We start from the raw sequence: 115,343 nt of genomic DNA on the forward strand, positions 1-115,343 counted from the left end.
ACGCCCTCCGAACCCTCGCGACCCTCGGCTACGACGTCACCCTCACCCCCAGAACCGCGTGAAAGGTCACCATCCCTTTCCAAGTAGATCCACCGTTCTGCAGGACTTCGGGTCTCTATACGCCGCTCCGCGGCTACTCGACCAGCACGAGTCGGCTCACCGCCTGCAGATCGGACAGCCCGGCCCACGGCCGGTCCCCTGCTGATCAGGCAGCCAGCGCATCGCGCGGTCCATGCTGATCGATTAGCCCGCATCGCGGGCGTATCGAGATCCACCCTCTGCAGACGCCGGGTCTCGATACGCCGCTCCGCGGCTACTCGACCAGCATGAGTCGCCGTACTCGCGCACACCTCTCGCCCTGACAGTGCACCGTCGGGCCACCTCCGGCACGCGGATCACCCTCCGGCACGCGGGAACCGCCCGATTCCACGAGCCCAGGCCGATTTCACGAGCCCGAGTTCAGCCCCTGCCACCTCCGGCACGCGGAACGACCTCCGGCACGCCGGAACCGCCGGATTCCGCGAGCCCGGGCCGAGACCACGAGCCGAAAGGTCACGCCCGGCGGCGAAGCCCGCGCAGCCGCAGCGTCAGCGGACGGAGTCGCGGCGCGAGCGCTCGCGCACCCGCTCGATGTGCACGCGCATCGCCGCCGCCGCCGCCTCCGGGCCGGCCGCGAACGCGTCGACGATCGCCCGGTGCTCCAGCACGGCGTCGTCCGCGTCGCTGACGCCGGTCTGCACGGTCTGGCGCATCCGGTGCACGCGCGTGGAGATCGCCTCGGACATGTCGATCAGGAACGGGTTGTGCGTGCCCTCGAAGATCAGGTGGTGGAAGTTCCAGTCCACCGCGAAGTACTCGCGCAGCAGCGCCACCGGCAGCTCGCCCTCGGTCGAGGCCGCGCGCACGACGGCGGTCATCGCCTCGTGCGCGGCGAGCGCCTCCTGCAGCCGCGGCACCAGCGCCGCCTCGTGCGCCGACGCGAGCGCCGCCGCGCCGCTCTCGAGCACCAGCCGCGCGTCGAAGAGCGCATCGAGCTGGTCGTCGGCGAGCGGCGGCGCCACCCGGTAGCCCTTGTTGGCCACCCGGGTGACGAGGCCGGTCCGCTCCAACTGCACGAGCGCCTCGCGCACCGGCGTCGGCGAGACGCCGAGCTCGCGCGCGACCGCGTCGATCGACAGGCGCATGCCCGGCTCGATGTCCGGGCCGAGCAGCACGTCGAGCACGCGCTCGTAGACGTGGTCGCGCAGCCCCCGCCGCTCGATCGACTCCGCGCCGGTCAGGCGGAACACGGCGTCGGTCATCACAGCCTCGCGGGTCGGTGCGGAAGGGGCGCGCCGCGGATCACCCGGTTCGGGGCGCTCGGCACAGCGGTCGGCTCAGCTTACGCAGTCGCTCCCGAGCGCTCGTACGCGACGATCTCCTCCACCTTCGCGGCCGAGGCGCTCGACTCGTCGAAGACGTAGCCGAGCCACTCGCGCACGTTCCGCCGGGCGACCTCGATGCCGACGACGCGCTGCCCCATGCAGAGCACCTGCGCGTCGTTCGAGAGCACGCCGCGCTCCACCGAGAAGGAGTCGTGCGCCGTGACGGCGCGGATCCCCTCGACCTTGTTCGCCGCGATGGCGACGCCCAGGCCGGTGCCGCAGATCAGCAGCGCCCGGTCGGCCTCGCCGCGCGCGACCAGCTCGGCCGCCGCGATCGCGACGCTCGGGTAGGGCGTGTGCGACTCCGCATCGACCCCCACGTCGACGACCGAGACGACCCGGTCGTCGGCCTCGAGATCGCGCTTCAGGATCTCCTTGTAGTCGTAGCCGGCGTCATCGGATCCGACGACGATCCTCCAGGTGGTGCTCATGCGGTCTCTCCCTCGGTTGTGGACGGTGCAGTCGTGGTCGGTGCAGTCGCGGACGGTGCAGTCGTGGACGGTGCAGTCGTGATCGATGCGGTGCCGGAGGCGGCACCGAGCTGCGGCGCGATCGCCTCGACGATCAGCGCGAACGAGATCGCGCCGGGGTCGGGCGTCCCGAGCGACTTCTCGCCGTGCGAGCGCGCGCGGCCGAGCCCGGGCATCAGATCGGACGTGGCGTCGGCGGCCGAGCGAGCGGCCACCGCGGCGGCGCCCCACGCGTCGGCGAGCGCGTCCCCCGCGCCGGCTCGCTCCGCCAGCGTCTCGGCGAACGGCACCAGCGCGTCCACCATCGTCTTGTCGCCGACGCTCGCCTTCCCGTAGCCGCGCACGGCGTCGGAGGCGGCGGTCACTCCCGCGCTCACCTCGCGCGCGCTCACGGCCCGGTCGTCGCCGAGCGCCTCGCCGACACCGCGGAGGATGACCCCCCAGAGCGCTCCGGAGGTCCCGCCCGCGCGGTCCGACCAGGCGTCGCCGGCCCGGGTGAGCAGCGTCTGGGCGCCCGCCCCGCGCTCGAGCACGTCGGCGGCCTCCTGCGCGGCCGCCCGCGCCCCGCGCTGCATGCCGATGCCGTGGTCGCCGTCGCCCGCGATCGAGTCCAGACGGCCGAGCTCGTCGGCGTTCGCGTCGATCACGTCGCGGATCGCCGCGATCGCGTCGGACAGCCGTGCCGCCGCGGCGCGCGACTCCTCCGAGGCCTCGCCGACCTCGGCAGCGACCTCCTCGGCCTGCGTCGCGGTGACGGCCACGAGCGCGCCGCCGTCGACCGCCCCGGTCCGGAAGGCCGGGGTGTCGCTCGGCGCCGTCCACAGCGTCTCGAGCTCCTCATCGACCCAGAACAGCGTCAGCGAGACGCCGGCCATGTCGAAGCTGGTGCAGAACTCGCCCACCTGCGGGTCGACGAGGGTGATCCCGCGCGCCTCGAGCAGGTCGGCGATCGTGCTGAAGACGACGAACAGCTCCTCGCTCTTCACCGAGCCGAGCCCGTTCAGCACCGGGACGACCCGGGCGCCGTCGACGCTCACGCCCTCGGGGATCTCGGCGTCGGCGAGCAGGTGCTTCACGAACAGCTCGGCGAGCTCCGCGGCGCTCGGGATGTCGACCTCGTCGATCCCGGGCTCGCCGTGGATGCCCAGGCCGACCGCCATCCGACCCTCGGGCACCGAGAACAGCGGCTCGTCGGCCCCGGGCAGCGTGCAGCCGGTGAAGGCGACGCCGAGCGAGCGGGTGCGCGCGTTGCCGAGCACGGCCACCCGCTCCACGTCGTCGATCGCGTAGCCCGCGGCGGCCGCGGCCCCGGCCACCTTGAAGACGGTGAGGTCGCCGGCGATGCCGCGGCGCTTGTGCGCCTCCTCGGGCTTCGCGCTGAAGATGTCGTCGGTCACGGTGACGGTGCGGCAGTCGATGCCGTCGGCCCGCACCGCGTCCTGCGCGGCGGTGAAGTGCAGCACGTCGCCGGCGTAGTTGCCGTAGCTGAGCAGCACGCCGCGGCCCTGCTCGCTCGCGCGGATCACCGACTCGACCTGGTGCGCCGACGGCGAGGCGAAGAGGTTGCCCATCGCGGCGCCGTGCGCGAGGCCGGGCCCGACCAGTCCGGCGAAGGCCGGGTAGTGGCCGGAGCCGCCGCCGATGACCACCGCGACCTCGGGCTCCTCGGAGCGGGTCGAGCGGGAGACCCCGCCGACCACCTTGCGGACCCAGCGGCCGTTGGCGCGGACGAAGCCGTCGACCATGTCGTCGGCGAAGTCGGCGGGTTCGTTCCAGAGACGGGTCATGCTCGTCGGCTCCTCATCATCGAGTGCGCCGGCCCTCCGGCCGGACCCGTCGATCCTATAGGATTTTCACCGCTCGCTCCAGGCGGCCGAGGCAGGCCGCCTACTGCCGCCCCACCGCCAGCGCCTCCTCCTCGACATCGAGGAACGCCAGCGCGCTGCGCACCGCCGGCTCCTGGTAGCGCCCCTCGGCGCGCGCCTTCAGCACCGCCTCGCGCTCGGCCGCGATCATCACGCGGCGCAGCCGGTTGTAGGAGTGGGTCAGCGGCTCCGCGCCCTCCCCCTCCGGCGGATTCTCCAGCGCGTCCGCGAGGAACACCGCGTTCCGCCGCAGCCGGTCGAGCACCCGCTCCTCGACCCCGTCCTGCGGCTCCTGGTCGAGCCGCGCGAGACCCGCCGACTGCGCCTCCGCCAGCAGCATCTGCTTCTCGACGTGCTCCTGCTGCTCGTTCGGCGCCGGCAGCTTGAGCAGCCGGAGCACCCGCGGCAGCGCGAGCCCCTGCACCAGCGTCCCCGCCACCACCACGAACGCCAGGAACTGCAGGAACGCCCGCTGCGGCGTCTCCGCCGGCAGCAGGAACGCGGCCGCGAGCGTGACGACCCCGCGGATTCCGGCCACGGACACCCCGAGCGCGGTCGGCCAGGTCCAGCCGCGCTGCTGCAGCCGCCGCGGTCCGTGCCGGAAGAGCACGGTGGTCAGGCACATCCAGAGCACCCGGCTGCCGATCAGCGCCGCGAGCAGCGCCGCACTGATGCCGATCCCCTGCCAGACGCCGATGTCGGAGTCGGCGGTCGCCGCGACCACCGAGGACAGGCTCAGCCCGATGAAGAGGAAGACGGCGTTCTCGAGCAGGAACTGGATGGTGCGCCAGTTCAACGACTCCGCGATCCGCGCCTGGGCCGACTGGATGACCGGCGCCCGGAAGCCGAGGAACAGCCCCGCGACCACGACCGCGAGCACGCCCGAGCCGTGCAGCAGCTGCGCCGGGATGAACGCGACGTACGGCGTCACCAGCGAGAGGCTCGTGTCGAGCACCGAGGAGGACACCTGCTTGCGCACGAAGCCGAGGACGACCGCGATCAGGATCCCGACCCCCGCGCCGACCACGACGGCCAGCACGAAGTCGAGCGCGATCCCGCCGGGCGTCACGGTGCTGACGATCGCGAGCAGCGACGCGTTCAGCGCCACCAGCGCGGTCGCGTCGTTGAGCAGGCTCTCGCCCTCCAGCACCGTCAGCATCCGCCGCGGCAGCCGCAGCCGCCCCGCGATCGCGGTCACCGCCACGGCGTCGGTCGGCGCCACGATCGCGCCGAAGGCCAGGGCCGCGGCGATCGAGACCGCCGGCACCACCGCCCAGGCGACCGCGCCGACCACCAGCACCGTGAAGACCACGAGCCCGACCGAGAGCAGCAGGATGCTGTCGCCGCGGGCGCGGACGTCGAGCACCGAGGTGCGGATCGCCGCCGCGTAGAGCAGCGGCGGCAGGATCCCGTAGAGGACGACGTCCGGCTCGACCACCACCTCGGGGATCCCGGGGACGAAGGAGGCCAGCGCCCCGACGGCGACCAGCGCCACGGGTGCCGACCAGCCCGCCTTGCCCGAGAGCCCCGTCACCAGCACGGTGACGACCACGAACGAGACGATCCAGATGATGGCGACGACCGGTTCCTCCACGCGGCTCCCTCCCGAGAGCCGAGCCTAGGCCCGAGGGCCGACGCTAGGCACCGGCCTCGTGGATGTCGCGGGCCTTGGTCACGCGCCCCGCGTCGACCGGGTTCATGCCGAGCACGATCTTGCCGCGGGAGTGCCGCTTCTCGAGGTCGTCGAACGCGTCCTGGACGAAGCCGTAGGGGTAGAAGCCGGAGACCAGCACCCGCAGCTTCTGGTCGCGGACCAGCGCGACCAGCTCGCCGAGGATCTCGGTGTCGCGCCGCGCGGTCTCGGCGTCGGGCCAGACGGCGCGCAGCTCGATCTCCTTGCGGTCGTCGCTGGAGTGGAAGCGGGCCGGCTCGATCCCGAGCTCCTCGGCCAGCGCCGCGTTGTCGCCGCCGAAGTTGTCGAGGAAGACGGTCACGCCCTTCGGCGCCGCGGCGCGGATGCGGTCGGCGATGCCGTCGCCGTAGACGATCGGCTTCACGCCGATCTGGCGGAGGTAGTCGAAGTTGCGCTCGCCGCAGGTGCCGAGCACGGTCGCGCCGCGCAGCTTGGCCAGCTGGATCTCCATGCTGCCCACGCCGCCCGCCGCTGCCGAGACGACCACGGTGTCGTCCGGTCCGATGTGGGTGGCCTCGATCGCGCGCCAGGCGGTGACGCCGGCGAGGAAGAGCGCGCCGCCGACCTCCCAGCTCACCGAGGCGGGCTTGGCGACCAGGTTCTCCCGCGGGACGACGATGTGGGTGGCGTGCGAGCCGACCAGCGCGTGGCCGACGACGTCGCTGCGGAGCTTGAGGTCGGTCACTCCCTCGCCGAGGCCGACGACGATGCCGGAGAAGTCGGTGCCCTGGCGCATCGGGAAGGCCGCGGAGTGGTCGGAGTCGAACATCCCGCGCCGGATGAACGCCTCCATGTGGTTCACGCCGGCTGCGAGGACCTCGACCAGCACCTCCCCCGGCCCGGGCTGGGGCCGCGCGATGTCGGCGATCTCGAGCACGTCCACGCCGCCGAAGCGGGAGAACTGGACGGCACGGGCGGAGTCGGAGCGCAGACGGGACATGCGCTCATCATCCGCCCCCGGCGGCGCGACCCCGTGACCCCCGAAAGGGGACGTGCGACGCCGGAGGGGCCGATCGGGCCGTCAGGCGACGGTGGCGGCGTCCTCGTCTGCGACGGCGTCCGGGCAGTAGAGCTGCGTGCGCGGGCCGCTGCGGTCGATCACGTGCTCCGACATCAGGCGGCCGCAGAGCGGGCAGGCGCGGCCGGCGGGAGCCTCGGGCTCGGGCTGGTCGTAGGGCCCGAGCGGCGGCGGGCCGAGCCAGGGGAAGAGCCGCGCGTTGAAGCGCTGGTAGAGGGAGCGGGTCGGCTTGGCCATATGCTTAGTGTACTAATGATCAGTGCGCGAGGGGAAAGGGAGGACGAATCCGTGGAGGACGAAGCCGTGGTGACCGATCCTGTGGACACCGACCCGCTCGCCCTGCGGAACCAGGTCTGCTTCTCGCTCGCCGTGGCCGCCCGCACCGTCATCGGCCTCTACCGCCCCGTGCTCGAGCCGCTCGGCCTCACCCACCCGCAGTACCTCGTGATGCTCGCGCTCTGGGAGCGCGCCCCGCGCTCGCTCGCCGACCTCGGTGCCGCCCTGCGCCTCGAGCCCGCCACCCTCAGCCCGCTGGTGAAGCGCCTGGAGGCCGGCGGCTACGTCACGCGCGCCCGCAGCACCGAGGACGAGCGCCGCCTCGACGTCGCGCTTACCCCGGAGGGAGCCGCCCTCCGCGAGCGGGCGCTCCAGGTCCCGCCGCAGATCGTCGAGCGCCTCGACCTCCCCCTCGACGAGCTGACCACCGTCCGCGACACCCTCACCCGCCTGATCGGCGCCGCCACCCGCCCCTGACGCTGCGGCGCGAACCGACTCGCCCGAGACGGCTCGTTCTCGGGGTGGAGAACGAGCCTTCTCGGGCGAGTCGGTGCGGCTCCGGCGCCCCTGCGCGTCGGAGACTTCCGCTTGCAGAACGAAGGTCTCAACCGAGAAGAGCGGTTCAGGGGTGTGCACACGGCACGCCCCTGAACCGCTCTTCTCGGTTCTCAGTAGCTCAGTTCGCGACGCGGAGCGTGATCGCCGAGCTGGTGGTCACGTTGCCGGCCTTGTCCTGGGCCTTGGCCGTCACCTGGTAGCTGGCGTTCGGGTAGGACTTGGAGTTGGCGGACAGCGTCCACGTCCCGTTCGACTGCAGCACGCCGTTGCCGAGCTTCGTGCCGCCGGCGTAGAACGCGACGGCCGTCACTCCGACGTTGTCGCTGGCCGAGGCCACGAGGCGGATCGAGCCGACGACCGTGGTGTTGGTCGAGGGCGACGTGATGCTCACCGTCGGCTTCTGCGTGTCGGTCGCCGGCGGGGTGGTCGGCGTCGCGGTCGGCGTCGGGGTGGCGGTCGGCTTCGGAGTCGAGGTCGGGGTCGCCGTGGGCGTGGCCGTCGGAGTCGCGGTGGGCGTCGCCGTCGGAGTCGCGGTCGGCGTGGCCGTCGGCGTCGGGTCCGGCGTCGGAACGGTGCCGACGGGGATCGTGCTCACCGCGTAGCCGAAGTAGCGGCCGGCGACGGGGCGGGTCGGGTCGCCCTGGAAGGTGCGGCCGCGCTCGGTCGCCGCCTTCGCCTGGGCGATGACCTGGGCGCGGACCTGCGCCGGGCTCTTGCCCGCGCACGATCCACCGGCGGCCATGCAGTCGAGGACGACGCCGCTGGTGCCGGCGGCCGCCATGCTGGTGCCCGACTGGATGTAGGCGTAGGTGCCGCCCTTCTTGGTGGTGTACGGGCACATGCCGGGGGCGGCGATGGTGTGCTTCTGGTCAGCGGCCGAGACGGCGAAGTTGCTGTTGGTCGAGACCGCGTCGTCCTTGGTCTGGACGCCGCAGGGCGCCGTGCCGAGTCCGCCGGGCTTGCCGTCGTAGTTGGCCATGTTGGTCACGGCGAGCACCTCGTCGTAGGCGGCGGGGATCCAGCCCGCGAGGTCCTCGGAGGTGTTGCCCGCGGAGCCGACGGAGACGATGCCCTTGGCCTCGAGGTCGCAGATCGCCTGGTGGATCACGTCGCCGTTCGAGCGGCCGCAGTTGCCGTCGTCGGTGCCGTAGGTGGCGAGCGACATGTTGACGACCTTGATGTTGTACTTCGCCGCGTTCGCGGACACCCAGTCGAGGGCGCACATCAGGGTGCCGGTGTTGCCGCGGTTGTTCGCGTCGAGCGCTCGGACCGAGTAGATCGGAGCGCCGGGCGCGACGCCGACCGAGCCGGAGTCGTTGTCGTAGGCGGCCATGTAGCCCGAGACGCCGGTGCCGTGGCCGTTGGCGTCGGCGGCGGTGCCCGAGCCGAAGCAGTTGATCTGCTCCTTGAGGTTGTAGTCGGGGTGCGCACTCACGCCGGAGTCGATGACCGCGACGGCCGGGCCGGTGTAGTTCGTCACTCCGTCGCCGGCGCGCACCGGGGCCTTGTCGGCCTCCGCGGTGAGCACGTGCGAGGGGGTCGTCTGCGCCTGGCCGTCGACGACCTGGTCGGCGGGGGTGATGCCGAGGACGCGCGAGTCGGCCTCGAGGACCGCCTTCTGGCGCTCGGTCAGCGGGGCGGTGAAGCCCGCGACGCCGCCCTCGAACTGCACGTCGTCGGCGACGCCGAGCGCGCGGACGACCTGCTCCGAGATCGAGCTCGAGTCGACCGACACGAGGTACTGGCCGGTCGTGGCGGCCTGGGCGGGGGCGGAGCCGGCGAGGGCGATGCCGGCGGTCACGGCGAGCGCGGTGGCCAGGCCGGCTGCGCGCCAGAGGCGCGAGCGGGCCGGCGGCGCGGCAGTGCGGGAAGTGGACACGGGTTCCGTCGATTCTGTCGGCGTCTCGGCCGACCTGTCGTGGTGCGGGCGGGTCGACGCAGGCACTCCGAGCGAGCGCCCGCGCCGCTGCAGCGGGGCTCGGGTCAGAGGCCGGGAGGCGGCGGAACGGTGCAGATCCCTCCGAGCGTCGACGGGCGGAACCCGTCGGCTCCCCCCATCGGAGTGACCTGTCTTCGACTTCAACAGACTTCGGGCGATTTCACAGCGTCGAGGGTGGCCCCAGTTCGAGGGTGATTTGACCCCCTGTCCCACAGATGGGGACCTCATTGGAACCGCTTGCCCGACAGCTGCGGAAATGCCCGGTCACAGCGCGGGTTCAGCGCTCGTCCGGCTGGAACGCGGGCGGCTTGACTGCCCCCGGCCACGGAGTAGTGTCGTCGCTCGTGACACACGAGGGCCCCCCTTCGGGCGCGAAGGCGTCCCCCACCGGTGCGGACGACGCCGACGCGAACGAGCTCCGCACCGCGAAGCACTTCTTCATCGGCGAACCGCTCTCCAGCGACAAGCTCGAGGGCCAGCTCCTGCAGAAGCGGCTCGCCCTCCCGATCTTCGCGAGCGACCCGCTCTCCTCCGTGGCCTACGCGCCGCAGGAGCTGCTGATGATCCTGCTGCTCGGCGGCCTCTCCTTCCTCACCTTCGCGCCCTGGGTCGCCGGCTGCGTCGTCGTCCTGCTGGTCGTCGTCGTCCTCAGCTACCGGCAGCTGATCAAGGCCTACCCCTCGGGCGGCGGCGACTACGAGGTCGCCCGCACCAACCTCGGCGAGACGGCGGGGCTGACGGTCGCCGCGGCCCTCCTGGTCGACTACGTGCTCACCGTCGCGGTCTCGGTCGCCTCCGGCGTCGACAACATCATCTCCGCGATCCCGGCGCTTGCCCCGCTCCGGGTCGAGCTCGCGATCCTCTTCGTGATCCTCCTGGCCGCCGTGAACCTCCGCGGCGTCTCGGAGTCGAGCAAGGCCTTCGCGGTCCCCACCTACCTCTTCGTCGCGAGCGTCTTCGTGATGGTCGTCGTCGGCCTCGGCCGCGCGGCCTTCGGCGACGCCCCGATCGCGGAGTCGGCCGGCTACACGGTGCAGGGCGAGCAGCTCACTCAGGCCGCGATCGTCCTGCTGCTGCTGCGCTCCTTCGCCAGCGGCTGCGCCGCGCTCACCGGCGTCGAGGCGATCTCGAACGGCGTGCCCGCCTTCCGTGTCCCCAAGGTCAAGAACGCGCAGCGCACCCTCGTCGCGATGGGCACGATCGCGATCGTCCTCTTCGTCGGGCTGACCGCTCTCGCCCTGCTCTCGAACGTGCACTACGCCGAGAACGCCTGCCACCTCGTCGGCTTCACCGACTGCGCGACGACGCCGCAGCGCTCCGTGATCGCGCAGGTCGCGGCCGCCACCTTCGGCAACAACACGATCCTCTTCTTCGTGATCCAGGCCGCCACCGCCGCCGTCCTGCTGCTCGCGGCCAACACGGCGTTCAACGGCTTCCCGCTGCTGGGCTCGGTCCTCGCCCGCGACGGCTACGCGCCCAAGTCGCTGAACACCCGCGGCGACCGCCTCATCTACTCCAACGGCGTCATCATCCTGGCGCTCGTCGCGGCGATCATCCTGCTCGTCTACCAGGCCTCGCTGACCAGCCTGGTGCAGCTCTACATCATCGGCGTCTTCGTCTCCTTCACCCTCGGGCAGTCCGGCATGGTGAAGCACTGGATCCGGATGATCAAGAACGGCGAGGGCTCGCGCACCGTCAAGACGAGCCTCGCGATCAACCTCTTCGGCGCCACGCTCACCTTCGCCGTGCTCGTCGTCGTCACGATCACGAAGTTCACCCACGGCGCGTGGCTCGTCTACCTGGTGATGCCGATCCTCGGCGTGCTGATGGCGGGCGTCTACCGCTACTACCGCGATGTGGAGAAGGAGATCGAGGTCGACCCGACCACGACCTTCGGCGCGAACGGCGACCACGCCGTCGTCCTCGTCGGCCGGATGAACAAGCCGACGCTCAAGGCCCTCGACTACGCCATCGCCGCGCGGCACGAGTCGCTGGAGGCGGTGCACTCGTCGATCGACGACGCGCAGACCGCGCAGCTCAAGGCCGACTGGGCGCGGATGGACATCGAGGTCCCGCTGCGCTGCATCGCCTCGCCGTACCGCGACATCTCGTACCCGCTGATCAAGTACATCAAGGCGCACCGCCTCGAGCACGGCTCCGAGATCATCACCGTCTACATGCCGCAGTACATCGTCGGGCACTGGTGGGAGGGCTTCCTCCACAACCACAAGTCGCGCCGCATCCGCCAGAAGCTGCTGCTCGTGCACGGCGTCACCGTCGCACTCGTGCCGTGGCTGCTCGACTCCTCCGAGCTGATCTACGGCCGCCGCTCGCGACCGATCCCCGGCCAGTCCCGCCGCGGCGAGCCCGTGCGCCCCGTCACCCGCCGGCCCATCCCGCCCGCCTCCGTCCTGCCCAAGGGCGCGGCCGGCGAGGGCGCCCCGCGCAGCGGCTCGCGCACCGCCGCGGCCACCCGCCCGAAGAAGCCCGCCGGCAAGGGCGGCGGCAAGCGCCGCTAGCCCGGCGCCCGCCGGCGACGCCGCCGTGGACGCGAGCCGCGGCTCGCGGCTGGACCGTCGGCCGCCGCTCCCGCCTCATGCTGATCGAGTAGCCCGCGCAGCGGGCGTATCGAGATCCACCAGCGCCGGGAGACGAGCACGCAGACCCACCCTGCTGGTGATGGTGGGTCTCGATACGCCCCTGGCGGGGCTACTCGACCAGCATGTGCCGGGCGCGGGCGCGTTGAAGCGGCGTGATCGTGCAAGACCGCATCCGCAGACAGGTAGAGGGCCCGCGGCGACTCGCCGCGGGCCCTCGATTTCCCCTTGTGCCTTCCCCCGAAGGCGGCCCGCCCCAACGGGCCGTCATCGACGCTATCGGCGGGCTATGCACCCGCGCATCCTCCTCACGACGGATCCGCGTCAGCCCCCTGGCGTGGTGCGACGCCGAGCGCGAGGTGCCAGAGGACGGCCACCGCGAGCAGCGCGGCGGTCGTCCAGACGACCGTGAGGACGGCCGCGTCGACGACGTAGGAGCGGTACGCCTCCTCGAACGGGTCGAGCCCCGAGCCCGAGAGCACCACGCCCGCCGGGACGACCGCGGCGGCGAGGACGGCCGTCCACGCTGCGACCCGCGCCGGGCCGCGGTGGTCGACGGCGACGTGGTGCGGCCGGCGGGCGACGTACCAGACGAGAGCGCCGATCCCGAGACCCACCAGCCCGAGCACCCCGCTCGCGTACTGCGCCCACTTGTAGCCCGCGAACGGGCCGAGCTCCTCGCGGAGGAAGGGCAGGGCCGCGACGAACGGACCGCCGTCGTGGGTGAAGGCGTCCCAGAGCACGTGCGACGCCGCGCCGATCACGATCCCGACCACCGCCAGGACGATAGCCGCCGTCCTCGCCCGCGCGGTGCTCGGCGGTGCCGGCGGCGGCCGCAGGCGCACCCGGACGATCCACGGCGCGAGGTCGCGCCAGGCGGGCCGGAGCAGCACCAGCCAGAGCACGAGGCCGACGGCGCCGACCGCGAGGTCGACCGTCACGACCCCGAGCATCGAGTGCGTCGCGTCCCGCGCCCAGCGCAGCGGCAGGTAGAGGCCGATGTCCGGGGCCATCGCGCCGATCGCGACCGCCGCGGCGGGAATGCGGCTGTTCGTGAACGCCAGAGCGACGACGGCGTGGCTCGGCGTGAACGGCATAGTGCACGGTATCCCGTGCGCACCTCGCTCCGGCGGTCCCGGACGCCCACCGCACGGCCCCCGCCCGGGGAGCTCGGAGCGCCGCGACCGTAGAATCGTCCGGACGTCCGGCCCTCCGGGCTGGTCGAGGCGACGGATCGGAGCGGGTGTGCGGAAGGCGTTCGCGATCCTCCGTCTCGCGCTCGCGGGTCTGGGGGCCGTCGGGCTCGTCGGCGACTTCCTCTACACCCTCGGCTTCCGGCTGTTCCAGATCGACAACTTCTTCGCGTACTTCACCACGCAGTCGAACATGGCCGGCGTCGTCGTCCTCGGACTCTCCGGCATCGTCGCCCTCGCCCGCGAGCGCGAGCCGCGCTGGCTCAGCACCCTGCGCGCGCTGGTCCTGACCTACATGGTCGTCTCGGGCATCGTCTTCGGGCTGATCGCGGTGGAGGCGAACAACCGCGGTGTCCGCGTCGACGTGCCGTGGTCGAGCGCGCTGCTGCACTTCGTCATCCCGACGCTCGCGCTGCTCGACTGGCTCCTCGCCCCCGGCCGCCGCCCCGTCGCCTGGCGCGGCACCCTCACCGTGCTCGGCTTCCCGATCGTCTGGGGCGTGATCACGCTGGTGCGCGGCGCGCTGATCGGCTGGTACCCCTACTTCTTCCTCGACCCCGCCCAGGTCGACGGCCCGGTGATGTTCGTCGTCTACGACGTGATCGTGCTCGGCCTGATCTCGGGCATCGCGGCCTTCATGCTGGCGCTCAGCCGGGTCCGGCCGCTCGGTGCGGCGCGCGCGACGGAGTGGCGCGGCCCGCTCGCCCGGCTGCGCGAGCGGCTCAGCCGGCAGCGACGGCGAACGGCGTGAGCGCCGACTGCGCGACCACGAGCAGCTCGTCGTCGCTGAGCGACTGCAGCGACAGGGCCTGATCGGCGCCGACCAGCCCGACGAGCACCGCCTCGCCGGTGGACGGCTCGAGGTTCAGCCACTCCGTGATCCCGGCCGCCGAGCCCACCAGCGACCAGCGCGGGGGCAGGGCCGGATCGGTGTCCCAGAACGGCTCGTCGAAGCGGAGCCAGAGCGTCTCGGCGACCCCGGAGCCGATCGCCGCGATCGCGGTGCGGTGCGCGAACGGCAGCGGCGGATCGAACGCGATCGCGTCGCTCTGCAGCACCCCGATCGGCACCGTGACGAGGACGCGGTCGGCGGTGAACGACTCCCCCGTCGCGAGCCGGATGCTCGCGCCGGTGTCGCTGTAGCCGATGCCACTGACGGCCGCGCGCAGCGAGATCTCGACGTCGGTCAGCAGCGTCTCGACGAGGGGCGCCAGGCCGTCGGTGAGGACCGCGGAGGCCTCCTCGGAGGAGTCGGCGACGTCCTCCGCGGTGCTGGCGGCCGAGGCGTCGCCCAGCCCGTACCAGGCGGAGAGCTCGGCGGGTGCGGCGCCCGTGCGCAGCACCGGGCCGCCCGCGAGGAACGCGGCGAGGCGGGCGGCGTCGCCGTCCCCGCTGCCGGGCTCGACGGCCGCCGGGTCGGGAGCGCCGGAGCCGGCGAAGGCATCGGCGAGCGGCAGGTCGGTGGGCTGCTCCGCCGCCCACTCGAGCGCACGGGTGAGCGCCTTCGCGGCGGTGTCGCCGACGTCGGGCCGGTCGCCGTCGTCGGTGCTCGAGAGGACGGTCGCGAGGTCGACGGCGGAGGTGGTGATCCCGGCGTCGAGGACGCTCTCGCGCAGCGCGGGGCCGGCGCCGACGAGCGCCCAAGCGCCGCTGTCGACGGCGATCGGCCAGCCGTCGGGGGTGCTGGTGGCGATGCGGCCGCCGACGCGGTCGCGCGCCTCGACCAGCGCGACGTCGTAGCCGGCGTCGAGCAGGCGGCGGGCGGCGACGGCGCCCGCGAGACCGGCGCCGATGATCGCGATCCGCTCGCCCTCCTCGGCGATCGCGGCGATCTCGCCGGCCGCGCGGACCCCGGAGTTCCAGGCGCCCTGCAGGGTGCCCGGCTCCTGGGAGTCGGTGGCCTCGCCGGCGAAGAACAGGCGGTCGAGCACGTTCCCGGCCAGGTCGTCGCGGTGCTCGGGGGTGGCTCCGACCGCGAGGTAGGAGACGGCGCCGAGTGCGTACGGGTCCTCGGCCCAGCCGGAGCGGACGAACGCGGCCGGCGTCGGCACGGCGGTGGTGCTGGGCGTGGGCACCGGGGCCTCGGTGACGGAGCGCGTGGGGGTCGGCCGCGGCGGAGTGCAGCCCGCGAGGACCAGGAGACCGGCGCCCGAGGCGGCTCCCGACAGGAAGAGGCGGCGTCCGATCGTCATCCCCGTCATCCTACGTTCTCGCCGCCCGGCGGGAGCCGCGGACACGGGCCGCCCGGCGGACGCTCGATCCCGAGTGGTAGACCTGTCCCATGAGCAACGACATCCGCGAACTCTCCGAGGGCGAGAGCTACCTCGCCTTCTTCCAGGGCGGGCCGTTCGACGGCCAGACCGAGACCCGTGTCAGCACCGAGGGCGGCTACGAGAAGTCGGTCGACGTCTACGCCGCCGTCGACGGCCAGGAGACGCACCTCGTCTACACGTCCGTCTCGGCGAAGGAGGTCGGCGAGTCGGTCCACGTGACCTACGCGCTCGACGCCCCCGACTCCGACCCCGTCGAGGACCCGGAGGACCGCGGCGGCGGATTCCAGTAGTCCGCAGCAGCGCCTCCCCGTCTTCCAGCGGGAGCACGGACGCCGTCCCGGTCGCGATTCGCGATCCGGGGCGGCGTCTTCGTCTGCGCCCGGAGGCTCTTCATGACGAACCGTGACGTCGCCCAGGTCCGCTCCGAGTCCGCGTCCCTACGATCGCGCCGGAGCGTCCGATCCACGGCCGCCTGGACGGAGACGACGATGCCCACCGAGCAGACCACCGCGACGATCGGCGCGCAGACCGCCGACTTCACCACCGGCTTCAATGAGACGATCGGCGACGAGCTCGCAACGGTCTTCGCGAGCGAGCAGGCCGACCTCGTCGAGAACGGCGTCCCCGCCGGAGCCGTCGCGGCCGGGGAGCGGCTGCCGAGCGCGACCGTGGTCACCGAGGGCGGCGAGAGCGTCGCGCTCTCCTCCCTCCTCGGCGACGGCCCGGCCGTGCTCGTCTTCTACCGCGGCGCCTGGTGCCCCTACTGCAACATCACGCTGCGCCACTACGACGCGACCCTCGCCCCCGAGCTGGCGAGCCGCGGCATCGCCTTCGTCGCGGTCAGCCCGGAGACGCCCGACGCCTCCGCCACGCTGGGCGGCGAGCTCGGCTTCACCGTCGTCACCGACCCGGGCAATGCGCTCGCCACCGAGCTCGGCATCGTCACCGCCCCCAGCGACGCGGCGATCGAGGCGCACACGGCGCTCGGCTTCGCGGTGAAGGACTCGAACGCCGACGACACCCCGGCGATCCCGTTCCCGACCGTCCTGGTGCTCGACGCCGAGGGCGTGGTCCGCTTCGCCGACGTGCACGTCGACTACACGACGCGCACCGAGACCGAGGCGATCCTCGCCGCCGTCGACGCGCTCTCGTAACCAGCACGGGGAGGGGCTGTCAAGGGCCCCTCCCCTCACGGCTCGCTCCCCATCCGCGGCGCCACACTCCTTCGAACAGACAGTTGACGCCGATCCACGGCGCCGGAAGGAGCACGACTCATGGCAGAGATCACCGCCCACCACGGCCTCTTCAAGGACACGGACCTCCACGTCGACGACACCGGCGGCTCGGGTCGCCCCGTCGTCCTGATCCACGGCTGGCCCCTGTCGGGCGAGTCCTGGAGCGAGCAGGTCCCCGCGTTCGCGGCGGCCGGCTTCCGCGTCATCACCTACGACCGCCGCGGCTTCGGCCGCAGCGACAAGCCGCTCACCGGCTACACCTACGACACCCTCACCGAGGACCTGCACACGCTGCTCACCGAGCTCGACCTGCAGGACGTCACGCTCGTCGGCTTCTCGATGGGCGGCGGCGAGGTCGCCCGCTACTTCTCGAAGTACGGCACCGAGCGCCTGCACAGCGTCGTCTTCGCGTCGGCCGTGCCGCCGTACCTGATGAAGACCGACGACAACCCGGACGGACCGCTCGAGAAGTCGGCCGCCGCCGAGATGACCGCCGGCCTCACCAAGGACGAGGACTCGTTCTACGAGCAGTTCACCACCGAGTTCTTCTCGGTGAACGGCGAGCTCAAGGTCACCGAGGCGCAGCGCCAGGACGCGCTCGCGCTCGCGAAGCAGTCGTCCAAGCACGCCGCGCTGGCCTGCATGGCCGCGTTCGCCGGCACCGACTTCCGCGAGGACCTGCCGAAGGTCACGGTTCCGACGCTCGTCATCCACGGCGGCGGCGACGGCACCGTCCCCTTCGAGGGCTCCGGTGCGCGCACGCACGCCGCGATCCCCGGCTCCGAGCTCCACGTCGTCGCCGGCGCCCCGCACGGCGTCAACGTCAGCCACGCCGAGGAGTGGAACCGCGTCGTCCTCGAGTTCCTGAAGAAGTAGCACGGAGGAAGGGGCGCTCCGCTGCGGCGGAGCGCCCCTTCCGTCTGCTCGGGATCTCGATACGCGCGCTGCGCGCGCTACTCGATCAGCATGGAGGCCGCGCTGCTCGCGCTGCTCCATCAGCCCTGACGGGCGCGGCGACGTCCATGCCGGTCGAGCAGCTTCGACGGGCGCAGGGAGGTTCATGCTGGTCGAGTAGCCGCGGCACGCGGCGTATCGAGACCCGGGAGCACAGCGCGCCGTGCGCGCCCTCGGCGTCAGCCCTTCTCCGCGCCCTCCGTGGTGTTCATGATCCGGCGCTGGAAGACGAAGAAGAGCACCGCGACCGGGATCGACATCAGCACCGCCGCGGCCAGCTGCAGCGGGTACTGGTTGCCCGTGCCCAGCTGCCCGGAGACCAGCGAGGCGACTCCGGTCGTCAGCGTGTTCAGCTCCGGCGACTGCCGCGAGACGACGAAGTGCGAGAACTCGTTCCACGAGCCCTGGAACGACAGGATGAACAGCGTCACGATCGCCGGCCGCGCCATGGGCACCACGATCGAGCGGAACGTCCGGAAGACGCCGGCCCCGTCGATCCGCGCGGCCTCCTCGATCGACAGGGGGATCGAGTCGAAGAACTGCTTCATGATGAAGATGCCCGCCGCGTCGACGATCAGCGGCACGATCATCCCCGCGTAGCTGTCGTAGAGCCCGAGCTGCTTGAGGATGAGGAACCGCGGGATCAGCAGCACCACCGCGGGCACGCTCATCACGCCGATGAACAGCGCGAAGAGCAGCCCGCGACCGCGGAAGCGCAGCCGCGAGAGCGCGTAGCCCGCGAGCGAGTCGAAGAACACCCGCCCGACCGTGACGAAGACGGTCACGATCACCGAGTTCAGCGTCCAGAGCGGCAGCGGCACGTCGGTGAACAGCCGCTCGTAGGAGGCGAACGACCAGGTCGCCGGCAGCAGCGACAGCGGGTTCGAGGTCGCGTCGGCGTCGGTCTTGAACGACGACGCCACCGAGATCAGGAACGGGTAGATGTAGACCAGCGCGAGGCCGATCAGCAGCAGGTAGCCGCCGATAAGCGAGGCGCGGCCGCGGGCACCGAGCTGCACTCGGCGGTGCGGCAGCGGCGCCTGGGGCGGCGGCTCCGCCTCGGTGCGCGGCTCGGAGTCGACCAGGGTGCTCATCGCACTCCTCCCGTCGTGAGGGTCGTCGCGGCGTCCGCGCGGGCGGCCCGGCGGGTCCGGCGGGCGCTCGGCTCGCCCTTCTCGCGGAGGATCGCGCGCTGCAGCAGCGTCAGGACGACGATGATGAAGAACAGGATGAAGGCGATCGCCGCGCCCTGGCCCCAGCGGAGGTCGGTGAACGACGACTCGTAGGCGAGGTACGCCGGCGTGAGCAGCGTCTTGCCCGGAGCCCCGCCGCCGGTGAGGTAGATCTGGTCGAACACCTGCCAGGTGCCGATCAACCCCAGGGTCAGCACGGTGAACAGCGTCGGCTTCAGCATCGGCAGGGTCACCGAGAAGAACTTCCGCAGCGGCCCCGCGCCGTCCATCAGCGCCGCCTCATCGATCTCGGCGCCGATGTTCTGAAGCGCCGCGAGGAACAGCAGCATGAAGGTGCCCGAGGTGGTGAAGATCGCCATGGTGATCAGCACGCACATCGCGACCGACGGACCGGACAGCCAGTCCCACCAGGTCAGCCCCAGCGGGGCGCCGCTGGCGAACCAGCTGCCGTCGACGCCGACGAGCCCGAGCAGCGAGTGCAGCACCCCGGTCGGGTCCGCCATCCAGGTCGGGCCGTCGGCGCCGAACCAGCCGAGCACCGCGTTCACGACGCCCGAGGCGCTGAAGAGGAACAGGAAGATCACGGTGATCGCGATCGACGAGGTCACCGAGGGGAAGTAGAACGCGGTGCGGAAGAAGCCGCGCCCGCGCAGCACCCGGCGGTTGACCTGCACCGCCAGGAACAGCGCGAGCGCGGTCTGCAGCGGCACGACGAGCAGCACGTAGTAGACGTTGTTGCGGATCGCCGTGCCGAAGTCCTTCTGCGCCAGCCCGGAGTCCAGGAGCACCGCCCGGTAGTTGTCGGTGCCGACGAACTGCGCGGTCGGGCCCAGCGGCGAGCCGAGGCCGTTCCAGTTGCTGACGCTCACCCAGAGCGCGAGGGCGATCGGGACGACCAGGAAGACGCCGACGACGAGGATCGCGGGGAGGGTGAACAGCCAGCCGTAGCGGGCCTCGTTCCCGCGGATGCCGGAGCGGCGGCTCCGGGCGGCGGTGGCGGTGCTCATCGGCGTCGTCCCGCGCTACTTCGCGTTCGCGGTGTCGAGCGCGTCCTGCAGGTTGGTCTGCAGGTCCGCGAGGATCGCCTCCGGGTCGCCCGACGCCAGGCCCTCGAGGGCCGAGTTGAAGTCGGTGATCACGGTGGCGGCGCCGGCGAAGGCGACCGGGCTGACGGCGTAGTCGTTGCCGGTGACGAAGGCGGCGTTCTCGGGGTACTTGCTCGCGTACTCCGCCGCGCCCGACTCGGTCGAGGGGATCACGCCGAACGCGTCCGAGAAGGCGAGCTGCTGCTCGTCCGAGGTGAGCGACGCGACGAGCGACTCCGCCTGGTCGGCCGTGGTGCTGCCGGCCGGGATGCCCCAGCAGTTGCTGAAGGTGAAGGTCGACTTCCCGCCGGGGCCCGCGGGCAGCTCGGCGACCGTGTAGTTCACATCCGGGTAGTCGGCCTCGAGCGCACCGTTGATCCACGGGCCCTCGATCACCATCGCGGCCGCGCCCTTGCCGAACGCCTCGCCGGACCAGCCGGAGTCGAGGTCGGCCGGGAACTTCAGCACGCCGTCGCTCAGCAGGGTCTTCACCTCGGTGAGGCCCGCGACGTTCTCGGGGGTGTCCGCGGTGACGGTGGTGCCGTCCTCGGAGAGCAGCGAGCCGCCGGCCTGGTTCATGAAGGTGCCGATGCGGGCGTACTCGGGGCCGAAGGAGAGCCCGGTCACCCCGTTCGCGGTCAGCTTCTGCGCGGCGGACTGGAGCGACGCCCAGTCGGTCGGGACGTCCGCGTCGCTCAGGCCCGCGGCCGCCCAGAGGTCGGTGTTGATCACGAGGCCGAGCGTCGAGAAGTCCTTGGGCTCGCAGTAGAACTGGTCGTCGTAGGTGAAGGCGTCGCGCAGCGCCGGGTAGAAGGCGTCGGCGTCGTCCGCGTCCTGCGCGTAGGGCTCGAGGTAGCGGTTGCTCGCGTAGGTCTGGAACTGGTCCCAGCTCATGTAGAAGAGGTCGGGCGGGTTGCCGCCCGAGAAGCCCTGGCCGAGCTGCTGCGTGAGGTCGCTGGCGGCGACGACGTCGACGGCGGTGTCGTTCGCCTCGCCCCAGGCGGTCACGGCGTCGGTGACGGCGGTGGTCTCGGCGTCGCCGGACGAGCCGATCATCACGGTGAGGCCGGCGGAGTCGTCCGACCCGCCTCCTCCGCCGCTGGAGCAGGCGCCGAGCGAGAGGGCGAGGCCGCCGGCGAGGACCGCGGCACCCCAGCGTGCCGTTCTGGTGCTGTGTGTCATGTTCTGACCTTTCATGGGTTTCGGGAGGGAGTCGTGGGGAGTCGTGGGGGAAGGTGGCGCCCGGTGTGCGGCGTCAGCTCTCGGAGTGGTGGAGCGGGGTGCGCACGACGAGGTGCGGCGTGATGAGGCGGTGCGCCTCCCCCGGTGCGAGGGGGCGGTGGACGACGTCGTCGCCCTGCTCGCCGAGGAGGAGCTCGAGGGCGCCGGCCGCGACCGCGCCGAGGTCCTGCTCGACGCTGGAGAGGCCGACGGCGCCGGCGACCGGCGTGTTGTCGAAGCCGACGATCGCAAGGCTCGGCCGGCCGACCGCGACGGCCGCCATCGAGGCGCCGAGGGCGAGGGAGTCGGAGACGCAGACGAGCCCGTCGACGCCGGCGTGCGCCTCGAGGAAGGCGATCGCCGCGGAGCGCGCGCGCTGCACGTCGTCCTCGGCCTCCGCAACGAGCAGCGGCACGCCGGCGAAGCGCTCCGCCATCACCCGCTCCCAGCCGCTGCGGCGGTCGTCGCCGGTCGCCGAGCCGTCCGGCCAGCCGAAGAAGGCGATCCGGGAGCAGCCCTCGTCGGCCAGATGCGCGGTGGCCTGCGCGACGCCCGCGGCGCCGTCGACGTCGACCCAGAGGTGCTGCGGGTCGCCCTGGTCGTCGAGCCCCCAGGGGCGGCCGAAGGTGACGAACGGGACGCCCTGCTCGATCAGCCAGGCCGTGCGCTGGTCGCCGTAGAAGGTCGAGGTGAGCACGAAGGCGTCGACGTCGGCGCCGTCGCGGAGCTTGCCGATCCGCTCGATCTCCTCCTCGGGGCTCGCCGCCGTGTAGAGCAGGATCCGCATGCCGCGGGCGTCGGCCTGCTCGGTGACGGCGTGCAGGAAGCGGTCGAGCAGGCTGCCGGAGACGCCGTCGAGCACCCGGTCCATCCGCACGCCGATCGTCCCCGACTTGCGGGTGCGCAGGCGCCGGGCGGAGGCGTGCGGCCGGTAGTTGAGGTCGCCGATCGCCTTCTCCACCCGCTCCCGCGTGCTCTCGCGCACGATCTGCGGGCTGTTCAGCACGTTCGAGACGGTCTGGCGCGAGACACCGGCTGCGCGGGCGACGTCCTCGACGGTCGGCAGTGCCATGCGTCCTCCTCGACGGATGTACGGTGGTGCGGTGCTCGGGCTTGATCGTTCAAATCTCGGCGGACCGAGTTATTTGATCGATCAAATTCCTGGGTAATGTTACTTGCGGCGACGGCGCTGTCAACCGGCCGTACGCTCCAGTACCGACGATCCAGTGAGGAGTCGACCGTGACGACCGACCACGACGACCGCCCCCGCCCGCCCCGGCAGCCCCTGCTGAACGACGCCGTCGTCCTGCTCCGGGCCCCCACCCAGCTCTGGAGCGACGACGCCGGCGAGCTCGGCGCGCTGCCCGCGCACGGGCTCTACCACGGCGACGTCCGCGTCCTGGCGGGCCTGCGCCTGCTCGTCGGCGGCGAGCCGCTCGAGTCGATCGCGGTCGGCCGCGACGGCGCCTCCTCCGCCCGCTTCACCGCCCTCGCGCGCCACCTCGACGACGACGCCGCCGACCCGCGCCTGCGCGTCGTCCGACTCCGCACGGTCACCGCCGGCGGGCTCGAGGAGCGGATCCGCCTCGAGTCGGCGCTGCCCGACGCCGTCGCCACCACGGTCGAGCTGGCCCTCGATCCCGATTTCTCGCTCGTGCACGTGGTGAAGGGGGGGCTGCGCGACGAGACCGCGGTGGCGACAGCCGTCGACGGTTCTTCCCTGGTCTGGACGCACGCGGGCGCCCGTGCCGAGGTGCGCGCCGAGGGCGCCGCGGTCTCCCCCGGCGGGACGCTCTCCTGGGACGTCGTCGTCCCGGCCCGCGGCTCGGTCGAGGTCGCCTGGAGCATCGCGATGACCGACTCCGCGGCCGTCGTCGGCGCCGCCCCCGGCCCCGCGGAGTGGGCCGGCGTCGTCGTCGACGCCGGCGACTCGCGACTCGCCTCCTGGTGCCGGGCCGCGCTCGACGACCTCGACGCGCTGCGGATGGTGACCCTGGAGCGGCCGGACGAGCCGTTCCTCGCCGCCGGCGCGCCCTGGTTCTTCACGCTCTTCGGCCGCGACTCGATCTGGGCGGCGCGGATGCTCCTCCCGCTCGGCACGGAGCTGGCCGCCTCGACCCTGCGGGTCCTCGCGGGGCTGCAGGGCACCGAGCACGTCGCCGAGACGGCCGAGCAGCCGGGCAAGATCATGCACGAGCTGCGCTCGACGACCCTCGAGATCCCGGGTGAGGGCGTCTCGCTGCCGCCGCTCTACTTCGGCACCGTCGACGCGACCGCGCTCTGGGTCTGCCTGCTGCACGACGCCTGGCGCTGGGGTCTCGCGGACGAGGAGGTCGAGGCGATGCTGCCGGCGCTCGAGGCCGCGCTGCGCTGGCTCCGCGACGAGGGCGACTCCGACGGCGACGGATTCCTCGAGTACGTCGACACCACCGGCCACGGCCTCGCGAACCAGGGCTGGAAGGACTCGGGCGACTCGATCCAGTGGCGCGACGGCAGCCTCGCCGACGGGCCGATCGCGCTCTGCGAGGTGCAGGCCTACGCCCACGAGGCGGCGGTCGGCGGCGCGGCGCTGCTCGAGCACTTCGGCCGCGACGGAGCGGAGTGGCGCGCCTACGCCGCCGCGCTCAAGGGCCGCTTCACCGGCGCCTTCTGGATCGACGACGCGGACGGCGGGCACCCCGCGATCGCGCTGGACGCGCAGAAGCGCCCGGTCGACACCGTCACCAGCAACATCGGCCACCTGCTCGGCACCGGGATCCTCGAGCCCGAGCAGGCGGCCCGCGTGGCACAGCTGCTCGGCTCCCCCGAGCTCGACTCGGGCTACGGGCTGCGCACCCTGTCGACCGACTCCGGCGGCTACTGGCCGCTCTCGTACCACGGCGGCTCGGTCTGGGCCCACGACACCGCGATCGCCGTCACCGGGCTCGCCCGCGAGGGCTTCGGCGCGGAGGCGACCGCCCTCTCCCGCGGACTGCTCGCCGCTGCCGAGGGCTTCGGCTACCGGATGCCCGAGCTGCACTCCGGCGACGCCGCCGCCGAGGTGGCGGCCCCCGTCCCGTACCCCGCCGCCTGCCGCCCGCAGGCCTGGTCGGCCGCCGCCTCGATCGCCGTGCTCTCGGCCGCCCTCGGCCTCGCGCCCGGCGGCTCGACGCTCGTCGTCGCCCCGATCACGCCCGCCCTCGCCGGCTCGATCCGCATCGACGGGATCCGCTACCGCGGCTCCGTCGTCCCCATCGACTGGCGCGACGCCCACTGAGCGGCGGATGCCCGCGCCTTCTCTGCCGACCGAGCGGCCCGCGCCGCCCTCGCCGAATGAGCGGCCCGCGCCGTTTTTTGCTGATCGAGTAGCCCGCGCAGCGGGCAAGCCCATGCAGATCGAGGAGCCCGCGCAGCGGGTGTATCGAGATCCACCACCGCCAGGACACAGACCCTGCAGACCACCGTCCTGACGACGATGGGTCTCGATACGCCCCTCCGGGGCTACTCGACCAGCATGCTAGGGCGCCGCCTCACCGGGCCGCGCCGCCGTCAGGACAGCCGCGCCACGACGGCGCGGGCGATCCGCCGGCCGGAGCGGTTCGCGCCGATCGTCGAGGCCGTCGGCCCGTAGCCCGCGAAGAAGACCCGGGGGTCCGTGAGCGACGCGCCGTCCTCGACCGCCACGCCGCCCTCGCGCTCGCGCAGGCCGAGCGGCGCGAGGTGCCGCAGCTCAGGACGGAATCCCGTCGCCCAGATGATCGCGTCGGCGCGGGTGTAGGAGCCGTCCGGCCAGCGCACCCCGTGCGGCTCGATCGAGGAGAACATGCCGCGCTCGTGCAGCACGCCGCGCTCGATGCCCGCCACGACCCGGCGCGTGCGCTGCACCCCGGTCCCGCCGACGATGCTCGGCAGCGCGCGGCCGGCCCGCGCCGCGCGGTCCTGCTCGGCCACCGCCTCCACCGCCGACTCCAGCGCGAGCTGCTCGCCGTCCCGGTAGACCACCGGTCGCCGCGTCGCCCAGGTCAGCGAGCGCGCGACCCGCTCCAGCTCGAGGAGGAAGCCGATCGCGGAGGTCCCGCCGCCGACCACGATCACCTGCTGCCCGGCGAAGTCGGCGGCGCGCAGGTACTCGGTCGTGTCGATCTGGACGCCCTCGAAGTCGTCCCGGCCCGGGTAGTACGGCAGGAACGGCGAGCCCCAGGTCCCGGTGGCGTTGACGAGGATCCGGGCGCGCTCGCTGCCGGCGTCGGTCTCCACGACGAGCGGTGCCGTCCTGTCGCCGATCGTCGCACTGCTGACGCCGCGCACCGCCACCGGCCGTCGGACGGCGAGCTCGTAGGCGCTCTCGTAGGCCTCGTAGTACTCCGTGACGACGTCGCGCGCGGGCCGGCGGCGGTCCGCGGTCGCGAAGGACAGGCCGAGCCGGTCCATCCCGGGCAGGTCGTGCACGCGGTGCGCGGAGCCGAGCCGGAGCGCCTCCCAGCGGAACTGCCAGGCACCGCCGGCGCGCGGCCCGCGGTCCAGGACGACGAAGTCGACGCCCGGGCGCAGGCCCAGACGGCGGAGGTAGTAGGCGACCGAGAGCCCCGCCTGACCGGCGCCGACCACGACGACGGGCCGCGGATCGAGCGCACTGTCCACGGTGCTCCCCACGCGGTCGGGAGGCGCCGCTCACTCCGCTGCTCGCGCACAGGGGGGCCGGTGCCTCGTCTGCTAAACTACCGGCTAGATTTCATACTTCCTGTCTGCTTCTTTTTCTCCAGCCGGCTCACCGCCCGTCTGGCCTGTCATCGTGAGGGGGTCACCCATGGGGCGCGGCCGTCAGAAGGCAAAGAACACCAAGATCGCTCGGGAGCTGAAGTCGTTCAGCCCAACGGTCGATTACAGTGCGCTCGAGCGCGAGCTCAGCCACCCGGACGAGCCGGACTACTCGAAGTGGATCGACGATGAGGACGAGGGCGACGACACCGACCTCGTCGAGGAGCAGCACCAGAAGCGTGCCTGATCCCTCCTCCGCCGCGGGGCCGCTCCAGTCGAGCGACCCCGCGGCTTCTGCGTTCCCGGAGCGGTCTCCGCTTCCGGAGCAGCCTGCGCTTTCAGAGCAGTCCGGGCAGCACGGCCGCGTCGAGCAGCTCTCCACCCGTGTCGCGTACGAGACCCCGTGGATCCGCGTCCGCGAGGACGAGGTGCGCTGGCCCGGCGGCGTCGAAGGCGTCTACTCCGTCGTCGAGCGCGCCGACTACGCGCTGATCGTCCCGCGCGAGCGCGACGGCTTCTGGCTGGTCGAGCAGTACCGCTACCCGATCGGCCGCCGCACCTGGGAGTTCCCGTCCGGCGGCTGGCCGCACGACTCGCCCGGCGGCGACGCCGAGGCGCTCGCGCGTGCCGAGCTGCGCGAGGAGACCGGCCTGCGCGCCGGACGACTCCGACCGCTCGGCCGGCTCAGCGAGGCCGACGGGTTCGTCGCGCAGTCGTTCGACGTCTTCCTCGCCGAGGACCTCGAGCACGGCGAGCCCGAGCGCGAGGAGACCGAGCAGGACATGCGGCAGCAGTGGTTCCCGGACGCCGAGGTGGCGGCGATGGTCCGCTCCGGCGCGATCGTCGGCACCTCCGACGTCGCCGCGCTCGGGCTCTTCTGGCTGGACCGGGGGCTCGGCTCGTGAGCGCGCCGACCGCCCGGTCGCGGACGATGCCGGTCATCGCTGCCAGGATGTCGAGATGAAGCCCGCGTCCGCGCCGTCGCCCGTGTGGCACTCGGAGACGCGCGGTCGCGACCTCGACGAGGCGCGCGCGTTCTACTCCCGCGGCTACAACGGGTCGGGCTTCCGCGCCGAGCACACCAGCGTCCCGTTCGCCTACCGCTACGCGTCGACCGGCCCGGGCCCCGTGAGCCTGCACGCGGCCTCCTTCCTCGGCTCGGTGCGCGGCACGGTCGAGCCCACCGGCGTCTACATCGTGCTCTGGCTCAACGACGGCCGGGCGAGCCTTGACCTCGGCCGCGACGAGAACCGGCTGGTGACCGGCCGGCCGGCGATGTTCCCCTCCGGCCGCCCGTTCGGCTTCGAGACGAGCGAGTACCGCGACGCGCTGGTCCACTTCGACTCCGCCTACCTGGAGCGCGCCGCCGCCGAGCTGCACGGCACCACGCCCGGCCCGATCCGCTTCGCCCCGCTCGCGCACTCGCCCGCCCCCTGGTGGGCGGCGGTGCGGGTGCTCCGCGACACGCTCACCGGAGTGAAGGCCCCCTCGTCGCTGCAGCGCGAATCCGCGTCGCAGGTCGCCGCCGCGGCCGTGCTGCAGGCCTTCGCGCACCGGGTCGTCCCGCTGCCCTCCGCACCGCACTCGGTCAGCGCCCGGCGGCTGCGACGGGCGGTCGAGTTCGTGCACGCGAACGCCGACCTGCCGCTCGGCGTCGCCGACATCGCCGACGCCGCCGGACTGACCGTGCGCGGCGTCCAGCTCGCCTTCCAGCGCGCCTACTCGATGACGCCGCGGCAGTACCTGCGCGGCGTGCGCCTCGACCTCGCCCACGACGAGCTCGTCGCCGGCGGCCCGCAGACCCTCGTCGTCGGCGACGTGGCTGCTCACTGGGGATTCATCAGTGGCGGCCGGTTCGCCCAGCACTACACCAAGCGGTTCGGTGAGCTGCCGAGCGAGACCCTGCGGCGCTGAGCCCTCGCTGAGTCGGCGGGGCTGAGTCCGCGGGGCTGTGTCCGGGCCGCTGTGTCCGCGCCGCCGGACCGGCGTCACTCACTCCGCGACGCCGCAGGACGCAGCATCGGCCACCGCTCCCGAGCGTCGGCCCCGAGGACCTGGCCGCACCGCGAGGACTCCGCCGCGCCGACCCCGCGAGGGCTGTCGGAGGCGTAGTGTCCGAAGTCCACCCGCGGAACGACCCGCAGGTCCGCGTCGATGGAGCCGCGATGTTCGAACCCGAAGGATCCGCGCGCCCGGTCGCCCGGATCATGTCCGTGACCGCCGCACTGCTGATCGGCGCCGTCCTCGTCGGCGGCGCAGTCGGAGCCGCGGTCGCCCTGGCCCTCTACCTCCCGAGCGCGCTCGCCGCCGGAGCGCTCGACCCCTCCGCGCTGGTCGGCTTCGGGATGCTGATGGGCGTCGCCTCCGGCGCCGGCCTCGGCGCGGTCGGAGGCCTCGGCGCGATCGCCGGCATGGTCACCGTCCGCGCGATGAGCCGCCGGAGCGGCGCCTTCATCGCCGGGACGAGCGTCGGCGCCGCGTTCGGCGTGCTGATCCTCGCCGCGAACCTCCTCGTCAGCCGGGACGCCGCGACCTGGATCACCGCGCTGCTCGCCACGGCGGCCGCCTTCCTGCTCTGCGCCTGGGGCTCGTGGCTGCTGACCCGCCGCGAGCACTCCTGGGAGCGGGCGCACGCCCCCGAGCGCCGGCGCCCTCCCGCGCAGCCCGCCGCCCCGGGCGCGGGACCCTCCCGGAGCCGCCACCGCCCGGCCTGATGCGGGCCCGATCGCCGCCCCACCTCCGGCACGCGAAACCACCTCCGGCACGCCGGACCAGCCGATACTGGCGAGCCGAGACCCGTTCCGCGTGCCGAAGCTTCTCCGTCGGACCTCCGGCACGCGAGACCATCTCCGGCACGCAGAATCAGCCGATCTCCACGTGCCCAGCCGCGTTCCACGTGCCGAAGGTCCTCCGCCGGAACCTCCGGCACGCGGATCCAGCTCCGGCACGCCACATCAGCCGACTTCCACGAGCCGAGGCCCGTTCGACGTGCCCAAGCTCCTCCGCCGGAACCTCCGGCACGCGGATCCAGCTCCGGCACGCCACACCAGCCGACTTCCACGAGCCGAGGCCCGTTCGACGTGCCCAAGCCCCTCCGCCGGAACCTCCGGCACGCGGATCCAGCTCCGGCACGCCACACCAGCCGACTTCCACGAGCCGAGGCCCGTTCGACGTGCCGACGGTCCTCCGCCGGAACCTCCGGCACGCGAAACCACCCCGGGCACGCCGGATCAGCGACTTCCCGCCAGCCGAGGCCCGTCTCACGTGCCGAAGGTCCTCCGCCGGAACCTCCGGCACGCGAAAACACCTCCGGCACGCCCGATCAGCCGATTCCGACGAGCCGAAGCCCGATTCACGAGCCGAAGGTCGAGCCGGACCGCCCCGCGGTCAGCCCGCGTACGAGCCGACCAGGCGCACCGCGCCGCCGTCGACGCCCTTGGCGCCCTGCTCGAAGCCGTCGAGCGAGCGCTCGCTCAGCGACACCCGGCCCGCGACCCAGGACGGCACGCCCGACGCCTCGAGCGCCGCGATGACCGCGGGCGCCGCGTCGGCGTCGACGACGGCGAACATCCCGATGCCGAGGTTCCAGGTGCCCTCGGTGCTCTCCAGCGTCGCCCCCGACATCGCGGCGAGCGCCCGGAACACGTCGGCCGGGCTCCAGCTGGAGCGCTCCACCTCGACCCAGGAGCCGCGCGGCAGCACCCGCGCCAGGTTCGCCGCGATCCCGCCGCCGGTCACGTGGCTGATCGAGTGCACGCCCGCGCCGAGCGCGTCGTCCTCGAGCACGCGGAGCAGCGGCGCCGTGTAGAGGCGGGTCGGCTCGAGCAGCACCTCGCCCACGACGCCCCCGAGCTCGGCGGAGGTGTCGGTGAAGCGGATCCCCTTCTCGGCGAGGATGTGGCGCACGAGCGAGTAGCCGTTGGAGTGCAGCCCGGAGGAGGCCATCGCGATCACCAGGTCGCCGTCGCGCACCCGGTCGGCGCCGCGCACCGCGTCCGCCTCGACCGCGCCGACGGCCGCACCGGCCACGTCGTAGTCGTCCGGGCCGAGGAGCCCCGGGTGCTCGGCGGTCTCGCCGCCGACGAGCGCGGTCCCGGTGGCCGAGCAGGCGCGGGCGATCCCCGCGACGATGTCCGCGATCCGCGCGGGGACGACCTTGCCGCAGGCGATGTAGTCGGTCATGAAGAGCGGGCGGGCGCCGACCACGACGATGTCGTCGACGACCATGCCGACGAGGTCCTGCCCGATGGTGTCGTGCTTGTCGATCGCCTGCGCGATGGCGACCTTCGTGCCGACGCCGTCGGTCGAGGTCGCGAGCAGCGGCGCCCGGAAGTCCTTGAGGAACGAGACGTCGTAGAGGCCGGCGAACCCGCCGACTCCCCCCAGCACATTGCGGTCGTGGGTGGCGGACACCGCCGCCTTCATCAGCTCGACGGCGAGGTCCCCGGCCGCCGTGTCGACTCCCGCGCGGGCGTAGCTGCTCGTCTCGTTGCTCACGCGACGACCCTACCGAAGGGCCGCGCCGTGCAGACGCTGCGATCAGCCGGGGACGACCACCCCGCATCGAGCTCGGGCGGACCGCACCCCCTTCAGGGGTTGATCTCGGGATCGAGAGTGACGGCGAGATGGTTGCGTTGCCATGCTCGGCGCGTCCCCTCTTCATCCTGGACGGCAGCGCGATCCACGCCGTCCTCCGCACCCCCGAGGAAACCTGATGGCCGACCCCGCCTCCCCGTCCGGCTCGCCGCTCCGCCGGCGCTCGATCGTGGCGGCCGCCGCCTGGACGATCCCCACCGTCGCCATGGTCACCGCGGCGCCGCACGCCGCCGCCTCGACACCGCCCGAGCCGGTCGGTCCGCCCGATCTGCTCGACGTCACCGGCTTCGAGGCGGTCCGCTGCGACGTCGTGCCCGCCGGCACCGTGCTCTTCCGCGCCCTCGACGGGACGTCTCCCGCAGCCAGGGGCGCCTCGGTGACCGTGACGCTCCCGCCCGGGCTCGGCTTCTCCGCCGGCGGGAGCTCCGCCGTGGTGGCGGTCGGCACGGAGGGCGTCGTCTCCGTCCCGGCGTTCGCGGCGTCGGGCTCCGCGGGCTCCTACACGATCACGGCCACCTACGGCACGGCGATCGCCTACGCGCCGGGGACGGTGACCGCGAGCCCCGGCCAGGTGGTGGAGCTCACGCGCTCCCCCGGCGGCGCGAACCAGCAGCCGACGTTCTCCACCGCCGTCGTGCCCGGAGTCGTCGACGGCGTCCACGGCGCGATCTCCGGCGACGAGCTCGCCGCCAGCGCCGGCCGGAACGCCGCCGTGCTGACCGCCGACGGCCGGGTGCGCTACTGGGGCGCGAACCTCGGCGCCCCGGTGACGGCTCCCGGAACCCTGACGTTCGCCGGAGCCGCGGTGACGGGCATGATGTTCATCGACACCTGGACCTGCGTGCAGGCCGGCAACACCTCCGCCGGTGGCATCGCCGCGGGAGCCGGAGCGGACTCCGTCCGCCAGTGGTACCGCACGGGGACCGGCACCGGGCCGCTCACGGTCGTGGCGGTGACCGGCATCACCGGCACGGTCCTCGCCGCGGAGTCGAACGACGGCTACAGCTACGCCCTCACGAGCACCGGCCTGCACTGGTGGGCGAACGCGACCTCGGGCGAGCAGGTCGCCGCCACGCTCATCGCGGGCACGGCCGGTGCGTCGGCGATCAGCACCTGGAGCTACCGCCGAGCCAACGGCGTCCTCGTCTTCGGCGGCGGGATCCTCCGCGCCGACGGCGGCGTGAGCGCCTGGAACGGCAGCCACGCCCTCACCGCCCTGGGCGGCGCTCCGGCGGACATCGTCGAGTTCCAGGCCGGGCAGTCCACCGTCTACGCCCTCACCGGCTCCGGCGAGCTGTGGACGCAGGGCGCCGCGTTCACCTCGTCGCCCGGCGGCGCGGGCTGGATCCTGCGCGCCGAGAACGTCGCGACGACCAACGCCTGGACCTACGAGGGCTACACCGGCGGCGTGTACGCCACCACGGCGGGAACGGTCGCCCAGTTCTTCGCCGCGCAGCCCGCCGGCAACGCCTACCGCACGGAGGCGAGGACGATCCCCGCGGGCGTCACCCTGACGAAGGTGTTCAGCACGGACGGCACCTACCTGGCGCTCGCCTCGAACGCGACCGTCTACGCCTGGGGCGGCAACCTCGACAACTCCGGCCGCTCGCAACCCGCCCTCGTCGCCGGAGTCACGAACGCGACCGACCTGAACGCCTGGGGCTACCACGGACCGTCCTACGTGGGCGGCGGGTACGTCATCTCCTCGATCGGCTGCTGACGCCGTGCGATCCGCCCGCGTCGCCACCCGCGAGCGCCGTCGCCCGGGCGGATCCGCCGGGAGCGAACCGTTAGGGGATGCGTCCTCCGCGTGCCAGGATGGACCGTCAATCCCCCCTGCTATCCCCTTGGGAGCCCCTCCGGCATGTGCGGAATCGTTGGGATCGTGTCCTCCGGGCCGGTCAACCAGTCCATCTACGACAGCCTCTCCCTCCTGCAGCACCGCGGCCAGGACTCGACCGGCATCGCGACCGCCGACGGCAGCACGCTGCACATCAAGAAGGCGGCGGGGCAGGTCCGCGAGGCGTTCCGCACCCGCGACATGCGCTCGCTGCTCGGCACGATGGGCCTCGGGCACGTCCGCTACGCCACCAAGGGCAACGCGGAGCGCGAGGAGGAGGCGCAGCCGTTCTACGTGAACGCGCCGTACGGCATCATCCTCATCCACAACGGCAACCTGACGAACACGCGCGAGCTCACCGAGGAGCTCTTCACCGTCGATCGCCGCCACCTCAACACCACGTCCGACACCGAGCTGCTGGTCAACGTGCTCGCGAACGAGCTGCAGGCCTCGATCTCCGGCCGCGACCTCGACGCGGACGAGGTGTTCGACGCGGTCGCCCGCGTGCACGAGCGGGTCGAGGGCTCCTACGCCACGATCGCGCTGATCGCCGGCCACGGGCTGCTCGCGTTCCGCGACCCGTTCGGCATCCGGCCGCTGATCGTCGGCCGCCGCTTCAACGTCAACGGGCCGGACGACTGGGTGGTCGCCTCCGAGTCGCTCGTCCTCGAGGCACAGGGCTTCGAGATCGTCCGGGACGTCGCTCCCGGCGAGGCGATCTTCATCACCCCCGACGGCCGGATGACCAGCCGCCAGTGCGCGAAGAACCCGCGGCTCATCCCGTGCTCGTTCGAGTACGTCTACCTCGCGCGGCCCGACTCGATCCTCTCCGGGATCTCGGTCTACGAGGCCCGGCTGCGCCTCGGCGACCGCCTCGCCGACACCATCGCCGAGTACACGCCGGGCGGCGCGATCGACGTGGTCATGCCGATCCCGGACTCCTCGCGCCCCGCCGCGATGCAGGTCGCGCAGAAGCTGGGCATCCCGTACCGCGAGGGCTTCTACAAGAACCGCTACGTCGGCCGGACGTTCATCATGCCCGGGCAGGCGGTGCGCAAGAAGTCGGTGCGGCAGAAGCTCAACGCGATGTCCAGCGAGTTCAAGGGCAAGAACGTGCTGATCGTCGACGACTCGATCGTGCGCGGCACGACGTCGAAGGAGATCGTCGACATGGCTCGCACGGCCGGCGCGAACAGCGTCACCTTCGCGTCCGCGGCGCCGCCGGTGCGCTACCCGCACGTCTACGGCATCAACATGCCGTCGCGGCAGGAGCTCGTCGCACACAACCGGCGGATCCCCGAGATCTCGGAGGCGATCGGCGCCGACTACCTGATCTACCAGGAGGTCGCCGACATGAAGGCGGCGATCCTGGAGGGCTCGGACGTCACCGACCTCGAGACCAGCTGCTTCACCGGCGAGTACGTCACCGGCACCGTCACGCCGGAGTACCTCGACTGGGTGGAGCGCACGCAGCTGAGCTGACGCTGGGAGGGCGCGCATCCGGCAGGCACAGCGCCCGGGTGCGCGCAACGGGGTGCCGTGCGGCGTCGGATCGTCCATGATCGTGGGGCGCCGCTCCGTGCGCCCGAGACGAGGAGTCCCCGTGATCTACCGCCTGCTGCCCCTGCTCCTGACGTTCATCGCGGGTCGCCTGAAGAAGTCGCAGAAGGCCAAGCGCGCCACGCAGAACGCCGCGCGCTCGACGAGCCGCAGCAGCCGCAAGCGCCGCTGACCGCTGCGCCTGGAGAGCGTCGTCTCTAGCGCCTCGAGGCGTCCGGCTCCGTGCCGGGCGCCTCGTTCTCGTCCGGGGTAACGTCCGAGTCGTCGAGCTCGTCCGTCGGCTCGTCGTCGATGTCCGTCTCGCGGGCGACCGTGCGCTCGGCGGTGGTGCGGACGACGCGGCGGCCGACGACCCGGTCCAGGATCACGACGACGAGAGCGGCGAGACCGCCGAAGATCGTCACGAACAGGAGCAGGCTGAAGCCGAAGACCTGCGCCTGGCTGAAGCCCTCCGTCTCGGGCAGCGCGAAGGTGAGCACGAAGGCGACGATCGCGCCGAGGCCCGCGCCGAGCGCGAGGATGCGCCAGACCCGCGGCGAGCGGCGGACGTCGACCTCCTCGCGGGTGATCTCGACGTCGTCGGGGCGCGGCGAGGAGTCGAGCGGATCGGTCATGCCTCCATTGTCCCCTGTGCCCGGCCGGGCGCGGGCCGAGTGGCGAGGCGGCGGCGGATCGGGTAGCGCGCAAGACGGGGCGGGGCCGCAGCATGCTGATCGAGTAGCCGGCGGAGCCGGCGTATCGAGATCCACCGTGGCCGTGACGAGGGTCGGCACCATGCTGATCGAGTAGCCGACGCAGTCGGCGTATCGAGATCCACCACCGTCGGAACGGTGGTCTGCAGGCCGCCGCTCTGGAGGACGTCGGGTCTCGATACGCCGCTGCGCGGCTACTCGACCAGCATGAGGGGGGCGCCGCTTCGCGGCTCCGACGCCGGCCATGAGGGGGCGCCGTCTCGCGGCTCCGCGGTCAGTCATGAGGGGGTGCCGCATCGCGGCTCCGCAGCCGCGGTCACATGGAGTGGAGGAGGCGGCCCGCCTGGGCGCGGAGCTCGCGGACGACGGTCCGCACGGAGAGGCGTTCCGCGCGGTCGGGGCGCATCAGGGCGACGATGTGGCGCACGGAGTTGACGCCGCGGAGGGGTTTCACGACGATGCCGGCCGTGCCCGCGGTGTAGCGCGGGACCACGGCGATGCCGAGGCCGGCGGCGACGAACGCCTCCGTCACGCGGGTCGAGGCGAAGCGCTGCTCGACGCGGACCGGCTCGCCCGAGGTCGTCTCGATCTCCTGCATGATCCGCTCGAAGGGGAAGCCGTCGGGCACGCCGATCCAGGTCTCGCCGACGAGATCGCCCGCCGTGACGGTCGCGCGGTCGGCGAGCCGGTGGCCGAGCGGCAGGGCGATGTCGAGCGGCTCGACCATCAGCTCGGCCATCGCGAGCCCGTGCCCGGCCCAGGCGCTGCGGCCGGTGGGCGAGTGCGCGAGGACGATGTCGAAGTCGGCGGTGAGATCGAGGAACTCGTCGGTCCCCGGATCCGCGTCCTCGCAGTGCACGACGAGCCCCTCGACGCTGCGCAGAGCGACCAGCGCGTCCGGCAGCAGCATCTGCCCGGCCGTCGGGAAGGTCGCGATCGTCACCTCGCCGATCGGGTTGTTCTTGAACGTCTGCCAGACCGCATCGGCGCGCTCGAGAGCGGTCGCGATCTCGGTGGCGCTGCGGGCCAGCTCGCGGCCGGCCGCCGTCAGCACGACACCCCGCCCGGAGCGCTCGATCAGCGGCACTCCCGCCTCGCGCTCGAGCACCTTGAGCTGCTGCGACACCGCCGAGGGAGTGCGGTGCGTCGCCGCCGCCACCGCGGTGATCGAGCGCCGCATCGAGAGCTCCCGGAGCAGTTCCAGCCGTCGCACGTCCATGTAGGAACGCTACACGTCAGGCCAAGAACAGTGCGATTGTCCTAAGGAACAGAAAGCCCGAGAGTGGACGTTGTTCAGAGCATCCCGGCGGATGGATCGCCAAACCTGGCAGACACGTCGGAGCAACGAAAGGCAGAACACTCATGAGCATCGCAATCCTCGTCGTCCTCGGTGCCGTCGCCGCATGGGGCACGGTGTCGACGGTGCTCGTCGCCAGCCGCGACGGATACCGTCAGGTCCCCGTCCGCCACTGAGCCCCGCGCTCCGCGACAGCACCTCATCGCGTTCCGACGCCGTCTCCCCACCCGGGGAGGCGGCGTTCTCGCGTTCCAGGGGGCGCCCGCACGTCACGCTCCCCCGGAAACGCAGAAGAGGCCCCGCGGCGCGAACCGCGGGGCCTCTCCCGTGCGAGTGCTACTTCGCGGCGGTGCGGCGGCGCAGACGCGCCACGGTCATGCCGAGGCCGAGCAGCAGCGCCGCGATACCGGCCGCGAAGGCCGGAGTCGCGTCGACGCCGGTCGCGGCGAGGTGACCGGTCGAGCCGCCCGAGGCGCCGGGCATGGCGGGAGCCGTCGTCGCCGGGGTCGTCGGGATGACGGTCTCGGTGGGCTCCGGGGTCGGCTCAGGAGAAGGGGTGGTGCCGGGGCCTGCGGTCTCGGTCACCGTGAGCGTCGACACGACCGAGACACCCGTGACCGGCAGAGCGAACTCGAGCTCGTGGTCGCCGGCCGACAGCTCCGCGACCGAGAAGCCGACCGACGCGCGGCCCTGCTCGTCGGTGGTGTCGACGACGGTGTGGTCGATCGGAGCGGTCGCCACCTGGACGCCGTCGATCAGCACCTGCACCTCGTCGTCGCGGACGGTCGAGTTGTTCACGTCGAGCGAGGACAGCTCGTAGGACAGCGTCTCCGCACCCTCGACGCTGGTGTCGACGATGCCGATCGAGCGCGAGGCGGGGTCCGGCGTCACCGGCGAGAACTCGGCCATGTACTCGGTGAAGGCGTTCAGATCGCTGCGACCGGAATCGGCCTTGTCCGCCCCGGTGCCCAGCGCGGTGAAGTTGTCGCCGCCGGCGCCGAGGAAGGAATTGGTCACGATCTTGAAGGTCTCGTCGTCGCCGACCGGCGCTCCCTGGTAGAAGACTCCGGTGATGTGCGAGCCCACGGCGGCCGTCGGGTCGTAGGTGTACGACAGGTCGGCGGAGATGCCGAGGTGCAGCTCCGGCCGCGACTTGCCGGGCTGCCACTGCTGCTCGAGCACCTGGCGGATCTGAGCGCCGGTCAGCGTCTCGGTGACCAGCGTGTTGGCGAACGGCTGGACGACGGCGGCCTCGCGGTACGTGACGTTGCCGTCCGCATCTCCCTCACCGCTGGAGGCGTAGGTGATGTCCTGGCGGATCCCGCCAGGGTTCATGAAGGCGATCTGGGTTCCGAGGTCCTCCTGCGTCGCCCAGAGCTGCGCGTCGGCGACGAGGTTGCCGATCGTCGACTCCGCTCCGCGGTTCTCGGTGCCGTCCGACTGCACTCCGCGGCGCACGTCTCCGGTGACCGAGCCGATGGAGACCGCGCCCTCGACATCCGCGACGGCGACGGCGTCAGCGACCAGCGCGGCGACCGTGGTGCCCTCGGGAGTGGACTCGGGGGTGTAGATCGGCTGGTAGACCGTCGAGACGACGCCCTTGGCGTCCGTGACCTCGACCGGCTGGAGGAGGTCGACGAGGTCGGACGTGATCGAGGTGAGAGTCTTCGTGTCAGCGTCGACGGTCATCTCGAGGTGACCGAGGTAGGTCCCGTAGCTGCCGGTCTGGAGGACGGGAAGCGTCTTGTCGCCGATCGTGACGTCCTGGTCGTAGACCTGGTGGGTGTGACCCGAGACGATCGCGTCGACGTTCGGGCCGACACCGTTCACGATCTTCCCGAACACCGACTCCTGGTCGGCGAAGCTCACGGTGGGCGATGCGGCCCCCTCGTGCATGACGACGACGACCACGTCGGCTTCGAGGTTCTTCTGCTTGACGGGCACGGAGGCGTCGTCGGTCTCGTCCACGCCGTCGTGCAGACGGGCGGTCTCCTCGTTGACCGAGTCGACGATCGAGGCGACGTCGAGCGTCGAGATGCCGTCCGGGCTGACCAGGTAGGGCAGGTCCTCCGTGGTCGCGCCGACGAAGCCGACCTTCACTCCATCGAAGTCCTGGACGTAGGACGGCGAGTAGGCGTGCTCGTGGGTGTCCTTCTCGAGCAGGTTCGAGCTGATGTACTCGTAGTCCGAGCGCGGGATGATGCGCTCGTCGAGGTCCTCGCGGCCCTTGTCGAGCTCGTGGTTGCCGACCGCGGTGGCGCTCAGACCGATCTCGTTCAGCGCGTCGATCGTGGGGTTGTCGTCCTGAACCAGCGAGGTGAAGGTCGAAGCCCCGACGTTGTCGCCCGCCGACACGAGGATGGAGTTGGCGGGATTCTCGGCCTTCAGCGTCGAGAACGCCGAGGCGATGGAGGCGGCACCCGCGGTGCTCTGCGCGACCGAGGAGCCGGCAGTGGCCTCGAGACGGCCGTGGAAGTCGTTCATCGTGTAGACGTCGATGACGCGCTCGTCGGCGGCCATCGCCGGAGCCGCTCCGAGGAGGGCCGCTCCGGCCACCGCGCTGACGGCGGTGACGGAGAGGAGTCTGGTCAGGCCGCGACGGCCGGGGGTAGTGCTTCGCATCTGTGGGAGGTCTCCAAGCATCGAGCGGCGATTCGGAGAGAACTCCTGCCGCAGTGGGGGAACTTTCCCAGACAACCCGACGCGGGCCTGTCCGTCAAACGTCGATCGGGGCGGCGGCGGTGCGTTTACGAGATGTTAATTCGCCGACGGCCGGCGGACGTGGAGCAGCGGGAGGAACGGCGAGAGGTCGGCACGCACGCCCGAGGCGTGGATCCGGCCGCTCGCGAGGCCCTCGCTCCACGGGAGGGAGCCGGTGGCGAGGGGCAGCCAGGTGGCGGCGTCCATCTCGATCACGTTGGGCGGAGTGCCGCGGGTGTGGCCTGGGCCCTCGACGCACTGGGCGGCGCCGAACGGCGGCACGCGGACCTCGACGCTGCGGCCCGGGACGTTCGTCTCGATGATCTGCAGGAGGAAGCGCACGGCGGTCGCCGTCGTGGTGCGGTCGGCCCCGCCGGCGAGCGCCGCCCGCACGGCGTCCTGCCCGGTCGCCTCGTCGATCTTCCCCTTGGCCATGCGACCAGTCTGCCGTGCCGCCCGGCGTCCCCCGTGTCTGCCGGCTCTCGCGAGATGCCACTTGTGCACGCGACACGCCGCAGAAGGCGTGCACAAGTGGCATCTCGCGGAGGAGCGGGCGGGCGCCGGCCGGGGCGTGCGGCGAAGGGGCGCGCGGCGGGCGGGGGCGCTCCGGGGCGGGCCTATCCTGTCAGGGTGAAGATCCTCGTCCTCGGCTCGGGTGCCCGTGAGCACGCCATCATCACCGCTCTGCTCGCGGAGGAGGAGGCGCACGAGATCATCGCCGCCCCCGGCAACGCGGGGATCGCGCGGGACGTGGAGGTCATCCACTTCGACACCAACAGCCCGCGCCTGGTCAGCGACTTCGCGGTCGAGCAGGGCATCGAGCTCGTCGTCATCGGGCCGGAGGCGCCCCTCGTCGCGGGGGTCGCCGACGCCCTGCGCCGCCGCCGCATCCCCACCTTCGGCCCCGACCGCGCGGCCGCCGCCCTCGAGGGCTCGAAGACCTTCGCCAAGCGCGTGATGGACATGGCCCGCGTCCCCACCGGCCGGGCGACCCGCGTCTCGACGCTCGTCGACGCGACGCGCGTCATCGACGAGTTCGGCGCCCCCTACGTCGTGAAGGCCGACGGCCTCGCCGCCGGCAAGGGCGTACTCGTGACCGAGTCGCGCACCGCCGCCGTCGCGCACGCCGAGTTCTGGCTGCAGTCCGGCGACGTGCTGATCGAGGAGTTCCTGGCCGGCCAGGAGGTCTCGCTCTTCCTCCTCTCCGACGGCCACGACGTCGTCCCGCTCTCGCCCGCCCAGGATTACAAGCGCCTCGCCGACGGCGACGAGGGGCCGAACACCGGCGGCATGGGCGCCTACTCCCCGCTCCCCTGGCTCGCGGACCGCTGGGAGAGCGAGCGCGCCTTCGTCGACGAGGTCATCGACACCGTCGCCATCCCGACCATCCGCCAGCTCGAGCGCGAGCGCACCCCGTTCGTCGGACTCCTCTACTGCGGCCTCATCGTCACGGACGCCGGCATCCGCGTGATCGAGTTCAACGCGCGCTTCGGCGACCCGGAGACCCAGGTCGTGCTGCCGCGCCTGGTCTCCCCGCTCTCGGCGCTGCTCTTCGCGGCGGCGACCGGCGCGCTCGCCTCCGTTCCGTGGCCGGCCTTCTCGGAGGACGTCGCCGTGACGGTCGTGCTCGCCAGCGAGGGCTACCCCGAGAACGCCGCCACCGGGCGCGTCCTCGGCGGCCTGGAGGCGGCGGCCGAGGTCCCCGGCGTCACCCTCGCGCACGCCGCGACCCAGCTGGTCGACGGCCGCTTCGTCGCCACCGGCGGCCGGGTGCTCAACGTGGTCGCCCGCGGCGCCGACTTCGCCGAGGCCCGTGAGCGGGCCTACCGCGCCCTCGACCTGATCACCCTCGACGGCGGCCAGTACCGCCGCGACATCGCGCTGCGCGTCGCCGGGCGCTGACGCCCCGGCGCGCGGCCGGGCCTCAGCTCAGCCCGTGAAGCGGTGGCTGTAAAGGGCGCTCTCGTCCGCGAACGCACCGGTGTCCGCGTTCGGATGAAGGAACGGGTGAAGCTCGATCATGCCGCGGGAGAATCCGCGCAGCCATGTCGAGATCTCCGGAGTCACGGAACGCACCGCGGCTCGGATCACGGACAGCCCGTCCTCGTCGGTCCCGTCCAGGAGCGCCGCGACCTGCCACTCGATCCTCCTCGCGCCCAGGTCCTCCCGCGCTCGATCGAGGTCGGCGCGACTCCACGGCGAAGCGATCAGCGTCAGCGCGGAGCCATGCACGCGCTCCAGTCGTGGTCGGACCGACTCGGGATCGGCGGCCGAGACGATCACCCGCCATCGGCCATCCTCGGCCCGGAGATATCTGCGGCTGTCGATCTCTCCGCTCTCGAGCATCTCGGCTTCACGGGCAGCGGACCGCACGTCAGGATCCGGTCTCTGCACGGAGGACCTCTTCGAGGAGCGGAGGGACGGCGAACGGTCGAAGACGTCCTCCACGCGATGGTGCCGCAGGGCTGCGACCCGGAAGTCGGAGCCCGATAGCGAGCCGAGGGCCGCGATCACACCGCTTCCTGCGGGAAGGCGAGCACCGACGAGTCTCAGCCCGTGCCGACGGACCGTCGAGAGCCACTCAGTCGTCCGTACCGGCGCCTCCCCGTGCGATGTCCTCTGGACGATCCAGTACTCGCCGTCCAGCTCGACGAGCACGCCGATCACGGAGAGCCGATGCTCCTTCGTCGTCATCGACGCACCTCTCTCAGCTCGTCCGACCGGAGGGACACGATCACCCATTCGACGATGCGCGCGGCGGCGTCCGCCCACGTCGCAGAGTCGAATGCACGGCCGCTCGCGGCGAAGAAATCTCCTTGCACTCCGTCGTAGACGACCATCTCATAGGGAAGGCCTGCAATCGAGAGTGCATCGTGGACGCGCTGATGCGCAGAGACGGTCACTGAATCCTGTCGGGAATGCAGATCGAGGATGGGCAATCCATGGAGAAGCTGGACCTCGACGTTCTGCCCGGACGGAACACTCACGAAGACCGCCGACCTGAGACGATCGCTCACCTTCGGGAGTGAATCCCAGACGGGAGTCGAGCGATGACCGAACGCCACGAGAGCCATCTGCTCACCTGCCGGCGAGGAGTCGACCTCCAGAGAGAGGAGTGAAGCGTCATCGAGGAAGGCAGCACTCACTCCTGACCGCGCGAGGGAATCGGAGAGCGACGCGAACTCCTCCGCCGAGAAGCCCGGAGCTACGACGACCACTGTGCCCAGATGACCGTCCTCGTCAGCCGGCTCTCGTGAGCAGGACACCAGTGCGAGCGCGCAGAGGGCGATGACCACCCCCGCCAGGATGCTAGACGGTCTGCCGAACGACACGGTCGACGCACGAGTAGTCGTATCGGACCCAGAGCCAGTGCCGATCGTTCGACTCCCGCTCGGAGCAGTAGGACTCCCGGTGATAGGCGAAGCGGACGACGTACTGGGTCCGGTATGACTCGCAGGTCTCTTTCGATCGGAAGTCGTCTCGGAGAAGGGTGTAGCCGGGCTTGCCAGCCGCAAGCGTGATCACTCCCTCGGAACGGGATTCGATGTTCGTGACGTCCGAGACGATGACAGCACCTCCGCTCGATGAGCCGGGTGCGGACAGGGTGCTGGGCGCGCTGATGGCCATGACCAGTGCCGCTGCCGAGGCCAGTGCGAGCAATGCCGTCTTACGATTCGAGGTCTTCATCCAGTCCTCCGAGTTATGTGAACGACACAGCTTAGCCATACCCATGTGATGACGGAGATGCTCTCGCAGATGCGCGAAGAAGTCACGGGCCGACGCCCGACGAGGGTTTGGTGGCGTGAGAACAACGCCTCGCACGCCGATCTCGGCCATTCGTCCTCGTTTCGCAGAGGCGTGCGCGCGGGCCCACCGCGCGCTGCGCGTCGCCGGGCGCTAGCACGGAGGCTCCCGCCGGCGCCTCGACCCGGTCGCCGGAGTGGGACAACGTGTCTCGCTGCGCCGCGCGCGTCGGCGGTCGTCGCTAGCGTGTGGCGCACCCGGCAGCCCGTCGCCCCGACCGAGCCGCCTCCGTCGCTCCGGAAGGCCGCCGTTGTCCCCTGCACCCCGCTCCCGGTCCCGCGTCCGCCTCCTCGCCACCGCGGGGGCGGTCCTGTCGCTGCTCGCGGGAGCCGTCGCGGCGGGGTCACCGGCGCAGGCCTCGGCGGCCGGGACGATCGAGGTGTCGGGTCTCCTCCGCCCCGGCAGCGTCGACGCCGCCACCCCGGATCCGACCGGCGAGGCGTACCGGGTCCGGGCGGTGGACGAGGCCGGAGCCGTGGTCGAGGAGATCGTCACGGATGAGACCTACTCGCTGACCCTCCCCGCGGGTGGGAGCTACGCCGTGCGCGCCGAGGTGATCGACGACGACGCCTGGTACCCGACCTGGTACGCCTACAACCCCTTCGGCGGCGTCTACGGCAGTCCGTTCGAGCGGGAGGCCCAGCGGTTCACCGGATCGAACGACTCCGTCGACATCCAGCTGGCCGCCGCAGGAACCGTCAGTGGAACGGTGACGCCCGCCGCCGCCCCCGGAGTCACGACGACGGACTTCATCGTCGAGGCCTGGTACTCCAGCAACGCGGGGGATCTCGTCAAGCTCGCCTCCCTGGCCACCAGCGGCACGCCGGGCGCGGAGGACCGCTACTCGTTCAGCGGCGCGGACCGCCTGCCCACCGGCGTCTACGTCTTCCGGCTCGCCGAGGCGGACGTCCCCGACTACGACGACGAGTACTTCCAGGAGACGGCGCGCCTCGACAAGTACGTCTACCAATCCCTCGAACCAGAAGGCCTCACCGGCATCGACTTCACCCCGACCGCCTACGGCTCGGACGTCGAGCGCGTGGCGGGATCGGACCGCTACGAGACCGCGACACTGGTCTCACGCGCCGGATACGTGTCCCAGAACTCGCCGATGTACATCGCGAGCGGGGCGAACTGGCCCGACGCCCTGTCCGCCGGGCCCGCCGCGTCGCTCCAGCGTGGCAGCCTCCTCCTGACCGACCCGCTGGTGCTCCCCGAGACCGTCGCCCGCCAGGTCGAGGACCTGCGGCCGAGCCGGATCGTGGTGGTCGGCAGCGCCCTCTCGGTCAGCGACGCCGTCCTGCGGAGCCTGGACGACCTGACCGACGCTCCGGTCGTGCGGATCGCGGGCCGGGACCGCTACGAGACGTCGCGGCGGATCGTCGCCGACGCGTTTCGCGGCTCCGACTACTCGACGGTCTTCCTCGCCACCGGCACGGACTTCCCCGACGCCCTCTCGGCCGCGCCGATCGCCGGGCGTCGGCTCGAGCCCGTCCTCCTCGTCGACGGTGCCCGGAGCGATCTGGACAACGCGACGCGGAACGCGATCCGCCGGCTCTCGGCGGAGTCGGGCCAGCTGCTCGGCGGAACCCCGTCGATCAGCTCCGGCATCGAGTCGGCCCTGCGCGCGTCGACCCTCGTCGAGTCCGTCCACCGGGTGGCGGGGACGGACCGGCACGACACCAGTCGCCTCCTCAACGCCCTCTATCCGCCGTCGGAGCTGGTCGACGAGGCCTTCGTCGCCTCGGCGACGAGCTTCGCCGACGCTCTGGCCGCGGGGCCCGCGGCGGCGGAGCGGGGAGCGCCGCTGTACCTCAGCGAAACGGCCTGCCTCCCGGGCGCGACGAAGACGGCGATCGCGAGACAGGACCTCGACTACGTGACGATCCTCGGCGGCACTCCGACGCTCTCGGCCGCGGTCGGCCGGCTCCGGGCCTGCTGAGCGGGCGACTCCTCAAGAGTCGTCGTAGCGGGAGCTCGAGGACGACGATCTCTGGAGAGCGGATCCGGCGGACGGGGGGGGTCAGGTGGCGCGCAGGGGCGTGCGGCGGGTCGCGGACCACCAGAGCGCCGCGCAGCCGAGGACGACGGCGCTGCACAGGGCCATGACGGTGCGCGGCTCGAGGAGCAGGATCCCGAGCGAGACCAGGGCCTGGCTGAGGGCGATCGCGAGCATGGCGATCATGGTGTCGACGGCGAAGACGCGGCCGCGCAGGTCGTTCGCGGTGATCGACTGCAGGCCGTAGCCGCTGAGACTCGCGTTCATGCTGCCGCCGATGTGGGCGATCAGGACGAGGGCGATCGCGAGGACGACCGAGGTGCTGATCGACACCAGGGCGTAGCCGAGGCCGAAGAGGAGCACGGCGGCGACGATCCCGCCGCGCAGGTCGGGCGAGCGCTCCGCCACGGACCGCGCGACGCGGGGCCCGATCACGGCGCCGACGCCGCGCGCGGCGAAGAGGAGACTCGCGGCGACGGCGGGGTCCGCCGCCATCGTCAGAGCGAGCGCCGGGAAGAGTGCGATGGCGCCGTTGCCGAGGTGGCTGCCGGGCTTCGCCAGCAGCAGGGCCGGGATCCGCCGGTCGGAGCGGCAGAACGCGGCGACCTCGCGGACATCGCGGGCGAACCGGGCCGCTCCTCCGCGGCGGCCGGCCTCGCGCCCCGCCCCTCGCCCCGCCCCGCGCTCGGCGCCGCGCGCCGCGGGCAGGCCGAGCAGCAGCAGCGCGGAGAACCCGTAGGCGCCGGCGGTGATCGCGAAGCAGAAGTACGGCGAGACGAGCGCGGAGGCGATGCCGCCCAGGGAGGCGCCGAGCGCGAGCATCACTCCCCAGACCGAGTTCAGCCCGGTGCTCGCGACGAGCAGGCTCTCCCGCGGCACGATCTGCGGGACGATCGCGTTCACGGCCGGGGTGAAGAACGCCTTGCCCGCCGCGAGCAGTGCGAAGGTGAGCACCGCGAGCCACGCCGTCCCCGCCGACTGCAGCAGGAACAGCGGCAGCACGGCGAGCGCCGACCCCGCCTGCGCGACGACCAGCACCGTGCGGCGCGACGTGCGGTCGACGAGCCCGCCGGCCCAGAGCGAGAGCACGGCGATGACCGCGGTCTCGGCCGCGAGCAGCAGCGCGCCGAGGGCGCCGTCGCCGGTGAGGCGCTGGAGCAGGACGATCAGCGGGATCATCGTGAACCAGTCGCCGCCCTGGCTGACGATCTGGGCGAGGAAGACGCGGCGGTAGTCCGGGTTCGCCCGCAGGATCCGCCGGACGCTCTCGCGCGCGGTCGTCATCGCGGCGGGGTCCGTCCGGTCGGTCATCGGGCGTCTCCATCGGTGTCGGTGGGGTGCGGCCGGAGCTCGACGGCGAGCGTGAGCACGCTCCCGGTGCCGAGGTCCAGGCGGTGGACGCCGCTCGGGAGGGAGCGCAGCCTGGGGACGCAGACCTCGGCGAGGATCGAGCGCGTGCCGAGGACGGTCCGCTTCTGCTCCGAGCGCAGGACCAGCTCGGTCGAGAGGGTCGCGTTCACGATCTGGCAGCAGTCGGCCGGCACGGTGACGACGCGGCCCGGCTCGGTGCAGATCAGGACGACGCCGACGTCCGTGCGGAGCAGGAGCACGCCGTCCCGGTCGCCCTCGCGGTGGGCGCCGGCACCGTGGTGCAGGAGCGCGCGATACCAGCGGTGCACGCGGAGGAGGCAGACGCGCTGGCCCGGATCGAGCGAGGTGAGGTCGCGTCCCCAGGCGGGGACTCCCCCGGCGACCATCCGCAGGGCGATGACGCACACCTCGGCGGGCGACGCCGAGCGGGGGAAGGTCTGGTAGTCGTTCAGCCCCGGCATCCCCCGGGCCTGGAGGTAGTCCATCCGCACCAGGTTGGTCCGCGACGCGTACGGGGAGTCGCCGCCGCGCACGACCGAGCCGAGCCCGGCGATGGCGGCGGTGGCGTGGTCCTGCTTCATCTCGACGACGACCGGCCGCGGCTGCGCCTCGGTGATCGCCGCGCACTCGGCGAGGACGCGGTGCAGTCCGACGATCGTCGAGCCGAGGTCGTGCGCGTGCTCGGGGGACTCGCACTCCTCGGACGGCAGCCCGTCGAAGAGGTCGTACGTGACGCCGTCGAAGGGGTGGCGCCGGAAGAGGTCCCGCACGACGTCGACCATGACCCGCCGGGCGCGCTCGCTGCGGAAGCACAGCGAGGAGAACCTCGCCGGGTTCAGGATCGGGGCGCCGTGCGCGTCCTGGACGAGGAGGTCGCCGACCCGCCCGAAGGCCGCGGAGGCGGGACCGACGGCGTGCGGGGCGCACCAGATGATCACCCGGCTGCCGAGCGCGTGGATCGACTCGATCAGCCACGGCAGATCCGGGTACTTGATCGGGTCGGGAGTCCAGTCGCCGATGTCCATCGGCACGTCGTCGCTCGAGTCCCGTCCGCGGCCGAACCAGCCGTCGTCGATGACGATGTTCGGGATCCCCAGCTCCGCGGCGAGGCGGGCGTTCCGCAGGACGAGCTCCTGCGTGACGTGCTCGGAGCTCCAGTCGACCCCGGTGCACCAGTGGGGCTCGAGCGCCTCGGGGCGGGTGGAGCAGCGCACGTCCAGGGCCAGCCGCTCGCAGGCGGAGAACCGCCGCAGCACCGAGCGCCAGTCGGCGTGCTGCGACGCGGGGAGGACGGCGATCCAGAACCGGTGCACGGTCTCGCCGTCGTCACCGGCCTCCGCGGTGTCGGCGAGGTGGAGCAGCGTGAACTCCACCCGGAGCCGGCGGACGTGCACGTTCAGCGCCCGGTTCGAGGCGGGCTCGTGCAGGGTGATGTCCATCTCCGCGGGCGCGGCGATCACGCCCACGCCGTGGACGCCGCCGCCGAGCCGCTCGAAGACGTAGACCGGCGTCTTCAGCGAGTTCGCGCGGACCTGCAGGTCGCCGCTGAAGCGCCACGCGGAGACGGGGTGGCTGCTGTTCATGTGCCAGCGGCCCGTGTCCGGGACGACGACGTGGTCGAGGGTGTCGAGGGTCGTCGTGTAGACGACGCTCACGTCGCGCAGCTCGGGGCGGGCGGGCAGGCGGACCTCGAGCAGCTCGTCCGCGGCGCCGGTGAACCGCCAGCCCGTCGGGACGGGAGTGCTGTCCGCGACGACGAGGCGGCCGTCGCCGGTCGCGACCAGCACGGCGCGGAATCCGACGGACGTCCCGTCGAGGCGCCGGGCACGGACCTCGACGCTGCCGGCCGCGGTATGCCGGGCCGTGCTGTCGCTGGATCCCACGGTGTGCTGCTTCCTTCGTCGGCGGTGCCCGGCGGAGTCGGCGGTGCTGCGACGAACCGTGACCGTTCACGGAGCGCAGGGCCGCCTCGCGCCGCGACACGATGATCCGCGCCGTTGCAGGCATGGTGACGTTAGCATCCGAGCGCGAGCGATGAGAACCCGGGGCATCGGGGAGGGGCGCGGCGGGGACGGGGCGCCGGTGTCGGTGTCGGGGCGCCGGTGTCGGGAGGGCGGTGTCGGGAGGGCGGGCGATCCCGGCCCGGGGTCAGCGCGCGGTCGCGACGATGTCGCGGAGGGCCTCGCCGAGGTCGGGGTGGGCGAAGGCGAAGCCGGCCTCCTCGAGGCGGCCGGGGACGACCCAGCGGCTCTTGAGCAGCAGCTCGGACTCGGTGCGCAGGGCGAAGGTCGCCGGCTCGAGGACGAAGCGCGGGGCGGGCAGGCCGATCCGCCGGCCGACTGCGGCGCGCAGGAGGCGGGAGAGCTCGGTGTTGTCGCTGGGGTTGGGCGCGGCGAGGTTCACGGGGCCGTCGAGGGGCTGCTCTTCCAAGAAAAGGACCGAGCGGTACACGTCCTCGACGTGGATCCAGCTGAAGTGCTGGCGTCCGTGGGTGGGGCGGTACTCGTGGTGCACGCCGGCCGCGCGCCGGGCGCGGGTGGCGGGCCAGCGGCCGTCGAACTGCGGGCCGCCGAGGCCGAGGCGGGCGAGCTTCAGCAGGATGCCGGTGGCCGGGCCGTCGCCGAGCACGATCGTCATCCGCAGGGCGAGGCGGCGGACGCCGGGGGTCTCGCCGGCGAAGAACGCCTTCTCCCAGGCGCGTGCGACGTCGACGGAGAAGCCCTCGCCGAGCACGCCGTCCTGCTCGGTGTTGGCGCGCTCCTCCTCGTGGCGGTAGATGGTGGCCGTGCTCGCGTTCATCCAGACGGGAGGCGGGGTCGCGGCGGCCGCGACGGCGCGGTGCAGCTCCTGCGTGGTGTCGATCCGGGAGCGCAGGATCTCGGCGCGGTTGGCCGGGGTGTAGCGGCAGTCGACGCTCTTGCCGGCCAGGTTGACGAGGAGGCGGGCGCCGTCGAGGGCCCGCGTGATCGCGGTGGTGTCGCCCCAGCGGGCGTCGGGGCCGGAGCGGCCGATCCGGCGGACGGTCCAGCCGTCGGCCTCGAAGCGGCGGGCGAGGTCGGTGCCGAGGAAGCCGCTCGCTCCGGCGAGGACGACGACGGGGCGCGCGGGGTCGGGCATGCGTTCATCGTGCCGCATGGCGGGGGTTCGTCGCGGCTCCGGATCCTCAGTGCTTGCGGGCCGCCGCCAGCGCGCCGGCGAGGCGCTCCGGGAAGCCGGGCGGGACGTCCTCGGGCAGGGCGTCGACCGGCCACCAGGCCAGGGCGTCGCTCTCGTCGCTGACGGCGAAGGGCTCCTCGGGGTCGGCGATCGCGCCGTAGCCGATGTCCCAGTGGGTGCTGCAGCGGCCGAAGCCGCCGCCGAGGCCGTGCCGGTCGAGGTCGAGCGGGACGTCGCCGAGCAGGGTGAGGGCTGCCAGGCCGCTCTCCTCGCGGGCCTCGCGCTCCGCGGCGGCGGGGACGGAGGCGTCGGCCGCCTCGACGTGCCCGCCGAGCTGCACCCAGAACCGGCCCTTGCGGTGGTAGCAGAGCAGGACCCGGTCGAGGCCGGGCGAGAGCACGAAGCAGGACGCGGTGACGTGCTCGGGGCCGCCGCCGCGCTCGAGGGCCGCGTCGCCGTGCTCCCCGAGGAAGGCGAGGTACTCGTCCCGCAGCCCGGCGAGCGCCGCGGGCGCCGCCCACTCCGCCAGCTCACTGCTCAGCCTGCCTCCACGCGCGTTCTCCACCCGCACGAGCGTAGGCGAGGGCGCCCTCCCGCGGTGCCCGTGCGGCCGCTGTCCGCGAGATGCCACTTATGAGGGCGACACGCCGAGGCAGGGGCTCATAAGTGGCATCTCGCGGGGTGAGCCGGGGGTGGGAGCCCCGGCGGCAGTCCGCGAGATGCCGGTTCGGTACGCGACACGCCGAGGGAGGCGTACCCAAGTGGCATCTCGCGGGGAGGGCCCGGGGTGCCCGTGCGGCCGCAGTCCGCGAGATGCCACTTACGAGGGCGACACGCCGAGGCGGGGGCTCATAAGTGGCATCTCGCGGGAGGGGGGTCAGACGGCCAGGCCCGAGAGGCCCTCGCGGTCGACGCGGCGGTGGAAGCGCATGCCGGCGAGGCCGCCGAGGACGGCGCCGACCAGGGAGACGACCAGGGCGGCGAGGACGGTCACGATCGCGGTGACGGTGGCGTCGCCCGCGTCGAGCGGGATCTGCGGGAAGCCGCTGACGGCGGAGAGGATCTGGCTGCCTCCGGTGAGCGCGGAGACGATGCCGACGACGATCGCCACGACGACGGCCCAGGCCCAGACCGCGACGCCCTGCTTGGCGCCGCTGAAGCGGGCCATCCGGCCGGCGACGTAGCCGCCGGAGTAGTAGGCGACGAGGAGGATCACGAGCAGCGCGATCGCGCCGACCCAGCCGAAGGCGGCGGGGTCCGCGGCCAGGTCGGCCGTCACGTCCTGCGTGCCGACGACGGCCGCGCCGATCGCGGTGACCAGGGCGGTGAGGATGACCGCGAGGCCGGTCGCGGCGAGCCAGCCGAAGAAGGCGCAGCCGACCTTGAGGCCGCCGAAGCGATCCTTCTCGCGCTGGTGGATGTCCTTGCGGGCGGCGGTGCGGGCCTTCGCGGCCTCGGCGGAGTCGGGATCGACGGGGGCGCGGTGCGCGGCGGGCTGGTCGTCGGGGGCGGTGGTCGCGGTGGCGCCCGTGCTGCTCGAGGCGGTGCTCGTCGTGTCGAAGCGGGCGGTCGCGTCGTGGTCGGCGCCGCTCGGCTCGCTGCGGAAGCGGTCGCTGCGGTCGGGACCGGTGCTGTCGGAGCCGGGGCCCCGATCGGTGGGCGTGCTCATGTCGGCCTCCTCGTGCGCCCCGGTGCGGAGCGTCGGCTCAGTCAACTCCCCGGCGGCTCCCGGTGTCTCGGGCTTGACGGCGCGGATCGACGGGCGGCTCGGGTGCCGGTGGGGTCGTCGCCTCCTGCTGATCGAGTAGCCCGCGGAGCGGGCGTATCGAGATCCACCGTGGTCAGCATGCGGGGTCTGCAGAGTCCGACTTCTGATCACGGTCGGTCTCGATACGCCCCTTCGGGCTACTCGACCAGCATGGGTGCGCTTCGGGGCTACTCGACCAGCATGGGGGCGCTTCGGGGCTACTCGACCAGCATGTTCGCGCACGACCACGCTCGGCGCGGCCGAACGGGCGTCAACCCCGTTCCGCCGCGCGGCGGGAGCGGCTTGCATGGGAGGACCGACCCACGACGAGAGGGAGCATCATGACTCCGGAATCCCCCGAGCAGACCCCGCCCGGTACCGAAGGCCAGCTGACGCCGAAGGCCGACCACGGCGAGACCAGCTACCGCGGCTCCGGCCGCCTGCGCGGCAAGGTCGCCCTGGTCACCGGCGCCGACAGCGGCATCGGCAAGGCCGTCGCGATCGCGTTCGCCCGCGAGGGCGCCGACGTCGCGATCTCGTACCTGAACGAGCACGAGGACGCCGAGGACACCGCGAAGTGGGTGCGCGAGGCGGGCCGCGAGGCGCTGCTCCTCCCCGGCGATCTGCAGGACCCGGCGCACTGCCGCTCCGTCGTCTTCGAGACCGTCGAGAAGCTCGGCCACCTCGAGGTGCTCGTCAGCAACGCGGCGTTCCAGATGAGCCGCGAGGAGGTCACCGACATCCCCGACGAGGAGTGGGACCGCACCATCGCGACCAACATCAGCGCCTACTTCCACCTGGTCAAGTCCGCGCTGCCCCACCTGAAGAGCGGCGCCTCGATCATCGCGACGAGCTCGGTGCAGTCCGACCAGCCGTCGTACCAGCTGCTGCCGTACGCGGCGACGAAGGCCGCGATGCTCAGCATGACCGCCTCGCTCGCGCAGGCCCTCGGCGAGAAGGGGATCCGCGCGAACGCGGTCGCCCCCGGCCCGATCTGGACCCCGCTGATCCCGGCGACCATGCCGCCGGAGGCCGTCGCCTCGTTCGGCGAGCAGGTCCCGCTCGGCCGCCCCGGCCAGCCCGCCGAGGTCGCGCACGCCTACGTGCTGCTCGCCTCGGACGACGCCAGCTACATGAGCGGCTCGACGATCGCCGTCACCGGCGGGAAGCCGATCCTCTGAGCACCGCCACGCGGAGCCTCCGGAGCGCCGCTCACCCGCAGGAACGTGCGGTAGGTTCCCGCGGGTGAGCGTCCACATCCGCAGCATCGAGACGGCCGTCCCGCCCACGGTCCTGCACCAGCCGGAGCTCCGCGACCTCTTCGCCGCGCAGCCCGCCGTCACCCGCCTCGGCTCGCGGCTGATCGGCGCGGCCTTCAACGCCTCGGGGATCGACACCCGGCACACGGTCGTCGACGAGCTGGACGGCGAGGAGCGCGAGGGCGAGAGCACCTTCTACGACGCCCGCTCCGGCCTCCTGCTCGACCCGGGCACGGCCGCGCGCAACGCCGTCTACACGGCCCGCGCTCCGGAGCTGTTCGCGCAGGCGGCCCGGCGCGCGCTCGAGACGGCCGGCTTCGCGCCGGACGAGGTCACGCACGTGGTCACCGTCTCCTGCACCGGCTTCTACGCGCCCGGGCCCGACTACCAGCTGGTCCGCGCGCTCGGGCTGCGGGTCTCGACGCAGCGCTTCCACCTCGGCTTCATGGGCTGCTACGGCGCCTTCCCCGGGCTCCGCGCCGCCCGCGCGTTCTGCGAGGCGGACCCGTCGGCCGTCGTGCTGGTCGTCGCGGCGGAGCTCTGCAGCATCCACCTGACCAGCTCGAGCGACGCGGAGCAGATCGTCGCCACCTCTGTCTTCGCCGACGGGGCCGCCGCCGCGGTCGTCACCGCCCGCACGCCGGAGCCGGGCACCGCGGTGCTCGACATCGACGAGCTCGACACGACCCTCACCCCCGAGGGCGAGGACGAGATGGCCTGGACGATCGGTGACCACGGCTTCACCATGCGGCTGAGCACGTACGTGCCGTCCATCATCGGCACGAACATCACCGCCGCGCTCGAGCCGATGCTCGGCCTCGGCGGGGTCGGCGCCGCGGACGTGCAGCGCTGGGCCGTGCACCCCGGCGGCCGGAGCATCCTCGACCGCGTGCAGTCGGCGATCGGCCTCTCGGACGAGCAGATGCGGCCCTCGCGCGAGGTGCTGCGGACGGTCGGGAACATGTCGAGCGCGACCGTGCTGTTCATCCTGCGCCGCCTGCTGCACGGCGAGGCGGCCGACGGCGAGCGGATCGGCGCGATGGCGTTCGGGCCCGGGCTGACCGTCGAGATGGCGCTGCTGACCAAGCGCGGCGGGGCGTGAGCGCCCGCGCGCCGCTCGTCCCCGACCTCCGGCACCGGGAGACGGACGCGCAGGAGCTGATGGACGATCCGTCCTGCGACCGCGCCCTGCTCGACGCGACCTATGCGCGGTTCGGCACGGTGAACCGGCTCGTCTCCGGCTGGCGGCGGCTCTACCGGACCCGGCTGCGCCCGCTGTTCCGGAGCGAGGAGCCCCTGCGGCTGCTCGACATCGGCTCGGGCGGCGGCGACATCGCGCGCTCGCTCGCCGACTGGGCGCACGCGGACGGGCTGCGGCTCGCGATCACCGCGATCGATCCGGACGAGCGCGCGTTCGCCTTCGCGACGTCGACGCCGGCGCCGGCCGGGCTCGAGTTCCGGCGGGCGAGCAGCGCCGAGCTGGTCGCCGAGGGTGCGCAGTACGACATCGTGACGTCGAACCACCTGCTGCACCACCTGCCGGCGGAAGCTCTGAGCGCGCTGCTCGAGGACAGCGAGCGGCTCGCTCCGCGCGCCCTGCACAACGACATCGAGCGCTCGCGGTTGGCGTACACCGCGTACGCGGCGGCGACGCGGCCGATCGCCGCGGGGTCGTTCCTGCACTACGACGGGTCGCTGTCGGTGCGGCGGAGCTACACGGCGCCGGAGCTGCGCGTGCTGGCGCCCGAGGGCTGGCGCGTGGAGCGGGCGGCGCCGTACCGGCTGCTGCTGGCGCGCGGGTAGGGCGCGCTCGGGGCCGCGCGGCCGGGGTCACGCGCGGTCGGATTGCTGCCCCGGGGGCGGCGGCGGAGCGGGAGCGGGTAGTACCCGCCGGGCGGCGGAGCGCGGGCTAGCGGTGGGGGCGCTCGACGTCGTCGCCGGGCGTCCGCTCGTCGGGGCCGTGCGAGCGACGGTACTGCCAGCCGGCGAGGGCGAGGATCAGCACGCCGCAGAGGACGGTGATGATGTCCGGCACGGAGACCCCGTCGCCGAGCGAGCTGAGGCCGGCGCCGAGGAGCAGGACGCCGCCGATGAGGTAGAAGATGACTCGCGTTTTCATGGCCTCGTCGCTTTCGTCCGCCGGAACAGGCCCTGCGATGCTACCCGGTCGCGCCGGACGGCGGCCGGGCGCGGTCCTCGCTGCGGGGGACGTCCTCCGGCACGCGGGGTCGCCTCCGGCACGTCGGAATGCGCCGATTCCGCGAGCCCGGGGTGGAATCGCGAGCCGAACGTTCGCACGCGCGCGAGCTCCGGCACGCCGCACCGCCTCCGGCACGCTGAAATGCGCCGAGATCGCGAGCCCAGGGCGGAAGCGCGAGCCGAACGTCCGAGCGGAGGGCGTCAGGGACGCGAGAGGGTCACCTCGTCAGGGTGGACGCTCCATGCTGATCGAGCAGCCCTCGCAGAGGGCGTATCGAGATCCACCCGCGTCGAGAGGACGAGTCTGCAGACCACCCTGCTGGGGACGGTGGGTCTCGATACGCCCCTGCGGGGCTACTCGACCAGCATGGGGTTCGCAGAGGCCCTCGGCGAGAGGTCGGCACCCCCTGCGGGGCTACTCGACCAGCAGGGGAGTGACCCGCCGCATCGTTCGCCTCACCACTTGGATGCAGCGGCCCTCGACTAGGGGGCGCGGCCCGGGCTGTCAATGGGGCATCGGCGTGTCTCCCCGCCGATTCCGCGTGGAGGGGCTCCACCGGTTACCGTCCCCGAGGAGCTGTCCGCCGTGGGCGGCTCGCACTGACGAAGGGCGCCCGTGGCCACGCTGACCTATGGACCGCAGAATCTCGAGATCGAGTTCGAGGAGCGGGTGCTCGCCCACCTCAAGGTCGCCGTGCTGTCGAAGCTGCGGCGCAACGAGGCCTTCTCGCTCTCCTGGACCGAGGACGCCTCCACCGGTCACGGCCGCAGCTCGGTCTGGCTGCACCCGTCGGTGCCGCTGCACTTCCGCTTCGCCGAGACGCACCAGCCCAAGCTCAACCGCGCGTGGATCGAGCAGATGCTGAGCGTCGCGAGCATGCACGGCGAGCTGTCCGTCCTCCCGGAGCCCGAGGAGACGCGCCAGGGCTGAGCCCCCGGCCGCCCTGCCCCTCCGCGGTGCATCCGTCAACCCCACCCCCCGTCCCAGGGTCGCGTCGTAGCGTCTGAGGACAGTGACCGGGCGGTTCTCCGTCGGTCGCGACCACGGACGGAGACGACGATGACCGATACCGCGCGAGCAGTCGCAGCACCCACCCTGACCGGGACGGGAGGCTCCCTCCGCAAGGACGAGCCGATCGACGTCCGCCACGCGCCGGATTCCGCCTCGACCGCCTCCCAGCCCGTGCTCGGCTGCCGGATCGACGTGAGCGGCCGGATCTTCACGGTCGAGCTCGAGATGGCCGGCGTCTTCCTGCGGCAGGTGCGCCGCACGCTCCGCGACGGCGACAGTGCGCTCGTCCTTCTGCGTCACGTCGACGGGATCGAGATGATCCCCTTCACCCGTGCGACGCCGTTCGAGGTGTCCGACATCGTCTGCCCCGAGGGCGTCGAGCCCGCGGAGGCGCGGATCGCCGAGGGACTGCGCGCCCGCTAGGACCGCCGCGGCGCGGGGTCGATCCCGCGCCGCCGTTCGATCGGATCCGCGCCGCCGCCGCGATCAGGCGGGGAGCGACGCCTCGATCAGCTGGACGATCCGCGGGTCGTCGGGCTCGACCGTCGGGCGGAAGCGGTGCACAGTGCCGTCGGCGGTGATCAGGAACTTCTCGAAGTTCCACTTCACCTTGCCGGCCTTGCCCGCCTCGTCCTCGGTCTTGGTCAGCTCCGCGTAGAGCGGGTGCGCCGAGCGGCCGTTGACCTTGACCTTCTCGAACATCGGGAACGTGACGCCCCAGGTGGTCGAGCAGTACTCCTTGATCTTGTCGGAGTCGCTGAGCTCCTGCAGGAACTGGTTGCTCGGGAAGCCGAGCACCGTGAAGCCGCGGTCGCCGTACTGCTTCTGCAGCGCCTCGAGCTTCTCGTACTGCGGGGCGAGGCCGCAGCGGGAGGCGACATTGACGATGAGCTTCACCGGCGCGTAGTCGGCGAGCGTCGACGCGGATCCGTCGATCGTGGTGAGCGGGATGTCGGTGATCGTCTCGGGCACGGGGGCTCCTTGTCGAGGAAGTGGGGTGATCGTCAGGCTATCCAGTAGAGCCGTGCGCGGGCCGCGAGACGCTCCTCCACACCGCCGCCCTCGCGGTGATCCTCCCCCGTCGGCGCAACTCCCTCCCCGGCGGCGGACGGGCGACGCCACCATGGAGTCATGACCCCCTCCTCGCAGCAGCTCGTGTCGGTGGGTGGGCGGCGCCTGCGGCTGACCAACCTCGACAAGGTGGTCTATCCGGAGGCGGGGTTCACCAAGGCCGACGTCCTCTCCTACTACGCGTCCGTCGCCTCCGCGATGCTGCCGCACCTCGCCCGGCGGCCGGTCACCCGCAAGCGCTGGGTCGACGGGGTCGGCACCGCGGAGGAGCCGGGCGAGGTCTTCTTCGAGAAGAACCTGCCCTCCTCCGCGCCCTACTGGCTGAGCCGGACGAAGCTGGCGCACTCCTCGCGCGATGTCGAGTACCCGCTCGTCGACGACGTCGCCGGGCTGACCTGGCTGGCCCAGCAGGCGGCGCTCGAGCTGCACGTGCCGCAGTGGCGGGTCGGCTCGGACGGCGAGCGGCGGCCGCCGGACCGGCTCGTGCTCGACCTCGACCCCGGCGAGGGGGCGGGGCTGGCGGAGTGCGCCGAGGTGGCGTTCCTCGCGCGCGACCTGCTGGAGGGGATGGGGCTCGAGCCGTTCCCGGTGACCAGCGGGAGCAAGGGCATCCATCTCTACTGCCCGCTGGACGCCTCCGCCTCGAGCGATCAGATCTCCTCGGTCGCGCACGAGCTGGCGAAGGTGCTGGAGGCCGACCACCGCGATCTGGTCGTCTCCGACATGAAGAAGACCCTGCGCGAGGGCAAGGTGCTCGTCGACTGGAGTCAGAACAGCGCCGCGAAGACGACCATCGCGCCGTACTCGCTGCGGGGACGACTGCTGCCGCGGGTCGCCGCGCCGCGCTCGTGGGAGGAGATCGGGGCGGCGGATCTGCGGCACCTCGCTCCGGACGAGGTGGTCGAGCGGCTGCGGAGCGACGGCGACCTGCTGCGCCCGGTGCTCGCGTCACGCGGTGCGGGGCTCGAGCCGTCGCCGGAGCGGATGGCGGGCTTCGCGGCGACCGACGCCTCCGCCGACCGGCTGGCCGCCTACCGCAGCATGCGCGACGCCTCGAAGACGCCGGAGCCGGTGCCGTCGCCGGGGGCGGGGATCGCGACGTCGGGCGACACCTTCGTCGTGCAGGAGCACCACGCGCGACGGCTGCACTACGACTTCCGGCTCGAGCACGACGGCGTCCTGGTCAGCTGGGCGGTGCCGAAGGGGCCGCCGCTGGACGGCGACCCGAACCGGCTGGCGGTGCAGACGGAGGACCACCCGCTCGAGTACGCGACCTTCGAGGGCACGATCCCCGCGGGCGAGTACGGCGGCGGCGAGGTGCGGATTTGGGACGAGGGCACCTACGCGCTGGAGAAATGGCGCGAGGGCGAGGAGGTGATCGCGGTGCTGACCGGCCGGCCGGACGGCGGGCTCGGCGGCGAGCCGCGGCGGTACGCGCTGCTGCACACCGGGGCGAAGGGCGGCACGGGGGACGAGAAGAACTGGCTGCTGCACCTGATGGCGCCGGGGGCCGCGGCGCACGGGGGACAGTCACACGGAGGGAAGACGCACGGAGGGAAGACGCACGGGCGCGGGGCCGGGGTGCGGAAGGGCGGTGGCCCGTCTGGGGCGTCGGGTGCTGGAGCGTCGGCACCGTCCGCTGCAGCCCCCACCGGTTCCGGAGTGACGGCGGCCTCCGGTGTCGCGCCGACCGCGGAGGCCGCCGCCTTCCGGCCGATGCTCGCGACCGCCGGCCGCGCGGCGGACATCCCCGGCGACTCCGCGATCGAGATGAAGTGGGACGGCTACCGCGCCCTGGTGCGGGTGATGGGCGGAGCCGTGACCCTGACCAGCCGGAACGGCAACGACCTGACGGCCGCGTTCCCCGACCTCCTCGCCCCGATCGCCGAGGCGGCGGCGGTCGACTGCGTGCTGGACGGCGAGATCGTCGCGCTCGACGAGCGCGGCCGGCCCGACTTCGGCCGGCTGCAGACCCGCGGCGGCCTGACCAAGCCGCGCGAGATCGAGGCGGCGGCCCGCGCGACTCCGGTGCACCTGATGCTCTTCGACCTGCTGGCGATCGACGGCACGGAGGCGGTGGGCCGCCCCTACGACGAGCGCCGCGCGGCCCTGGAGCAGCTGGCGACCGAGAACGAGCGCGTGCACGTGCCGTCGGTGTTCGACGGCGACCTGGAGGAGGCGATGTCGACGAGCCTCGCCCTCGGCCTGGAGGGCGTGGTCGCCAAGCGCCGGGACGCGGCGTACCGGCCGGGCGTCCGCTCCGGCGACTGGGTGAAGCTCACCCACCACCGCGTGCAGGAGGTGGTGATCGTCGGCTGGCGCGAGGGCGAGGGCGGGCTGGTGGGCTCGGTCGGCTCGCTGCTGACCGCGCTGCCCGGCGACGACGGACTGGTCTACTCCGGCCGGGTGGGCAGCGGCTTCAGCGACCGCGAGCGCCGCGGCCTCGTCGACCGCCTCGCCGAGCACGCCACCGACGAGCCCGCCGTGGCCGTCCCGCCCGCCGAGTCCCGCGGCGTGCACTGGGTCGAGCCCGTCCTCGTCGGCGAGGTCCGCTACCGCGAGCGCACCTCCGGGGGCACCCTCCGCCAGCCCGTCTGGCGCGGCTGGCGCGCCGACAAGTCCGCGGCGGAGGTCCGCCTGGAGTGAGCGGGCGAGTCGCCCGAGAAGGCGCGGATCGCGGCCGGATTGGAGCCTTCTCGGGCGACTCGGCTCCCGAGCGGGCGGCGCGGAGGCGGCGCGGGTCAGTCGAGGCGGACGCCTCGGAGGAGGACGAGGGTGGAGCCGACGGCGACGCCGGTGCCGATGAGGACGCCGCCGGCGCCGGCCGCGGCGGCGATCGTGCCGAGGAGGGTGGGCAGGGCGATCAGGCCCATGCGGTTGCCGGCGAGGCGGAGGGAGAGGGCGCGGCCGTGGCGGTCGGCGGGGGTGCGCTCGATCAGCCAGGACATGGTGATCGGCTGGCCGATGCCGAGCCCGAGACCCAGCAGGGCGACGGCGACGAAGAGCAGCGCGGTCGGAGCGGGCAGGGCGGTGAGGATCAGGCAGACGGCGGAGACGACGATGCCGGCGACCATCACGCGGGTGCGGCCGAAGCGGGAGGTCGTGGCGCCGAGCAGGAGGCGGGAGGCCATCGAGGCGAGGGCGCGGACGGTCAGCAGGGCGCCGACCACGCCCGCGGGCAGGCCGCGCTCGGCGCCGAGGGCGGGCAGGTAGACGACGGTCAGGTCGACGGCGGCGACGACGGTCGCGCTGGTGAGCAGAGCGCGGGCGAGGCCGGGGATCCGCAGCAGGCCGAGTGTCGAGCCCTCGGACGGGGCCTCGGCGGTGGCGCGGGGTGCGGGGCGGGCTATCGCGGTGGTGACGGCGAGGAGGAGGACGGCGAGCGCGCCTCCGACCAGGAACAGCGGGGCCGGGTCGGGGCGGACGGCGCTGCCGGCGAAGACGGGGATGAAGGCGGGGCCGATCGCCTGGCCGAGCGAGGCTGCGAAGGTGTAGTAGCCGAAGCGGCTGTCGAGGCGGATGCCGGCCGCTCCCCCGGCGACCACCGCCTGCTGGCCGACGACGCAGCCGAGGTGGCCGGCGCCGAGCAGGGCGGTGCCGCAGAGCAGGCCGACGAGGCCACCGCCCGCGAGCAGCAGCAGGCCGGCGGCGGCGATCGTCAGCAGCGAGCCGCAGGCCATCACGAAGCGCGCGCCGACCCGGTCGACGAGGCCGCCGACGGGCAGCGCGATCAGCAGGGGCACCACCGCGAACGAGGCGCCGAGCGCACCGAGCGCCCAGGCCGGCACGTCGAGCTGGATCGCCTGGTAGACGGCGGCCGGCCGCAGCAGGAACGCGACGGCCTGGATGAGCACCGCGTGCGTCAGCAGCGCACCGGTCGAGAGGGCCTGGCGGTCCGGCACGGCGCTCCCTCCCCTCGGCGGGCGGTCGCCCGCCGTCCATCCTGGCGCACCGTCGGGCCGGACCCCGCGCGCACGATCGCCCCCGCCGCTGCGGTCGGCGAGGAGCCCTCGGCGGTGAGTCGCCCGAGAAGACTCGTTCTCGGGCCAGGGAACGCGCCTTCTCGGGCGACTCAGTAGGCGAGATGGGGGCTGAGCTGCGAGGCTCCGGCGGCCGCATTCGACGCGCGGCGAACCCGAGCGCCGAGTCGCCCGAGAAGGCTCGTTCTCGGGCTGGAGAACGCGCCTTCTCGGGCGACTCGGTGGGTGCGGGACTCCCGCCGGCGGAGGGGGGGCGGCGATCCGGCGCGAACGGCTCCCTCGACGGCGGGGAGGCAGCCGTTGGTGACGGATCGGGCGACCCGAAGTGACGGGCGGAGCAGGAGCGCGGGCGCGGCGGGCCGGTCAGCGGTCGAGCGGTTCCGGGAGCGGCTGCGCGTGCTCCGGCAGGACGCCGAGGTGGTGGCGGCCTCGGAGACGGAACCAGGCGAGGCCGACCGTGACGACCGCGCCGACGACGATCAGGGCGATCCAGCGGAGGGGGCCGTCGCCGTAGACCTCGGTCCGGGGCCAGGCGAGGTTCACGGCCATCGCGGCTCCCCAGAGCACGGCGACGACGTTCACCGGCAGGCCGAGGCGGCCGAGCGAGAAGTAGCTGGTGGGCGCGTCGGCGGTGGGCCAGCGGCCACGCAGGCGGCGCAGCAGCAGGGGCACGGTGACCAGGAGGTAGGCGAGGTAGATCAGGATGACGGCGACGCTCGTCACGGCGGTGAAGATCTCGGGGGTGCCGATGTTGACGACGAGGATCAGCACGGCGAGCACGCCGATCAGGACGGCCGGGGCGACCGGGGTGCGGCGGCGCGGGTCGACGCGGGCGAGTAGGGCGCTGCCGGGCAGGGCGTTGTCGCGGGCCATCGCGAAGACCAGGCGGATGCCGGCGGTGTGCACGGCGAGCGCGCAGACGGTGATCGCGACCACGATGCAGCCGAGGAACACCGAGCCGAGCGGGCCGCCGAGCACCTGCAGGACCACGAGCTGCAGGCCGCCGGACGGGGAGCCGAGCGCGGGGTCGGTGAGATCGGGGGCGGCGAGGAGGCCGAAGAGGATGATCAGGCCGCCGAGAACGAACGAGGCGGTGATCGCGCGGAGGATCGCGGCGGGGGCGGTGCGCCGGGGGTCGACGGTCTCCTCGCCGAGCGAGCCGGCGGTGTCGAAGCCGTACATCACGTAGGCGGAGGCGATCGCGGCGATGAGGAACGCGCCGAGGTAGCCGCCGGGGACGCCCTCGCCGCGGCCGGCCGTCTCGAGGACGACGCTCGGCGGGTTGACCGCATTGGCGGCGAGGACGACGACGAGCAGCACCGCGGCGACCAGCTCGATCAGCACGCCGACGCTGTTGATGCGGGCCATCAGCCGCACGCCGATCGCGTTGACGCCGGTCGTGAACGCCACCAGGATCGCGCCCCAGAGCACCGCGCTGACCCCGGCGCTCGTGCCGGTGCCCTCGCCGACCAGCTGGAAGCCGCGCCAGATCTGCGGGAGCGTGCTCTGGTAGGCGAGCACCACGGCGGCGAGCGAGACGACGGAGGCGAGCGCCATGATCCAGCCGGCGAGCCAGCTCACGGTGGGGCCGGCCAGGCGCTTGCTCCAGTTGTAGACGGAGCCGGCGACCGGGTAGCGCGCGGCGAGCTCGGCGAAGCAGAGCGCCACAGCCAGCTGGCCGGCGAAGACCATCGGCCAGGACCACCAGTAGGCCGGGCCGCCGTTCGCGTAGCCGAAGGAGAAGAGCTGGAACGTGCCGGTCAGGATCGAGATGTAGCTGACTCCCGCGGCGAAGCTGCCGAAGCGGCCGATGCCGCGGGTGAGGGTCTGCCGGTAGCCGGACTCGGCCATGCCGTCGTCGGACATCCGCGCCTCCATGCACGGGATCGGGGCGTGCGAGGTCAGGATGGCAGGCCGGGGCGGGACGTGGGGTGCGGGGGCACGGATGGGGGTGATCGACGGAGCAGGCAGGGGCGGGTCTCGATACGCCGCTGCGCGGCTACTCGACCAGCATGGGGACGCCGCTGCGCGGCTGCTCGACCAGCATGGGGACGGCACTGCGGCTGCTCGAACAGCATGGGACGTGAGCGCGTCAGCTCGTCGAGGGGGTCGGCGGGCCGAAGACGAGGAGGAGCTCGGCGGGGGCGGCGGACTCGTTGGCGACTCCGTGGTGGCTGCCGGCCGGGGCGTAGAGGGCGTCGCCCGCGCGGAGGACGGCGCTCTCGCCGTCGACGGTCATCACGACCTCGCCGAGGACGACGACGTAGAGCTCGTCGGAGCTGTCCGGCGAGCAGCTGCCGGGGTCGCCCGCGAGGTGCACGTGCTCGCCCTCGGAGGTGCCCGGCTCGAGGTGGAAGCGCATCACCGAGCTGGGCAGCGCGGTGGTCGCCCGGAAGTAGTACTCCAGGTCGAGCACGCCCGAGCCGCCGTAGAGCGGGCGGCGGCGCGCATCCTCACCGAGTCTCTGGATCTGCACGGGGTCCTCCTCCGAAGTCGGTCCTCACCAGCCTGCCGGACGCGCGGCGCTCAGCCCAGGAGCGGCGCCGCGACCGGCGGTGTCACTCCGAAGGCCGACACGTCCTCGCTGGTCGCACCGTCGAGGGCGAGCTCGGCGAGCACGCGGCCGATGGTCGGCGTGAACTTGAAGGCATGCCCGGCGCCGAGCCCGACCAGGATGTCGGGGTGCTCGTCGAGCGGGCCGAGGACGAAGCGGCGGTCCGGCGTCAGCGCGTACTGGCAGGTGACGGTGCGCAGCACCTCGCCGGCGGTGGGCACCACGGCGCCGACGAAGCCGGTCAGCTCCTCCAGCAGCTCGGCCGAGGGGACGAAGGTGCGCTCGCGCGGCGCCATCAGGTTGTCGGAGACGTCGCGCGCGGCCTTGATCGTCGGCTCGCCGTAGGTCGGGAAGCCGTAGAAGCAGTGCTCGTCCTCCCAGATCCAGACCGGGAAGCGCTCGCGGTCGAAGGCGCTCGGCTCGGGCGGCGCGAAGTAGCTGACCTGCTCCTGCATCGTGACGAGCGGGAACTCGGCGCCGAGCGGCGCGAGCAGCTCGTTCGTCCAGGCGTCCGCGGCGAGGATCACCTTGCCCGCGAGCACGTCGCCGCCCGCGGTGCGCAGGACGACCCCGTCCTCGCCCGGGAGCAGCGCCTCGACCGGCGTGCGGTCGCGGATCACGGCGCCGTGCTGCCGGGCCCGCAGCTGCAGCACGGCGACCGTGCGGGCGGCGTGCACGATGCCGGAGTCGGCGGTGTACACCGTCTGCGTGCCCTCCGGCAGCGAGAACTGCGGCCAGCGCGCAGTGACCTCGGCCGGCGTGAGCAGCTCGAACGGCACTCCGCTCTCGGTGAGGCTCGACCGGAACGCCTCGGCGGAGTAGGGGCTGCCGGCCGGGAAGAAGACCAGCCCGCCGGTGATCGTGACGAGCGATTCGCCCGACTCCGCCTCGAGGTCGGCCCAGTCGAGGTACGCCGCCTGCGCGAGCCGGACGTACTCGGGGGCACCGTAGGAGGTGCGCAGGATGCGCGAGGTGTCGTGCGAGGCGCCGCGCACGTGGCCGAGCTCGAACTGCTCGAACGCGACGACCCGGGCTCCGCGGCGGGCCAGGTGGTAGGCGGCGGCGCTGCCGAGAGCGCCCATTCCGACGACGGCGACGTCGAACTTCTCCATGCTGATGCTTCGCTTCCGTGGATCGGTGAGGGCCGCCGGGATCGACGGCCCGGGTGACAGGGTCAGAGGACCTTGGACAGGAACGCGCGGGTGCGCTCGTGCTGCGGGTGGGCGAGTATCCGCTCGGGCGGCCCCGACTCGACGACGACGCCGCCGTCCATGAAGGTCACCGTGTCGGCGACCTCGCGGGCGAAGCCGATCTCGTGGGTGACGACGATCATCGTCATGCCCTCGGCGGCGAGGTCGCGCATCACGTCGAGCACCTCGCCGACCAGCTCGGGGTCGAGCGCGGAGGTCGGCTCGTCGAAGAGCATCAGGCGGGGTCGCATCGCGAGGGCGCGAGCGATGGCGACCCGCTGCTGCTGACCGCCGGAGAGCGAGCGCGGGTACGCGTCCGCCTTGGCGCCGAGGCCGACCCGGTCGAGCAGCACGCGGGCGCGGGCCGTGGCGTCCGACACCTTCTCGCGGCGGACCAGGACGGGCGCCTCGATCAGGTTCTCCAGCACGGTGAGGTGCGGGAAGAGGTTGAACTGCTGGAAGACCATGCCGATCTCACTGCGCCGCGTCGCGATCTCGGCGTCGCGCAGCTCGTGCAGACGGCCGTTGTGGCGGCGGTAGCCGACCAGCTCGCCGGCGACACTGATCGTGCCCGCGTCGATCTTCTCGAGGTGGTTGATGCAGCGGAGGAAGGTGCTCTTGCCCGAGCCGGACGGGCCGAGCAGGCAGGTCACCTCGCCCGGCGCGACGGTCAGGTCGATGCCGCGGATGACGAGGTTGCCGCCGTACTGCTTGTGCACGCCGGTCGCCTGGACCATGGGCGCGGTCACAGCGCTCCCTCCCCTCGGGCGGCGGGCCGCGGCCTCGCGCTCGCGAGCAGCGCCCCGAGCGGGGTCGGGCCCTGGACGATCCGGTCGCCGCGGGAGAAGCGCCGCTCGATCATCCGCTGGCCCGCGCTGAGGACGGTGGTGACGAGCAGGTACCAGAGGCTGACGGTGATGAGCAGCGGGATCACCTCGAAGTTGCGGGAGTAGATGGTCTGGGCGGCGAAGAGGATGTCGGGGATCGCGATCACGCTCACCAGCGACGTCGTCTTCAGCATCGAGATCGTCTGGTTGCCGGTCGGCGGGATGATGACCCGCATCGCCTGCGGCAGGACGATCCGGCGGAAGACCTGGGCCCTCCGCAGCCCGAGCGCCTCGGCGGCGTCGACCTGGCCGGGGTCGACCGAGAGCAGGCCCGCGCGGACGATCTCGGACATGTAGGCGCCCTCGTTGAGCCCGAGGCCGAGGATCGCGGCGAGGAACGGGCTGATCAGCACGTTGGTGTCGGCGCTGGCGAAGGTGGGGCCGAACGGGACGCCCAGGCTCAGCTCGGGGTAGAGCGCGGCGAGGTTGAACCAGAAGATCAGCTGCACCAGGAGCGGCGTGCCGCGGAAGAAGGCGACGAACGCGCCCGCCGCCGTGGCGACCACGAGCGTCTGCGACTGCCGGCCGACGGCCATCAGGACGCCGATGACGATGCCGACGACCATCGCGATCACGGTGAGCAGGAGCGTGGTGCCGAGGCCGCGGAGGATCCGCCCGTCGAGGAAGTAGCCGAAGACGCTGCCCCACTCGAAGTTGGGATTGGTCGCGACCGAGTGGGCGAGCAGCGCCGCCAGCACGAGGACCACGACGGTCGCGGCCCGCCGGCCCCAGTGCCGGACGGGGACCACGGTCTCGGGCGGCGCGGTGGTCGTCGCGCGCTGCTCCACGGCGGTCATCCGCTGATCTGGGCCGGGTCGGTGTAGAGCTCGGCCTGCTCGACCGCGCCGACCTCGACGCCGAAGCGCGCGAGGTTCTCCTGGTAGTCGCCCGTCGTCATCAGGTGCTCGAGGGCGGCCTGGAAGGCGGGGGCCAGCTCGGAGCCGTCCGGGAAGGCGATGCCCCAGGGGCTCGGCTCGAAGTTGACGTCGAGCGCCTCGAGCGCGCCGTCGGACTGCTCGGCCTGGAAGACGGCCGGGGGGACGGCGCTGACCGTCGCGTCGACGCGGCCGGAGCTCAGGGCGAGCACGGCGTCGGCCGCGGTCGGGAAGGTCGAGATCTCGATCGCCGGCTCGCCCGCCTCGGTGCAGACGACGTCCCACTTCGGCAGAGTGATGTCGTTCTCGGTCGAGCCCTTGAGCACGCCGACGGACTGGCCGCAGAGCGTGTCGATCGTGAGGTCGAGCGGGTTTCCACCCTCGACCAGCAGCGTGGTGCCGCCGAGGAAGTCGCTGACGAAGTCGACGGTCTCGAGCCGCTCGGCGGTGACGCCCAGTGCGGCCGCCGCGGCGTCGATCTTCTTCGAGGCCAGCGAGGGGAAGAGCGCATCGAACTTGATGTCCTCGAAGACGACGTCGAGGCCGAGCACCTCGCCGATCAGGCGCATCTCCTCGGGCTGCGAGCCCGAGAGCGTGGTGCCGTCGTCGGCCAGGTCGAGCAGCGGCGGGTAGCCGGGGCCGCTCGCGATGCGGATCTCGCCGGCCGCGGCGATGTCCTCGGGCACCAGGTCGGCGATGCTCTGCTCGAAGAGGGCGCTCGGCTCCGCGTCGGTCGTGGCGGCGGCGTCGGCCGAGCAGCCGGCGAGGAGGGCCGCGGAGGCGAGCACCGCCGTGACGACGGCGGCCCGGCGGGCGGGGTGCGGCGTGGAGCGGAGCGCCGTGCGGCTCGCGGGGCGGGGGACGGTCGGGTTCATGGGACTCCTAGGGCTGCGGGAAGCGTTCGTGGAGCAGGTGACGGCGCGCCGCCGTCGCACTCGGCGGGCCGTCGTGACCGCCGCCGGGCGAGTGCGATCACTGTAGGAACGGCGGGTTCCGGCGCTGTTACAGTGCGTGCTGGCGGCGATTCGGGCGCCACGGGATTGACGGTTCTGCAGAGGGGCGGCTCGTGAGCGGACGCGTGACGACGGGCCTGCGGGTGGTGCGGCTGCTCGGCGAGCGGCCGGATCCGACGGCGCCGCTCGGGGTCGGCGCTCTCGCCGCCGAGCTCGGCGCGCCGCTCAGCTCGGTCTCGCGGCTGTGCGCGGAGCTGGAGCGGACCGGTCTGATCGAGCGCGGCGCGGACTACGGCAGCTACCGCCTCGGCGCGGTCGCCGTGCGGCTCTCGGGGCGGGCCGCGGCGCCGATCGCTCGGTCGCTCCGCTTCGCTCTGACGCTCGCCGCGCAGCAGACCGGCGAGACCGTCGTGCTGGCGGCCGGAGCGCCCGGGTCGATGCGGGTGATCGGCAGCGTGCTCTCGTCGTGGACCCTGCACTCCCCCGCCGCGGTCGGCGAGAGGATCGACGACGCGGGGAGTGCGATCGCGCGCGCGGCGGATCCGCTGGCCCTCGGCGACGACGCGGGCGCGGAGACGACCGAGGGGCGGCGTGTGGAGATCGCGACGCCGCTGCTGACGCCCGGCGGCGAGTGCGCCGCGGTGCTGGCGGTGCGGCTGCCGGCGGTGCGGCTGCGCGAGAACGGGCCGCGGATCCGGCGAGCGCTGGCCGTCGCGCGGCGGAGCATCGAGGCGGGGCTGGACGGGTCGCGGGAGGCTCATGCGCGGCACGACACGGCGGACGGCGACGACGCGCCGGTCTCCATCACCCCTTCCGCCGGCGGCTCCGCCCTCCACGCCGTGCTGCCGCTCCTGCAGCACCTGGCCGACGGGCCGGACACCGCCGCCGGCGCCGCGCGGGCGACGGGCCTCCGCCGCGACCGCACCGGCCGGCTGCTCGAGGCCTGCGTCGCGGCGGGCGTGGTCGAGCGCGGCGGTGACGGGGAGCTCCGGATCGCCTGGGTCGTGCACGGCTGGTTCCGGGCGGCGGCCGCTCCGCTGATCGTCTCGCGCGGCGGGCCGCTCGTCGCCGAGGCAGCGCGGAGTCTGCGCGCCTGCGCGTTCGTCACCGTGCTCGCGGGGATGCGCAGTCTCACGCTCGTGGAAGAACTCGAGCTGGCCGGCGACGGCCTCGCGATGATCCCCTGGCTCGGCCGCGCCCACCCGATCGTCGGCTCGGACGGCGGCCCCACCATGCTGATGGACCTCGAGCCGGACGAGCTGACGCAGCTGTTCCCGGCCCGGCACACCCCGCGGGACCTGGCCCGGTTCCTCCGCCGGATGCAGACCGTCCGCCGCGACGGCGTCCTCTCGATGCAGGCCTACGACGACGCCGGCATGGTCTCGATCTCGGCGCCGATCCGCGACGCGAGCGGCGCCGTCGTGGCGGCGGCCTGCCTCGTCGGGATGGCCGACGACGTCACCGCGCGCTCCCGGGAGCTGGAGCGGGCAGCGATCCGGCTGGCGGAGGCGGTCTCGGGCGTCCTGCGCTGAGGGTGGCCGCGTGCGGGCGTGCACAACCAAGGCCGGAAGCCCCGAGAACCGCGAATTCTCGACCGATCGCGCCTTCCAGCCTTGGTTGTGCACGCACCGGTCCTCTGAGGGAGCACGGACCATCGTGTTCTCAGGGCGATGTCCATGCTGATCGAGTGGCCCGCGCAGCGGGCGTCTCGAGCGGAGGGAGCGCCTCGGGCGCCGGCGGAGGGCTGGGAGGAGCACGAAGGGAGGCCGACTCGGCGTGGGCTCGCACGCAGGAGCGCGTCGTCGCCGGGCGAGTGGGAGCGGCTCCCGACGCGAGGGAGCGCACATCGCTCCGCAGGTCAGCGGCTCCGCTCCTGACGCGGGATCTGCGTCAGGTCGATGCCGAGGACGCTCCGGAGCTGCGCGGCGAACGCCCGCTCGAGGTCGGCGCAGACCGGGTCGCCCTCGGCCCAGATCCTCGCGGCCCGGCAGCTCTCCTCGATCCGCTCGGCGGTCGCGGACCGCCACCACTGCGGGTCGGCGGCTGCGGCGAGGAGGGTGCGGGCGTCCTCGACCTCGCGCCGGTAGCGGGCGAGCAGTCCGCGCGTCCTCTCGGGGTCGGCCTTGGCCGCCCAGAGGTCGTCGATGTGGGACTGCAGTTCGGCGTCCCCGACGCGGCAGGCGTGGAGGACCAGCTCGCGCGCGTTCTCGAGCGGCGGGATGCGGGTGTCGTCGAGACCGGCCACGGTCATGGCCGTTCGCCGGCGATGCGGTGGTCTTCGGGGGGTCGGGGGTGCGGCGGTGTCGTCATCGAGATCCTTCGGCGCGCAGTCGGGGGCGGGGAGCGGCGGGGCCCGGCGACGTGCGTCCGACCGGCCGCGAGGGAGTGGGGGCTCTCCTGCGGCGGGCGAACGGTGCCCTCGTCGCCACGGCCCTGGGGTCGGCGTCCGCGGGCGGGCGCCCTCTCATGGGGCCGCGGGGGGATGCGACGACGGCCGACTCCGGATCCGCTCGTCGACGACGCTATCTGAACAACCCCTCAGACATCGAGGTGTTGACAGGGCCCCGGATCCGCACGAGTGGACGCGGGTGGGGCTCCGACGCCCGGCCGCACCCCGTTCCGCGTCCCGTCGCAGTGAGCCTGCCGCGCGAGTGGACCCGGATCGGGCTCCGGCGCTCTCGCAGCCCCCGCTCCGCGTCCAATCGACGCGGCGCAGCACGCAGCAGCGCTCGCCGAGATGATCCTGCGAGAAGAGAAGGACCCCCGGCGCGTCACGGTTCGCGCCCGGAGAGGCGCACTGGGGGAATTCGCTGGAGGCATGACGGGGGGCCGCCGCTCCTCCGAAAGATCACCTTATCAGTATGGCGAAGCCAATGCTGATCGAGTAGCCCGCGGAGCGGGCGTATCGAGATCCATCAGCGTCAGAAGTCGAGTCTGCAGACTGCCCTGCCGACGACGGCGGGTCTCGATACGCCCCTGCGGGGCTACTCGACCAGCATTACGCGGCGCAGCCGCGTCCTTTCCCTCGCCGGCGCGTCAGCGCGTCGTCGCCATCACGCGCAGGCGGCAGGCCAGCTCCAGGGCGAAGCGGGTGTCCGGGTCCTCGAGGTCCAGGGCCAGGGCCTGCTCGATGCGGCGAACGCGGTAGTTCACGGCGTTCGGGTGCAGCATCAGCACCTCGCCGGCCCGGGCGAGGGAGTTGCGGTTGCTGAGGTACGCCAGCAGCGTGCGCACGGAGATGGCCGAGCGTTCCGCGCCGAGGGCGTCCAGCGGCGCGAGCACGTCGTCGAGCAGCGCGCGGCTGAGCGGCGAGGCGTAGAAGTCGAGCAGCACCCGGCGCAGACCCGTGACGTCGGTGACCTCCACCGCGCCGAGGCGGCCCGCGGCGACGGCCGAGCCGGCGGTGATCCGCGCCTCCGTCGCCGACTGCCGGAGCCCCGAGGCGCCCGACTGCGGCGTGCCGAGCCCGACCGTGAACGTCCAGCCCTCCCCCGCGACCGCCACGCCGTACGCGATCAGCCGCTCCGCCACGTCCCGGACCCGCCGCTGGTGGTCCGGCGCGCCCGACTCCTCCGACGCCACCACCACCAGGTCGTCGTGGAAGACCGCGAGGTGCCAGACCTCGTCGCGGCCGTCGGTCAGCTGGAAGGCGTTCAGCTCGATCGCCGCGACCAGCGCGGCGGGGAGCCGGCGCTCGGCGTCGTCGCGGTGGCGCGGCGTGATCCAGGCGGCGGCGTGCGCGGAGGCGACCGGCAGCCCGGCGCGCGCGGCGTCGACCGCGAGCGCGTCGATGCGCGAGGACTCCGCCAGCAGCAGCTCGACCACGAGGTCGGCCCGCGAGCGCGCCGGGCCGAAGCGCACCTGCGACTCGCGCTGCAGCGCCCGCGAGAGCAGCGCGGCGATCACGGGCAGCGCGATCACCGCCGCGGTCTCCGGCTGCTCGGCGACCAGCCGCCCGACCGCGACCTCGCCGATGCAGACCGCGTCGGGGTCGCTCCAGGTGACGGCCGGGTCCTCGATCATCCGCAGCTCGATCCCGAGCGCCGCCGTCGCCGCGTCGAGCACGGCCGAGCGCGCATCGAGCGGATCGGCGTCGCAGGCGGCCCGGGCGGCGGCGATCGCCAGCTCCGCCCGGCCGAGCGCCTCGGCCGCCCCGCCGCGCAGCAGCCGGTCGATCGAGACGGCCAGCTCGGACGGCGGCGCGCTCGCGGTCAGCACCGGCAGCGCCCCGCGGTCGGCCAGCGAGCGCGAGGTCTCGGCCAGCGCCAGCTCGCCCACGAAGAGCAGCGCGGCGACCTCGGCCGCGATCGCCCGCCGGATGACGATGTCGATCTGGTACGCCCGCGGCTGCTCCGCGCCGTGCAGCACGATCACCAGGTGCCCGGGCAGCGCCTGCCCCACGTCCTCGAGCGCGAGCATCTCCACTCCGCTGAGCGAGACGCCCGCCGGGTCGCCCGCGCGGCAGACCATGCCGAACTGCTCGCCGTGCTCGAGGACGTGAAGGAGGGACGTCTGTGCCATGAGCACAATCATGGCCGTTTCCTCATGGTGACGGCACATTCCGCCCGCTTGCACCCCTGGCTAGCCTCGGAGCATGAGCTTCACGCCCCCGGCCGGACCGAGCCCCGTCCGCCTGATCACCCGCGACGACGTCGCTCCCCTGGCCGCCGGCTGCGCGGTCTTCGGCACCGGCGGAGGCGGCTCGGTGCACGGCGCCCAGCTCTCGGTCGAGAACGCGATCGAGGCCAACGGCCCGGTGCGCGTGGTCGGCGTCGCGGACCTCGGCCCGGACGACGCGGTCATCATCATGTCCGGGATGGGCGCTCCCTCGGTCGGCATCGAGATGCTCGGCTCGAGCAGCCAGGCGCACACGCTGCTGCGCGAGGTCGAGCGCCTGATCGGCCGCCCGGTCACCACCGTGATGGCGGCCGAGATCGGCGGCAGCAACGGCGTCGCGCCGGTCGGCTGGGCCGCGGAGCTCGGGCTCGCGGTGCTCGACGCGGACGGCATGGGCCGCGCGTTCCCGAAGGCCACGATGATCTCGATGAACGTTGCCGGTCTGCCGAGCGAGTTCGCGGTGATGAGCGACGTGGTCGGCAACGTCACCGTCCTCCGCACCGTCGACATCGCCTGGCTCGAGCGCCACGCCCGCGCCTTCACGGTCGCGGCCGGCGGCATCGCCCTCGGCGCGCACTACCTGCTCACCCACGAGACCGCCCCGGGCGCCGTGATCGAGGGCACCGTCAGCCGCGCGATCCAGGTCGGCCGCCGCCTGCTCGCCTCCGCCGACCCGGTGACCGACATCGCCGAGGAGCTCGGCGCGGCCGTGCTGATCGGCGGCAAGGTGATCGACATCGACCGCAGCACCGAGGGCGGCTTCACCCGCGGCTCCGTCACGATCGACGGCGTCGGCGCCGACCGCAGCCGGATGGTGCGGGTCGAGATCCAGAACGAGAACCTCGTGGTGATCGAGGACGGCGGCGTCGTCGTCAGCGTCCCCGACCTCGTCTCGATCCTCGACTCGGAGACCGGCGAGGCGATCTCGACCGAGATGCTCCGCTTCGGCCAGCGGGTGAGCGTGCTCGCCTGGGCCTGCGATCCGCTCTGGCGGACCCCGCGCGGGATCGAGCTGGCGGGCCCCGCCGCCTTCGACTTCGACTTCGACTACGTGCCGTTCGACGGCGCCGTGGCGGAGGTGGCTCGATGAGCGCCGCACTCCGCGACCTGTCCGTCGGCATCGACGTCGGCGGCACTAACACCGACGCCGTCGTGCTCGACGCCGACGGCGCGGTGACCGCCTGGACCAAGCAGGCCACCACCGAGGACGTCACCGGCGGCATCCGCGCCGCGCTCTCCGCGGTGCTCGGCGAGCTGGGCGCCGACCGCGACCGCGTCTCGCGCGTCATGCTCGGCACCACCCACGCCACCAACGCGATCGTCCGCCGCCGCGACCTCGGCCGCGTCGCCGTGATCCGGCTCGGCGCCCCCGCCTCGACCGAGTTCCCCTCGCTCTCCGGCTGGCCCGCCGACCTCCGCGACACCGTGCTCGCCGGCAGCCTGCTCGCCGGCGGCGGCCACCTGATCGACGGCTACCCGATCTCGCCGCTCGACGTCGACGGCGTCCGCCGCTTCCTCGACTCGCTCGAGGGCCGCTTCGACGCGGTCGCCGTCTGCGGGATCTTCAGCCCCTCCTTCCCGGAGCAGGAGCTCGAGGTCGCCGCGCTCGTCGCCGACCACGTCGGCGTGGACCTGCCCGTCTCGCTCAGCCACGAGATCGGCGCCCTGGGCCTGCTCGAGCGCGAGAACGCGACCGTGCTCAACGCCGCGCTGCACGGCATCGCCCGCGACGTGACGCAGGGACTGCTCACCGTGGTCGACGAGGAGCGCCTCGACGCCGCCACCTTCTTCGCTCAGAACGACGGCACGCTGATGGCCGTCGAGTACGCGGCCCGCTACCCCGTGCTCACCATCGGCTCGGGCCCCGCCAACTCGATCCGCGGCGCCGCGTTCCTCTCCGGCGCCGACGACGCGATCATCATCGACATCGGCGGCACCACCAGCGACCTCGGCGTGCTCGTCGACCGCTTCCCCCGCGAGTCGACCCTGCCGCGCGAGATCGGCGGCGTCCGCACCAATTTCCGGATGCCCGACATCCTCAGCGTCGGGATCGGCGGCGGCACGATCGTCGACACGGCCACCGGCGTGCCGACCACCGACTCGGTCGGCTACCGGATCGCCCGCGAGGGCCTGCTCTTCGGCGGCGCGACCGCCACCCTCACCGACGCCGCCGCGATGCAGCTGCCCGGGATGATCCCCGGCAGGGCCCTCCCCGCGCTGGACCGCGCCACCCGCTCCGCCCTCGGCAACGCCCTCGCCGTGGCGCAGGACCGGATCGAGTCGGCCGTCGAGCGGATGTCGCTCGGCCGCGTCGGCCTGCCGCTCGTGGTCGTCGGCGGCGGCGGCTTCCTGGTCCCGGACCACGTGCACGGCGCGAGCGAGGTGCTCCGCCCCGACCGCGGCAACGTGGCCAACGCCGTCGGCGCCGCGATCGCCCTGGCCGGCGGCCGCGCCGACCAGCTGTGCGACCACGTCGACCGCGCCGCCGCGATCGAGGCGGCCGGCCGGATCGCGATCGAGCGCGCGATCCAGGCCGGCGCCGATCCGCGGCTCGTCGAGATCGTCGACGTGCTCGAGACGCCGCTGTCCTACTCGGCCAGCGCGTCGCTCAAAGTCTCCGTGAAGGCCGCGGGCCCGCTGGCCCTGATCGGGAGTCCTGCACCACTCGCCCTGCATTCCCCGAAGGACGCATCATGACCCGTTCTCCCCGCACCACAGCGCTCCGAGTCCCGGCCGTCGCCGCGGGCTCGCTGGTGGCGCTGCTCGCCCTGAGCGCCTGCTCGGCCCCCGCCGGCGGCTCCGCGTCCGGCGCCGACCCCGTCTCGGGCGGCACCTTCTCCCTCGCGATCAACGACGACCCGGGCAGCCTGAACCCGTTCACCGGCGTCTCGCTCGTGCAGCGCGCGATGGTCACCTTCGGCTACGACTCGCTGGCCTACACGACCCCCGAGGGCGAGGTCGTGCCCTTCCTCGCCGAGAGCTGGGAGAGCACGCCCACCTCGATCTCGTACACGCTGAAGGACGGCATCACCTGCGCCGACGGCACCCCCTTCACCGCCGAGACGGCCGCGGCGAACTTCGCCTACCAGGCCAACGCCGACAACGGCACGTTCTGGTTCGGCTCGAGCGTGACCGCCGACATGACGGCGACCGCGGAGGGGAACGTCGTCACCGTCACCTCGACGGCCAACAACCCGTTCCTGCTCCAGGGCACCGGCAGCATCGAGATGGTCTGCCAGGCCGGCCTCGACGACCCGTCGACCCTGACCGACACCACCAACGGCACCGCGCTCTACGCGCTGACCGCGTCGAGCCCCGGCTCCGACTACACCTACACGAAGCGCGACGGCTACACCTGGGGCCCGGACGACGTCACCAGCGACACGGAGGGCCTGCCCGACGAGATCGAGGCGCGGGTGATCACCGACGAGGCGACCGCCGCGAACCTGCTGATCTCGGGCGAGCTCAACGCCGCCTCCGTCATCGGCGCCGACCGCCAGCGCCTCGACGCGGCCGGCCTGGACACCGAGGGCGTGCTCAACCCGATCGGCGAGATGCTCTTCAACGAGCGCGCCGACCGCCCCACCGCCGACGTCCGCGTCCGCCAGGCGCTGACCCTCTCGCTCGACCGCGACGCCGTGGGCGAGCTGGTCACCGACGGCAACGCCGTCGACTCGGTCTCGCTGGTCAACCAGATCCCGCTCACCTGCGTCGCCGGCGGCCCGGAGTGGACGCTGCCCGACACCGACGTGGACGCCGCCGGCGAGCTGCTCGACGAGGCCGGCTACCCGCTCGGCTCCGACGGACTGCGCGCGAAGGACGGCGAGCCGCTGACCATCCGCTTCCTCTACGACGCCGGAACGCCCTCGCACGGCGCCGCCGCCGAGGAGGTCCAGCAGGAGTGGAACGAGCTCGGCATCACGACCGACCTGGTCGCCGAGGACTCGGCCGGCTGGTCGACCGACCTCTACCAGAGCTACGACTGGGACACCGGCTTCATCCAGCTCGCCCCCTCCAGCCCCGTGGTGCTGAGCCTGTTCTTCCTCGGTGAGACGAGCGAGAACGGCGGCTACAACTTCATGGGAGTCTCGAACCCCGAGTACAACGCCCTCGCGACGCAGGCGCTCAGCGCCGGCACCGCCGACGAGGCCTGCGGTGTCTGGAAGCAGGCCGAGGCCGAGCTGATCGAGCGGGTCGACGTCTTCCCGCTCGCCGAGACGGAGTCGCCGATGTACGTCAAGGGCGCGACCCTCGAGCGTCCCGGCACCGTCGCTCCCACCACGATCCGGATGCAGGGCTGACCATGACGATCCCCTCGGTGCGACCCACGGCCCCGCTGTCACCGGCCTCCCCGCCGAGCGCGCCCGCGGCCGGTCCGCGCCGGGGGGATCGTCTGCTCGGCGTGGTCGGCTCCCCGCGCCTCGCCTTCCTGCTCAAGCGGTTCGCCCGCGCGGCGGTCTCGCTGGTGATCGTGCTGATCGCCTCCTTCTTCATGGTCCACTTCGTGCCCGGCGACCCGGTGCGCGCGGCCCTGGGCCCGACGGCTCCGGCCGAGACCGTGGCGGTGCTGCGGAGCACCCTCGGCCTCGACCTGCCGATCGGCCAGCAGTTCGCGAACTACCTCGGCGGGCTGCTGCGCGGCGACCTCGGCACCTCGATCAGCACGCAGCGCCCGGTCGGCAGCACGCTGGCCGAGCGGCTGCCCGCCACGCTGATGCTCTCGGTCGTCGCCTTCGCGGTCGCCGCGCTCGGCGCGTTCCCGATCGGCGTCGCGACGGCCGTCTCGGCCCGCGCCGGCCGGCACCGCACGCTCGACCTCGGCGTCTCGGGACTGCTCGGCGTCGTGATCGCGATCCCCAACTTCCTGCTCGCGGTCGTGCTGATCTGGCTGTTCAGCATCGTCGTGCCGCTCGCGCCGTCCGCGGGCTGGGGCGGCCCGGAGTACGCGATGCTGCCGGTGCTCGCGCTCGCCATCGGCCCGCTCGCCTACCTCGCGCGCATCGTGCACGTCGAGATGGTGCGGGTGCTGGAAGCGCCGTACCTCACCACCGCGCGCAGCAAGCGGCTGCCGGGGCACCTGCTCTACCTCCGGCACGCGCTGCCCAACATCGTCACGGCGACGCTGACCGCGGGCGGAGTGGTGCTCACCGGCCTCGTCGCCGGCACGGTGCTGATCGAGACGGTCTTCGTCATCCCGGGCATCGGATCGACGATCGTCTCGTCGATCACCACCAAGGACTACCCGCTGATCCAGGGCATCGTGCTGATGTACGCCGTCCTGGTCCTCGCCGCCAACCTCGTCATCGACCTGCTGCTCGCCGCGCTCGACCCGCGGTCGGCCATCGCGGAGGCCTGAGCCATGAGCACTGCATCCTGTTCCCCCCGCCCGTCCCTCGCCCACCGGCTGCCGGAGTCGTTGCGCACCCCGCAGGGCGTCGCCGCCGCCGTCGGCCTCGTCCTGGTGGTCCTCGCGACGATCCTCGGCCCGATCCTCTTCGGCGACCTGGCCACCGAGCGCTCGATCGCCGACCGCCAGCAGGGCGCGAGCCTCGCGCACCCCTTCGGCACCGACGACCTCGGCCGCGACCTCCTCGCCCGCGTCGTCGTCGCCACCCGCGTCTCGGTGCTGCTCACCCTCGGCGCGACCGGCATCTCGGTCGTCGGCGGCGTGCTGCTCGGCGTCGTCGCGGTGCTGCTGCCCCGCCTGCTGCAGCGGCTGATCGCGGGCCTCATCGACATCCTGCTGTCCTTCCCCTGGCTGCTGCTCGCGCTGTTCTTCTCGGTGATCTGGGGCACGACCGCGGTCGGCGCGATGCTCGCCGTCGGCTTCGCCGGCATCCCGGTCTTCGCGCGGCTCACCAGCACGCTCGCGGCCTCGGTCTCGTCCAGCGACTACGTCCGCGCCGCCGGGATGCTCGGCAGCCGCCCGCTGCGCACGACCGTCCGGCACGTGGTGCCGAACATCCTGCCGCCGCTGCTGGTCAACTCGGCCGCGCACGCCTCCGTCACACTGCTCTCCTTCGCCGCGCTGTCCTTCCTCGGCCTCGGCGTCCAGGCGCCCGAGTACGACTGGGGCCGGCTGCTCAACGAGGGCGCGAAGCGGATCTACGTCGATCCGATGGCCGCGATCGGCCCCGGCATCGCCGTGGTGCTGGTCGGCGTCGTCTTCGCCCTGCTCGGCGAGGTCTTCAGCGAGTCGTCCTCGCGCCGCCGCCCGGTGAAGGCCGTGAAGCGCCGGCGCTCGGACGAGGTCGTCGCCGCGGTCACCGACGCGATGCCCGTCGTCGAGATGTCCGGGCTGCGCGTGGCGTTCCCCGGCCGCGACGGCGCGATGACCGAGCGCGTCCACGGCGTCGACCTGACGATCCTGCCCGGCGAGACCGTCGGCATCGTCGGCGAGAGCGGCTCGGGCAAGTCGGTCACGGCGAGCGCCGTCGCCGGGCTGCTCGGCCCCGACGCGCTGGTCACCAGCGAGCAGCTCGTCTTCCGCGGCATCGACATGACCGCGGTGCCCAACGCCGCCGAGCGCCGGCGCCTCGGTCTCGAGCAGGCGATGATCTTCCAGGACCCGCTGACCTCGCTCAACCCGGCGCTCACCATCGGCCGCCAGCTGCGCGAGGCGAGCGAGGTGCACGCCCGCACCCCGCGCGCCGAGTCGCTGCGCCGCGCGATCGACAAGCTGAACCTGGTGCGCATCCCGGACGCCGAGAAGCGGGTCGGCCGGCTGCCGCACGAGTTCTCCGGCGGCATGCGGCAGCGGGCGATGATCGCGATGGGCCTGATGGGCACGCCGCGGCTGCTGATCGCGGACGAGCCGACCACCGCGCTCGACGTCACCGTGCAGCGGCAGGTGATGCAGGCGCTGCGCGAGGCGCAGACCGCGACCGGAGCGGCGATCCTCTTCATCTCGCACGACATCGCGCTGGTCAGCGGCTTCTGCGACCGGATCGTGGTGATGCGCGACGGTCGGGTGGTCGAGGAGATCGCCGCGGACCGCCTCGACGAGGCGCGGCACCCCTACACGCGCGGGCTGATCGCCTGCGTGCCGGACATGGCGACCGACCGGAGCGCGGCGCTCCCGGTGATCGCGGCGATCGACGAGGAGCCGCCTTCCGCCGACCGGACCGCCCACGACGAGCCCGCCCACGACCTGACCGCCCACGACCAGGAGGCACTGACCGCATGAGCGAGCTGCGCTACGAGGCGGTGACCGTGCGCTTCGGCCACGGCCGCTCGGCGACCACGGCCGTCGACGCCGTGGATCTCACGGTCCGGCCCGGCACCACCCACGGACTGGTCGGCGAGTCCGGCTCCGGCAAGTCGACGGTCGCGCGGGTCGCGGTCGGCCTCACCCCGCTGCACTCCGGCCGGATCCTGCTCGACGGCGTCGACATCACCAGCCGCGAGCCGTCCGCCCGGGCCGCGCGCCGCCGGGTGCAGATGGTGTTCCAGGACCCGCTGTCCGCACTCGACCCGCGGATGAGCGTCGGCGCCTCGATCGCCGAGGGACTGCTCGCGACCGGCCGGCGCCACTCCGCCGCCGCCCGCGACGACCGGGTCCGCGAGCTGCTCGACCTGGTGCACATCGACCCGGCGCGCGCCGACGACCGCCCGACCGCCTTCTCCGGCGGGCAGCGCCAGCGGATCACGATCGCCCGGGCGCTGGCCGCCGAGCCGCAGGTGCTGATCGCCGACGAGATCACCTCGGCGCTCGACGTCTCGGTGCAGGGCGTGGTGCTCAACCTCCTCCGGGAGCTGCAGCAGAGACTCGACCTCACGATGCTCTTCATCTCGCACAACCTCGCCGTCGTCCGCTACGTCAGCGACGAGGTCTCGGTGATGCGCGGCGGGCGCCTCGTCGAGCACGGCACGACCGACACCGTGCTGTCCGATCCCGCCGACCCGTACACGAGGCAGCTGCTCCGGGCCGTGCCCGTGATGGGCCGGCCTCTCGACCTGGAGGACGCATGACCGAGCTCCTGATCCGCTCCGCTCGCTTCGCGGGGCAGGACGCCCCCGCCGACCTGCTGCTGCGCGACGGCGCGATCGCCGAGATCGCCCCGGCCGGCACGCTGCCGGGCAGCACCGAGGCGCTCGACGCCGACGGCCGCTTCCTCGCGCCCGGCTTCTGGGACGCGCACGTGCACTTCACCCAGTGGGTGGTGCGGAGGCAGCGGGTCGACCTCGCGCCCGCGGCGAGCGCCGCCGAGGCCGTGGCGATCATGCGCGCGGCGCTGCCGGTGCGCGAGGACGCCGTGCTGATCGGCTACGGCTTCCGCGACGGCCTCTGGACGGACGCGCCGACCCGCGCCGCCCTGGACGCGATCGCGCCCGATCGGCCGCTCGTCCTGATCAGCGGCGACCTGCACTGCGGCTGGCTCAACAGCGCGGCCGGCCGGCGCTTCGGCCTGTCGATCCCGGAGGACGGGGTGCTGCGCGAGACGGAGTGGATCGGCACGCTCGACCTGATCGACGCCGTCGGCCTGCCCTCCGTCGCCGCCTACCGCGAGACCGCTGAGGCCGCCGCGGCCCGCGGAGTCGTCGGCATCGTCGAGTTCGAGAACGCCGACAACTCCCGCGCCTGGCCGGCCCGCATCGCGGAGGGCGTCACATCCCTGCGCGTCGAGACCTCGGTCTGGCCCGACCGGCTCGACGACGCGATCGCCCGCGGGCTGCGCACCGGCGACGCCCTCGATCCGGCCGGCCTCGCCCGGATGGGCCGCCTCAAGATCGTCGTCGACGGCTCGCTGAACACCCGCACCGCCTACTGCTTCGACCCCTACCCCGGGATCGCCGCCGACCACCCGCACCCCTGCGGCGTGCTGAGCGTCGCGCCCGAGGAGGTGGAGGGCCTGCTGGTCCGCGCCCGCGACGCGGGCATCCTCCCGGCCGTGCACGCCATCGGCGACCGCGCGAACGCCGAGGTGCTCGACGTCTTCGAGCGACTGCGCCTCGCGGGCACGATCGAGCACGCCCAGCTCGTCGCGGCGGAGGACTTCGCCCGCTTCGGCCGCCTCGGGCTCGTCGCGAGCGTGCAGCCGGAGCACGCGATGGACGACCGCGACGTCGCGGACCGGCACTGGGCCGGCCGCACCGACCGCTCCTTCGCCTTCGCCTCGCTGCACGCCGCCGGCGCGACCCTCGCCCTCGGCTCCGACGCGCCGGTCGCCCCGCTCGACCCGTGGATCTCGCTGGCCGCCGCCGTCAGCCGCCGCCGCGACGGCCGCGAGGCCTGGCACCCGGCCGAGCGGCTGCCGTTCGACGTCGCGCTCGCGGCGAGCACCCGCGGGGCGACCGTCGCCGTGGGAGCCGCGGCCGACCTCGTGCTGCTCGACCGCGACCCGGCGGCCGCCGACGACGCGGAGCTGCGCACGACACCCGTCGCGGCGACCCTCCTCGGCGGCCGGCCGACCTGGTCCGTGCTCTGACGGACTCTCCTCCACAGGGCCGCGCCGGACCGGTGTCCTCCACAGGCCGACTCTCCTCCACAGGCAGCGCAGACCCGCGCGTTCTCCACAGGACACCTCTCCTCCACAGGCCGCGCAGGCCGCCCGTTCTCCACAGCCACTCGCTCCTCCCCGACAGGACCCTCCCGCCATGCCCCTGATCACCACCCCGGCCGGCGTCGCCGTGCACTACGAGACGACGGGCGACCCGTCCGGCCGCCCGCTCGTCCTGCTGCACGGTGGCGGCGCCCAGCTGATCGGCTGGGACGACCGCTTCTGCGAGCTGCTCGCCGAGCACGGCTTCTTCGTCGTCCGCACCGACAACCGCGACGTCGGCCTCAGCCAGGCGACCGGCGGCCCGGAGGACACCACTGCCGGCTACGACCTCGCCGACATGGCGCTCGACGTCGTCGCCGTGCTCGACGAGCTCGGGATCGCGCGCGCGCACCTCACCGGCATGTCGATGGGCGGCTACATCGCGCAGCTGGTCGCGATCCTGCACCCGGAGCGGGTCGCCTCGCTCGGCCTGATGTCGACCTCGCTCAGCTCGGCGCCGGAGTTCCTGGTCGGCGAGCACACCGGGCAGCCGATCACCGAGGTCCCGGAGGTCCTCGACCGCGACGCCTACATCGCCATGTTCGTCGGCGGCCAGCGGCACTACCAATCGCCCGGCTTCCCCTTCGACGAGGCGGCGAGCGCCGCACTCGGCGCCCGCTACTACGACCGCGCCTACACCCCGACCGGGCTGATCCGGCAGTGGAACGCGCTGCTGCGCGGGCCGCTCGAGCGGCGGGAGGCGATGGCGAAGGTCACCGTGCCGGTCGCCGTCCTCCACGGCCGCGGCGACCAGAGCCTGCACTGGAGCGCCGCGCTCGAGACCGCGCGGATCCTGCCCCAGGCCGAGCTGCACCTCTACGAGGAGATGGGTCACGACATCCCGGTGGAGCTCTGGCCCGAATTCGCTGCGATCCTGGCTCGGACCGCCGCCCGCGCCGAGAGGACCGCCGATGCGTGAGAGCACCGAGTACGCGATGACCGACCCCGCCGAGATCCGCGCCCTGATCCGCGCGACGCCCTGGGCGACGATAGTCAGCGCCACCGAGGACGGCGTCGTCGTCTCGCACTACCCGTTCCTGCTGGAGGAGCCGCTCCCCGGCGCCGACCCCGACGAGCTCGTGCTGGTCAGCCACGTCGGCCGGCCCGACGAGCGCGCCCACCGGCTCGGCGAGTCCGAGCTGGCCGTCGTCTTCCAGGGCCCGCACGGCTACGTGTCGCCCAGCTGGTACGGCGTCACGAAGGCGGTGCCGACCTGGAACTTCGCCGCCGTGCACGTCTGGGGCGTGCCCGAGCTGCTCGGCGACGAGGAGAACCTCGCCGTGCTGGAGCGGCTCGTCGACCACTTCGAGGACGAGCTGCCCGAGCCGTTCCGCCTCCGGATCAGCGCCGAGAACGCGGCCTACGCCGAGCGGATCGTGCACGGCACGGTCGGCTTCCGGCTCCGGGTCACCCGGCTCGAGGCCAAGGAGAAGATGAGCCAGGACAAGCCGGCGGAGGTCGTCGACCGGGTCACCGCGGCGCTCGACGCGCCGGGGCCGTACTCGAACCCCGCGCTCGCCCAGCGGATGCGCCGCGTGCACGCCTCGATGCGGCCGGAGACTCCGCAGTGATCCCCGGCCTCCACGACGACCTGGTGCGCCTGCGCCGCCGCCTGCACGCCGACCCCGAGCTCGGCCTCGCCCTCCCGCGCACCCAGGCGCTGCTGCTCGAGGAGCTGGCCCCGCTCGGCCTCGAGATCACGACCGGCCGCGGCCTCGGCTCGATCACCGCCGTCCTCCGCGGCGGCCGCCCCGGACCGGTCGTGCTGCTGCGCGCCGACATGGACGCGCTCCCCGTCGTCGAGGCGACCGGGCTGCCCTTCGCCGCGACGAACGGCGCGATGCACGCCTGCGGCCACGACCTGCACATGGCCGGGCTGATCGGCGCGGCCCGCCTGCTCGCCGCCCGCCGCGACGAGCTCGCCGGCACCGTCGTCCTGATGCTCCAGCCCGGCGAGGAGGGCTTCGCCGGCGGCCGCCTGATGATCGAGGAGGGCGTCCTCGACGCCGCCGGCGAGCGCCCGGTCGCCGCCTTCGCGATGCACGTCGACTGCTCCACCGACTCCGGCCTCTTCGTCACCCGCTCCGGCCCGATGATGGCGAGCGCCAGCGGCATGCGGATCACCGTGACCGGCACCGGCGGGCACGCCGCGTTCCCGCACCTCGCCGTCGACCCGATCCCCGCGGCGGCCGCCCTGGTGCAGGCCCTGCAGACCTTCGTCGCCCGCCGCGTCCCGGCGACCGACCCCGCCGTCGTCTCGGTCGTGAGCATCGTCAGCGACTCGACCGCGCCCAACGTCCTGGCCGCGCGGGTCGAGCTGATGCTCAACATCCGCACGCTCTCCCGCGACACCTTCACCCTCGTCCGCTCCTCGCTCGCCGAGCTGGCCGCCGGCATCGCCGCGGCGCACGGCTGCGGCGTCGAGACCGAGTTCATCGACTCCTACCCCGTCACCCACAACGACCCGGAGGAGACCGAGCGCGTGATCGCGTCGCTCACCGCCCGGCACGGCGCCGACCGCGTGCTCCGCCTCCCCGCGCCGTCGATGGCGTCGGAGGACTTCGCCTACGTCCTCGACGAGATCCCCGGCACGCTCCTCTTCCTCGGCACCCGCCCGCCCGGCGTCCCGGCCGAGGGCGCCCCCTCGATGCACTCGGAGTCCGCGGTCTTCGACGACGCGCTGCTCGGCCTGCACGCCGAGACCCTCGCGCAGCTGGCGCTGGATCGGCTGGCGGTCGGCCGGGCATCCGACGCGCCGACTCCCGCCGGGGCGCTCGCGTGACCCGCTACCGCGCCCTCTCCCCCGAGGCCCTGCGGGCGGTCCTCGGCGAGCCCGAGCAGCCGGCGCGCGACAAGATCATGGACCGGCTCGACCGCAGCTGCCGCGTCTTCCTGGCGCACTCGCCGTTCGCCTGCCTCTCCACCAGCGACGCCGCCGGCCGCTGCGACAGCTCCCCGCGCGGCGACCGCCCCGGCTTTCTTCGCGCCCTCGACGACCGCACCGTGGTCATCCCCGACCGCCTCGGCAACCGCCTCGGCGACTCCTTCTCCAACATCCTCGAGAACGGCCACGTCGGCCTGGTCTGCTTCGTGCCCGGCATGACCGAGACGCTCCGGATCAACGGCTCCGCGTACGTCACCGACGCCCCGGAGCTGCTCGCGATGCTCGAGCAGGACCACGTCGTCCCGGACCTCGCCACCGTCGTCGAGATCGAGCAGGTCTACCTGCACTGCGGACGCGCCCTGCTGCGCTCGCGGCTCTGGGACCCGGAGATGCAGGATCTCGCCGCGGAGGTGCCGAGCGCCGGCACGATGTGGGCCGAGGCCTCCGGGCTGAGCGCCGAGGTCGCGCGCGCGATCGACGACGCCTCGGACCTCGGCTACCGGACGCTGTACTGACGTGGCGGGTCCTGAGGTGGCGGGTCTCGATGTCGCGGGTCCTGACACGGCGGGTCCTGATCCGGCGGAACCTGACGTGGCGGGTCCCGATCCGGCGGGACCTGACGTGGCGGGTCCCGACGCGGCGGGTCCTGACATCGCTGGTTTTGACGCAGCGGGTCCCGGCGCGGCGCCGCGATGCCTGATCGAGGTGCCGGCGTGAGCGACCGCGCGGGCCGGATCCCGCTCGTCGTCACCGCGATCGTGCCGGAGGCGGAGGGCGTCGTCGCGCTCGAGCTCGCCGACCCCGCGGGCGGCGACCTGCCCGAGTGGGAGCCGGGCGCGCACCTCGACGTCCAGCTGATCACCCGGCAGGAGCGGCAGTACTCGCTCTGCGGCGACCCCGCCGACCGCCGCCGATACCGGATCGCCGTCCTCCGCGAGGAGCGCTCGCGCGGCGTCTCGATGTACCTCCACGACTTCCTCCGCGTCGGCGCCACCGTGCACGTCCGCCCGCCGCGCTCCCTCTTCCCGCCGGCGAGCGCCGACGAGCACCTGCTCCTCGCGGCCGGCATCGGCATCACCGCGATCCTTCCGCTCGCCCAGCGCCTCGACCGCGACGGAGCCCCGTGGAGCCTGCACTACGCCGTCCGCAGCGCCGCCCACCTGCCGTTCCGCCGCGAGCTGGCCGCGCTCGGCGACCGCGTCACCGTGCACACCCCGGCCCCGGACTCCCCGGCCTCGAACTCCGCGGACCCGAACTTCGCGGCTCCGGTTTCTGCGGCCCCCGACTCCGCAGATCCGAACACGCCGGCCCCGTCCTCCGCAATCCCGGCCTCCCTCCGCTTCCGCGGCCGCCTCGACCTCCCCGCGCTTCTGGCGGAGCCCCGCCCCGGAGTCGCCGTGCAGGCGTGCGGCCCCGCCCGCTTCCTCGACGCGATCGCCGCCGCGATGTCCGCCTGGCCCGCGGGCAGCCTGCACCTCGAGCGCTTCGAGCCGAAGCCCGTCGCCGCCCGCCCCAACGCCCCGTTCACCGTGCACTGCGCCCGCTCCGCCGTCTCCGTCGAGGTCGGCGCCGGCCAGTCGATGCTGCACGCCCTGACCTCCCGCGACATCCCCGTCACCGGCTCCTGCCTCCGCGGCGTCTGCGGCTCCTGCGCCATCCCCGTCCTCGCGGGCCCCGTCGACCACCGCGACTCCCTGACGACGTCCCCCGACTCCCCCGTCATGTACCCCTGCGTCTCCCGAGCCGCAGCCTCCGAGCTGACGATCGACCTCTGACGTCACCGCGAGATGCCACTTGTGCACGGATCCCTCGGCGTGTCGCGTACACAAGTGGCATCTCGCGGGCCCGATCACACTGACCGGGCGGCCCGCGAAGCGGCCCCTCCCTGCTGATCGAGTAGCCCGCGCAGCGGGCGTATCGAGATCCTCCCAGGCAAGAACTCCAGCCTGCAGACCCGCCCAGCCGAGCACGCCGGGTCTCGATACTCCCCTCCGGGGCTACTCGACCAACATGGACCTCCACCTCCGCTGCTCCCGGGCCTTCCTCATGCCGGTCGAGCAGCCGCGCAGCGGCGTATCGAGACCCACGTGAGCCAGAATTTTTTGCCAACGGACATTCCGCGCCGAAAAACTACCGGTCTCGCGCCAGGTCTTGAAGGAGCCGCCCAATACCGACCAAACTGAGTCACGAAAAGGAACCGGCTGGCGTCCGGTGGACATTCCTATTCAGATGCCCATCCACAAGCATGGATACAATTCAGAAATCGATTCGCAGGCGCACACTTCTTGTCCAGATCACCGATGGCGGTGAACTACTCGAATGACGCGTCGCGGCATGAAGTGCCTTGATTTTCATCACAAGTATCTGAATCGGCTCGGCGTCCGCTCGACCCGGGTTGAGCCGTGCTGTGAACACACCACCTGTCGCCAGTATCTCGATCGAGGAGTGAATACCTCCGCCCTCTCGTCGATCCCAGCACCTGGATCAACCTGACCCAGTAGAGAGAAGGACAAGAAATGAAAGCTAGACGCACATTCGGGTCGACCGCGGCCGCCGTGACTGCGGTCCTCATATCGACATGCTTACCGAGCGTCGCGAACGCGGACACGTACTCCGTCGCAGACGTTCTCGAGAGGGCTGAGACCGTCGCTGTCGGGTCATCGACTCCGGCCGACGCCCAGCTGCCCGCTGTTCACGCCGGCGACGACGGCCCGACCGTCGCGGTGGAGGGCGCAGACCTGTCGGTCACTCTGGGTGCTTCGGACGACGCCGCAATCTCCGAGTCGGAACAGTTCGCAACGGTGGAGGACGAATCCATCACCTACGCGATCAGTCATCCCAGGGAAGGCGCGACGCGATTCTCAGCAGTCCTCCGCACCCCCACGAACGACCACCCACACTGGACCTTCGGGAGCGACACCCAGCTTCTCCTTCTCGATAACGGATCAGTGAGCATCTCGGAGGGTGATGAATTCATAGGGGGCATCGAAGCGCCGTGGGCGGTCGACGCTCTGGGACGCTCGCTCTCCACGCATTACGAGATATCAGGCTCCACACTGACTCAGGTCATCGACACCGCGGAAGCGGCTTTCCCCGTCGTCGCCGACCCCACTGTCGACTTCTTTGGCCTGTACATCCAAGTTCACCTGAACAGGCAAGAGAGCTTCACGGCAGTGGGCGGCTATGGGGCCTGCGCTGGCGTACTAAGCAAGTCGCCCGTGCCGTTCGCCAGACTGCTTTCGGTTGCTTGCACGACGGTTGCCGCCATTGGCACGTCTCAAGTGGCCGGCGGCAAATGCATCTCTATTCACTACGTCGTCGGACTCGGAGGGCCCGCGGGCGTGTGGTGGCCGTGGACCAGGGATTGCTAGAGCAATAACGTGATGCTCGTCGCAGTGGGCGCCGTCCTCTTCGGTCTCGGCGCCCTGTCCGGGAGAGCAGGGCCGAAGCTCGGCACAGCCCTCGCCCTCGCCCCTCTCGCGGTGTGGTTCGGCGTGTTGGCGTGGCTCATCCAGACGGGAACGCTCGAGGGCCCGAAGGGAGAAGCACATGCCAACTACCTCTTCATCGGTCTCATAGCGTTCTCTGTCGGATCGAACCTGACGACCCGCCCCTCGTCACCCCGAGGACCACGCCGAGACCACTGATCACCCTGCCGCGACAACGCGACACCCTGCGCTCCCGCGAGATGCCACTTGTGCGGCCGACACGCCGTCAAAAGCGCTCACAAGTGGCATCTCGCGACCCCGACCAGCCCGCACAGCGGCCCCTGCATGCTGATCGAGTAGCCCGCGAAGCGGGCGTATCGGGCGGAGGGGGCGCCTCCGGCGCCAGCGCAGGGCGGGGAACAGACCGACGTCCTTAGGTGGGCGGGTCTCGATACCTCCCTGCGGGGCTACTCGACCAACATGTCTGCGGGCGTCTCTTCCAAGTAGATCCGCCCACCGCCAGAACTGAGGCCACCCTTACTGAGAGTTAGGCTAGCCTACCCTCATGCATCGCACATCCAGCTCTCGCATCCCCCTGCTGATCGCCGGTCTCGCCGCCGCCTCCGTCGCCCTCGCCGGCTGCTCGTCCGGCGCCTCCGGAGCCGCCCCGAGCGACGCCGCCGCAGCCACGATCGTCGTCGAGAACGCCAAGCCCACGCTGACCCTCGTCGAGGAGGACGGCGAGCAGTCCTACCAGGAGGACACGGCCGTCGCCCGCACCTCCGTCGAGGTCCCCGCGTCCCCCTCCGCCGTGGTCACCTTCGACATCGCGACCCTCGACACCCTGCACACCATCGGTGCCGGCGACGCGGTCGTCGCGATCCCGGACGCGACCCTGCCCGAGTACCTCGCCGAGTACGCCGACCTGCCGAAGGTCGGCACGCTCTTCGAGCCCGACTTCGAGGCCGTCGCCGAGCTCGAGCCCGACCTCATCGTCACCGCCGCGCGCAGCACCGGCCAGTACGACGAGCTGTCCGAGATCGCCACCACGATCGACCTGACCGGCAGCTACGCCGGCACCTTCGACCCCGCCGCCGCCCTCGAGCGAGCCACCCAGCTCGGCGAGATCTTCGACCGCGAGGAGGAGGTCGCCGCCCAGGCCGCCGCCACCGAGCAGCTCGCCGCGACCATCGAGGACCGGGCCGACGGCAGCGCCCTCGTGCTCTCCGTCTCCGGCGGCGAGTACAGCGCCTTCGGCGAGGGCTCCCGCTTCGGCTACTTCTTCGACGATCTCGGCTTCACCCCCGCCGTCGCCGCGGCCGAGCTGCCCGGCACGGAGGGATCCCCGCACGGCGACACCGTCACCAACGAGTTCCTCCTCACCGCCGCCCCCGAGTGGATCTTCGCCTTCGACCGCGGCGCGGCCACCGGCGCCGCGAGCACCGCCGAGGCGACCCTCGACAACGCCCTCGTCGCGCAGACCCCCGCCGCGCAGAACGACCGCATCGTCCAGTTGCCCGCGAGCGAGCTGTACATCGTGATCAACGGCCTCACCGCCGTGCAGAACGTGCTCGAGAGCGTGCACGACGCGATGCAGAGCTGAGCGCTCCCCGCGTGGTCCGTCCTCCCGTCCGCGCGCTGACCGTCGCGGGGGTGGCGCTCGTCGCCGCCCTCGCGACGCTCTCGCTGTTCCTCGGGGTCGCCGAGCTCGACGCGTTCGTCCTCGTCGAGAGCCGCCTCCCCCGCACCCTCGCCCTGATCCTCGCCGGCGCGGCGTTCGCCGTCACCGGCCTGATCCTGCAGCTGCTCACCCGCAACCGCCTCGTCGAGTCCGGCACCACCGGCGCGACCGACGCCGCGACCCTCGCTCTGCTCGGAGTCCTCCTGCTCGCCCCTGCGCTGCCGATGGGAGCGAAGGCGGCGCTGGCCGCGGTCGGCGCCCTCGCGGGCGTGCTCGGCTTCCTCGCACTGTCCCGCCGCATCCCGGCGCGCTCCAGCGTCCTCGTGCCCGTCGTCGGCCTCCTCTACTCCGGAGTGATCGGCGCCGCCACCACCTTCCTCGCCTACCGCACCGACACCCAGCAGGAGCTCCTGAACTGGGGCATCGGCGACTTCTCCGGCATCCTCCGCGGCCGCTACGAGATGCTCTACGTCGCCGCGGCCGCCGCCGCCGTGGCCTGGATCGCCGCCGACCGCTTCACCGTCGCCGCCCTCGGCGAGGACACCGCGCGCGGCCTCGGCCTCGACACCCGCGCGGTGATGCTCACCGGCGTCGTCATCATCGCCGCGGTCACCGGAGTGATGATCGTCGTGACCGGCGCCCTGCCCTTCCTCGGCCTGATCGTGCCCAACCTCGTCAGCCGGCTCGTCGGCGACACCATGCGCCGCTCCGTGCCGCTCGTCGCCCTGCTCGGAGCGGCCCTCGTCCTCGCCTGCGACCTGGTCGCCCGCACCGTCCGCTTCCCGTTCGAGCTGCCGATCTCCCTGGTGATGGGGATCCTCGGCGGCCTCGTCTTCCTCCGCCTGCTGATCGGGCCCGCCCGTCGGAGGACCGCCGCGTGACCGCCCTCGCACCCCGCCGCGCCGCCCGCGCCCTCCGCCCGGCGGCCCTGCGCAGCCCCGGCCCGCGCCTGGTGCTCCTCGCCGCGATCGCCGTCGCCGTCGTCGCCCTCTACCTCGTCACCGATCTGCCCGGCCGCTGGGAGTACGCGCTCGGCCTGCGCACCCGCACCGTTCTCGGTATGGTGATCGCGGCCGCGGCGATCGGAGTCGGCACCGTCCTCTTCCAGACCGTCACCGCGAACCGCATCCTCACCCCCGGCATCATGGGCTTCGACGCGGTGTTCCTGCTGCTGCAGGTGGTGACCGCCTTCGCGATCGGCCCCGCCCTGCTGGTGTCGGCGCCGCCACTCGCCTCCTGGCTGGTGGAGCTGGTGCTGATGGTCGGCGTCGTCACGGCCCTCTACTCCTGGCTCTTCGTCCGCCGCCGGCTCGATCTGCACGTGATCGTGCTCGCGGGCCTGGTCCTCGGCGTGCTGCTGCGCTCGGTCACCGGCTTCCTGCAGCGCCTCCTCGATCCGGACACCTTCGCCGTCGTGCAGAACCTGACCTTCGCGAGCTTCACCTCCGTCGACCGCGAGCTGCTGCTGCCGACCGGCGTGCTCGTCGCCGCGGCGATCGCCTCTCTCTGGCCGATCCGCCGCTCTCTCGACGTGCTCGCGCTCGGCGAGGCGACCGCCGTCTCCCTCGGAGTCGAGCACCGCCACACCGTGATGCATGTGATCGTCGCGGTCGCGGTGATGGTGGCGGCCTCGACCGCGCTCGTGGGCCCGGTCGCCTTCTTCGGCCTGATCGTCGCCAACGTCGCCTACACCGTCGTCGGCCACCGGCACCTGCGCAGCATTCCGGCGGCGGTCGCGGTCGGAGTGGTCGCCCTCGTCGGCGGCCAGCTCGTGCTCGACCGCGTGCTCGGTTTCGGCACCGAGCTGCCGGTCGTCATCGAGTTCGCCGGCGGCCTCCTCTTCCTCCTCCTCGTGCTCACCGGAAGGGCCCGCTGACATGATCCAGACCACCGCCGTCACCACCCGGCACGGGAGCGTCGTCGCCGTCGACGACGTCACACTGGCCCTCGAGGCGGGCCTCACCGCGATCATCGGCCCGAACGGCTCCGGCAAGTCGACCCTCCTCGCCACCATCGGCCGCCTGGTGAAGCCGTCCGCCGGCAGCGTCAGCGTCGACGGCCTCGACGTCGCGACCACCCGCTCCCGCGACATCGCCCGGCGCCTGGCGATCCTCCGCCAGGACAACCACGTCGCGATCCGCCTGAGCGTGGAAGACCTCGTCGCCTACGGCCGCTTCCCGCACGGCGGCCGGGGCACCTCCCCCGAGGACCGCGCCCACGTCGACGCCGCGATCGCCGCCCTCGACCTCTCGGCCGTCCGCGAGCGCTTCCTCGACGAGCTCTCCGGCGGCCAGCGCCAGCGCGCCTTCGTCGCGATGGCGCTCGCGCAGGACACCGACCACCTCCTCCTCGACGAGCCGCTGAACAACCTCGACCCGCGCCACGGCGTCGTGCTGATGAAGCTCCTGCGCCGCCTCGCCGACGAGCGGGGGATGACGATCGTCGTGGTCCTGCACGACATCAACGTCGCCGCCCGGTTCGCCGACCGCATCGTCGCCGTCCGCCACGGCCGCATCGCCCATCACGGCCCGGTCGCCGAGGTCCTCACCGCCCCGCACCTCGAGGCGCTCTACGACACCCGCGCGCTGGTGGCCGACGTCGCCGGCCACCGCATCGTCCTCTGGCAGTGACGCCCCTCCCCCGTCCGCGAGATGCCACTTGTGCACGCATTCCTCGGCGTGTCGCGCTCACAAGTGGCATCTCGCGGCGCCGCCGACACGCGCCCCGAGTGCCACGCGCAGCGGCCCGCCCCATGCTGATCGAGTAGCCCGCGCAGCGGGCGTATCGAGATCCACCCCTTGCTCGAGACGCCCCGGCGGGGCCACTCGACCGGCACGCGCCCGGACCCGCTCGGTCTAACGCAGCCCGGCCGCGCACTCCAGCAGGTCGGGGATGCCGCTCACGGGCTGCGGCTCAGGGTCGGCCCGCGGGCCGAGGCGGCGGAAGACCGGCGGCTCCGTCGCCAGCACCTGACCGACGGCGCGCCCTCCGGTCCAGACCGTCAGCAGCACCTCGCCGTCCGGGCGCTCGGGAGCGCCGATCTCGTAGACCCGGCCCCGCACGGCCGCGCGCACCGGCGTCTTCCGGGCCAGGTGCACCCACACCGGGAACTCGCAGACCATGTCGACTCCTTTCTCATCAGCCCTCGACCGGGAGGAACCGCTCAGTAGTCGAGAGCGCTCTCGACGTCGAAGTCCGAAGTCAGACCGCCGTCGCCCGGCTGGACCGGGTGCGACCCGACGAGCGCCTCGGTGCGCGCGCGGATCCGCTGCACCTCCTCGTGGTTGTCCGGCTCGGGCAACTCGGACGGCGTCGTCTCCGAGACGAGCGACGCGCCGGAGTTCAGCAGGAACGACACCTGGATCGTCGCGCCGTCCGCCCCGATCCCCGTGTACTCGACCCGGTCGGCCGTGCGGTTCGCGCCGAGTGCGACCGCGTACGCCACCAGGGCGTCCGCTGCGTCGTCCCCGAGCAGGATCGTCTTGTCCGCGAAGAGGATGTGCTTCATGCCACCATGCTCGGTCGCGGTCCCCGCGCCGGGGGAGGTCCTTGACAGATCGGGGAGGGGACGGAAGGGAAGCGAGAGTCCGTCGCGGTTGCCGCCGGAGTCGAAGTGGAGAAAGGTGTCGATCACGCGGGCGCCCGCCGGCTGTGACGAAGGCTGGAGACGGCGATGGGAAAACTGTTCTACGACGGATCCGTCGAGATCGACTTCGAGGACAGGGTGCTCGCGCACCTGCAGATCGTCATCACCGCGAAGCTCCGCCGCAACGAGTCCTTCCTGCTCAGCTGGCGCGACGACCACAGCATGGGCGACGGCCGCAGCGCCATCTGGCTGCACCCCGCGGTCGGCCTGCGCTACAAGTACTTCGGCGGGCGGATGCCCCGCATCAACCCCGCCTGGATCGCCGCGCTCACCGATCTCGCCAACTCCGCCGGCGGCCTCTACGTCGTCGCCGAGCCCGACACCGAGCACGTCCGCACGATCGACCGGGAGGCGCACTGATGCGCCGGCTCGACATCCTCTACGACGGAGCGCCCTACACGGTGAGCGACCGCACCGCCGCCCAGTTCCGGGTCGAGGTGGACGCCGCCCTCGCCGCGGAGACCCCGCAGTGGCTCACCGTGAACCACGGCGAGGGCCGCGCCAGCACCGCGATCATCCTGATCACCCCGTTCACGGCGATCACGATTCTCACGAACGACGCCGAGGACGACGTCGCACCCGACGCGGCATGAGCGGCGCGGGGCCGACGCCGACGTGGCGACACTGCAGGCGGCCGCCTCGTCGCTCCGACCCGCGCGTCCCGGCACCGCGGCGGCTAGGGTGGGCGCGATGACCGATTCCGCCGTCCTCTGCGACCCGTATCTGCGCGGGTACCCGATCGACGGCGTCGCCATCTCCACCCTCGGCCGCACCTTCGGCGGCGAGACGATCGCCGCGAGCGACCAGACGGCCGCGCGGCTCGACGAGATCCAGCTCGACCTCGGCCAGGGCCCCTGCTGGGACGCGATCGCCGCGGGCGCCCCCGTGTCCCTCCTCGATACCGGCACCGACGTGCGCTGGCCGCTCTTCGCCGAGGCGGTGGACGCCCTCGACGTGCGCTCGGTGTTCGCCTTCCCGCTCACCTTCGCCGGGCTCTCGATCGGCGCCGTCGACCTCTACACCCGCGCCCCGATCACCCTCGACGACGCCGCGCTCACCGAGATCTCGGCGCAGTCGCCCGCCACCTCGCTCCGGGTGCTCGCCGCGGTGCTCCACGACGACGCGGACGAGGTGAGCAGCAACCCCGGGTCCCGGAGGGTCGTCCACCAGGCGACCGGCATGATCATCGCCCGCTACCGCATCGACTCGGACGACGCCCTCGTGCTGCTGAGGGCCCACGCGTTCGCCCAGCACCGCCCCCTCGTCGACGTCGCCCAGGACATCGTCGCCCGCCAGGACGGCTTCCCCGACCGCCCGCTCACCGTTCAGGACGACTCATGGTGATCAACTCCCGCGAGCGGAGCGTCATCGCGACCTTCGTGGCCCTCTCCGACACGCTCATCGACGACTACGACGTCGTCGACTTCGCACAGACGCTCGTCGAGAGCAGCGCGACCCTCTTCGACGCGGTCTCGGCGGGCCTGGTGCTCGCCAGCCCCGAGGGCACGCTCGAGGTGCTCGCCTCGACGGACGAGGACACCCGCCTGATCGAGCTGCTGCAGCTCGAGACCGCCGGCCCGTGCATCGAGTGCTACGACACCGGGCGCCCCGTCATCGTGCCGGACACGCTCGCGGTCGACGACCGCTGGGCCGAGTTCCGCACCCGCTCGCGCGACCTCGGCGTCCGCGCTGCGCACTGCGTGCCGATGCGCTCGCGGGGCACCACGATCGGCTCGCTCAACCTCTTCCAGGCCGGCACCGGCACCCTCGACCCCGACGACATCGCCGTCGTGCAGGCCTTCGCCGACGTCGCGACGATCGGCATCCTGCACCAGCGCGCGCTCCGCGAGAGCTCCGTCACCCAGGAGCAGCTGCAGCGCGCCCTCGACAGCCGCGTCCTGATCGAGCAGGCGAAGGGCATCATCGCCTACTCCCAGCGCACCACCGTCGACCGCGCCTTCGAGATCCTCCGCTCCCGCTCGCGCTCGACCTCCACGCCGATCACGACCCTCGCCCGCCAGATCATCGAGGGCTACCGGGACTGACCGGCCGCCCGTGCCGGCCGCCCGTGCCGCCCGCCCGCGTGCCTCCCCTGCCGGTCGAGCAGCGGGGCCGCAGCTTTCATGCTGGTCGAGTAGCGGGCCGCAGGCCCGCGTATCGAGACCCGGCGGCCGACGGAGGGTGGATCTCGATACGCCCGCTGCGCGGGCTACTCGATCAGCATGGAGCGCCCGCGCCCTTGGAGAACAGGGAGCGCAGCTCGCCTTCCATGCTGGTCGAGTAGCGGGCCGCAGGCCCGCGTATCGAGACCCGGCGGCCGACGTGCCTGCGGTGGGGGATCTCGATACGCCCGCTGCGCGGGCTACTCGATCAGCATGGAGCGCCCGCGCCCGCGCCCCTGTTCGCGCATGCCCGCGCCCTTGAAGAACAGGGAGCGCAGCTCGCCTTTCATGCTGGTCAAGTAGCGGGCTGCAGGCCCGCGTATCGAGACCCACCCGATCCGGGCGCTACGCCGTCAGGGAGACGGCGGTCCAGGAGACCGGGGGCAGCGTCAGCGTCAGCACGCCGTCCGCCAGGTCGGCGTCGACGGGCTTGAGGCCGACGCGGTTCTGGTCGTCCTTGGTGTTCTTCGCGTAGACGTCCTCGTCGAAGAGGGCGACCGCCTCGGCGACGGTGGAGACGCCGAGGCCGTTCACGTCGACCGTGACCTCGAGGGCGTCGGTCGTCGAGCGGTTCACGAGGAACACGGCCGCGCGGCCGTCGTCGAGCGTGGCGACGGAGTCGACCAGCGGCGCGTCGCCGTGCCGCGCGGTGGAGTAGGACCCGACCTCGATCCGCGGCTGCAGGACCGAGCCCGAGGCGAGGCGCGCGGTGGTGGAGAACGGGAAGAACGTGGTCTGGCGCCACGCGGCTCCGCCCGGCTCGGTCATGATCGGCGCGATGACGTTGACGAGCTGCGCGAGCGACGCCGAGGTGACCCGGTCCGAGTTCTTCAGCAGCGTGATCATGAGGTTGCCGAGCACGACCGCGTCGGCGACCGAGTAGACGTCCTCCAACAGCCGCGGCGCGTACGGCCACTCCCGGGCACCGCTGGTGTCGGCGGCGGCGAGGGCGGCCTCCTCCTCCTGATGCTCCTTGAGATACCAGATGTTCCACTCGTCGAAGGACAGCTTGATGTCCTTCGACTTCTTCAGCTTGTGCTTCACGTGGTCGACGGTCGCCGCGACGGTGGAGATGAAGTACTCCATGTCGAGCGAGGACGCCAGGAACGACCCCAGGTCGCCGTCGTACTCCTGGTAGTAGGCGTGGCAGGAGACGTACTCGACGTCGTCGTACGCGTGCTCGAGGACCACCCGCTCCCACTCGCCGAAGGTCGGCATCGACGAACCCGACGACCCGCAGATCACGAGCTCGAGCGACGGGTCGGCGATCTTCAGGGCCTTCGCGGTGCGGGAGGCGAGCTTGCCGTAGTCGTCGGCGTTCATGTGGCCGACCTGCCAGGGGCCGTCCATCTCGTTGCCCAGGCACCACATGCGGATGTCGTGCGGCTCCGGCGACCCGTTCGCGATCCGCTGGTCGGCGAGGAACGTGCCGGCCTTGCCGTTCGCGTACTCGAGGACGTCGAGCGCCTCGAGGACGCCGCGGGTGCCGAGGTTCACGGCGTACATGATCTCGCTGCCGGTCAGCTTCGCCCACTTCGCGAAATCGTCCAGGCCCACCTCGTTGGTCTCGAGGGAGTGCCAGGCCAGGTCGCGGCGACGCGGACGGTCCTCGCGCGGTCCGACGCCGTCCTCCCAGCGGTAGCCGGAGACGAAGTTCCCGCCCGGGTAGCGGACCGTGGTCGAGCCGAGCTCCTTGACCAGCTCGACGACGTCCAGGCGGAAGCCGTCCTCGTTCGCGGTCGGGTGCCCGGGCTCGTAGATCCCGTCGTAGACGCAGCGGCCCAGGTGCTCGACGAACGAGCCGAACAGCCGCGGATTCACGGGAGCGACCACCGCGGCGGGGTCGAGGAAGACGCGCGCGGTCGCGGGCGGGGAGACGGCGCGGGAGGCGTCGGTCATGGCAGAGCCTTTCTGGATCGTGCTGAGGTGAGCGGTGATGCGGGAGTCCCGGCGGCGGTCGGCGTCACTTGACGGAGCCGATGGAGAGTCCGCCCTGCCAGTACTTCTGCAGGGTGAGGAACGAGACGATCAGCGGGATGACGGAGATCAGGGCGCCGACGATGACGAGGTTCCACAGCGACTGCCCGCCGGTGTTGACCGATGCCTGGGTCTGCCAGGTGCCGAGTCCGACGGTGACCGGGAAGAGCTGCGAATTCGAGAGCATCACGAGGGGGAGGAAGTAGTTGTTCCAGGTCCCGACGACGGAGAGCAGCAGCACCGTCACGAGTGCGGGGCGCAGCAGCGGCAGGGCGACGCGGAAGAAGACCGTGATCTCGCCGGCTCCGTCCATCCGGGCGGCGTCGAGCATCTCCTCCGGCACCGCGTCCTGCGTGTAGACGCGCATGAGGTAGACGGCGAACGGGTTGAGCATCGAGGGCAGGATGACCGCCCACACGGTGTTGGTGAGCTGGGCGGTGCTGAACATGACGAACAGCGGGATGACCAGGGCCGTCGCCGGCACCATCACCGACCCCAGGACCAGCGAGAAGAAGGCGTTGCGGCCCTTGAAGGCGTACGCCGCGAAGCCGTAGCCGGCGAGCACCGACAGCACCGTCGCTCCGAGTCCGCCGGCGAAGGCGTAGAGGAACGAGTTGCCGAGCCACTTCCAGTAGAGGCCGTTCGAGTAGGTGAACAGCGAGCCGATGTTGGTGAAGAACTCGAAGGAGTCGCCGAACCACAGCGGGCTGACGGTGCCCGAGAACAGGCCGACCTGGTCCTTGGTCGAGGCCACGACGAGCCACCAGAACGGGAGCGCGAAGTAGACGACGAAGGCGAGCAGGATCACGTGCGGGAGCAGCTGGCGGCCGCCGCGGCGGCTCCGCGCCCGGACGGCGTCGTCGCGTCGCTGGACGCGGTCGCGCTTGGGGGCGAGCGAGAGGGTGCTCATGAGAGTCCGTTCCTCTTCTTGGTGGCCATCAGGAACAGGTAGGACCCGAGGAACACCACGAGACCCAGCGCGAAGGAGATCGCGGAGGCGTAATTGAACTGGTTGTAGGAGAAGGCGAGCGTGTACGCGTAGATGTTCGGCGTGTACGACGCGTCGATCGAGCCCGACGCCAGCGAGCGCAGGATCTGCGGCTCGGTGAAGAACTGCAGCGTGCCGATGAGGGCGAAGACGAGGATCAGCACCATCGAGGAGGAGATCATCGGGATCTTGATCCGCAGCGCCGTCTGGATCGCGCTCGCGCCGTCCAGGCGTGCCGCCTCGTAGACCGCGGGGTCGATGCCCTGCAGGGCCGCGTAGATGATGATCATGTAGTAGCCGGCCCACTGCCAGGTGACGACGTTGACCAGGCTGCCGAAGATCGAGTCCTTGCCCAGCAGGTTCGGCGCGTCGAGACCGAGCCAGCCGAACACCTCCGTGGCGGGCCCGAAGGACGGGCTGTAGAGGAAGCCCCACATCAGGGCGCCGATCACGGCGGGCACCGCGTAGGGCACGAAGATCATCAGCCGGGCGAACCGCGAGAACCGCGAGGTGAGCGCGTCCAGCATCAGCGCGGCGATCAGCGAGACCAGCATCTGGATCGGGATCAGGATGAGGGCGAAGCGCACCACCAGCCAGACGCCCTCGAGGAAGAGGGGATCCGAGAAGGCCTTCGCGTAGTTCGCGAACCAGACCCACTGATTGCCGGTGGCGACGGTCTTGTTCTGCAGGCTCAGGATGAACGAGTAGATCAGCGGCGTGATCAGGAAGACCACGAGGAAGATCCCGAACGGGGCGACGAAGACCCAGCCCCAGCGGGCGCGCCGCGAGGCGACGACTCCGGCGCGCGGCTTCTTCGGACGGGTCTCGGCCGGGGTTGCGGTGGCGGCGGGGGCGGGGACGACGAGGTTGGACATGGTGCTCCTTCGAGGAGGGACGGGGCGGCCGCCGCCCTCGCGGACGGCGGCCGCCGATCGTCAACCGACCGTGTAGCCCTGGCCCGCGGCGTACTCGCTGACCGCGGTCTGATAGGTCGAGAGGGCGTCCGCGACGCTCGAGTCACCGCTGTTCACGGCGTTCACCGCCTCGGTGAGCTTGTCGTAGGCGAAGTTCTGGAACGGCGAGACCTGGAAGCCCTGGTACTCCGTGGCGGCGGAGAGGAAGACGTCCTTGTTGATCTGCTGACCGCCGAAGAAGTCGTACTCGAGGTTCGCGAAGTAGTCCGACTCGAGGATCGGCTTCCACAGCGGGAACAGAGCGCCCTTCTCGATGCCGATCTTCCAGGCCTCCTCGGTGCCGAAGATCTCCTTCGCCACCGTCGCGGCCGCTTCCTTGTCCTCGGCCTGGCTGGTCACCGCGAAAGCGGATCCGCCGATGTTGATCTGGGTCGGCTCGGCGCCCTCCCACTGCGGGACCGGGGCGGCGCGCCACACGGCGTCGGTGTCGGCGCCCTCGAAGCCCTTCAGGTAGCCGGGCAGCCAGGCGGCGGCGACGACGGAGGCGTAGGTGCCGTCGACCAGGTGGGTGTTGTAGTCGGTGGTCGAGGCGTCCTCGGTGCCGACCAGGCCCTTCTGCACCAGGTCGCTCCAGTAGTCCATGACCTTCGCGCTGGCCTCGTCGTCGAGGTCCACCGTGACGTCCGTGCCGTCGACGGTGTAGGGCACCGAGCCGGCCTGCGCGAAGAGCGCCTGCTGGTAGGCGCGGCCGTTGCCGGGGAAGTCCGTCATGAGGGTGGTGGAGCCGGCGTCCTTGAGGGCCTGCGCCGCTGCGGCGTACTCCTCCCAGGTCGTCGGGACGGGGATGCCGTACTGGTCGAGGATGTCCTGGCGGTAGAGCATGCCGACGGGTCCGCCGTCGACGGGGATCGCGTAGGTGGCGTCGCCGCTGGAGACGTCGGCCCAGGCGCCCTCGGAGTAGTTGCTCTGCACGTCGCCCGCGCCGTACTCGGTGAGGTCGACGAGCGCGTCCTGCGGGATGTAGCTCTGCACGACCTCGCTCTCGAGCATGACGACGTCGGGTGCGCCCGAGCCGGCCTGCACGGCGGTGGTGAGCTTGGTGTACTCGTCGTTGCCGGCGCCGGCGTTGCTCCAGCAGATCTGGACGTCGTCGTGGCTGTTGTTGAAGAGGTCGACGATCCCCTCGAACTCCGGGTACCAGGCCCACATCGTGACGACCTTGGCGTCCTCGTTCACGATCGTGTTCTCGCAGGTGGCGGCGTCGCTCCCTGCGGAGCAGCCGGTCAGGGCGGCCGCGGAGGCGGCGACGGCCACCCCCGCCGCGAGCATTCTCTTCGTGTGACGCATCATTGCGTGTCCTTTCGGATACGGCCGTCGTCGGCCGGGAAGGGGGGATCGTCCTGGAGCAGGTCGCTTGTACAACGATGGAAAACAACGTTGTAGAAATGATGATGCGGAGTTCGTCGGCGAGTGTCAAGAGCGCGGTCGCCGTCCGCGACGCAACCGTGATCAACGCGCTACGGCGCGGTCGACTCCCGCGACGTCACCGAGAAACCGGCCTCGTGCAACGTCGGCGGCGCGAGGAGCGAACCCTCGATCCGCCCCTTCAGCACCTCGACGGCGGTCCGCGCGATCTCGTCGCGACCCGGATCGATGCTCGACAGGCTCGGGACCGAGTACCGCGATTCGTCGACGTCGTCGAAGCCGATGACCGCGACGTCCCCGGGGATGCTCAGCCCCTGCACCTGCAGCGCGCGGATGGCGCCGAGCCCGAGGGAGTCGTTCAGGGCGAAGACGGCGTCGAAGTCGACCCCGGACTCCAGGACCCTGCACATCGCCGCGTTGCCGTTGGCGCGGTGCCACGGTCCGGAGTAGCTGACGAGGCGCTCGTCGTAGGCGATGCCCGCCGCCTCCAGGGCCTCGCGGTACCCCCGCATCCGCAGCGCGGCCGAGCCGACGTCCTCGTTCTCGTGCGCCCCGAGGGCGACGATCCGCCGCCGGCCGGACTCGATCAGGTGGGTCGTCGCGGCGCGGGCGGCGGCGACGTTCTGCATGGTCACGTGGTCGAAGCGCGAGGTGAAGATCCGCTCGCCCAGCAGGACCAGCGGGTAGTCGACCGCGAGCGCCGGCTCATCGGCCATCGCCATCCCCAGAGGGCTGAAGAGCAGTCCGTCCGTGAGCTGGCGCCGCGAGCTGCGCAGGACGTCCCGCTCGCGCTGCGGGTCGCCTCCGGTCTGCTCGATCAGCACGGTCAGACCGCGGTCGTCGGCCGCGCGCATGACGCTGTCGGCGAGCTCGGCGAAGTACGCCAGGCTCAGCTCGGGGAGCGCCAGTCCGATGACGTTCGTCCGCCCCCGCCGGAGACTCCGGGCCGAGAGGTTCGGGATGTACCCCAGCTCGGCGATCGCGGCCTCGACCCGCTCGCGGGTCGCCGGCCGCACGTGCGGGTAGTCGTTGATGACGTTGGAGACGGTCTTGATGGAGACTCCGGAGGCCCGCGCCACGTCGTGCAGAGTGATCGCCATCGATCTCCTTCAGTCGGGACCTGCTGAACATACAACGTTGTAGCCGACTCTAGCGCTCCCCTGAACGGGTGCGCCGGAAGGCGCCGCACCGCCCACGGGCGGGGGCGATCCGGGCGATCGGACGTCCAGCCGGCGCCTCAGAGGAAGTCGTAGTCCAGCTCGCCCCAGAGCTGCCGGGGGTCGGTGTCCCAGACCCCGATCGGCTCCCGGGAGCGCTCGAGCGCGTCGAGCCGGTCGCGCAGGTCGAGCGCGGAGTCGGTGCCGGACCCGGTCCGCTCGCCCCGCAGCAGGAGCGGGACCCCGACGCCGATGGTCAGGACCACCACCGCCGAGGCGTCGGAGGACGCCGCGTCCGCGAGAGTGACGGTGGCCATCCGGCCGCGGTCGGCCAGCGCCACCGAGTAGCGCAGAACGGCGTCCGCGGCCTCGTCCTCGAGGACGATCGCGCCCCCGGCGTACGACAGAGTCTTCATCTCATGCTCCCCTGGTGCTCTCGACGGATGGACGAGGTCCGACATCGGGGACCAGGATGCGGTCCGCTCACCGTACGCCACCCGGCCGCCGCCGCACAGGGTGGCGCCGGAGGAGCGACGCGACCGCACGCCGGCGCCGATCCGCCCTAGCCCCGGACCGGCGCGCATGTTAACGTGAACACCACCCGCCGGCCCCTCTTCGGCGGCCTGATCCCCCTCACCCAGGAAAGGTCTCGACGATGAGACGACGCTCCCCGGAGCCCCCTGCCACCGCGCCCCGGCGCCGTGCCCGGTCCCTCTTCCTCTCCGCACTCGCGTGCACGAGCGTCGCCCTCGGAGGCGCCCTCGTCCCCGTCTCGGCCCAGGCCGTCGACGTGCCCGCACCCACCGCGCACTACGACATGTCGCACGCCGGGTCTGCCCTGCTCGACATCTCGGGCAACGGCCGCAACGCGACGCTGACCGGCCTCACCGACGCCTCCTTCGCGGACGCCGGCGGCGACCAGGTCGCCCGCTTCAAGTCGGACGGCTACGCGAGCCTCCCGAAGGGACTGGTCACCGGCACCGACAACGCCTTCGCCGTCGAGTACACGGTGAAGACGCAGACCACCGCCAACCAGTTCGGCTGGGTGATCGGCGACGGCGTCGGCCCCTGGAACACCACCCAGCTCGGCAACCACGTCTTCGTGAATCCGCGGAACCCCGACGGCTCCCCGAGCGGCCAGGTCCTCGCCGGCATCCGCGTGAAGGACAGCGGCAACGGCGAGACCCGGATGCCCTTCGGCGGCACCCTCAACCCCGGCTTCACCACCCTCACCCTCGTCGGCACCGGCACCGGAGCGAGCACCACGCTCACCCTCTACCGCGACGGCGTGCAGATCTCGACGGTCACCGCCGCGAAGTCGATGGCGAGCATCGTCCCCTCCGGGAGCACACTCGGCTACCTCGGCCGCTCGCTCTACTCCGGCGACCCGCTGCTCACCGCGGACGTCACCGACGTCAAGTTCTGGGACACGGCACTCACCGCCGACCAGGTCGCGTCGAGCATGCCGACCGCCGCCGCGAAGGCCGCCGCGACCTCGGCGCTGCTCCGCCCCGACATCCTGCCCGTGCTCCTGGCCGGCAACCCCTCGCTGACCGCCGTCTCGACGAACCTGACGCTCCCCGCGACCAGCAGCGGCGTCCCGCTCACCTGGACCTCCTCGAACCCCGCGGTCGTCTCCGGCACCGGAGTCGTCTCGCGCTCGATCGCGCAGGACACCCCGGTCACCCTCACCGCGACCACCGGCCAGGGCGCCGTGCTGACCTTCGACGTCGTCGTGCTCGCCCCGAGCATCAACGACGACCTCGACGCGCTGGTGCTCGCCACCCGCACCACCGAGAACCTGCCGCTCGCGGTCACAGGAGCCAAGAACGGCACCGCCATCACCTGGACCTCGTCCGACCCGGCGCTCGTCACCCCGACCAGCGCCTCGTACACCGCCCCGGCGGTCGGCGCGGCCGACCCGTTCCGCGGCGGCGGCGTCGTCACCCGTCCGGCCTACGGCTCGGGCGACGAGCCCGTCACGCTGACCGCGACCGCGACCCTCAACGGCGTCACCGAGACCCGCTCCTTCTCGCTGACGGTGGCCGAGCTCGGCCGCACCGCTCCCGACGCGGGCTACGCCTCGGCGTACTTCAAGTCCGACGGCGACGAGAAGATCTACCAGGCGGCGACGTCCGGCAACGACTTCTTCACCTTCTCGCCGGTCAACGGCGGCAAGGCGGTCATCACCTCGACGACCGACACCAGGGGCCTGCGCGACCCGTTCATCCTCCGCTCGCACAACGGCGACAAGTACTACATGGTCGCCACCGACCTCTGCATCTCCTGCGGCACCGGCTGGGGCGACGCGCAGTCCAAGGGCAGCCTCAAGATCGAGGTCTGGGAGTCGACCGACCTGGTGACGTGGACCCGCACCAACGGCGCCGACACCGGCATCACCGTCAACCAGCCGGCCGCCGGCATGACCTGGGCGCCGGAGGCGTACTGGGACGACGCGCTGCAGTCCTACGTGGTCTTCTTCTCCTCGCGCCTCTACTCCGACGCGACGAAGACCAACAGCGACAAGCTCTACTCCCGCGTCTTCTCGGTGATCACCCGCGACTTCCGCACCTTCACCCAGCCGCCCGCCACCTGGCAGGACACCGGCTACGCGCGGATCGACTCGACGATCACCAAGATCGGCGACTCCTACTACCGCTTCACCAAGAACGAGGAGGGCGGCGCCGCCGGCACCCTCGAGGCCGGGAAGGACATCTTCCTGGAGAAGTCGACGGTGCTCACCGCGCCGACGACCTCCTCGAACTGGAACGCCGACCCGACGAAGACCTGGCAGCTGACCGACACCAACATGACCAAGCTCGAGACCGGTCAGGACGGTGAGGGCCCCGAGATCATCAAGCTGAACGCGGGCGACCCCAACGACACCACCGCGAACGGCGACGGCTACGCCTTCCTCGTCGACAACTACGGCCAGGGCGGCTACAAGGCCTTCGTGACCTCGGGAGCCGCCATCGCCGGCAGCTCGCAGTCGGCCCGCCTGTCGAAGTCGGCCGACTGGAACGTCTCGACCAAGGGCGGCCTCCCGGCCAGCCCGCGGCACGGCGCGTTCGTCAGCGTCCCGCAGACGGTCCTCACCGCGATGAAGAACTGGACCGGCGTCACCGCCGTCGACTCCACCACGACCCTCACCGCCGACGGCCGCACGGTCACGGCGAAGGTCGCGGCGGCCGACAAGGGCGACGTCGCCGGCACCGTCACCTTCACCGGCGGCACCTGGAGCTCGACCGTCGCGCTCTCGGGCGGCTCGGCGAGCGCCGTCGTCCCGGCCGGAGTGAGCGGCGTCACCGCCTCCTACAACGGCTACGCCGACGCGCGGGTGCACACCTCGGCCTCGGCCGCGCTGCCGCTCGACACCCTCGAGCTCGCGCCCGCCGTCTCGACCCGCTGCATCGCCGGCAAGGTCGTGCTCACCGTGACCGTCAAGAACACCGACACCGCAGCGGCCGACATCACCGTCGACTCCGCCTACGGCACGAAGGCGTTCCCGTCGGTCGCCCCGGGCTCCTCCGCCTCGGCCGCCTTCACCACGCGCCTGAAGTCGACCCCCGCCGGCTCCGTCACCGTCACCGGCACCTCCCCGGGCCAGCCCGCCTTCGCCGCCACCCTCCCCTACCCGGCGGCCACCTGCTGACCTCCTGACCCCGAGGCCCCCCTCCCCTCCGCGAGATGCCACTTGTGCACACGACACGCCGTGAAAGGCGAGCACAAGTGGCATCTCGCGGAGGCCGTCAGGGCAGGTCGAGGCGGAAGCCGACGCCGCGGAGGGTGGTGATCGTCACCGCCGCGCCGAGCTTGCGGCGGAGCGCGAAGACGTGGACGTCGAGGGTGCGGGTGGAGCCGAACCAGTTGCAGTCCCAGACCTCGTCGATCAGGGCCTCGCGCGTGAGCACCGCCCCCGGGCGCCGGGCCAGGGCCAGCAGCAGGTCGAACTCCTTGGGTGTCAGAGGGAGCTCGGCACCGTCGAGGTGCACGCGACGGGACGCGGGATCGACGACGACCCGGCCGAGCGACAGGGGCGGCGGCGGGACGGTAGCCGCCGACCGCGCCCCGGCCGCGCCGACCCTCCGGCTCACCGCCCGGATCCGCGCGATCAGCCCTCGGACGCCGAACGGCTTGATCACGCAGTCGTCCGCGCCCACCTCGAGCGCGGCGACGGTGTCGGCCTCGTCGCTCCGCGCGGTGATCACGATGATCGGGACGTCGGCCCTGCGGCGCAGCGTCCGGCAGACGTCGAGCCCGTCCATGTCCGGCAGTCCGAGGTCGAGGAGCACGAGGTCCGGAGGACCGGAGTCGAGCGCCTCCCTGCCCGTCCGCGCCCGGACGACGGCGTAGCCGTACTGCTCGAGCACCGCGGTCACGCAGTCGGCGATCACGGGATCGTCCTCCACTAGCAAGATGAGCACGACTCACTGTGCCACGCCGGGCGGGCGAGCCGCTCCGCTGTCACGGCGTGACGGGCTCCTTCGACGAGTGGTGCTCGATGATCTTCCACTCGCCGTCGATCTCCTCGTAGACGAAGGTGAACCGGGCGTGCACGAGCTCCCCGGTCTCAGCGAGCGCGAAGGTATAAAGGCCGGTGTTCGAGGCGTAGCCGTCGCCGAGGTCACGGACGACGCTCTCGTCGATCGTCCCCGTCGGCCGCTTCTTCAGGAAGGCGTCGAAGTAGCCGATGCGCTCGGCCGAGGTGTCGAGGACCCCGGGTGCGACGGTCGGCAGCAGCACCGCGTCGTCCGCGTACAGCGCGTCCACCTGCGCGGGGTCGCCGGTGGCGAGCGCCGCGTTCCACTCGTCGAACAGCCCCCGCACCTCGGCGTCGGTGGGCGCGGCGACCGCGGCAGCGGCGGTCGCCGTGGACGCGGCCGGCGCGGGAGCGGCGCTGCAGCCGGCGAGCACCAGGAGCAGCGCAGCCGGCGGCGCGAGCACAGCGCCGAGACGGCGGGACGAACGAGCACGAGGAGACGACATGGGATTCCCTTGACGACGAGAGGAGCGGCGGTCCGGCGACGCCGGCACTCCACACTCCGCTCCACCCCGTCAGCGCTCCGTCACCCCTGCATCAAGCGCGCGTCACGATCCCCCCCTCGCCGTTCGGCAGCGTCGGCCCGAGGAGGACGAGGCATGTCGCGCCTCCGCTGCCGCAGGACGCGCAACGACACAGAAGCGGAATCCGATCCCACTACGGTGTGGCAACCCGATCGATCGCGCGAGACGCTGCCGCCGGCCCTCACCGGGCCCGGTCCGCCCGGAGCATCCCGCCCCTCCCACCCAGGAGCAGCCATGCCTCGACGCCTCACCCGACCGACCGCCGTCCTCGCGGCTCTTCTCGCCGTCTGCACCGCCCTTCCCGCGCACGCCGCGACGCCCGGCCCCTCCCCCCTCGACGATCCGCTCGTCGGGGTCAGGATGGAGGAGCTGCGCGTCCTGCCCGCGGACCCGAAGGTCGGACGTCCCGCCGCCGTGTACACGATCGTCGACGACCGGGACATCGCATTCCCGGTGGCGGCGACGCCGCAGCCGGGTGCCGAGGGGTCGGCGTACGACCTGCGGACGGCGACGCCGCTCGCCGCGGTCACCGACGTCGCCAGGGGCCGGACCGCACTCGAGCGCTGCTCGCAGGTGGACGCCGTCCCGGACTCGATCGCGACCGTGTTCGCGAGCCTCTGCCGGGCGGCGAGTGCCGCCGAGATGACCTGGAGGGACGGCAGCTCACTCGGAGTGCCGATCTGGTACGCCCGCGACCTCGACGGGGGTCTGGTCTGCATCACGGGGACGGGAACGGAGTGCCTCACGAGCGAGCCCGGCGTCGATCCGGCGTCGGGTGCCGATCGCTGGCGGGTGTCCGCCGCTCGGTGCAGCTCCGCGGCGGCGGGCTCCCCCCTGCTGCAGGCCTGTGGTCGGCTCCAAGCCGCTCTCGACGACTCCGGCCACTGGATCGCGCAGCGAGCGTACGACCGTCAGCACGCGCGGATGGATCGGCTCTTCTCCCTGGGGCTGAACGACGCGAAGCTCGGAGCGGAGGCGGCGCTCCGCGAGAGGATCGCCGCCTTCGAGCCGCGGATCCACCGCGCGATCGCCGAGCGGAGAAGCGCGTGCCAACCGTTCTGGCTGGCCCTCAGTCTCGGCTTGAGCATGGTCTTCTGCACAGCCGCCGGTCACGATGTGGAGACGCTCGAGGCGGAGCGGAACGCCGTCCGGAACGAGTACGGCGCCCGGGTCGCCGAGGCGCAGGCGGCACTCCGGGCCCGGATGGCGGAGGACTGGCACGAGCTTCACCGCACCTGGGCGGGCGAGGACCCCACCGGCTACGCGGCCCTGCTCCGGGTCGAGAGCAAGGAGCTGTCCGAGTTGAAAGCGTCGGAGGAGGAGTACCGGCGCGCCGCCGACCGTGACGAGGAGACGTTCCGCGAACTGCAGCGGCAGTGGCTCCACGAGCACAGCGCGATCGGGGAGGCGGAGCAGATCCCGCTGATCGGGCCGCTGATCCGGCACATCGAGGAGTACGAGCAGAACCCGAGCGGGACCAACCTCCGCCGCGTGTTCCTCGGAGCACTCGGACCGGCGGGCGAGGCCATCGAGGGCGGGCTGGAGCTCTCCGCCGAGACCGCGCTCAAGACCGGCGAGCAGCGGTTCCTCTCGGACGCGCTGCACGAGATCGGAGGGAAGGACGACTTCGGGACCACGCTCGAGAGCCTCGTCACCGACTTCTCGAAGGACCTCGGCGACGAGGCGGTGGAGGGGGTCCGCGAGAGCGGCCTCTGGAGTGACGCGCCCGGGTCCGACACTCCGCCCGAGTCGCACTACCAGGACTTCGGGCAGCTCCTCGCCCGGGCTTCGCGGATGATCCCGGAGGCGACTCACAAGTGGCTCCTCGCGAACGGGCCGCTCCGCGACGAGCTGGGGCTCGACGGCACGAAGACCTTCCCCGTGGTCGGCGCCACCAGTGCCGATCTGCGCCAGGCCGCCGCGCAGGTCGCCTTCGAGCGCGGGGTGGAGACGGTGTTCACCCATGCGTTCGGCCCGGACTACGAGGAGGTCGCGCGGCAGAACCCCGCGTGGGCGAGCGCGGAGAGCCGGTCGATCACGGCGGAGCTGCTGAAGGTCCTGACGGATTCCGCGTACCTCGAGCAGATCAGTCCGCTCTGGGTCGCCTCCGACACCCTGGGCGACCGGCCCGCCGCCTTCGTCTACGACGACGATCAGAGCGCGATCCTGCTCAACGAGGACCTCGTGAGAATCACCGACGGCTCCGCGAACCCGGACTTCGCCAAGTTCTACCTCGAGGAGCTCGGTCACTCGCTCAACTGGTGGCGTTGCGCCATCTTCGACGTCGAGGTGAAGCGCTGCAAGGGACAGGGCGATGTCGGCGCCCGCTTCCGCGACGCCGTCATGCTGAGCACTGCGCCGTCCGACCCCGGATTCAGCGCCGCGATCGCGAGCCTCCCGGCCCACGACCAGGACAGCTCCGCGACGGTCCTGTTCACCGGCGGCTCGACCGCGCATCTGGAGGGCTGGAGCTCTTACAGCCTCCTCAACTCGCACATCTCCGGGAAGGGCCGCTTCAGCTTCCTCCTGCGGGCCGGGATCGAGCTCTCCTCCGAGTACCCCGGGGTGAGCGACGAGTTCGACCTGGAGATGTCCGTCGGCGCTCCTTCGATGACGAGGAGCGGCAATCCGTGGGTCACCTCTCCGAACGGGCCGTGCGAGGTCCGGCAGCTCGCTCTCAAGGAGGACTGCAACGTCCCCACGATGTCGATCGCGTTCTCCTTCCGCGACTCGATCAACTACTCGGTCCTGGGGGCGCCGAAGGTGAAGGACACGGCGTTTGCGAAGGCGGGGGTCAATCTGTCTCCGGCGCTCGTCCGGAAGCACGGCGTCCGGCTCTACTTCCAGCCGAAGGCCGGAGAGCCCGACGCGTGGCGCTTCCTGCCCGGCCACACGATCTACTTCAAGGAGTTCAGCCTGGCCGGTGACGGCAAGGTCGACGGCACGAAGATGCTCGACACGTTCGCCGGCAAGCGGATGCCGGCCCCGCACCGGCTCGACGTCGCCGGGAAGGCGACCGTCGAGGGCAGCTACATCGTGGAGATCGCCACCCGGGAGAAGTCGGCGCTGGACGCCTGGCTCGCCCTCGACGTCTCGAGTGCGCTGCTCGGCTGCGCCGGCGGCTTCGTCTTCGCGATCGTCGCGGAGCAGGACCCGATCACGGGCTGCCACGTCGGCTCCGATCTCCTCGAGGGGATCGAGACCGCGGCGGAGGCGGCGGACGGGCGGCTCACCAGCTTCCTGACCTCCAACGCCTCCGTCGCCGTGCCCCTCTCCGTGGAGTACAAGGCCACGCGAGCGGCGGGACGCGCCACCGACCTCCCGGCCGACGTACCGCCGCAGTCCGCAGTGGAGATGTGGGAGGTGGGTCCGCCCCCGGCCGCCGCCGCGCACTCCGCCGAGCAGGTCTCCTCCCTGCGGACGAAGGCGAGCACCGCGCTGAAGAAGATGAAGTCGGTGTCCTTCACCGGCCTGGCCGTGTTCCGCCCCCGCATCAGCTGGACGCTCGGGACGCGCACCCTGCACCTCGGCACCCACTCGCTCCCCACCGCGAACCTCATCGAGTAGCCCGGGCCCCCTCCCCCGCCGCGAGATGCCACTTGTGCACGCGACACGCCGTGAGAAGCGTGCACAAGTGGCATCTCGCGGAGGGGGTCAGCTCGTCGGGGTCAGCAGGTCGGCGTGGTGCACGGCCGCCACGTTCGGGTGCGCGCGGAGGCGGTAGCGCAGCGCGTTCTCGCCGTAGGTCTCGAGGATCGGGCTGTTGGTCGGGTCGACCGAGAGGCCGGACTTGAGCTCCTCCGGCAGCGGCAGCGACGGCATGGTCGAGTCGAGCGAGGGGTTGAAGAAGAACGGGATCGAGATCCGGTCGGTGCCGATCAGCGGCGAGATCACCCGGTGCAGCGTCGCCTTGAGGTAGCCGCCGGTGGCCAGCTCGAGCATCTCACCGATGTTGACGACGAACGCCCCGGGCAGCGCCGGCGCCTCGATCCAGGAGCCGTCGTGCTCGACCTGCAGGCCGCCCTTGCCGGGCTCGACCAGCAGCAGGGTCAGCACGCCGCCGTCGCGGTGCGCGCCGACGCCCTGCTTGGGCTCGGGGTCGGAAGTGCCGGGGTAGCGGACGACCTTGACCAGCGAGAACGGCTTCTCGGCGAACGCCTCGTCGAAGACGTCGGCCGGAGCGTCGAGGGCCACGGCCCAGGTGCGCAGCAGGCGGATGGCCACCGCGGCGAGCTCCTCGTGCCAGCGCTCGAAGACGGCGCGGAACTCGGGCAGCGACTCCGGCCAGAGGTTCGGCCCCTCGAGGCGCTGGTAGTCCGGGACGTCGGCGCCGGCCGGCACGGTCTCGCGGTCGATGCCGATGTCGACCTGCTCGCGGTAGTCGACGTCGCCGTTGGTCAGCTCGGCACCGAAGCGGGTGTAGCCGCGGAACTGCGGGCTGGCCGTGTTCTCGATCGCCAGCTTCTCCTCCTCGGAGAGCTCGAAGAAGCGGCGGGAGACGGCGACCACGTCGTCGAGGAGGTCCTGCGGCACGCCGTGGCCGACGAGGTAGAAGAAGCCCACGTCGTGCGTGGTCTCGCGGAGATCGCGGCGGAACGCGGCGGCTTCCTCCTCTCCCTGGTCGAGGCGGGAGAGGTCGAGGATCGGCAGGGAATCGGTCATGGGGAAAGCCTTGCGCAGTTCGCCTTCTCCGCACCGATTGTTACGACAACTAAATGCGAAGACCCAGCCTGCGCCCGGGACCGAGGTCTCCGGACGCAGGCTGGGCCCGCGGACGCCGCCGAGTGTTACGGCGTGGGCATGCCGCCGTTCACGTGCAGCGTCTCGCCGACGACGTAGCTCGACTCGGGCGAGGCGAGGAACACGTAGGCCGGAGCGAGCTCGGAGGGCTGGCCCCAGCGGCCGAGCGGCGTCTGCGAGCCGACCTCGGGCAGCTTCTCCGGCGGCTGGCCGCCGGCGGTCTGCAGCGGGGTCCAGATCGGGCCGGGCGCGACGACGTTCACGCGGATGCCCTTGGGCGCGAGCTGCTGCGAGAGCGCCTTCGAGAACGTGTTGATCGTGGCCTTGGTGGAGGCGTAGTCGACCAGCGTCGGCGACGGCTGGTAGGCCTGGATCGACGAGGTGCTGATGATCGCGGAGCCCGGGGCGAGGTGCGGCACGGCCGCCTTCGTCATCCAGAACATCGCGTAGACGTTGGTCTTGAAGGTCTCGTCGAACTGCTCGTCGGAGATGTCGAGGAAGTCCTCGACCGACTGCTGCTTGCCCGCGTTGTTGACGAGGATGTCGAGGCCGCCGAGGCCCTCGACGGCCTTCGCGACGGCGCCGACGGCGAAGTCGTGGTCGGTGATGTCGCCGGGGATGGCGACGGCGGTGCGGCCGGCCTCCTCGATGAGGGCGACGACCTTCTTCGCGTCGGACTCCTCCTCGGGCAGGTAGACGATCGCGACGTCGGCGCCCTCGCGGGCGTAGGCGATGGCGACGGCCGCGCCGATGCCCGAGTCGCCACCGGTGATGAGCGCCTTGCGGCCCTCGAGGCGGCCGGAGCCGCGGTAGGTCGACTCGCCGCGGTCGGCGAGGTCGTCCATCTTCGAGTCCAGGCCGGAGCCCTCCTGGTACTGCTCCTCGGTGTCGATGTCGGCGAACATCTTCGTGGGGTCTTGGAACGTGTACTGGTCAGTCGTGTTCTCGGAAGTCATGCCTTCGACGCTAGGCGCGTGCACCTCGGCACCGCGCGTGCTTGACAGCGCGCGAGACGCGCGGCAGAGCCGATGCCCAGCCCGCATTCAGGTTCGGCCGCGTCGGCCCGGTCGGAGGGGATGCCCGCCCGCCCGCCTTCCGGGAGAATGGCCGGGTGACCCGCGACGACTCCCCGGCCTTCGACACCACCGCCCCGCTGCCCGGCTGGCAGCACGCCTACTCGGGCAAGGTGCGCGACCTCTACACCCCCGACGACTCCGACCCGGTGCTCGGCGCCGACCGGATGCTCGTCGTCGCGAGCGACCGGGTCAGCGCCTTCGACACGATCCTCGAGCCCGGCATCCCCGGCAAGGGCGAGCTGCTCACCGAGCTGTCGCTGTGGTGGTTCGGCCAGCTGGCCGACGTGCCCAATCACCTGGTCGCGGGCGAGATCCCGGAGCCGGTGCGCGGCCGCGCCATGCTGGTGAAGACGCTCGACATGTTCCCGATCGAGTGCGTCGTCCGCGGCTACCTCTCGGGCAGCGGGTTCAAGGAGTACCGCGCGACCGGCGCCGTCTCCGGCGTCGCCCTCCCCGAGGGGCTCGGCGACGGCGACGTCCTGCCCGAGCCGATCTACACCCCCGCCTGGAAGGCGCCGCAGGGCGAGCACGACGAGAACATCTCGTTCGAGCGCACCGTCGAGCTCGTCGGCGAGGACGCGGCGGAGGCGCTGCGCACCCTCTCGCTGCACGTCTACCGCGAGGCGGCCGCGATCGTGCTGCGCAGCGGCGTCATCCTCGCGGACACCAAGTTCGAGTTCGGCGTCGACCGCGCCACCGGCGTGGTGACGCTCGGCGACGAGGTGCTGACGAGCGACTCCTCGCGCTACTGGGACGCGGTCGAGTACGACGCAGGCGTGCGCGGGCAGTCCTTCGACAAGCAGATCGTCCGGGACTGGCTCGCCGACAACTGGGACGGCCAGGGCGAGCCGCCCCGGCTCCCGCACGAGATCGTCGTCCGGACCGCCGGTCGCTACCGCGAGCTGATCGAGCGCCTCACCCGCTGAGCGCGCGGCCCCGCGGGATGAGGGCAGCGGGATGCAGGGCCGCGGGCTCAGACTGCGGGCTGCGGTCCGCGCTCGAAGATCCCGGAGAGACCCTCGAGGATCGCGGCGAAGCGCACCGACTCGGCGTCGGCGACCGAGTCGGTGAGGGTGCGGACCTCGCCGTAGACCCGCTCGTCGGTCTCGCCGAGCGCCGTCTCGGCCCGGCCGGTCAGGCAGAGGATCCGGCCGCGGCCGTCGGAGGGATCGAGCACGCGGTCCACGTAGCCGGCCCGGGAGAGCCGGTCGACGAGGATCGAGACGGCCGCCGTCGTCAGACCGATCGCCCCGGCCAGATCGACCGCGCGGACGATCTCGTCGCGCCCGGCACCGGCGCCGATCAGACGCAGGGCGGCCAGGTCGGTCGCGCCGATGCCGAGCCGGCGCTCGACGCGCGCGTCGTAGCTCCGCTCCTCGGTCCGCAGCCGGGCCAGCAGTGCGAACAGATCCGGTCGATCGTCCATGGGTCGCCCTCCTGACGGCAGGCGCCCCGATCGGGAACTCGCTCCGACCATGCAACCACTTCTCGGCAGCCCGCGGGCGCCCTCCGGGAAACGCAGCACGCGCTGTCCCGGAAACGCACTGCTCGCCAGGCATTTAGCTAACCGATTTAGTCAATAAAGTACGCTGTTCTGTGGTGCGCCCCCTTCGGTGGACCGGAAACGGCGGAGGAGAGTCGACGATGGGACGCCTGCTGTACGGGGCACCGCCGAGTGCGCACCGGTTCGAGGACCGCACCCTCGCGCACCTGCAGAGCGTGATCACCGCGCGGTTCCGCCGCGGCGAGGGCTTCCTGCTCACCACCGCGGACGACGACGGGCGACTGTCCGAGCTCTGGCTGCACCCCTCCATCGCCACGCGCTACGAGTACGACGCCGAGGGGCAGCACGAGCTCAATCCGCACTGGCTGCGCGCGCTGACCGCGGCCTCGCACGGCCGGATCGGACTGCACGTCGTTGCGGAGCCCGAGAGCGCTCCCGATCCCCGGGCCAGGAGGATCCTCGCGTGAGCGACCACAACGGCACGCTCTTCCGCCGCGGCGGCACCGTCCGCTTCGTCCGCTGGGTGTCCTCGCGCGACGGGGGCTGGGCTCCGGAGATCATCCAGGGGCGCTACCTCGAGCGCGACGACAGCGGCTGGCTCGTCGAGATCGAGGGCACGCCCACCCTGCTGACGAAGGACGACTGGGCCGTCTACCGCTGAGTCCGGCCGCGGTGCCGGACGCCGCGTAGTGTGGCGAGAGTGCCTTCCGTCGCCCGCCGCGGCATCACCTCGGCCCCGTTCCTCCTGACCACCGCCGGCACGACCGCGCTCGTCTTCCTCTGCGCGTTCGAGTCGCTCGCGGTGACGACGATCATGCCGATCATCAGCGCCGACCTCGACGGCCGGGCGCTCTACTCGCTCGCCTTCGCGGCCACGCTCGCTGCGGCCGTCGTCGGCATGGTCACAGCGGGCTCCTCGGCGGACCGCCGGGGACCGACCCCTGCGCTGATCGCGGCGATCCTGCTCTTCACCCTCGGCCTGATCGCGGCCGGGACGGCGACGTCGATGCCGGTCTTCGTCGGCGCGCGGCTGCTGCAGGGCCTCGGCAGCGGAGGGATCACCGTCACGCTCTACGTGCTCGTCGCCCGGGTCTTCCCCGCCGACCTGCATCCCCGGATCTTCGGCGCCTTCGCCGCGGCGTGGGTGGTGCCCTCGCTGGTCGGGCCGCTCGCGGCGGGCCTCGTCGCCGAGCTGACCAGCTGGCACTGGGTGTTCCTCGGCGTCGTGGCACTGGTGGCCGTGGCGAGCGCGGTCATCGCGCCGACGCTCCGCGCGCTCGAGCCGCAGGAGCTGCGGCCCTTCGACCGGAGCGCGATCGGCCGCGTCGTCCGTGCGGTCGTCGTGGCCGCCGCCGTCGTCGTGCTGAGCACGAGCGCCGAGATCGCACCGGAGGCGGCGGGAGTGGTCGCCGCCGTCGCGATCGCGGTGGTGATCCTCGCGGTCCGCGCCCTCCTGCCGGTCGGCACGCTGCGGGCGCGCGGTGTCCTGCCGTCGACGATGCTGCTGCGGGCCCTCGTCGCGGCCGCCTTCTTCGGCACCGAGGTCTACCTCCCGCTGCTGCTCAGCGAGCGGTACGGACTCCCGCCGTGGCTGTCCGGGGTCGCGCTCACCGCCGGCGCCGTCTCCTGGGCGCTGGGCTCGCAGCTGCAGGGCCGACCGGGCACCCGCCTCTCGCACGGCGGCGCGATGCGCCTCGGCACGGGTCTGCTGCTCGCCGGCATCCTCGTCGTGCTGCTGACGGTCGTGCTCGCGCTCTCGCCGATCGTCGCCGGAGTCGGCTGGTTCCTCGCGGGCGGCGGGATGGGCGCGATGTTCCCGCGGATGGGCACGCTGACGCTCGGCCTCTCGGCGCCGGGGCGCGAGGGCTTCAACAGCTCGGCGCTGCAGATCGCCGACTCGACCGGCGGCTCGGTCTCCCTCGCGCTCACCGGGCTGCTGGCCGCCGCGGTCACCGGTCTGCTCGGGAGCGGCGCCGCCGTCTTCACGGCCACCTTCGCCTACGGCGCGCTGATCGCCGTCGCGGCGGTGGCCCTGGCGATCCGGCTCAGCGGGCTCCTCCGGCTC

General features: G+C 72.5%; 101 protein-coding genes (1 of these 101 running past the window's edge). 50 read left to right on the top strand and 51 right to left on the bottom strand.

Annotated elements, in window-relative coordinates:
* Positions 1–587: 587 nt before the first annotated feature.
* From EDF45_RS19405 to EDF45_RS19430, 6 genes are all read right to left on the bottom strand, one after another.
* Complete coding sequence (locus tag EDF45_RS19405; RefSeq protein ID WP_123448089.1) at positions 588–1,301, bottom strand: GntR family transcriptional regulator; 714 nt, start codon at positions 1,299–1,301, stop codon at positions 588–590.
* A gap of 80 nt (positions 1,302–1,381) precedes the next feature.
* Positions 1,382–1,855, bottom strand: coding sequence for a ribose-5-phosphate isomerase (locus tag EDF45_RS19410; protein ID WP_123741040.1), 474 nt, complete (start codon positions 1,853–1,855; stop codon positions 1,382–1,384).
* Positions 1,852–3,681: a dihydroxyacetone kinase family protein gene (locus tag EDF45_RS19415; protein WP_123741041.1), complete on the bottom strand. Its 1,830-nt coding sequence runs from the start codon at positions 3,679–3,681 to the stop codon at positions 1,852–1,854. Before EDF45_RS19415 ends, EDF45_RS19410 begins: the two co-directional genes overlap by 4 nt.
* Before the next feature lie 100 nt (positions 3,682–3,781).
* The gene (locus tag EDF45_RS19420; RefSeq protein WP_123741042.1) at positions 3,782–5,353 is read right to left on the bottom strand and encodes a sodium:proton antiporter; all 1,572 of its coding nucleotides are present in this window, start codon (positions 5,351–5,353) and stop codon (positions 3,782–3,784) included.
* Between the two features lie 43 nt (positions 5,354–5,396).
* Positions 5,397–6,392 (bottom strand): NADP-dependent oxidoreductase, encoded by a 996-nt coding sequence (locus EDF45_RS19425; protein ID WP_123741043.1) that lies wholly within the window; start codon positions 6,390–6,392, stop codon positions 5,397–5,399.
* Positions 6,393–6,473: 81 nt separating this feature from the next.
* Positions 6,474–6,707 (bottom strand): hypothetical protein, encoded by a 234-nt coding sequence (locus EDF45_RS19430; RefSeq protein WP_123741044.1) that lies wholly within the window; start codon positions 6,705–6,707, stop codon positions 6,474–6,476.
* Positions 6,708–6,788: 81 nt separating this feature from the next.
* On the opposite strand from EDF45_RS19430, the gene EDF45_RS19435 reads away from it, so the two are divergent.
* Entirely contained in the window at positions 6,789–7,223 is a 435-nt protein-coding gene (locus tag EDF45_RS19435) for a MarR family winged helix-turn-helix transcriptional regulator (RefSeq protein WP_123741053.1), read from the top strand.
* Positions 7,224–7,422: 199 nt separating this feature from the next.
* Here the strand turns inward: EDF45_RS19435 and EDF45_RS21490 are convergent, their stop codons facing one another.
* Positions 7,423–9,183, bottom strand: a complete 1,761-nt coding sequence (locus EDF45_RS21490) for an Ig-like domain-containing protein (RefSeq protein ID WP_165909070.1) — start codon at positions 9,181–9,183, stop codon at positions 7,423–7,425.
* A gap of 500 nt (positions 9,184–9,683) precedes the next feature.
* Between EDF45_RS21490 and EDF45_RS19445 the strand changes: the two genes are divergently transcribed.
* Positions 9,684–11,762, top strand: a complete 2,079-nt coding sequence (locus EDF45_RS19445) for an APC family permease (RefSeq protein ID WP_243582199.1) — start codon at positions 9,684–9,686, stop codon at positions 11,760–11,762.
* Positions 11,763–12,148: 386 nt separating this feature from the next.
* Here EDF45_RS19445 and EDF45_RS19450 read toward each other — a convergent pair whose 3' ends face one another.
* A complete protein-coding gene (locus EDF45_RS19450) occupies positions 12,149–12,937 on the bottom strand; it encodes a DUF4184 family protein (RefSeq protein ID WP_123741046.1) in 789 nt (262 codons plus the stop codon).
* 148 nt (positions 12,938–13,085) lie between these two features.
* Between EDF45_RS19450 and EDF45_RS19455 the strand changes: the two genes are divergently transcribed.
* The gene (locus tag EDF45_RS19455) at positions 13,086–13,784 is read left to right on the top strand and encodes a Pr6Pr family membrane protein (RefSeq protein ID WP_123706324.1); all 699 of its coding nucleotides are present in this window, start codon (positions 13,086–13,088) and stop codon (positions 13,782–13,784) included.
* Here the strand turns inward: EDF45_RS19455 and EDF45_RS19460 are convergent.
* On the bottom strand, positions 13,756–15,225 hold the full coding sequence (locus tag EDF45_RS19460; protein ID WP_123741047.1) for an NAD(P)/FAD-dependent oxidoreductase: 1,470 nt from the start codon (positions 15,223–15,225) through the stop codon (positions 13,756–13,758). The two genes, EDF45_RS19455 and EDF45_RS19460, sit on opposite strands and share 29 nt — an antisense overlap.
* Positions 15,226–15,314: 89 nt before the next feature.
* Here EDF45_RS19460 and EDF45_RS19465 point away from each other — a divergent pair, with 89 nt between their 5' ends.
* From EDF45_RS19465 to EDF45_RS19475, 3 genes are all read left to right on the top strand, one after another.
* A complete protein-coding gene (locus EDF45_RS19465) occupies positions 15,315–15,596 on the top strand; it encodes an oligoribonuclease (protein ID WP_123448078.1) in 282 nt (93 codons plus the stop codon).
* A gap of 102 nt (positions 15,597–15,698) precedes the next feature.
* Positions 15,699–16,460, top strand: coding sequence for a peroxiredoxin-like family protein (locus EDF45_RS19470; RefSeq protein WP_260312379.1), 762 nt, complete (start codon positions 15,699–15,701; stop codon positions 16,458–16,460).
* Positions 16,461–16,580: 120 nt separating this feature from the next.
* Positions 16,581–17,417: an alpha/beta fold hydrolase gene (locus EDF45_RS19475; protein WP_123741048.1), complete on the top strand. Its 837-nt coding sequence runs from the start codon at positions 16,581–16,583 to the stop codon at positions 17,415–17,417.
* Between the two features lie 257 nt (positions 17,418–17,674).
* On the opposite strand, the gene EDF45_RS19480 is transcribed toward EDF45_RS19475, so the two are convergent.
* From EDF45_RS19480 to EDF45_RS19495, 4 genes are all read right to left on the bottom strand, one after another.
* Positions 17,675–18,589, bottom strand: a complete 915-nt coding sequence (locus EDF45_RS19480) for a carbohydrate ABC transporter permease (RefSeq protein ID WP_123706320.1) — start codon at positions 18,587–18,589, stop codon at positions 17,675–17,677.
* Positions 18,586–19,695, bottom strand: a complete 1,110-nt coding sequence (locus EDF45_RS19485) for a carbohydrate ABC transporter permease (protein WP_123741049.1) — start codon at positions 19,693–19,695, stop codon at positions 18,586–18,588. The genes EDF45_RS19480 and EDF45_RS19485 overlap by 4 nt, the downstream gene beginning before the upstream one ends.
* Before the next feature lie 15 nt (positions 19,696–19,710).
* Positions 19,711–20,955, bottom strand: coding sequence for an extracellular solute-binding protein (locus tag EDF45_RS19490; protein ID WP_123741050.1), 1,245 nt, complete (start codon positions 20,953–20,955; stop codon positions 19,711–19,713).
* Between the two features lie 73 nt (positions 20,956–21,028).
* Positions 21,029–22,066, bottom strand: a complete 1,038-nt coding sequence (locus EDF45_RS19495; RefSeq protein ID WP_123741051.1) for a LacI family DNA-binding transcriptional regulator — start codon at positions 22,064–22,066, stop codon at positions 21,029–21,031.
* 168 nt (positions 22,067–22,234) lie between these two features.
* Between EDF45_RS19495 and EDF45_RS19500 the strand changes: the two genes are divergently transcribed.
* Positions 22,235–24,250: a glycogen debranching N-terminal domain-containing protein gene (locus tag EDF45_RS19500; protein ID WP_260312380.1), complete on the top strand. Its 2,016-nt coding sequence runs from the start codon at positions 22,235–22,237 to the stop codon at positions 24,248–24,250.
* Between the two features lie 272 nt (positions 24,251–24,522).
* Here EDF45_RS19500 and EDF45_RS19505 read toward each other — a convergent pair whose 3' ends face one another.
* Positions 24,523–25,614, bottom strand: a complete 1,092-nt coding sequence (locus tag EDF45_RS19505) for an NAD(P)-binding domain-containing protein (RefSeq protein WP_243624159.1) — start codon at positions 25,612–25,614, stop codon at positions 24,523–24,525.
* A gap of 166 nt (positions 25,615–25,780) precedes the next feature.
* Between EDF45_RS19505 and EDF45_RS19510 the strand changes: the two genes are divergently transcribed.
* The 4 genes from EDF45_RS19510 (at position 25,781) to EDF45_RS19525 (ending at position 28,445) form a co-directional block, all read left to right on the top strand.
* Positions 25,781–25,978 carry a DUF3073 domain-containing protein gene (locus EDF45_RS19510; RefSeq protein ID WP_123448069.1) on the top strand — a complete coding sequence of 66 codons (198 nt, stop codon included), beginning with the start codon at positions 25,781–25,783 and terminating at the stop codon, positions 25,976–25,978.
* A complete protein-coding gene (locus EDF45_RS19515; protein WP_243582162.1) occupies positions 25,971–26,636 on the top strand; it encodes an NUDIX hydrolase in 666 nt (221 codons plus the stop codon). The genes EDF45_RS19510 and EDF45_RS19515 overlap by 8 nt, the downstream gene beginning before the upstream one ends.
* 55 nt (positions 26,637–26,691) lie before the next feature.
* Positions 26,692–27,645, top strand: a complete 954-nt coding sequence (locus EDF45_RS19520) for a helix-turn-helix transcriptional regulator (RefSeq protein ID WP_123737671.1) — start codon at positions 26,692–26,694, stop codon at positions 27,643–27,645.
* A gap of 251 nt (positions 27,646–27,896) precedes the next feature.
* On the top strand, positions 27,897–28,445 hold the full coding sequence (locus EDF45_RS19525) for a hypothetical protein (protein WP_148060352.1): 549 nt from the start codon (positions 27,897–27,899) through the stop codon (positions 28,443–28,445).
* A 673-nt stretch (positions 28,446–29,118) separates the two neighbouring features.
* On the opposite strand, the gene purM is transcribed toward EDF45_RS19525, so the two are convergent.
* Positions 29,119–30,228 (bottom strand): phosphoribosylformylglycinamidine cyclo-ligase, encoded by a 1,110-nt coding sequence (gene purM, locus EDF45_RS19530; RefSeq protein ID WP_123737669.1) that lies wholly within the window; start codon positions 30,226–30,228, stop codon positions 29,119–29,121.
* A 217-nt stretch (positions 30,229–30,445) separates the two neighbouring features.
* On the opposite strand from purM, the gene EDF45_RS19535 reads away from it, so the two are divergent.
* The 3 genes from EDF45_RS19535 to EDF45_RS21845 all read left to right on the top strand — a co-directional run bounded on the left by EDF45_RS19535 (position 30,446) and on the right by EDF45_RS21845 (position 33,899).
* Positions 30,446–32,047 carry a hypothetical protein gene (locus EDF45_RS19535; protein ID WP_123737668.1) on the top strand — a complete coding sequence of 534 codons (1,602 nt, stop codon included), beginning with the start codon at positions 30,446–30,448 and terminating at the stop codon, positions 32,045–32,047.
* Positions 32,048–32,191: 144 nt separating this feature from the next.
* The gene (gene purF / locus EDF45_RS19540) at positions 32,192–33,649 is read left to right on the top strand and encodes an amidophosphoribosyltransferase (protein ID WP_123448060.1); all 1,458 of its coding nucleotides are present in this window, start codon (positions 32,192–32,194) and stop codon (positions 33,647–33,649) included.
* Positions 33,650–33,770: 121 nt separating this feature from the next.
* Entirely contained in the window at positions 33,771–33,899 is a 129-nt protein-coding gene (locus tag EDF45_RS21845) for a hypothetical protein (protein ID WP_260303555.1), read from the top strand.
* A gap of 25 nt (positions 33,900–33,924) precedes the next feature.
* On the opposite strand, the gene EDF45_RS19545 is transcribed toward EDF45_RS21845, so the two are convergent.
* The 4 genes from EDF45_RS19545 to EDF45_RS19560 form a co-directional block, all read right to left on the bottom strand.
* Positions 33,925–34,341, bottom strand: a complete 417-nt coding sequence (locus tag EDF45_RS19545) for a hypothetical protein (RefSeq protein ID WP_123737667.1) — start codon at positions 34,339–34,341, stop codon at positions 33,925–33,927.
* Positions 34,342–34,735: 394 nt separating this feature from the next.
* Positions 34,736–35,638 (bottom strand): LysR family transcriptional regulator, encoded by a 903-nt coding sequence (locus EDF45_RS19550; RefSeq protein WP_123448058.1) that lies wholly within the window; start codon positions 35,636–35,638, stop codon positions 34,736–34,738.
* 414 nt (positions 35,639–36,052) lie between these two features.
* A complete protein-coding gene (locus EDF45_RS19555) occupies positions 36,053–38,338 on the bottom strand; it encodes a bifunctional UDP-sugar hydrolase/5'-nucleotidase (protein WP_123737666.1) in 2,286 nt (761 codons plus the stop codon).
* A 135-nt stretch (positions 38,339–38,473) separates the two neighbouring features.
* Entirely contained in the window at positions 38,474–38,851 is a 378-nt protein-coding gene (locus EDF45_RS19560) for a sterol carrier family protein (RefSeq protein WP_123732481.1), read from the bottom strand.
* Positions 38,852–39,046: 195 nt separating this feature from the next.
* On the opposite strand from EDF45_RS19560, the gene purD reads away from it, so the two are divergent.
* Positions 39,047–40,318 (top strand): phosphoribosylamine--glycine ligase, encoded by a 1,272-nt coding sequence (purD, locus tag EDF45_RS19565; RefSeq protein ID WP_123732480.1) that lies wholly within the window; start codon positions 39,047–39,049, stop codon positions 40,316–40,318.
* A 27-nt stretch (positions 40,319–40,345) separates the two neighbouring features.
* On the opposite strand, the gene EDF45_RS19570 is transcribed toward purD, so the two are convergent.
* From EDF45_RS19570 to EDF45_RS21085, 3 genes are read right to left on the bottom strand one after another with little or no spacing between them, the layout of a single operon-like run.
* Complete coding sequence (locus tag EDF45_RS19570) at positions 40,346–41,083, bottom strand: hypothetical protein (protein WP_148060351.1); 738 nt, start codon at positions 41,081–41,083, stop codon at positions 40,346–40,348.
* Between the two features lie 23 nt (positions 41,084–41,106).
* Complete coding sequence (locus EDF45_RS19575) at positions 41,107–41,712, bottom strand: dienelactone hydrolase family protein (RefSeq protein WP_148060350.1); 606 nt, start codon at positions 41,710–41,712, stop codon at positions 41,107–41,109.
* A 13-nt stretch (positions 41,713–41,725) separates the two neighbouring features.
* Positions 41,726–42,253, bottom strand: coding sequence for a hypothetical protein (locus tag EDF45_RS21085; RefSeq protein ID WP_148070850.1), 528 nt, complete (start codon positions 42,251–42,253; stop codon positions 41,726–41,728).
* 217 nt (positions 42,254–42,470) lie between these two features.
* On the opposite strand from EDF45_RS21085, the gene EDF45_RS19590 reads away from it, so the two are divergent.
* A complete protein-coding gene (locus EDF45_RS19590) occupies positions 42,471–44,162 on the top strand; it encodes a cell wall-binding repeat-containing protein (protein ID WP_123737661.1) in 1,692 nt (563 codons plus the stop codon).
* Positions 44,163–44,243: 81 nt separating this feature from the next.
* On the opposite strand, the gene EDF45_RS19595 is transcribed toward EDF45_RS19590, so the two are convergent.
* From EDF45_RS19595 to EDF45_RS19615, 5 genes are all read right to left on the bottom strand, one after another.
* Positions 44,244–45,530, bottom strand: a complete 1,287-nt coding sequence (locus EDF45_RS19595; RefSeq protein WP_123737660.1) for an MFS transporter — start codon at positions 45,528–45,530, stop codon at positions 44,244–44,246.
* Positions 45,527–47,473, bottom strand: a complete 1,947-nt coding sequence (locus EDF45_RS19600) for an alpha-galactosidase (protein ID WP_221181171.1) — start codon at positions 47,471–47,473, stop codon at positions 45,527–45,529. Before EDF45_RS19600 ends, EDF45_RS19595 begins: the two co-directional genes overlap by 4 nt.
* A 265-nt stretch (positions 47,474–47,738) precedes the next feature.
* Complete coding sequence (locus EDF45_RS19605; RefSeq protein ID WP_123737659.1) at positions 47,739–48,707, bottom strand: epimerase; 969 nt, start codon at positions 48,705–48,707, stop codon at positions 47,739–47,741.
* A gap of 46 nt (positions 48,708–48,753) precedes the next feature.
* Positions 48,754–49,311, bottom strand: coding sequence for an NUDIX domain-containing protein (locus tag EDF45_RS19610; protein WP_260312339.1), 558 nt, complete (start codon positions 49,309–49,311; stop codon positions 48,754–48,756).
* A 312-nt stretch (positions 49,312–49,623) separates the two neighbouring features.
* Complete coding sequence (locus tag EDF45_RS19615) at positions 49,624–50,415, bottom strand: hypothetical protein (RefSeq protein ID WP_123737658.1); 792 nt, start codon at positions 50,413–50,415, stop codon at positions 49,624–49,626.
* 419 nt (positions 50,416–50,834) lie between these two features.
* Between EDF45_RS19615 and EDF45_RS19620 the strand changes: the two genes are divergently transcribed.
* From EDF45_RS19620 to EDF45_RS19630, 3 genes are all read left to right on the top strand, one after another.
* On the top strand, positions 50,835–51,674 hold the full coding sequence (locus tag EDF45_RS19620; protein WP_123737657.1) for an SDR family oxidoreductase: 840 nt from the start codon (positions 50,835–50,837) through the stop codon (positions 51,672–51,674).
* Between the two features lie 64 nt (positions 51,675–51,738).
* Positions 51,739–52,854 carry a type III polyketide synthase gene (locus tag EDF45_RS19625; RefSeq protein WP_123737656.1) on the top strand — a complete coding sequence of 372 codons (1,116 nt, stop codon included), beginning with the start codon at positions 51,739–51,741 and terminating at the stop codon, positions 52,852–52,854.
* On the top strand, positions 52,851–53,555 hold the full coding sequence (locus EDF45_RS19630) for a methyltransferase domain-containing protein (protein WP_260312338.1): 705 nt from the start codon (positions 52,851–52,853) through the stop codon (positions 53,553–53,555). The genes EDF45_RS19625 and EDF45_RS19630 overlap by 4 nt, the downstream gene beginning before the upstream one ends.
* Positions 53,556–53,661: 106 nt before the next feature.
* Here EDF45_RS19630 and EDF45_RS19635 read toward each other — a convergent pair whose 3' ends face one another.
* Complete coding sequence (locus EDF45_RS19635) at positions 53,662–53,871, bottom strand: hypothetical protein (RefSeq protein ID WP_123737655.1); 210 nt, start codon at positions 53,869–53,871, stop codon at positions 53,662–53,664.
* A gap of 696 nt (positions 53,872–54,567) precedes the next feature.
* Between EDF45_RS19635 and EDF45_RS19640 the strand changes: the two genes are divergently transcribed.
* Both EDF45_RS19640 and EDF45_RS19645 read left to right on the top strand, forming a co-directional pair.
* Positions 54,568–54,882, top strand: coding sequence for a hypothetical protein (locus EDF45_RS19640; protein ID WP_123737654.1), 315 nt, complete (start codon positions 54,568–54,570; stop codon positions 54,880–54,882).
* Between the two features lie 129 nt (positions 54,883–55,011).
* Positions 55,012–55,386 carry a hypothetical protein gene (locus EDF45_RS19645; RefSeq protein ID WP_123737653.1) on the top strand — a complete coding sequence of 125 codons (375 nt, stop codon included), beginning with the start codon at positions 55,012–55,014 and terminating at the stop codon, positions 55,384–55,386.
* Between the two features lie 63 nt (positions 55,387–55,449).
* On the opposite strand, the gene EDF45_RS19650 is transcribed toward EDF45_RS19645, so the two are convergent.
* Positions 55,450–55,935, bottom strand: coding sequence for a glutathione peroxidase (locus EDF45_RS19650; RefSeq protein ID WP_260312337.1), 486 nt, complete (start codon positions 55,933–55,935; stop codon positions 55,450–55,452).
* Between the two features lie 159 nt (positions 55,936–56,094).
* Here EDF45_RS19650 and EDF45_RS19655 point away from each other — a divergent pair, with 159 nt between their 5' ends.
* Complete coding sequence (locus tag EDF45_RS19655) at positions 56,095–58,680, top strand: ATP-dependent DNA ligase (RefSeq protein ID WP_123737651.1); 2,586 nt, start codon at positions 56,095–56,097, stop codon at positions 58,678–58,680.
* A 95-nt stretch (positions 58,681–58,775) separates the two neighbouring features.
* On the opposite strand, the gene EDF45_RS19660 is transcribed toward EDF45_RS19655, so the two are convergent.
* From EDF45_RS19660 to EDF45_RS19690, 7 genes are all read right to left on the bottom strand, one after another.
* Positions 58,776–59,936 (bottom strand): MFS transporter, encoded by a 1,161-nt coding sequence (locus tag EDF45_RS19660; RefSeq protein WP_123737650.1) that lies wholly within the window; start codon positions 59,934–59,936, stop codon positions 58,776–58,778.
* 441 nt (positions 59,937–60,377) lie between these two features.
* Positions 60,378–61,880, bottom strand: a complete 1,503-nt coding sequence (locus EDF45_RS19665) for an APC family permease (protein WP_260312336.1) — start codon at positions 61,878–61,880, stop codon at positions 60,378–60,380.
* Between the two features lie 226 nt (positions 61,881–62,106).
* Positions 62,107–62,490 carry a cupin domain-containing protein gene (locus tag EDF45_RS19670; RefSeq protein WP_123737648.1) on the bottom strand — a complete coding sequence of 128 codons (384 nt, stop codon included), beginning with the start codon at positions 62,488–62,490 and terminating at the stop codon, positions 62,107–62,109.
* Between the two features lie 50 nt (positions 62,491–62,540).
* The gene (gene solA / locus EDF45_RS19675; RefSeq protein ID WP_123737647.1) at positions 62,541–63,680 is read right to left on the bottom strand and encodes an N-methyl-L-tryptophan oxidase; all 1,140 of its coding nucleotides are present in this window, start codon (positions 63,678–63,680) and stop codon (positions 62,541–62,543) included.
* A gap of 62 nt (positions 63,681–63,742) precedes the next feature.
* Positions 63,743–64,507: an amino acid ABC transporter ATP-binding protein gene (locus EDF45_RS19680; protein ID WP_279630176.1), complete on the bottom strand. Its 765-nt coding sequence runs from the start codon at positions 64,505–64,507 to the stop codon at positions 63,743–63,745.
* A complete protein-coding gene (locus EDF45_RS19685) occupies positions 64,504–65,442 on the bottom strand; it encodes an amino acid ABC transporter permease (RefSeq protein WP_123737645.1) in 939 nt (312 codons plus the stop codon). Before EDF45_RS19685 ends, EDF45_RS19680 begins: the two co-directional genes overlap by 4 nt.
* On the bottom strand, positions 65,439–66,395 hold the full coding sequence (locus EDF45_RS19690) for an ABC transporter substrate-binding protein (RefSeq protein ID WP_123737644.1): 957 nt from the start codon (positions 66,393–66,395) through the stop codon (positions 65,439–65,441). The genes EDF45_RS19685 and EDF45_RS19690 overlap by 4 nt, the downstream gene beginning before the upstream one ends.
* A gap of 191 nt (positions 66,396–66,586) precedes the next feature.
* Here EDF45_RS19690 and EDF45_RS19695 point away from each other — a divergent pair, with 191 nt between their 5' ends.
* Positions 66,587–68,005: a helix-turn-helix domain-containing protein gene (locus tag EDF45_RS19695; protein WP_123737643.1), complete on the top strand. Its 1,419-nt coding sequence runs from the start codon at positions 66,587–66,589 to the stop codon at positions 68,003–68,005.
* 326 nt (positions 68,006–68,331) lie between these two features.
* On the opposite strand, the gene EDF45_RS19700 is transcribed toward EDF45_RS19695, so the two are convergent.
* Positions 68,332–68,718 (bottom strand): hypothetical protein, encoded by a 387-nt coding sequence (locus EDF45_RS19700; protein ID WP_148070852.1) that lies wholly within the window; start codon positions 68,716–68,718, stop codon positions 68,332–68,334.
* Positions 68,719–69,509: 791 nt separating this feature from the next.
* Positions 69,510–70,994: a CdaR family transcriptional regulator gene (locus tag EDF45_RS19705; RefSeq protein WP_221181170.1), complete on the bottom strand. Its 1,485-nt coding sequence runs from the start codon at positions 70,992–70,994 to the stop codon at positions 69,510–69,512.
* Positions 70,995–71,067: 73 nt separating this feature from the next.
* Here EDF45_RS19705 and EDF45_RS19710 point away from each other — a divergent pair, with 73 nt between their 5' ends.
* The 17 genes from EDF45_RS19710 to EDF45_RS19790 all read left to right on the top strand — a co-directional run bounded on the left by EDF45_RS19710 (position 71,068) and on the right by EDF45_RS19790 (position 91,255).
* The gene (locus EDF45_RS19710) at positions 71,068–72,180 is read left to right on the top strand and encodes a DUF917 domain-containing protein (RefSeq protein WP_208110649.1); all 1,113 of its coding nucleotides are present in this window, start codon (positions 71,068–71,070) and stop codon (positions 72,178–72,180) included.
* Entirely contained in the window at positions 72,177–73,787 is a 1,611-nt protein-coding gene (locus EDF45_RS19715) for a hydantoinase/oxoprolinase N-terminal domain-containing protein (RefSeq protein ID WP_123737641.1), read from the top strand. Before EDF45_RS19710 ends, EDF45_RS19715 begins: the two co-directional genes overlap by 4 nt.
* Positions 73,784–75,391: an ABC transporter substrate-binding protein gene (locus EDF45_RS19720; protein WP_123737640.1), complete on the top strand. Its 1,608-nt coding sequence runs from the start codon at positions 73,784–73,786 to the stop codon at positions 75,389–75,391. Before EDF45_RS19715 ends, EDF45_RS19720 begins: the two co-directional genes overlap by 4 nt.
* A gap of 17 nt (positions 75,392–75,408) precedes the next feature.
* Entirely contained in the window at positions 75,409–76,446 is a 1,038-nt protein-coding gene (locus EDF45_RS19725; RefSeq protein ID WP_221181497.1) for an ABC transporter permease, read from the top strand.
* A gap of 3 nt (positions 76,447–76,449) precedes the next feature.
* Complete coding sequence (locus tag EDF45_RS19730) at positions 76,450–78,276, top strand: dipeptide/oligopeptide/nickel ABC transporter permease/ATP-binding protein (protein WP_148060348.1); 1,827 nt, start codon at positions 76,450–76,452, stop codon at positions 78,274–78,276.
* Positions 78,273–79,061, top strand: a complete 789-nt coding sequence (locus EDF45_RS19735) for an ABC transporter ATP-binding protein (protein ID WP_123448029.1) — start codon at positions 78,273–78,275, stop codon at positions 79,059–79,061. Before EDF45_RS19730 ends, EDF45_RS19735 begins: the two co-directional genes overlap by 4 nt.
* Positions 79,058–80,518: an amidohydrolase gene (locus EDF45_RS19740; protein WP_123737637.1), complete on the top strand. Its 1,461-nt coding sequence runs from the start codon at positions 79,058–79,060 to the stop codon at positions 80,516–80,518. The genes EDF45_RS19735 and EDF45_RS19740 overlap by 4 nt, the downstream gene beginning before the upstream one ends.
* Positions 80,519–80,687: 169 nt before the next feature.
* Positions 80,688–81,551, top strand: coding sequence for an alpha/beta fold hydrolase (locus tag EDF45_RS19745; RefSeq protein ID WP_123706270.1), 864 nt, complete (start codon positions 80,688–80,690; stop codon positions 81,549–81,551).
* Positions 81,544–82,203, top strand: a complete 660-nt coding sequence (locus EDF45_RS19750) for an FMN-binding negative transcriptional regulator (RefSeq protein ID WP_123737636.1) — start codon at positions 81,544–81,546, stop codon at positions 82,201–82,203. Before EDF45_RS19745 ends, EDF45_RS19750 begins: the two co-directional genes overlap by 8 nt.
* Positions 82,200–83,414 carry a M20 family metallopeptidase gene (locus EDF45_RS19755; protein WP_221181168.1) on the top strand — a complete coding sequence of 405 codons (1,215 nt, stop codon included), beginning with the start codon at positions 82,200–82,202 and terminating at the stop codon, positions 83,412–83,414. Before EDF45_RS19750 ends, EDF45_RS19755 begins: the two co-directional genes overlap by 4 nt.
* Positions 83,411–84,031 carry an MSMEG_1061 family FMN-dependent PPOX-type flavoprotein gene (locus tag EDF45_RS19760; RefSeq protein WP_207901671.1) on the top strand — a complete coding sequence of 207 codons (621 nt, stop codon included), beginning with the start codon at positions 83,411–83,413 and terminating at the stop codon, positions 84,029–84,031. The genes EDF45_RS19755 and EDF45_RS19760 overlap by 4 nt, the downstream gene beginning before the upstream one ends.
* A 198-nt stretch (positions 84,032–84,229) precedes the next feature.
* A complete protein-coding gene (locus tag EDF45_RS19765) occupies positions 84,230–85,291 on the top strand; it encodes a PDR/VanB family oxidoreductase (RefSeq protein WP_123737635.1) in 1,062 nt (353 codons plus the stop codon).
* A gap of 741 nt (positions 85,292–86,032) precedes the next feature.
* Positions 86,033–86,887, top strand: coding sequence for a hypothetical protein (locus tag EDF45_RS19770; protein ID WP_123737634.1), 855 nt, complete (start codon positions 86,033–86,035; stop codon positions 86,885–86,887).
* Between the two features lie 622 nt (positions 86,888–87,509).
* Complete coding sequence (locus EDF45_RS19775) at positions 87,510–88,547, top strand: siderophore ABC transporter substrate-binding protein (RefSeq protein WP_123737633.1); 1,038 nt, start codon at positions 87,510–87,512, stop codon at positions 88,545–88,547.
* An 11-nt stretch (positions 88,548–88,558) separates the two neighbouring features.
* Complete coding sequence (locus EDF45_RS19780) at positions 88,559–89,506, top strand: iron chelate uptake ABC transporter family permease subunit (protein ID WP_243582183.1); 948 nt, start codon at positions 88,559–88,561, stop codon at positions 89,504–89,506.
* Positions 89,503–90,501: an iron chelate uptake ABC transporter family permease subunit gene (locus tag EDF45_RS19785; protein WP_260312335.1), complete on the top strand. Its 999-nt coding sequence runs from the start codon at positions 89,503–89,505 to the stop codon at positions 90,499–90,501. Before EDF45_RS19780 ends, EDF45_RS19785 begins: the two co-directional genes overlap by 4 nt.
* A gap of 1 nt (position 90,502) precedes the next feature.
* Entirely contained in the window at positions 90,503–91,255 is a 753-nt protein-coding gene (locus EDF45_RS19790; RefSeq protein ID WP_123737632.1) for an ABC transporter ATP-binding protein, read from the top strand.
* A gap of 225 nt (positions 91,256–91,480) precedes the next feature.
* Here EDF45_RS19790 and EDF45_RS19795 read toward each other — a convergent pair whose 3' ends face one another.
* Both EDF45_RS19795 and EDF45_RS19800 read right to left on the bottom strand, forming a co-directional pair.
* Positions 91,481–91,747 carry a hypothetical protein gene (locus tag EDF45_RS19795; RefSeq protein WP_123737631.1) on the bottom strand — a complete coding sequence of 89 codons (267 nt, stop codon included), beginning with the start codon at positions 91,745–91,747 and terminating at the stop codon, positions 91,481–91,483.
* 41 nt (positions 91,748–91,788) lie between these two features.
* The gene (locus EDF45_RS19800; protein ID WP_123706266.1) at positions 91,789–92,133 is read right to left on the bottom strand and encodes a hypothetical protein; all 345 of its coding nucleotides are present in this window, start codon (positions 92,131–92,133) and stop codon (positions 91,789–91,791) included.
* 165 nt (positions 92,134–92,298) lie between these two features.
* Between EDF45_RS19800 and EDF45_RS19805 the strand changes: the two genes are divergently transcribed.
* From EDF45_RS19805 to EDF45_RS19820, 4 genes are all read left to right on the top strand, one after another.
* Positions 92,299–92,631: an ATP-dependent DNA ligase gene (locus EDF45_RS19805; RefSeq protein WP_123737630.1), complete on the top strand. Its 333-nt coding sequence runs from the start codon at positions 92,299–92,301 to the stop codon at positions 92,629–92,631.
* Positions 92,631–92,864 carry a hypothetical protein gene (locus EDF45_RS19810; protein WP_123737629.1) on the top strand — a complete coding sequence of 78 codons (234 nt, stop codon included), beginning with the start codon at positions 92,631–92,633 and terminating at the stop codon, positions 92,862–92,864. Before EDF45_RS19805 ends, EDF45_RS19810 begins: the two co-directional genes overlap by 1 nt.
* Before the next feature lie 97 nt (positions 92,865–92,961).
* Entirely contained in the window at positions 92,962–93,615 is a 654-nt protein-coding gene (locus tag EDF45_RS19815) for a GAF and ANTAR domain-containing protein (protein ID WP_148060347.1), read from the top strand.
* Complete coding sequence (locus tag EDF45_RS19820; RefSeq protein WP_123737627.1) at positions 93,609–94,316, top strand: GAF and ANTAR domain-containing protein; 708 nt, start codon at positions 93,609–93,611, stop codon at positions 94,314–94,316. Before EDF45_RS19815 ends, EDF45_RS19820 begins: the two co-directional genes overlap by 7 nt.
* A gap of 462 nt (positions 94,317–94,778) precedes the next feature.
* Here EDF45_RS19820 and EDF45_RS19825 read toward each other — a convergent pair whose 3' ends face one another.
* The 6 genes from EDF45_RS19825 to EDF45_RS19850 all read right to left on the bottom strand — a co-directional run bounded on the left by EDF45_RS19825 (position 94,779) and on the right by EDF45_RS19850 (position 101,310).
* Positions 94,779–96,332 (bottom strand): alpha-N-arabinofuranosidase, encoded by a 1,554-nt coding sequence (locus tag EDF45_RS19825; protein WP_123737626.1) that lies wholly within the window; start codon positions 96,330–96,332, stop codon positions 94,779–94,781.
* A gap of 64 nt (positions 96,333–96,396) precedes the next feature.
* The gene (locus EDF45_RS19830) at positions 96,397–97,320 is read right to left on the bottom strand and encodes a carbohydrate ABC transporter permease (protein ID WP_123444558.1); all 924 of its coding nucleotides are present in this window, start codon (positions 97,318–97,320) and stop codon (positions 96,397–96,399) included.
* Positions 97,317–98,273 carry a carbohydrate ABC transporter permease gene (locus EDF45_RS19835; RefSeq protein ID WP_123737625.1) on the bottom strand — a complete coding sequence of 319 codons (957 nt, stop codon included), beginning with the start codon at positions 98,271–98,273 and terminating at the stop codon, positions 97,317–97,319. The genes EDF45_RS19830 and EDF45_RS19835 overlap by 4 nt, the downstream gene beginning before the upstream one ends.
* A 60-nt stretch (positions 98,274–98,333) precedes the next feature.
* Entirely contained in the window at positions 98,334–99,662 is a 1,329-nt protein-coding gene (locus tag EDF45_RS19840) for an ABC transporter substrate-binding protein (protein WP_123706629.1), read from the bottom strand.
* 167 nt (positions 99,663–99,829) lie between these two features.
* The gene (locus EDF45_RS19845; RefSeq protein ID WP_123737624.1) at positions 99,830–100,837 is read right to left on the bottom strand and encodes a LacI family DNA-binding transcriptional regulator; all 1,008 of its coding nucleotides are present in this window, start codon (positions 100,835–100,837) and stop codon (positions 99,830–99,832) included.
* Between the two features lie 137 nt (positions 100,838–100,974).
* A complete protein-coding gene (locus tag EDF45_RS19850; protein ID WP_123444562.1) occupies positions 100,975–101,310 on the bottom strand; it encodes a hypothetical protein in 336 nt (111 codons plus the stop codon).
* A gap of 239 nt (positions 101,311–101,549) precedes the next feature.
* Between EDF45_RS19850 and EDF45_RS19855 the strand changes: the two genes are divergently transcribed.
* Entirely contained in the window at positions 101,550–104,546 is a 2,997-nt protein-coding gene (locus EDF45_RS19855; protein ID WP_123737623.1) for an immunoglobulin-like domain-containing protein, read from the top strand.
* Between the two features lie 97 nt (positions 104,547–104,643).
* Here the strand turns inward: EDF45_RS19855 and EDF45_RS19860 are convergent, their stop codons facing one another.
* Both EDF45_RS19860 and EDF45_RS19865 read right to left on the bottom strand, forming a co-directional pair.
* Positions 104,644–105,318 carry a response regulator transcription factor gene (locus EDF45_RS19860; protein WP_123737622.1) on the bottom strand — a complete coding sequence of 225 codons (675 nt, stop codon included), beginning with the start codon at positions 105,316–105,318 and terminating at the stop codon, positions 104,644–104,646.
* 40 nt (positions 105,319–105,358) lie between these two features.
* Positions 105,359–105,880, bottom strand: a complete 522-nt coding sequence (locus EDF45_RS19865) for an SgcJ/EcaC family oxidoreductase (RefSeq protein WP_123737621.1) — start codon at positions 105,878–105,880, stop codon at positions 105,359–105,361.
* Positions 105,881–106,192: 312 nt separating this feature from the next.
* Between EDF45_RS19865 and EDF45_RS19870 the strand changes: the two genes are divergently transcribed.
* A complete protein-coding gene (locus EDF45_RS19870) occupies positions 106,193–109,525 on the top strand; it encodes a hypothetical protein (protein WP_123737620.1) in 3,333 nt (1,110 codons plus the stop codon).
* Positions 109,526–109,612: 87 nt separating this feature from the next.
* Here EDF45_RS19870 and EDF45_RS19875 read toward each other — a convergent pair whose 3' ends face one another.
* A complete protein-coding gene (locus EDF45_RS19875; protein ID WP_123706620.1) occupies positions 109,613–110,620 on the bottom strand; it encodes an isopenicillin N synthase family oxygenase in 1,008 nt (335 codons plus the stop codon).
* A gap of 125 nt (positions 110,621–110,745) precedes the next feature.
* Entirely contained in the window at positions 110,746–111,654 is a 909-nt protein-coding gene (locus EDF45_RS19880) for a glucose 1-dehydrogenase (RefSeq protein WP_123737619.1), read from the bottom strand.
* Positions 111,655–111,809: 155 nt separating this feature from the next.
* Between EDF45_RS19880 and EDF45_RS19885 the strand changes: the two genes are divergently transcribed.
* Positions 111,810–112,700, top strand: coding sequence for a phosphoribosylaminoimidazolesuccinocarboxamide synthase (locus EDF45_RS19885; protein WP_123737618.1), 891 nt, complete (start codon positions 111,810–111,812; stop codon positions 112,698–112,700).
* A gap of 47 nt (positions 112,701–112,747) precedes the next feature.
* Here the strand turns inward: EDF45_RS19885 and EDF45_RS19890 are convergent, their stop codons facing one another.
* On the bottom strand, positions 112,748–113,200 hold the full coding sequence (locus tag EDF45_RS19890; protein WP_185020291.1) for a MarR family winged helix-turn-helix transcriptional regulator: 453 nt from the start codon (positions 113,198–113,200) through the stop codon (positions 112,748–112,750).
* A 218-nt stretch (positions 113,201–113,418) separates the two neighbouring features.
* Here EDF45_RS19890 and EDF45_RS19895 point away from each other — a divergent pair, with 218 nt between their 5' ends.
* The 3 genes in view from EDF45_RS19895 to EDF45_RS19905 are tightly spaced (at most 39 nt apart) and all read left to right on the top strand, a layout consistent with a single transcriptional unit that may run on beyond the window.
* The gene (locus EDF45_RS19895; RefSeq protein WP_123737616.1) at positions 113,419–113,745 is read left to right on the top strand and encodes an ATP-dependent DNA ligase; all 327 of its coding nucleotides are present in this window, start codon (positions 113,419–113,421) and stop codon (positions 113,743–113,745) included.
* Positions 113,742–113,939 (top strand): hypothetical protein, encoded by a 198-nt coding sequence (locus tag EDF45_RS19900; protein ID WP_123444572.1) that lies wholly within the window; start codon positions 113,742–113,744, stop codon positions 113,937–113,939. Before EDF45_RS19895 ends, EDF45_RS19900 begins: the two co-directional genes overlap by 4 nt.
* A gap of 39 nt (positions 113,940–113,978) precedes the next feature.
* On the top strand, positions 113,979–115,343 hold the 5' portion of the coding sequence (locus tag EDF45_RS19905) for an MFS transporter (RefSeq protein WP_260312334.1). It continues 39 nt past the right edge of the window; the window shows 1,365 of its 1,404 coding nt (coding positions 1–1,365); it begins with the start codon at positions 113,979–113,981; the stop codon falls past the right edge of the window.

Origin of the sequence: Rathayibacter sp. PhB186, assembly GCF_003751825.1 — a bacterium.
Classification (GTDB): domain Bacteria; phylum Actinomycetota; class Actinomycetes; order Actinomycetales; family Microbacteriaceae; genus Rathayibacter; species Rathayibacter festucae.

Coding starts and splice junctions, on each gene's coding strand:
- EDF45_RS19690 (WP_123737644.1), bottom strand. CDS start 66,395: ATGAACCCGACCGTCCCCCGCCCCGCGAGCCGCACGGCGCTCCGCTCC.
- EDF45_RS19820 (WP_123737627.1), top strand. CDS start 93,609: ATGGTGATCAACTCCCGCGAGCGGAGCGTCATCGCGACCTTCGTGGCC.
- EDF45_RS19805 (WP_123737630.1), top strand. CDS start 92,299: ATGGGAAAACTGTTCTACGACGGATCCGTCGAGATCGACTTCGAGGAC.
- EDF45_RS19605 (WP_123737659.1), bottom strand. CDS start 48,707: ATGCCCGACCCCGCGCGCCCCGTCGTCGTCCTCGCCGGAGCGAGCGGC.
- EDF45_RS19880 (WP_123737619.1), bottom strand. CDS start 111,654: ATGACTTCCGAGAACACGACTGACCAGTACACGTTCCAAGACCCCACG.
- EDF45_RS19475 (WP_123741048.1), top strand. CDS start 16,581: ATGGCAGAGATCACCGCCCACCACGGCCTCTTCAAGGACACGGACCTC.
- EDF45_RS19800 (WP_123706266.1), bottom strand. CDS start 92,133: ATGAAGCACATCCTCTTCGCGGACAAGACGATCCTGCTCGGGGACGAC.
- EDF45_RS19520 (WP_123737671.1), top strand. CDS start 26,692: ATGAAGCCCGCGTCCGCGCCGTCGCCCGTGTGGCACTCGGAGACGCGC.
- EDF45_RS19735 (WP_123448029.1), top strand. CDS start 78,273: ATGAGCGAGCTGCGCTACGAGGCGGTGACCGTGCGCTTCGGCCACGGC.
- EDF45_RS19810 (WP_123737629.1), top strand. CDS start 92,631: ATGCGCCGGCTCGACATCCTCTACGACGGAGCGCCCTACACGGTGAGC.
- EDF45_RS19850 (WP_123444562.1), bottom strand. CDS start 101,310: ATGAAGACTCTGTCGTACGCCGGGGGCGCGATCGTCCTCGAGGACGAG.
- EDF45_RS19495 (WP_123741051.1), bottom strand. CDS start 22,066: ATGGCACTGCCGACCGTCGAGGACGTCGCCCGCGCAGCCGGTGTCTCG.
- EDF45_RS19745 (WP_123706270.1), top strand. CDS start 80,688: ATGCCCCTGATCACCACCCCGGCCGGCGTCGCCGTGCACTACGAGACG.
- EDF45_RS19615 (WP_123737658.1), bottom strand. CDS start 50,415: ATGAGCACGCCCACCGATCGGGGCCCCGGCTCCGACAGCACCGGTCCC.
- EDF45_RS19430 (WP_123741044.1), bottom strand. CDS start 6,707: ATGGCCAAGCCGACCCGCTCCCTCTACCAGCGCTTCAACGCGCGGCTC.
- EDF45_RS19465 (WP_123448078.1), top strand. CDS start 15,315: ATGAGCAACGACATCCGCGAACTCTCCGAGGGCGAGAGCTACCTCGCC.
- EDF45_RS19620 (WP_123737657.1), top strand. CDS start 50,835: ATGACTCCGGAATCCCCCGAGCAGACCCCGCCCGGTACCGAAGGCCAG.
- EDF45_RS19510 (WP_123448069.1), top strand. CDS start 25,781: ATGGGGCGCGGCCGTCAGAAGGCAAAGAACACCAAGATCGCTCGGGAG.
- EDF45_RS19865 (WP_123737621.1), bottom strand. CDS start 105,880: ATGTCGTCTCCTCGTGCTCGTTCGTCCCGCCGTCTCGGCGCTGTGCTC.
- EDF45_RS19795 (WP_123737631.1), bottom strand. CDS start 91,747: ATGGTCTGCGAGTTCCCGGTGTGGGTGCACCTGGCCCGGAAGACGCCG.
- EDF45_RS21085 (WP_148070850.1), bottom strand. CDS start 42,253: ATGGCCGAGATCGGCGTGCGAGGCGTTGTTCTCACGCCACCAAACCCT.
- EDF45_RS19750 (WP_123737636.1), top strand. CDS start 81,544: ATGCGTGAGAGCACCGAGTACGCGATGACCGACCCCGCCGAGATCCGC.
- solA (WP_123737647.1), bottom strand. CDS start 63,680: ATGGAGAAGTTCGACGTCGCCGTCGTCGGAATGGGCGCTCTCGGCAGC.
- EDF45_RS19720 (WP_123737640.1), top strand. CDS start 73,784: ATGACCCGTTCTCCCCGCACCACAGCGCTCCGAGTCCCGGCCGTCGCC.
- EDF45_RS19405 (WP_123448089.1), bottom strand. CDS start 1,301: ATGACCGACGCCGTGTTCCGCCTGACCGGCGCGGAGTCGATCGAGCGG.
- EDF45_RS19545 (WP_123737667.1), bottom strand. CDS start 34,341: ATGACCGATCCGCTCGACTCCTCGCCGCGCCCCGACGACGTCGAGATC.
- EDF45_RS19815 (WP_148060347.1), top strand. CDS start 92,962: ATGACCGATTCCGCCGTCCTCTGCGACCCGTATCTGCGCGGGTACCCG.
- EDF45_RS19775 (WP_123737633.1), top strand. CDS start 87,510: ATGCATCGCACATCCAGCTCTCGCATCCCCCTGCTGATCGCCGGTCTC.
- EDF45_RS19635 (WP_123737655.1), bottom strand. CDS start 53,871: ATGAAAACGCGAGTCATCTTCTACCTCATCGGCGGCGTCCTGCTCCTC.
- EDF45_RS19870 (WP_123737620.1), top strand. CDS start 106,193: ATGCCTCGACGCCTCACCCGACCGACCGCCGTCCTCGCGGCTCTTCTC.
- EDF45_RS19830 (WP_123444558.1), bottom strand. CDS start 97,320: ATGAGCACCCTCTCGCTCGCCCCCAAGCGCGACCGCGTCCAGCGACGC.
- EDF45_RS19710 (WP_208110649.1), top strand. CDS start 71,068: ATGAGCTTCACGCCCCCGGCCGGACCGAGCCCCGTCCGCCTGATCACC.
- EDF45_RS19480 (WP_123706320.1), bottom strand. CDS start 18,589: ATGAGCACCCTGGTCGACTCCGAGCCGCGCACCGAGGCGGAGCCGCCG.
- EDF45_RS19485 (WP_123741049.1), bottom strand. CDS start 19,695: ATGAGCACCGCCACCGCCGCCCGGAGCCGCCGCTCCGGCATCCGCGGG.
- EDF45_RS19535 (WP_123737668.1), top strand. CDS start 30,446: ATGGCCGACCCCGCCTCCCCGTCCGGCTCGCCGCTCCGCCGGCGCTCG.
- EDF45_RS19525 (WP_148060352.1), top strand. CDS start 27,897: ATGTTCGAACCCGAAGGATCCGCGCGCCCGGTCGCCCGGATCATGTCC.
- EDF45_RS19425 (WP_123741043.1), bottom strand. CDS start 6,392: ATGTCCCGTCTGCGCTCCGACTCCGCCCGTGCCGTCCAGTTCTCCCGC.
- EDF45_RS19855 (WP_123737623.1), top strand. CDS start 101,550: ATGAGACGACGCTCCCCGGAGCCCCCTGCCACCGCGCCCCGGCGCCGT.
- EDF45_RS19730 (WP_148060348.1), top strand. CDS start 76,450: ATGAGCACTGCATCCTGTTCCCCCCGCCCGTCCCTCGCCCACCGGCTG.
- EDF45_RS19715 (WP_123737641.1), top strand. CDS start 72,177: ATGAGCGCCGCACTCCGCGACCTGTCCGTCGGCATCGACGTCGGCGGC.
- EDF45_RS19845 (WP_123737624.1), bottom strand. CDS start 100,837: ATGGCGATCACTCTGCACGACGTGGCGCGGGCCTCCGGAGTCTCCATC.
- EDF45_RS19770 (WP_123737634.1), top strand. CDS start 86,033: ATGAAAGCTAGACGCACATTCGGGTCGACCGCGGCCGCCGTGACTGCG.
- EDF45_RS19705 (WP_221181170.1), bottom strand. CDS start 70,994: ATGGCACAGACGTCCCTCCTTCACGTCCTCGAGCACGGCGAGCAGTTC.
- EDF45_RS19410 (WP_123741040.1), bottom strand. CDS start 1,855: ATGAGCACCACCTGGAGGATCGTCGTCGGATCCGATGACGCCGGCTAC.
- EDF45_RS19490 (WP_123741050.1), bottom strand. CDS start 20,955: ATGACACACAGCACCAGAACGGCACGCTGGGGTGCCGCGGTCCTCGCC.
- purF (WP_123448060.1), top strand. CDS start 32,192: ATGTGCGGAATCGTTGGGATCGTGTCCTCCGGGCCGGTCAACCAGTCC.
- EDF45_RS19645 (WP_123737653.1), top strand. CDS start 55,012: ATGACCGATACCGCGCGAGCAGTCGCAGCACCCACCCTGACCGGGACG.
- EDF45_RS19665 (WP_260312336.1), bottom strand. CDS start 61,880: ATGTCCGACGACGGCATGGCCGAGTCCGGCTACCGGCAGACCCTCACC.
- EDF45_RS19550 (WP_123448058.1), bottom strand. CDS start 35,638: ATGGACGTGCGACGGCTGGAACTGCTCCGGGAGCTCTCGATGCGGCGC.
- EDF45_RS19875 (WP_123706620.1), bottom strand. CDS start 110,620: ATGACCGATTCCCTGCCGATCCTCGACCTCTCCCGCCTCGACCAGGGA.
- EDF45_RS19835 (WP_123737625.1), bottom strand. CDS start 98,273: ATGTCCAACCTCGTCGTCCCCGCCCCCGCCGCCACCGCAACCCCGGCC.
- EDF45_RS19595 (WP_123737660.1), bottom strand. CDS start 45,530: ATGACCGACCGGACGGACCCCGCCGCGATGACGACCGCGCGCGAGAGC.
- EDF45_RS19460 (WP_123741047.1), bottom strand. CDS start 15,225: ATGACGATCGGACGCCGCCTCTTCCTGTCGGGAGCCGCCTCGGGCGCC.
- EDF45_RS19685 (WP_123737645.1), bottom strand. CDS start 65,442: ATGACCGCCGTGGAGCAGCGCGCGACGACCACCGCGCCGCCCGAGACC.
- EDF45_RS19470 (WP_260312379.1), top strand. CDS start 15,699: ATGACGAACCGTGACGTCGCCCAGGTCCGCTCCGAGTCCGCGTCCCTA.
- EDF45_RS19555 (WP_123737666.1), bottom strand. CDS start 38,338: ATGCGAAGCACTACCCCCGGCCGTCGCGGCCTGACCAGACTCCTCTCC.
- EDF45_RS19890 (WP_185020291.1), bottom strand. CDS start 113,200: ATGGACGATCGACCGGATCTGTTCGCACTGCTGGCCCGGCTGCGGACC.
- EDF45_RS19790 (WP_123737632.1), top strand. CDS start 90,503: ATGATCCAGACCACCGCCGTCACCACCCGGCACGGGAGCGTCGTCGCC.
- EDF45_RS19895 (WP_123737616.1), top strand. CDS start 113,419: ATGGGACGCCTGCTGTACGGGGCACCGCCGAGTGCGCACCGGTTCGAG.
- EDF45_RS19450 (WP_123741046.1), bottom strand. CDS start 12,937: ATGCCGTTCACGCCGAGCCACGCCGTCGTCGCTCTGGCGTTCACGAAC.
- EDF45_RS19840 (WP_123706629.1), bottom strand. CDS start 99,662: ATGATGCGTCACACGAAGAGAATGCTCGCGGCGGGGGTGGCCGTCGCC.
- EDF45_RS19560 (WP_123732481.1), bottom strand. CDS start 38,851: ATGGCCAAGGGGAAGATCGACGAGGCGACCGGGCAGGACGCCGTGCGG.
- EDF45_RS19655 (WP_123737651.1), top strand. CDS start 56,095: ATGACCCCCTCCTCGCAGCAGCTCGTGTCGGTGGGTGGGCGGCGCCTG.
- EDF45_RS19825 (WP_123737626.1), bottom strand. CDS start 96,332: ATGACCGACGCCTCCCGCGCCGTCTCCCCGCCCGCGACCGCGCGCGTC.
- EDF45_RS19415 (WP_123741041.1), bottom strand. CDS start 3,681: ATGACCCGTCTCTGGAACGAACCCGCCGACTTCGCCGACGACATGGTC.
- EDF45_RS19740 (WP_123737637.1), top strand. CDS start 79,058: ATGACCGAGCTCCTGATCCGCTCCGCTCGCTTCGCGGGGCAGGACGCC.